At 70.2% G+C, this 101,019-nt stretch carries 97 protein-coding genes and 2 riboswitches; of the genes, 51 read left to right on the top strand and 46 right to left on the bottom strand.

The features are described 5' to 3' along the window. The first annotated feature begins 1,346 nt into the window (after positions 1 to 1,346). Positions 1,347 to 2,987 carry a DNA repair helicase XPB gene (locus tag ADL03_RS19880; RefSeq protein ID WP_053734990.1) on the top strand — a complete coding sequence of 547 codons (1,641 nt, stop codon included), beginning with the start codon at positions 1,347 to 1,349 and terminating at the stop codon, positions 2,985 to 2,987. Further along, positions 2,984 to 3,412 carry a hypothetical protein gene (locus ADL03_RS19875; protein ID WP_053734989.1) on the top strand — a complete coding sequence of 143 codons (429 nt, stop codon included), beginning with the start codon at positions 2,984 to 2,986 and terminating at the stop codon, positions 3,410 to 3,412. Before ADL03_RS19880 ends, ADL03_RS19875 begins: the two co-directional genes overlap by 4 nt. On the opposite strand, the gene ADL03_RS19870 is transcribed toward ADL03_RS19875, so the two are convergent. Both ADL03_RS19870 and ADL03_RS19865 read right to left on the bottom strand, forming a co-directional pair. Beyond that, positions 3,409 to 4,062 carry a phosphonatase-like hydrolase gene (locus ADL03_RS19870; protein ID WP_231642032.1) on the bottom strand — a complete coding sequence of 218 codons (654 nt, stop codon included), beginning with the start codon at positions 4,060 to 4,062 and terminating at the stop codon, positions 3,409 to 3,411. The two genes, ADL03_RS19875 and ADL03_RS19870, sit on opposite strands and share 4 nt — an antisense overlap. Further along, positions 4,059 to 4,805, bottom strand: coding sequence for a GntR family transcriptional regulator (locus ADL03_RS19865; RefSeq protein ID WP_053735002.1), 747 nt, complete (start codon positions 4,803 to 4,805; stop codon positions 4,059 to 4,061). Before ADL03_RS19865 ends, ADL03_RS19870 begins: the two co-directional genes overlap by 4 nt. Before the next feature lie 96 nt (positions 4,806 to 4,901). On the opposite strand from ADL03_RS19865, the gene ADL03_RS19860 reads away from it, so the two are divergent. From ADL03_RS19860 to ADL03_RS19825, 8 genes are all read left to right on the top strand, one after another. Further along, complete coding sequence (locus ADL03_RS19860) at positions 4,902 to 5,975, top strand: TIGR03364 family FAD-dependent oxidoreductase (protein ID WP_053734988.1); 1,074 nt, start codon at positions 4,902 to 4,904, stop codon at positions 5,973 to 5,975. Then, positions 5,975 to 6,874 (top strand): phosphate/phosphite/phosphonate ABC transporter substrate-binding protein, encoded by a 900-nt coding sequence (locus tag ADL03_RS19855; RefSeq protein ID WP_053734987.1) that lies wholly within the window; start codon positions 5,975 to 5,977, stop codon positions 6,872 to 6,874. The genes ADL03_RS19860 and ADL03_RS19855 overlap by 1 nt, the downstream gene beginning before the upstream one ends. Continuing rightward, positions 6,874 to 7,479, top strand: a complete 606-nt coding sequence (locus tag ADL03_RS19850; RefSeq protein ID WP_063798646.1) for a phosphonate ABC transporter ATP-binding protein — start codon at positions 6,874 to 6,876, stop codon at positions 7,477 to 7,479. Before ADL03_RS19855 ends, ADL03_RS19850 begins: the two co-directional genes overlap by 1 nt. After that, positions 7,476 to 8,279, top strand: a complete 804-nt coding sequence (phnE, locus tag ADL03_RS19845) for a phosphonate ABC transporter, permease protein PhnE (protein ID WP_053735001.1) — start codon at positions 7,476 to 7,478, stop codon at positions 8,277 to 8,279. Before ADL03_RS19850 ends, phnE begins: the two co-directional genes overlap by 4 nt. Before the next feature lie 94 nt (positions 8,280 to 8,373). Further along, positions 8,374 to 9,060: a response regulator transcription factor gene (locus ADL03_RS19840; protein ID WP_053734986.1), complete on the top strand. Its 687-nt coding sequence runs from the start codon at positions 8,374 to 8,376 to the stop codon at positions 9,058 to 9,060. Beyond that, positions 9,057 to 10,430: a HAMP domain-containing sensor histidine kinase gene (locus ADL03_RS19835; protein WP_053734985.1), complete on the top strand. Its 1,374-nt coding sequence runs from the start codon at positions 9,057 to 9,059 to the stop codon at positions 10,428 to 10,430. Before ADL03_RS19840 ends, ADL03_RS19835 begins: the two co-directional genes overlap by 4 nt. A gap of 116 nt (positions 10,431 to 10,546) precedes the next feature. Continuing rightward, positions 10,547 to 10,978, top strand: coding sequence for a GerMN domain-containing protein (locus ADL03_RS19830; RefSeq protein ID WP_053734984.1), 432 nt, complete (start codon positions 10,547 to 10,549; stop codon positions 10,976 to 10,978). A 29-nt stretch (positions 10,979 to 11,007) separates the two neighbouring features. Continuing rightward, a complete protein-coding gene (locus ADL03_RS19825) occupies positions 11,008 to 11,907 on the top strand; it encodes an o-succinylbenzoate synthase (protein ID WP_231642023.1) in 900 nt (299 codons plus the stop codon). On the opposite strand, the gene ADL03_RS19820 is transcribed toward ADL03_RS19825, so the two are convergent. The 3 genes from ADL03_RS19820 to ADL03_RS19810 form a co-directional block, all read right to left on the bottom strand. Beyond that, positions 11,891 to 12,937, bottom strand: a complete 1,047-nt coding sequence (locus tag ADL03_RS19820) for a CapA family protein (RefSeq protein ID WP_197288474.1) — start codon at positions 12,935 to 12,937, stop codon at positions 11,891 to 11,893. The genes ADL03_RS19825 and ADL03_RS19820 overlap by 17 nt on opposite strands. A 71-nt stretch (positions 12,938 to 13,008) precedes the next feature. Next, positions 13,009 to 13,302, bottom strand: coding sequence for a hypothetical protein (locus ADL03_RS19815; RefSeq protein WP_053734982.1), 294 nt, complete (start codon positions 13,300 to 13,302; stop codon positions 13,009 to 13,011). After that, complete coding sequence (locus ADL03_RS19810; RefSeq protein ID WP_053734981.1) at positions 13,283 to 14,374, bottom strand: XdhC/CoxI family protein; 1,092 nt, start codon at positions 14,372 to 14,374, stop codon at positions 13,283 to 13,285. Before ADL03_RS19810 ends, ADL03_RS19815 begins: the two co-directional genes overlap by 20 nt. 92 nt (positions 14,375 to 14,466) lie before the next feature. Here ADL03_RS19810 and ADL03_RS19805 point away from each other — a divergent pair, with 92 nt between their 5' ends. Next, positions 14,467 to 14,697, top strand: a complete 231-nt coding sequence (locus ADL03_RS19805) for a PspC domain-containing protein (RefSeq protein WP_053734980.1) — start codon at positions 14,467 to 14,469, stop codon at positions 14,695 to 14,697. Here ADL03_RS19805 and ADL03_RS19800 read toward each other — a convergent pair whose 3' ends face one another. The 5 genes from ADL03_RS19800 to ADL03_RS19780 all read right to left on the bottom strand — a co-directional run bounded on the left by ADL03_RS19800 (position 14,698) and on the right by ADL03_RS19780 (position 19,795). Further along, entirely contained in the window at positions 14,698 to 16,065 is a 1,368-nt protein-coding gene (locus ADL03_RS19800) for a beta-N-acetylhexosaminidase (protein WP_082373289.1), read from the bottom strand. It lies immediately after the preceding gene. After that, the gene (locus tag ADL03_RS19795) at positions 16,062 to 16,895 is read right to left on the bottom strand and encodes a carbohydrate ABC transporter permease (protein ID WP_053734979.1); all 834 of its coding nucleotides are present in this window, start codon (positions 16,893 to 16,895) and stop codon (positions 16,062 to 16,064) included. The genes ADL03_RS19800 and ADL03_RS19795 overlap by 4 nt, the downstream gene beginning before the upstream one ends. After that, on the bottom strand, positions 16,892 to 17,776 hold the full coding sequence (locus ADL03_RS19790; RefSeq protein WP_231642021.1) for a carbohydrate ABC transporter permease: 885 nt from the start codon (positions 17,774 to 17,776) through the stop codon (positions 16,892 to 16,894). Before ADL03_RS19790 ends, ADL03_RS19795 begins: the two co-directional genes overlap by 4 nt. 2 nt (positions 17,777 to 17,778) lie before the next feature. Further along, entirely contained in the window at positions 17,779 to 19,056 is a 1,278-nt protein-coding gene (locus ADL03_RS19785) for an extracellular solute-binding protein (protein WP_053734977.1), read from the bottom strand. A 79-nt stretch (positions 19,057 to 19,135) separates the two neighbouring features. Continuing rightward, positions 19,136 to 19,795: a copper homeostasis protein CutC gene (locus ADL03_RS19780; RefSeq protein WP_053734976.1), complete on the bottom strand. Its 660-nt coding sequence runs from the start codon at positions 19,793 to 19,795 to the stop codon at positions 19,136 to 19,138. A 352-nt stretch (positions 19,796 to 20,147) separates the two neighbouring features. Between ADL03_RS19780 and ADL03_RS19775 the strand changes: the two genes are divergently transcribed. The 4 genes from ADL03_RS19775 (at position 20,148) to ADL03_RS19760 (ending at position 22,236) form a co-directional block, all read left to right on the top strand. Further along, positions 20,148 to 20,753, top strand: a complete 606-nt coding sequence (locus ADL03_RS19775; protein ID WP_053734975.1) for an RNA polymerase sigma factor — start codon at positions 20,148 to 20,150, stop codon at positions 20,751 to 20,753. Next, entirely contained in the window at positions 20,750 to 21,235 is a 486-nt protein-coding gene (locus ADL03_RS19770) for a carboxypeptidase regulatory-like domain-containing protein (protein WP_157528960.1), read from the top strand. The genes ADL03_RS19775 and ADL03_RS19770 overlap by 4 nt, the downstream gene beginning before the upstream one ends. Positions 21,236 to 21,412: 177 nt before the next feature. Beyond that, on the top strand, positions 21,413 to 21,778 hold the full coding sequence (locus ADL03_RS19765) for a DddA-like double-stranded DNA deaminase toxin (protein ID WP_053734974.1): 366 nt from the start codon (positions 21,413 to 21,415) through the stop codon (positions 21,776 to 21,778). Next, positions 21,775 to 22,236, top strand: a complete 462-nt coding sequence (locus ADL03_RS19760) for an Imm1 family immunity protein (RefSeq protein ID WP_053734973.1) — start codon at positions 21,775 to 21,777, stop codon at positions 22,234 to 22,236. The genes ADL03_RS19765 and ADL03_RS19760 overlap by 4 nt, the downstream gene beginning before the upstream one ends. A gap of 221 nt (positions 22,237 to 22,457) precedes the next feature. Here the strand turns inward: ADL03_RS19760 and groL are convergent, their stop codons facing one another. The 4 genes from groL to ADL03_RS19740 all read right to left on the bottom strand — a co-directional run bounded on the left by groL (position 22,458) and on the right by ADL03_RS19740 (position 26,548). After that, complete coding sequence (groL, locus tag ADL03_RS19755) at positions 22,458 to 24,077, bottom strand: chaperonin GroEL (RefSeq protein ID WP_053734972.1); 1,620 nt, start codon at positions 24,075 to 24,077, stop codon at positions 22,458 to 22,460. A 217-nt stretch (positions 24,078 to 24,294) separates the two neighbouring features. After that, positions 24,295 to 25,554 carry a serine/threonine-protein kinase gene (locus ADL03_RS19750; RefSeq protein ID WP_053734971.1) on the bottom strand — a complete coding sequence of 420 codons (1,260 nt, stop codon included), beginning with the start codon at positions 25,552 to 25,554 and terminating at the stop codon, positions 24,295 to 24,297. 81 nt (positions 25,555 to 25,635) lie between these two features. Continuing rightward, positions 25,636 to 25,839 carry a cold-shock protein gene (locus ADL03_RS19745; protein ID WP_053734970.1) on the bottom strand — a complete coding sequence of 68 codons (204 nt, stop codon included), beginning with the start codon at positions 25,837 to 25,839 and terminating at the stop codon, positions 25,636 to 25,638. A 76-nt stretch (positions 25,840 to 25,915) separates the two neighbouring features. Next, entirely contained in the window at positions 25,916 to 26,548 is a 633-nt protein-coding gene (locus ADL03_RS19740) for an AIM24 family protein (protein ID WP_053734997.1), read from the bottom strand. 72 nt (positions 26,549 to 26,620) lie between these two features. Between ADL03_RS19740 and glp the strand changes: the two genes are divergently transcribed. The 4 genes from glp (at position 26,621) to pssA (ending at position 31,246) form a co-directional block, all read left to right on the top strand. Further along, positions 26,621 to 27,814, top strand: coding sequence for a gephyrin-like molybdotransferase Glp (gene glp / locus ADL03_RS19735; RefSeq protein WP_304438804.1), 1,194 nt, complete (start codon positions 26,621 to 26,623; stop codon positions 27,812 to 27,814). 28 nt (positions 27,815 to 27,842) lie between these two features. Continuing rightward, a complete protein-coding gene (locus tag ADL03_RS50500; protein ID WP_053734969.1) occupies positions 27,843 to 29,387 on the top strand; it encodes a M48 family metallopeptidase in 1,545 nt (514 codons plus the stop codon). 204 nt (positions 29,388 to 29,591) lie between these two features. Continuing rightward, the gene (locus ADL03_RS19725) at positions 29,592 to 30,287 is read left to right on the top strand and encodes a phosphatidylserine decarboxylase (protein WP_053734968.1); all 696 of its coding nucleotides are present in this window, start codon (positions 29,592 to 29,594) and stop codon (positions 30,285 to 30,287) included. Beyond that, positions 30,287 to 31,246 carry a CDP-diacylglycerol--serine O-phosphatidyltransferase gene (pssA, locus tag ADL03_RS19720; RefSeq protein ID WP_157528958.1) on the top strand — a complete coding sequence of 320 codons (960 nt, stop codon included), beginning with the start codon at positions 30,287 to 30,289 and terminating at the stop codon, positions 31,244 to 31,246. The genes ADL03_RS19725 and pssA overlap by 1 nt, the downstream gene beginning before the upstream one ends. Before the next feature lie 185 nt (positions 31,247 to 31,431). Here the strand turns inward: pssA and ADL03_RS19715 are convergent, their stop codons facing one another. From ADL03_RS19715 to ADL03_RS19705, 4 genes are all read right to left on the bottom strand, one after another. Then, positions 31,432 to 31,797, bottom strand: a complete 366-nt coding sequence (locus tag ADL03_RS19715; protein ID WP_053734966.1) for a hypothetical protein — start codon at positions 31,795 to 31,797, stop codon at positions 31,432 to 31,434. Between the two features lie 760 nt (positions 31,798 to 32,557). Beyond that, positions 32,558 to 33,136, bottom strand: a complete 579-nt coding sequence (locus ADL03_RS47205) for a hypothetical protein (RefSeq protein ID WP_157528956.1) — start codon at positions 33,134 to 33,136, stop codon at positions 32,558 to 32,560. A 107-nt stretch (positions 33,137 to 33,243) separates the two neighbouring features. Continuing rightward, positions 33,244 to 39,786 (bottom strand): RHS repeat-associated core domain-containing protein, encoded by a 6,543-nt coding sequence (locus ADL03_RS19710; RefSeq protein WP_197288473.1) that lies wholly within the window; start codon positions 39,784 to 39,786, stop codon positions 33,244 to 33,246. A gap of 142 nt (positions 39,787 to 39,928) precedes the next feature. Continuing rightward, the gene (locus ADL03_RS19705) at positions 39,929 to 43,168 is read right to left on the bottom strand and encodes a LamG-like jellyroll fold domain-containing protein (RefSeq protein ID WP_063798645.1); all 3,240 of its coding nucleotides are present in this window, start codon (positions 43,166 to 43,168) and stop codon (positions 39,929 to 39,931) included. Positions 43,169 to 43,307: 139 nt separating this feature from the next. Here ADL03_RS19705 and ADL03_RS19700 point away from each other — a divergent pair, with 139 nt between their 5' ends. Genes ADL03_RS19700 through ADL03_RS19690 form a run of 3 tightly spaced genes read left to right on the top strand, consistent with a single transcriptional unit; the run spans position 43,308 to position 46,598 of the window. Beyond that, positions 43,308 to 45,524, top strand: coding sequence for an AAA family ATPase (locus ADL03_RS19700; RefSeq protein ID WP_082373283.1), 2,217 nt, complete (start codon positions 43,308 to 43,310; stop codon positions 45,522 to 45,524). 59 nt (positions 45,525 to 45,583) lie between these two features. Next, positions 45,584 to 46,435: a helix-turn-helix transcriptional regulator gene (locus ADL03_RS19695; RefSeq protein ID WP_053734962.1), complete on the top strand. Its 852-nt coding sequence runs from the start codon at positions 45,584 to 45,586 to the stop codon at positions 46,433 to 46,435. Further along, complete coding sequence (locus tag ADL03_RS19690) at positions 46,410 to 46,598, top strand: DUF397 domain-containing protein (RefSeq protein ID WP_053734961.1); 189 nt, start codon at positions 46,410 to 46,412, stop codon at positions 46,596 to 46,598. Before ADL03_RS19695 ends, ADL03_RS19690 begins: the two co-directional genes overlap by 26 nt. On the opposite strand, the gene ADL03_RS19685 is transcribed toward ADL03_RS19690, so the two are convergent. Together ADL03_RS19685 and ADL03_RS19680 are read right to left on the bottom strand one after the other, a co-directional pair. Further along, a complete protein-coding gene (locus ADL03_RS19685) occupies positions 46,571 to 47,203 on the bottom strand; it encodes a LytR C-terminal domain-containing protein (RefSeq protein WP_053734960.1) in 633 nt (210 codons plus the stop codon). The genes ADL03_RS19690 and ADL03_RS19685 overlap by 28 nt on opposite strands. Further along, entirely contained in the window at positions 47,203 to 47,481 is a 279-nt protein-coding gene (locus tag ADL03_RS19680; RefSeq protein ID WP_053734995.1) for a DUF3263 domain-containing protein, read from the bottom strand. Before ADL03_RS19680 ends, ADL03_RS19685 begins: the two co-directional genes overlap by 1 nt. 106 nt (positions 47,482 to 47,587) lie before the next feature. Here ADL03_RS19680 and ADL03_RS19675 point away from each other — a divergent pair, with 106 nt between their 5' ends. Further along, positions 47,588 to 48,169, top strand: a complete 582-nt coding sequence (locus ADL03_RS19675) for a peptide deformylase (RefSeq protein WP_053734959.1) — start codon at positions 47,588 to 47,590, stop codon at positions 48,167 to 48,169. Positions 48,170 to 48,179: 10 nt separating this feature from the next. On the opposite strand, the gene ADL03_RS19670 is transcribed toward ADL03_RS19675, so the two are convergent. After that, positions 48,180 to 49,109, bottom strand: a complete 930-nt coding sequence (locus ADL03_RS19670) for an aldo/keto reductase (RefSeq protein WP_053734958.1) — start codon at positions 49,107 to 49,109, stop codon at positions 48,180 to 48,182. A gap of 74 nt (positions 49,110 to 49,183) precedes the next feature. Here ADL03_RS19670 and ADL03_RS19665 point away from each other — a divergent pair, with 74 nt between their 5' ends. The 3 genes from ADL03_RS19665 (at position 49,184) to thiD (ending at position 53,070) form a co-directional block, all read left to right on the top strand. Further along, entirely contained in the window at positions 49,184 to 49,783 is a 600-nt protein-coding gene (locus ADL03_RS19665; protein WP_053734957.1) for a LysE family translocator, read from the top strand. A gap of 708 nt (positions 49,784 to 50,491) precedes the next feature. Then, a riboswitch (TPP riboswitch) is annotated at positions 50,492 to 50,616 on the top strand. Next, positions 50,606 to 52,261: a phosphomethylpyrimidine synthase ThiC gene (gene thiC, locus ADL03_RS19660; protein ID WP_053734956.1), complete on the top strand. Its 1,656-nt coding sequence runs from the start codon at positions 50,606 to 50,608 to the stop codon at positions 52,259 to 52,261. It overlaps the preceding riboswitch by 11 nt. Beyond that, the gene (gene thiD / locus ADL03_RS19655; RefSeq protein ID WP_053734955.1) at positions 52,258 to 53,070 is read left to right on the top strand and encodes a bifunctional hydroxymethylpyrimidine kinase/phosphomethylpyrimidine kinase; all 813 of its coding nucleotides are present in this window, start codon (positions 52,258 to 52,260) and stop codon (positions 53,068 to 53,070) included. Before thiC ends, thiD begins: the two co-directional genes overlap by 4 nt. Here thiD and ADL03_RS47195 read toward each other — a convergent pair. Further along, positions 53,013 to 53,177, bottom strand: a complete 165-nt coding sequence (locus tag ADL03_RS47195) for a hypothetical protein (protein WP_157528952.1) — start codon at positions 53,175 to 53,177, stop codon at positions 53,013 to 53,015. The genes thiD and ADL03_RS47195 overlap by 58 nt on opposite strands. A gap of 84 nt (positions 53,178 to 53,261) precedes the next feature. On the opposite strand from ADL03_RS47195, the gene ADL03_RS47190 reads away from it, so the two are divergent. Beyond that, complete coding sequence (locus tag ADL03_RS47190) at positions 53,262 to 53,411, top strand: hypothetical protein (RefSeq protein ID WP_157528950.1); 150 nt, start codon at positions 53,262 to 53,264, stop codon at positions 53,409 to 53,411. Positions 53,412 to 53,426: 15 nt separating this feature from the next. Here the strand turns inward: ADL03_RS47190 and ADL03_RS19650 are convergent, their stop codons facing one another. The 5 genes from ADL03_RS19650 to ADL03_RS19630 form a co-directional block, all read right to left on the bottom strand. Next, the gene (locus ADL03_RS19650; RefSeq protein ID WP_053734954.1) at positions 53,427 to 53,891 is read right to left on the bottom strand and encodes a hypothetical protein; all 465 of its coding nucleotides are present in this window, start codon (positions 53,889 to 53,891) and stop codon (positions 53,427 to 53,429) included. Between the two features lie 105 nt (positions 53,892 to 53,996). After that, the gene (locus ADL03_RS19645) at positions 53,997 to 54,440 is read right to left on the bottom strand and encodes a MarR family winged helix-turn-helix transcriptional regulator (protein WP_197288471.1); all 444 of its coding nucleotides are present in this window, start codon (positions 54,438 to 54,440) and stop codon (positions 53,997 to 53,999) included. A gap of 130 nt (positions 54,441 to 54,570) precedes the next feature. Then, positions 54,571 to 55,326: a thiazole synthase gene (locus ADL03_RS19640; protein ID WP_053734953.1), complete on the bottom strand. Its 756-nt coding sequence runs from the start codon at positions 55,324 to 55,326 to the stop codon at positions 54,571 to 54,573. A gap of 1 nt (position 55,327) precedes the next feature. Continuing rightward, on the bottom strand, positions 55,328 to 55,528 hold the full coding sequence (thiS, locus tag ADL03_RS19635) for a sulfur carrier protein ThiS (protein WP_053734952.1): 201 nt from the start codon (positions 55,526 to 55,528) through the stop codon (positions 55,328 to 55,330). Continuing rightward, positions 55,525 to 56,472, bottom strand: coding sequence for an FAD-dependent oxidoreductase (locus tag ADL03_RS19630; protein WP_231642035.1), 948 nt, complete (start codon positions 56,470 to 56,472; stop codon positions 55,525 to 55,527). The genes thiS and ADL03_RS19630 overlap by 4 nt, the downstream gene beginning before the upstream one ends. Before the next feature lie 3 nt (positions 56,473 to 56,475). Next, positions 56,476 to 56,587: riboswitch (TPP riboswitch) on the bottom strand. Positions 56,588 to 56,613: 26 nt separating this feature from the next. Here ADL03_RS19630 and thiE point away from each other — a divergent pair. Then, positions 56,614 to 57,252: a thiamine phosphate synthase gene (gene thiE / locus ADL03_RS19625; protein ID WP_053734950.1), complete on the top strand. Its 639-nt coding sequence runs from the start codon at positions 56,614 to 56,616 to the stop codon at positions 57,250 to 57,252. Positions 57,253 to 57,283: 31 nt separating this feature from the next. Continuing rightward, positions 57,284 to 58,045 carry a dioxygenase gene (locus tag ADL03_RS19620; RefSeq protein WP_082373280.1) on the top strand — a complete coding sequence of 254 codons (762 nt, stop codon included), beginning with the start codon at positions 57,284 to 57,286 and terminating at the stop codon, positions 58,043 to 58,045. Positions 58,046 to 58,111: 66 nt separating this feature from the next. Here the strand turns inward: ADL03_RS19620 and ADL03_RS19615 are convergent, their stop codons facing one another. After that, the gene (locus ADL03_RS19615) at positions 58,112 to 59,065 is read right to left on the bottom strand and encodes a S1 family peptidase (protein ID WP_197288470.1); all 954 of its coding nucleotides are present in this window, start codon (positions 59,063 to 59,065) and stop codon (positions 58,112 to 58,114) included. A gap of 560 nt (positions 59,066 to 59,625) precedes the next feature. Continuing rightward, entirely contained in the window at positions 59,626 to 60,144 is a 519-nt protein-coding gene (locus ADL03_RS19610) for a hypothetical protein (RefSeq protein WP_053734947.1), read from the bottom strand. A gap of 63 nt (positions 60,145 to 60,207) precedes the next feature. On the opposite strand from ADL03_RS19610, the gene ADL03_RS19605 reads away from it, so the two are divergent. Further along, complete coding sequence (locus tag ADL03_RS19605; RefSeq protein ID WP_053734946.1) at positions 60,208 to 61,137, top strand: threonine/serine dehydratase; 930 nt, start codon at positions 60,208 to 60,210, stop codon at positions 61,135 to 61,137. Further along, complete coding sequence (locus ADL03_RS19600) at positions 61,134 to 62,048, top strand: threonine/serine dehydratase (protein ID WP_053734945.1); 915 nt, start codon at positions 61,134 to 61,136, stop codon at positions 62,046 to 62,048. Before ADL03_RS19605 ends, ADL03_RS19600 begins: the two co-directional genes overlap by 4 nt. Here ADL03_RS19600 and ADL03_RS19595 read toward each other — a convergent pair. Next, complete coding sequence (locus tag ADL03_RS19595) at positions 62,022 to 63,482, bottom strand: MFS transporter (RefSeq protein ID WP_053734944.1); 1,461 nt, start codon at positions 63,480 to 63,482, stop codon at positions 62,022 to 62,024. The genes ADL03_RS19600 and ADL03_RS19595 overlap by 27 nt on opposite strands. Before the next feature lie 10 nt (positions 63,483 to 63,492). Beyond that, positions 63,493 to 64,248 carry a GntR family transcriptional regulator gene (locus tag ADL03_RS19590; protein WP_053734993.1) on the bottom strand — a complete coding sequence of 252 codons (756 nt, stop codon included), beginning with the start codon at positions 64,246 to 64,248 and terminating at the stop codon, positions 63,493 to 63,495. A gap of 343 nt (positions 64,249 to 64,591) precedes the next feature. On the opposite strand from ADL03_RS19590, the gene ADL03_RS19585 reads away from it, so the two are divergent. Genes ADL03_RS19585 through ADL03_RS19565 form a run of 5 tightly spaced genes read left to right on the top strand, consistent with a single transcriptional unit; the run spans position 64,592 to position 70,038 of the window. Further along, positions 64,592 to 65,746 carry an extracellular solute-binding protein gene (locus ADL03_RS19585; RefSeq protein ID WP_197288468.1) on the top strand — a complete coding sequence of 385 codons (1,155 nt, stop codon included), beginning with the start codon at positions 64,592 to 64,594 and terminating at the stop codon, positions 65,744 to 65,746. 10 nt (positions 65,747 to 65,756) lie between these two features. Continuing rightward, positions 65,757 to 66,758 (top strand): carbohydrate ABC transporter permease, encoded by a 1,002-nt coding sequence (locus ADL03_RS19580; RefSeq protein ID WP_053734942.1) that lies wholly within the window; start codon positions 65,757 to 65,759, stop codon positions 66,756 to 66,758. Further along, on the top strand, positions 66,758 to 67,576 hold the full coding sequence (locus ADL03_RS19575; protein ID WP_053734941.1) for a carbohydrate ABC transporter permease: 819 nt from the start codon (positions 66,758 to 66,760) through the stop codon (positions 67,574 to 67,576). Before ADL03_RS19580 ends, ADL03_RS19575 begins: the two co-directional genes overlap by 1 nt. 3 nt (positions 67,577 to 67,579) lie before the next feature. Continuing rightward, complete coding sequence (locus tag ADL03_RS19570) at positions 67,580 to 68,998, top strand: glycoside hydrolase family 3 protein (protein WP_053734940.1); 1,419 nt, start codon at positions 67,580 to 67,582, stop codon at positions 68,996 to 68,998. 23 nt (positions 68,999 to 69,021) lie between these two features. After that, the gene (locus ADL03_RS19565; RefSeq protein ID WP_197288475.1) at positions 69,022 to 70,038 is read left to right on the top strand and encodes an SIS domain-containing protein; all 1,017 of its coding nucleotides are present in this window, start codon (positions 69,022 to 69,024) and stop codon (positions 70,036 to 70,038) included. A gap of 320 nt (positions 70,039 to 70,358) precedes the next feature. On the opposite strand, the gene ADL03_RS19560 is transcribed toward ADL03_RS19565, so the two are convergent. Together ADL03_RS19560 and nagA are read right to left on the bottom strand one after the other, a co-directional pair. Further along, positions 70,359 to 70,880: an AAA family ATPase gene (locus ADL03_RS19560; RefSeq protein WP_063798643.1), complete on the bottom strand. Its 522-nt coding sequence runs from the start codon at positions 70,878 to 70,880 to the stop codon at positions 70,359 to 70,361. Positions 70,881 to 71,059: 179 nt separating this feature from the next. Further along, positions 71,060 to 72,295: an N-acetylglucosamine-6-phosphate deacetylase gene (nagA, locus tag ADL03_RS19555; protein ID WP_082373279.1), complete on the bottom strand. Its 1,236-nt coding sequence runs from the start codon at positions 72,293 to 72,295 to the stop codon at positions 71,060 to 71,062. 189 nt (positions 72,296 to 72,484) lie between these two features. On the opposite strand from nagA, the gene ADL03_RS19550 reads away from it, so the two are divergent. Continuing rightward, the gene (locus ADL03_RS19550; protein ID WP_053734938.1) at positions 72,485 to 73,159 is read left to right on the top strand and encodes a FadR/GntR family transcriptional regulator; all 675 of its coding nucleotides are present in this window, start codon (positions 72,485 to 72,487) and stop codon (positions 73,157 to 73,159) included. An 81-nt stretch (positions 73,160 to 73,240) separates the two neighbouring features. On the opposite strand, the gene ADL03_RS19545 is transcribed toward ADL03_RS19550, so the two are convergent. Both ADL03_RS19545 and ADL03_RS19540 read right to left on the bottom strand, forming a co-directional pair. Then, positions 73,241 to 73,978, bottom strand: coding sequence for an NYN domain-containing protein (locus ADL03_RS19545; protein ID WP_053734937.1), 738 nt, complete (start codon positions 73,976 to 73,978; stop codon positions 73,241 to 73,243). A gap of 48 nt (positions 73,979 to 74,026) precedes the next feature. Continuing rightward, positions 74,027 to 74,887, bottom strand: coding sequence for a LysR family transcriptional regulator (locus ADL03_RS19540; RefSeq protein ID WP_053734936.1), 861 nt, complete (start codon positions 74,885 to 74,887; stop codon positions 74,027 to 74,029). Positions 74,888 to 74,976: 89 nt separating this feature from the next. Between ADL03_RS19540 and dapA the strand changes: the two genes are divergently transcribed. Then, complete coding sequence (dapA, locus tag ADL03_RS19535; RefSeq protein ID WP_053734935.1) at positions 74,977 to 75,837, top strand: 4-hydroxy-tetrahydrodipicolinate synthase; 861 nt, start codon at positions 74,977 to 74,979, stop codon at positions 75,835 to 75,837. Between the two features lie 3 nt (positions 75,838 to 75,840). Here the strand turns inward: dapA and ADL03_RS19530 are convergent, their stop codons facing one another. Next, positions 75,841 to 76,407, bottom strand: a complete 567-nt coding sequence (locus tag ADL03_RS19530; RefSeq protein WP_053734934.1) for a TetR/AcrR family transcriptional regulator — start codon at positions 76,405 to 76,407, stop codon at positions 75,841 to 75,843. A gap of 84 nt (positions 76,408 to 76,491) precedes the next feature. Here ADL03_RS19530 and ADL03_RS19525 point away from each other — a divergent pair, with 84 nt between their 5' ends. Continuing rightward, positions 76,492 to 76,950 (top strand): cupin domain-containing protein, encoded by a 459-nt coding sequence (locus ADL03_RS19525; protein ID WP_053734933.1) that lies wholly within the window; start codon positions 76,492 to 76,494, stop codon positions 76,948 to 76,950. Here the strand turns inward: ADL03_RS19525 and ADL03_RS19520 are convergent. From ADL03_RS19520 to ADL03_RS19485, 8 genes are read right to left on the bottom strand one after another with little or no spacing between them, the layout of a single operon-like run. Then, positions 76,914 to 77,834, bottom strand: coding sequence for an amidohydrolase (locus ADL03_RS19520; protein WP_197288467.1), 921 nt, complete (start codon positions 77,832 to 77,834; stop codon positions 76,914 to 76,916). The genes ADL03_RS19525 and ADL03_RS19520 overlap by 37 nt on opposite strands. Continuing rightward, positions 77,831 to 78,787 carry an aldo/keto reductase gene (locus tag ADL03_RS19515; RefSeq protein ID WP_053734932.1) on the bottom strand — a complete coding sequence of 319 codons (957 nt, stop codon included), beginning with the start codon at positions 78,785 to 78,787 and terminating at the stop codon, positions 77,831 to 77,833. Before ADL03_RS19515 ends, ADL03_RS19520 begins: the two co-directional genes overlap by 4 nt. Positions 78,788 to 78,791: 4 nt before the next feature. Continuing rightward, the gene (locus tag ADL03_RS19510; RefSeq protein WP_053734931.1) at positions 78,792 to 79,808 is read right to left on the bottom strand and encodes an ABC transporter permease; all 1,017 of its coding nucleotides are present in this window, start codon (positions 79,806 to 79,808) and stop codon (positions 78,792 to 78,794) included. Then, positions 79,805 to 81,307 carry a sugar ABC transporter ATP-binding protein gene (locus ADL03_RS19505; RefSeq protein WP_053734930.1) on the bottom strand — a complete coding sequence of 501 codons (1,503 nt, stop codon included), beginning with the start codon at positions 81,305 to 81,307 and terminating at the stop codon, positions 79,805 to 79,807. Before ADL03_RS19505 ends, ADL03_RS19510 begins: the two co-directional genes overlap by 4 nt. After that, positions 81,307 to 82,341 (bottom strand): sugar ABC transporter substrate-binding protein, encoded by a 1,035-nt coding sequence (locus tag ADL03_RS19500; protein WP_053734929.1) that lies wholly within the window; start codon positions 82,339 to 82,341, stop codon positions 81,307 to 81,309. Before ADL03_RS19500 ends, ADL03_RS19505 begins: the two co-directional genes overlap by 1 nt. 30 nt (positions 82,342 to 82,371) lie before the next feature. After that, positions 82,372 to 83,121 carry an SDR family NAD(P)-dependent oxidoreductase gene (locus tag ADL03_RS19495; protein WP_053734928.1) on the bottom strand — a complete coding sequence of 250 codons (750 nt, stop codon included), beginning with the start codon at positions 83,119 to 83,121 and terminating at the stop codon, positions 82,372 to 82,374. Continuing rightward, positions 83,118 to 84,431, bottom strand: a complete 1,314-nt coding sequence (locus tag ADL03_RS19490) for an enolase C-terminal domain-like protein (protein WP_053734927.1) — start codon at positions 84,429 to 84,431, stop codon at positions 83,118 to 83,120. Before ADL03_RS19490 ends, ADL03_RS19495 begins: the two co-directional genes overlap by 4 nt. A gap of 4 nt (positions 84,432 to 84,435) precedes the next feature. Continuing rightward, on the bottom strand, positions 84,436 to 85,308 hold the full coding sequence (locus ADL03_RS19485) for a fumarylacetoacetate hydrolase family protein (protein ID WP_053734926.1): 873 nt from the start codon (positions 85,306 to 85,308) through the stop codon (positions 84,436 to 84,438). A 113-nt stretch (positions 85,309 to 85,421) separates the two neighbouring features. Here ADL03_RS19485 and ADL03_RS19480 point away from each other — a divergent pair, with 113 nt between their 5' ends. From ADL03_RS19480 to ADL03_RS19455, 6 genes are all read left to right on the top strand, one after another. Then, positions 85,422 to 88,232, top strand: a complete 2,811-nt coding sequence (locus tag ADL03_RS19480; protein ID WP_053734925.1) for a S8 family serine peptidase — start codon at positions 85,422 to 85,424, stop codon at positions 88,230 to 88,232. A gap of 52 nt (positions 88,233 to 88,284) precedes the next feature. Then, entirely contained in the window at positions 88,285 to 89,202 is a 918-nt protein-coding gene (locus tag ADL03_RS19475; protein ID WP_053734924.1) for an N-acetylglucosamine kinase, read from the top strand. Between the two features lie 232 nt (positions 89,203 to 89,434). Further along, positions 89,435 to 89,785 carry a hypothetical protein gene (locus ADL03_RS19470; protein ID WP_053734923.1) on the top strand — a complete coding sequence of 117 codons (351 nt, stop codon included), beginning with the start codon at positions 89,435 to 89,437 and terminating at the stop codon, positions 89,783 to 89,785. Continuing rightward, complete coding sequence (locus ADL03_RS19465) at positions 89,785 to 90,111, top strand: hypothetical protein (protein WP_053734922.1); 327 nt, start codon at positions 89,785 to 89,787, stop codon at positions 90,109 to 90,111. Before ADL03_RS19470 ends, ADL03_RS19465 begins: the two co-directional genes overlap by 1 nt. Next, the gene (locus ADL03_RS19460) at positions 90,108 to 91,388 is read left to right on the top strand and encodes a hypothetical protein (RefSeq protein ID WP_053734921.1); all 1,281 of its coding nucleotides are present in this window, start codon (positions 90,108 to 90,110) and stop codon (positions 91,386 to 91,388) included. The genes ADL03_RS19465 and ADL03_RS19460 overlap by 4 nt, the downstream gene beginning before the upstream one ends. Then, entirely contained in the window at positions 91,385 to 92,563 is a 1,179-nt protein-coding gene (locus tag ADL03_RS19455) for a hypothetical protein (protein ID WP_053734920.1), read from the top strand. Before ADL03_RS19460 ends, ADL03_RS19455 begins: the two co-directional genes overlap by 4 nt. A gap of 1 nt (position 92,564) precedes the next feature. Here the strand turns inward: ADL03_RS19455 and ADL03_RS19450 are convergent, their stop codons facing one another. Next, positions 92,565 to 93,209 (bottom strand): DUF3159 domain-containing protein, encoded by a 645-nt coding sequence (locus ADL03_RS19450; RefSeq protein WP_053734919.1) that lies wholly within the window; start codon positions 93,207 to 93,209, stop codon positions 92,565 to 92,567. A 126-nt stretch (positions 93,210 to 93,335) separates the two neighbouring features. Here ADL03_RS19450 and ADL03_RS19445 point away from each other — a divergent pair, with 126 nt between their 5' ends. The 6 genes from ADL03_RS19445 (at position 93,336) to ADL03_RS19420 (ending at position 100,466) form a co-directional block, all read left to right on the top strand. After that, positions 93,336 to 94,547 carry an ROK family protein gene (locus tag ADL03_RS19445; RefSeq protein WP_053734918.1) on the top strand — a complete coding sequence of 404 codons (1,212 nt, stop codon included), beginning with the start codon at positions 93,336 to 93,338 and terminating at the stop codon, positions 94,545 to 94,547. Positions 94,548 to 94,563: 16 nt separating this feature from the next. Continuing rightward, positions 94,564 to 95,895: an ABC transporter substrate-binding protein gene (locus tag ADL03_RS19440; RefSeq protein ID WP_053734917.1), complete on the top strand. Its 1,332-nt coding sequence runs from the start codon at positions 94,564 to 94,566 to the stop codon at positions 95,893 to 95,895. A gap of 12 nt (positions 95,896 to 95,907) precedes the next feature. Then, a complete protein-coding gene (locus ADL03_RS19435) occupies positions 95,908 to 96,882 on the top strand; it encodes a carbohydrate ABC transporter permease (protein WP_053734916.1) in 975 nt (324 codons plus the stop codon). Beyond that, positions 96,879 to 97,772 carry a carbohydrate ABC transporter permease gene (locus ADL03_RS19430; protein ID WP_053734915.1) on the top strand — a complete coding sequence of 298 codons (894 nt, stop codon included), beginning with the start codon at positions 96,879 to 96,881 and terminating at the stop codon, positions 97,770 to 97,772. The genes ADL03_RS19435 and ADL03_RS19430 overlap by 4 nt, the downstream gene beginning before the upstream one ends. Before the next feature lie 400 nt (positions 97,773 to 98,172). Further along, positions 98,173 to 99,441, top strand: a complete 1,269-nt coding sequence (locus ADL03_RS19425; RefSeq protein ID WP_053734914.1) for a 6-phospho-beta-glucosidase — start codon at positions 98,173 to 98,175, stop codon at positions 99,439 to 99,441. A 5-nt stretch (positions 99,442 to 99,446) separates the two neighbouring features. Then, on the top strand, positions 99,447 to 100,466 hold the full coding sequence (locus tag ADL03_RS19420) for an N-acetylglucosamine kinase (protein WP_053734991.1): 1,020 nt from the start codon (positions 99,447 to 99,449) through the stop codon (positions 100,464 to 100,466). 251 nt (positions 100,467 to 100,717) lie between these two features. Here the strand turns inward: ADL03_RS19420 and ADL03_RS47185 are convergent, their stop codons facing one another. After that, complete coding sequence (locus ADL03_RS47185) at positions 100,718 to 100,927, bottom strand: hypothetical protein (RefSeq protein WP_157528948.1); 210 nt, start codon at positions 100,925 to 100,927, stop codon at positions 100,718 to 100,720. Positions 100,928 to 101,019: the final 92 nt, after the last annotated feature.

Genomic DNA, 101,019 nt, shown 5'->3' with positions numbered 1-101,019 from the left:
GGGGGTGACGGGTGGGTGGGGCGGTGCCGCGGGGTGATGGCGGACGCGGGCGGGTTTTGTGGTGCGCACGGGCGGGGGGCGCGGTCGGGTCGTGTGGTGCGCACGGGCCGAGGGGCGCGCTCGGGTGCATCGCGCGGTGAGAGGTGGTCGGGCCGCGAGACGTGGCCGGATGGCGGGCGTTCGGTTAGCCGGGTGCGCGCGGGTCGGAGAGGACGCGGGCCGACGGCGCGACTCGGTCGCGCCGTGGGGTGCGCTCGGACAGCGGGGTGCGCTCAACCCGAGGGGCGCGCTCGGGCGCATCGCGTGGCGAGAGGCGGTCGGGCCGCAAGGCGTGGCCGCATGGCGGACGCGGGCGGGGTGACGGCGCACGGGCGGAAGCCCGCGGTCGGGTCGTGTGGTGCGCACGGGCCGAGGGGCGCGCTCGGACGCACCGCGCGGCGAGAGGCGGTCGGGCGGCGAGACGTAGCCGCATGGCGGACGCTCGGTTGGCCGGATGCGCTTGGGTCAGAGAAGACGCGGGCCGACGGCGCGACTCGGTCGCGCGCCGTGGGGCGCGCTCGGCGCGAGGGGCGCGTCAACCCGAGGGGCGCGCTCGGGCGCATCGCGCGGCGAGAGGCGGTCGGGCCGCAAGGCGTGGCCCGATGGCGAGCGCTCGGTTGGCCGGGAGCGCGTGGGTCAGAGAGGACGCGGGCCGACGGCCCGACTCTGTCGCGCCGTGGGGCGCGCTCTGCCCGTGGGGTGCGCTCGGTCCGCGGGGTGCCTCCAGCCGAAGGGGCGCGCTCGTGCGGCGGAGTGCGATCGGGGTAGAGGACGCGGGCGGACCGTCTGACTCGCTCGCGCCGAGGAGTGCGCTCAGCCCGTGAAGTACGCGGTCAGCGGGGTGCGTTCGGACAGCGGCGCGCGTCCAGCCCGAGGGGTGCGCTCGTGCTGAGGGGTGCGCTCAGCCTGCGGAGCGCGGTGAGCCCGAGGGCCACGGGTCAGCCCGAGGGACACGCTCAGCCCAGTGCGCGCTCGGCACGTGGGGCGCGGTCAGCCCAAGAGGCGCTCGGACAGCGGCGCGCGCTCGCTCCATAGGGCATGCTTATTTCCGTGGACGCATTCGACACGCGGCGTGCGCTCGACACGCGGGGTGCGCTCCCCCGTGGGCTGCGCTCAGCCTGAGGAGCGCGCTCGGCACGTGGGGCGCACTCAGCCCGTAGGGCACGAACCGGCGTCAGGGTGGAAGCGGGCCATGGCCGCCACCCACCGTGAAGCGGTCCTCACCCTGCGCCAACGCCACGGCGCGCCACGCTCACGGCCAGGTGGCAGATAGCGGCGCATTTGGTGCCGTCAGGGAGACTGGGACGGTGACCGATGGCCCCCTGATCGTGCAGTCGGACAAGACGCTGCTACTCGAGGTAGATCACCCGCTGGCGGATGACGCGCGTACGGCCATCGCGCCGTTCGCGGAGTTGGAGCGGGCGCCGGAGCATGTGCACACGTATCGCGTGACGCCTCTTGCGTTGTGGAACGCCCGTGCGGCGGGGCATGACGCGGAGCAGGTGGTGGATGCGCTGGTGCGGTTCAGCCGGTATCCGGTGCCGCAGCCGTTGCTGGTGGACGTGGTGGACACGATGGGGCGGTTCGGGCGGCTGGTGCTGTCCAACAACCCGGCGCACGGGCTGGTGCTGGCCTCCAACGACCGTGCGGTGCTCGAAGAGGTGCTGCGGCACAAGAAGATCGCGCCGATGTTCGGGGCGCGGATCGACGACGACACGGTGATCGTGCACCCGAGTGAGCGGGGGCGGCTCAAGCAGTTGCTGCTCAAGATCGGGTGGCCGGCCGAGGACCACGCCGGGTACGTCGACGGGGAGGCGCACCCGATCGAGCTCGACGAGGACGGGTGGAAGCTGCGGGACTACCAGCGGCTCGCGGCGCAGGCGTTCTGGGCGGGTGGTTCCGGGGTCGTGGTGCTGCCGTGTGGTGCGGGCAAGACGTTGGTCGGGGCGGCCGCGATGGCGGAGGCGCAGGCCACGACGTTGATCCTGGTCACGAACACGGTGGCGGGGCGGCAGTGGAAGCGGGAGCTGATCGCGCGCACGAGTCTCACCGAGGAGGAGATCGGCGAGTACTCCGGTGAGCGCAAGGAGATCCGGCCGGTCACCATCGCGACCTACCAGGTGATCACGCGCAAGTCGAAGGGCGAGTACAAGCACCTGGAGCTGTTCGACTCGCGGGACTGGGGGCTGATCGTCTACGACGAGGTGCACCTGCTGCCGGCGCCGGTGTTCCGGATGACGGCGGACCTGCAGAGCCGCCGGCGGCTGGGGCTGACCGCGACGCTCGTGCGCGAGGACGGGCAGGAGGGTGACGTCTTCTCGTTGATCGGGCCGAAGCGGTACGACGTGCCGTGGCGCGACATCGAGGCGCAGGGGTGGATCGCGCCTGCGGAGTGCACCGAGGTGCGGGTGACGCTCACCGACAACGAGCGGCTGCAGTACGCGACGGCCGAGCCGGAGGAGCGGTACAAGCTCTGCTCCACGGCACGGACGAAGATCCCGGTGGTCAAGCGGGTGCTGGAGCAGCACCCCGACGAGCCGGCGCTGGTGATCGGCGCTTACCTGGACCAGCTCGACGAGCTGGGCGAGGAGCTGGACGCGCCGGTGATCAAGGGGTCGACGAAGAACAAGGAGCGCGAGGAGCTGTTCGACCGGTTCCGCCGGGGTGAGCTCAGGACGCTGGTGGTGTCCAAGGTCGCCAACTTCTCCATCGACCTGCCGGAGGCGTCCGTCGCGGTCCAGGTGTCGGGCACGTTCGGCAGCCGTCAGGAGGAGGCGCAGCGGCTCGGCCGGTTGCTGCGGCCCAAGGGTGACGGCCGGCAGGCGCACTTCTACTCGGTGGTCGCGCGGGACACCCTCGACACCGAGTACGCGGCGCACCGGCAGCGGTTCCTGGCGGAACAGGGGTACGCGTACAAGATCGTCGACGCGGACGACCTGGTCGGATGACGACCTGGTGGATGTGGAACCCGGCCGGGACCCCGCCGCGCGGCAGGTTCCGGTCGGAGCAGTCGCTCGCGAAGGCGGCCGCCGCGGACCACGTCGTCCGCTCGGCCGACTTCACCTGCCCCGAGCAACGCCGCCGCGCCACGGCCGCCCGCACCGACTTCCTCGCCGTCACGGGTGACCCGGCGCAGCTGGCGCTGGTCGAACGGCGGCTGTGGACGCTGCTCGTGGCCCTGCGCCGTTCGTTGCCGATCCGGGAGGCGCTCGCGATGGCGCCCCGGCGGGCGGGCCAGGCCGCGCTGGTCGCGGAGCCGACCCGTGAGCTCGCAGAGCTCGACCGGAGCTTCGACCGGTTCGCGGCGGCGCTCACCGTCCTGCGGGCCGACCCGAGCCCCGAACAGCTGCGCCACACCGCCGCCTTGGACTAGCTGTCCTGGAGCAGCAAGGCCGGGAGTGCCGCCACGCCGGGGAGCAGGTGGGTGTGGCGGACGGCGCCCAGTTCGGTGGCGGTCTGGCTGCCGGACAGCACGCCGACGACGAACCCCGCGCCCGCGTTGGTGCCCGCCTCCAGGTCGCGGACCGTGTCGCCCGCCGTCAGCACCCGCCGCACGTCACGCGCGCCGCACAGCTCCATCGCGCGGAAGATCATGTACGGCGCGGGACGGCCGGCGGGGACGTCATCGACGCACACGACCGCGTCCAGCACGCCCTCTCCCCAGCCGAGCACGTCGAGCAGGCCGTCGACTATCGGCCGGTCGAAGCCGGTCGTCAGCGCGACCCGCACGCCCGCGGAACGCAGTCGCGCCAACGCTTCCGGGACACCGGGCAACGGCGTCGGCGGCGTCTGCGCGTACAGCTTGCCCAGCCGCGCGTGGAAGTCCGCGAACTCATCGTCCACAACGGACCGACCGAGCATCGCCGCGATCGCCTCGTACTTGTCGGCACCCATCCAGCGCCCCACGTCGGCGGCCGAACCACCGGCCGCCTCCACGGTCTCGGCCAGCGCCCGGTACACGAGCCCGTGCTCCTGCACGGTGGTGCCCGCGACGTCCAGCACCACGAGATCGACCACGTTCACGACGCCCTCCAGTCCCGCAGCAGCGCCGGGTGCGCCTGCTGGGAGTTCTCGATCGAAAAGCTGACCAGGTCCGGCCGGTAGCGGTCGTCGGAGTACTCCACCGGCTGACCGTCCACATCGGACGCGCGCCGCCGTTCGCGCAGCAACGGCGCTCCGGCGGGCACCTCCAGCAGCGCGGAGTCCGTCTCGTCCGCAGCCACGGCGTCGATCTGGTGCCGTGCAACGGTCATGTCGACGCCCTGCTCGGCCAGGTGCGCGTAGAGCGACCCGCTGTCGCAGTCGAAGTCGAACAGCAGGCGCCCCACCGGTTCCACGAACGTCGTGCGCTCCAGCATCGTCGGCCGGCCGTCGATCAGCCGCTGCCGCAGCAACTGCACGACCTGCGTGCCCTCGTCGAGCGCCAGCGCGTCGGCGACCTCCGCGGTGGCCGGGCGGCGCGCGATCTCCAGGGTGCGCTGGCCCGGCACGTGCCCGAGGCCCGCGGCCCAGCTGGAGAACGACAGGAACGTCTCGAACGGCTGCGACAGCGTGTGCCTGCGCACCACCGCCGGCTTGCCGCGGCCGCCGCCGATCATGCCCTCCGCGCGCAACGTCGTCAGCGCCTGCCGCACCGGCGCGCGCGAGGCGTTCCACTGCGCGCCCAGCTGCGACTCGGACGGCACCGGCTCGCCGACGGCCAGCTCACCGGAGGCGATGCGGCGGCGCAGGTCGGCCGCGATGCGTTCGTGCAAGGGCATCTCCATGCCGATCACCATACATGTCATAACAAGTCTGAACAGCAAGTGAACACATCAGCACACCCGTTGACCCAGGCGGAGCAGCCGCTCATCGTTCTTGTCATGACAAGTGTGGACCTGGTGGTCGTCGGCGCGGGTGTCGTCGGGCTCGCGCACGCCTGGCACGCGGTGCGGCGGGGTCTGTCCGTCACCGTGGTCGAGCGCGACGAGCACGCGGTCGGGGCCTCCGTGCGCAACTTCGGGCACGGCTGCTTCACCGCTCAGGACGGCGTGGCGTTCGAGTACGCGATGGCCGCACGCGAGGAGTGGCTGACGCTCGCCAGGGAGGCCGGTTTCTGGCTGCGCGAGTCGGGCACGGTCGTCGTCGCACGGCACGAGGACGAGCTGGCGGTCCTGGAGGAGCTCCAGGACGTCCGCGAGGTCCGGCTGACCGACGAGCTGCCGGTCGCCGGCCTCGGGGCCGCTCACCTGCCGCTGGACATCCGGGTCAACCCGCGCGAGGCCGTGCACGCGATCGCACGGCTGCTGGCCGGCCGCGGCGTCACGTTCCACTGGTCCACCAACGTCCTCACGGTCGAGCCCGGCCTGGTCCGCACCAGCCGCGGCGAGATCCGCTGCAAGGCCGCCGTCGTCGCCGTCGGGCACGACGTCGACCGGTTCTTCCCCGACCTCGCCGAGCGGCACGAGGTGCTGCGCTGCGAGCTGCGGATGCTGCGCGTGGCGCACGGCGGCGTGATCGACCCGGCGGTGCTGACCGGGTTCTCGATGCTGCGCTACGCCGCGTTCGACCGGTGCCCCAGCACGCGGAAGGTCCGCGACCGCCTCGCCACCGACCACCCCGAGCTGGTCGCGGCAGGGCTGAACCTGATGTTCACCCAGCTCCCCGACGGCTCGCTCACCATCGGCGACACCCACCACTACGGCCGCACGGTCGAGCCGCACCGGCCCGAGCACCTGGACGACCTGGTGCTCACCGAGACGGCCCGGCTCCTCGGCGTTGCGTCCCTGCACGTGCTCGAACGCTGGCGCGGCATCTACGCGTCGGCCCCGCACCCCTTCCTGACCGCGGCGCCCGTCCCCCTCACCAGGGTCGTCTCGGTCACCTCCGGCATCGGCATGACCACCGCGCTCGGCCTCGCCCCGGCCGTGCTCGACGACCTCGACCAGGAGCTGTGATGAAAGCCCCCAGGACCGTCCTCACCGCGGTACTCGCCCTGACACTGGCGCTGACCGCCTGTGGCGGCGCACCGGACTCCGCTTCGGCGGGCGGCTGCCCGAGCGACGGCAAGGTGCGCTTCGGCGTCGAGCCGTACGAGGCGCCGGACAAGCTCAAGCCCGCCTACGAGGTGCTGGCCAGGGCGCTCACGGCGAAGCTCGGCTGCGAGGTCGAGCTGCAGGTCGTGGACGACTACGCCGCCGAGGTGCTGGCGATGCGCAACGGCAAGCTCGACATCGCCCAGTTCGGCCCGCTCGGGTACGTCTTCGCGGCGCAGAAGGCCGGTGCGCAGCCGCTGGCGTCGTTCGCGGACGGCTCCGGCAAGCTCACCAGCTACACCGCCGGGATCTGGGTCCCGAAGGACTCGCCCGCGCAGCGGATCGAGGACCTGCGCGGCAGGTCGCTCGCGCTCAGCAGCGTCGGCTCGGCCTCCGGTGACGCGCTCCCCCGCTACGGCCTGAAGAAGCACGGCGTCGCCGACGTGAAGCTCGACTACGCGGGCGGCCATCCCGAGGCGATGCTCGCGCTCGTCAACGGCAAGGTCGACGCCGCCGAGATCAACAGCCAGCAGCTGGCGAGCGCCAAGGCAGCGGGCACGTTCGACGAGCCGAAGTTCCGGCAGATCTGGAGGTCGGACCCGATCCCGAACGACCCGATCACCGTGCGCGGCGACCTCGACCCGGCGTTCAAGGACAAGGTTCGCACGGCGTTGCTGGAGCTCTCGCCCGCCGACGTCGAGAAGGTCGGCGCGTTCCTCGACGTCACCCCGCCGGGACCGCTCGTGCGGGTGGACAACGACACCTACCGGGTGCTCTTCGACCTCGCCACCACGCTGGGGCTCAAGGAAGAGGACGTCTGATGCTCGCGATCCGCGGCCTGCGCAAGTCGTTCGGCGGCCGCACCGTGCTCGACGGCTTCGACCTGCGGGTCTCCGGCGGGGAGTTCGTGGCGCTGCTCGGGCCCAACGGCTCCGGCAAGTCGACGGCGCTGCGGTGCGTGGTCGGGCTGGAGACGCCGGACGGCGGCGAGGTCGACGTGACCGGGACCGCCGCGATGGTGTTCCAGAAGATCCACCTGGTCGGCCGGCGCACCGCGCTGGACAACGTCTGCACGGGCGCGCTGGCCCGGTTGTCGTTCGGGCGCTCGCTGTTCTTCCCGCGGGAGGTGCGGGAGGAGGCCATGCGGTGCCTGGACCGGGTGGGGCTCGCGGACCGCGCCGCCGACCGGTGCGCGCGGCTTTCCGGTGGCCAGCAGCAACGTGTGGCGATCGCGCGGGCGTTGTGCCAGCGCGCCAACGTGATCCTCGCCGACGAGCCGGTGTCCGCGCTCGACCCGCGGGCGGCCGTGCAGGTGATGGAGCTGCTCAGCGCACTGGCCGGCGAGGGCATGGCCGTCGTCGCCGTGCTGCACCAGCCGGAGCTCGCGCGCACGTACGCGCACCGGATCGTGGAGATGGCGGCATGACGACCCTGGAAGCTCCCCGGACCGAGGTGCCGAAGCGGCGGCGGCCGTCGGCGGTCGTGTGGGTTGTCACGGTGGTCGCGGTCGTGGTGCACGTGCTCGCCTGGCGGGCGACGGAGTTCTCGCCAGGTGCGTTGATCGCGGGCTGGGAGGGCATGGCGGACTTCCTCGCCGACGCACTGCCGCCGGACCTCTCGGTGCTCGGGAAGTCGCTGGAAGCCGCGGTGATCACGCTCTACATCGGACTGCTCGGCACGACGTTCTCGATCCCGTTCGCGCTGGCTCTGGCGTTGCCGGCGTCGAGGGCGACGACCTCGGCCGCGTGGGTGCAGCAGGCCGCGCGGGCCGTGCTGTCGTTCCTGCGGGCGGTGCCGGACGTGGTGTTCGCGCTGATCTTCGTGACGGCCGTGGGCCTCGGGCCGTTCGCGGGCGTGCTCGCGCTGGTGTTCCACAACACCGGCGTGATGGGCAAGCTGTGGGCCGAGGCGATGGACGAGAGCGACCGCGGCCCGCGCGACGCATTGCGCGTCACCGGCGCCTCCGGGCCGCAGATCGCCGTGCACGCGGTGCTACCGACCGTCCTGCCGTCGCTGGCGGGGCTGCTGCTGTACCGGCTCGACGTGAACGTGCGGTCGTCGCTGGTGCTCGGCCTGGTCGGCGCGGGCGGGATCGGCTTCCTGATCAACCAGTCGATCAAGCTGTTCCGGTTCGACGAGATGGTCACGCACATCCTCGTGGTGCTGCTGCTGGTCGTGGTCGTCGACCAGGCCTCCGGGTGGGTGCGCAGGCGGCTCGGCGCGTGAGCCGGCGGCGGCCTCGGGTGCACCGGGGCCGTCGTTACGCAACGATGACGTGGCAAGAACGTCCTCATGAGACCCGTCGGGAAGGCTGGAGGACATGCCGCGCGTACTGCTGATCGAGGACGACGAGGCGGTCCGGGAAGGACTGTCGCTCGCCCTGACCTACCAGGGCCACACGGTGGAGGCGGTGCGCACCGGCGAGGAGGGCCTCGACCTGCTGACCAGCGGCGACAACCCGGACGTGGTGGTGCTCGACCTGATGCTGCCCGGCGTGGACGGGTTCGAGGTGTGCCGCCGCATCCGTGCCGCCGGTGACCTGCCGATCATCATGCTGACCGCGCGCAACGACGACATCGACGTGGTCGCGGGACTGGAGGCGGGCGCGGACGACTACGTGGCCAAGCCCGCGCAGGCCCGGGTGCTGGAGGCGCGGATCCGGGCGGTGCTGCGCCGCACGTCCGCCGCCGTCGTGCCCGACCGCCAGGCCGAGCGGTACGGCGACCTGACGATCGACCGGGACGGGCTGGTGGTCACGCGGCTGGGCCGGCCGGTGTCGCTGGCGCCGACGGAGCTGCGGCTGCTGCTGGAGCTGTCCGCGGCGCCGGGACGGGTGCTGTCGCGCCAGCAGCTGCTGGAGACCGTGTGGGACCAGGGCTACCTCGGTGACTCGCGGCTGGTCGACGCGTGCGTGCAGCGGCTGCGGTCGAAGATCGAGGACGACCCGGCGGCGCCGCGGTACGTGCAGACCGTGCGCGGGTTCGGGTACCGGTTCGGGCCGCTGTGACGCTGCGCCTGCGGCTGCTGCTCGCGTTCGCCTTCATCAGCGTCTTCACCGCGGTCACGGTCGCCGGTGCCGGGTACGTGCGCGCCCGCGACGCCATCGTGCAACGCGCCCAGGACCGGGCCGTCGCCGAGACCACGAACCGCGTCGAACAGCTCTACCCGCTGCCCGCGCGCCCGCCGGACCTCCTGGCGCTCGACCGCATCGCCGGCCGCGTCTCGGGCCCGGAGGGTTCGGCGCTCGTCACGGCGCAGGGGCTGAGCACCGGCTCGATGGACCCGTCGGTGATCACCCCGGAGCTGCGGCGGCACGTGTCGCTCGGGTACGTCGGCTGGCAGCGCGTGCCGTACGGCGACCGGGTGTGGCTGGTCATCGGCATGCAGCTGCGGATCACCGGCGGTGGCGCGTCGGGCATCGAGGTCTACGTCCTGCGCCCGTTCACCAGCGAGGCCGAGGTGATCGAGGAGCTGGCCCGCAACGCGTGGCTGATCGGCGGCGCGGGGCTGGTGCTGGCGCTGGGACTGGGGCTGCTGGCGGCGCAGGGCGTGCTGCGGCCGGTGCGGGCGCTGCGGATGGCGGCGTTCCGGCTGGGGCAGGGCGACCTGTCGGCACGGGTCCCCGTCCGCGGCCGCGACGAGCTGACGGACGTGGCCGCGACGTTCAACAGCACGGCCGCCTCCCTGGAGCACCACGTCGGGGAGCTGCGGCGGATGGAGGCCGACGCACGGCGGTTCGTGGCCGACGTGTCGCACGAGCTGCGCACCCCGCTCGCCGCGATGACCGCCGTGACCGACGTGCTCGACGCCGAGACGGCGGCGCTGCCGGGCGTGGCAGGACAGGCGGCGCGGCTGGTGAACCGCGAGACGCAGAACCTGACGCGGCTGGTGAACGACCTGATCGAGGTCACGCGCTTCGACTCGGGCACCGCGGCGCTGGCGCCGGACGAGGTCGACGTGGCCGAGGTGGTGCGGGCGACGCTGCGGATGCGCGGCTTCGACGTGACCGCCGACCTGCCGTCCGGGGTGCGGGCCCGGCTGGACCCGCGGCGGCTGGACGTGGTGGTGGCCAACCTGGTCGGCAACGCGCTGCGGCACGGTGCCCCGCCGGTGACCGTGCGGCTGCGGGCCGCGGAGGCGGAGCTGGTGATCGAGGTCGCGGACTCCGGGCCGGGACTGGCCGAGGAGGTGCTGCCGCACGTGTTCGCGCGGTTCTACAAGGCCGACTCGGCTCGGGGGCGGTCGGAGGGCAGCGGGCTTGGGCTGGCGATCGCGTGGGAGAACGCGCGGCTGCACGGGGGGACGCTGACGGCGGCGAACCGGGCTGGGGGCGGGGCGGTGTTCACGCTTCGGATGCCAGTCGGGGGTGCGGGGTGAGGGACGTGCGGGCCGGACGCTCCCGTGATCGCTCGGCGCCGAAAACTGTCGGTGCTGCCTGGGAGAATGGAAACCGGGGGACCCCCTGGAGGGGACGCCTGCGTCAGCTCGGGCTGGTGGTGCTGGCCCTCGTGGTCCTGGCGGCGTGCGGCATCCGCCCGACCGGGGTCATCCCGGGGCTGGAGGCACCCAGCGGCCCGGTCGAGAACCCGACGCCGTCGATCTACTGGGTCGCGGACGGGCAGGTGGTGCCGGTCGCGCGGGTGCAGGGCAGCCTCACCGGGCGGGATGTCGTGGCGCTGCTCGCGCAGGGGCCCAGCACCGCCGAGCAGGAGCGGGGGTTGCGGACCGAGGTGCCGTTCGACGCGGCGCCGGCGACGGTGGACCGGGTGGCGGACGGGCTGGACGTCACGGTGTCGACGGACGTGTCGTTGCTGAGTGCGAACGCGGTCAGGCAGATCGTGTGCACGTTGCTCGACGTGCAGGCGGTGGGGTCGGTGAACCTGCGGGGTGGCGGGCATTCGCTGGAGTTCCGGAAGTGCGCTTGAATCGGGTGGTGCACGTCTATTCGATTCCGATGAACGTCCGGTTCCGCGGCATCACCACCCGGTCCGGGGTGCTGGTCGAGGGGTCGAAGGGGTGGGGGGAGTTCTGCCCGTTCGTCGAGTACGACGACGAGGAGTGCGTGCCGTGGCTGCGCAGTGCGCTCGAAGCCGCCGACGAGGGGTGGCCGGCGCCGGTGCGGGACAGGGTTCCGGTGAACTGCACGGTGCCGGTGGTGGCGCCGGAGCGGGCGCACGGGATCGTCACGCGGTCGGGGTGCCGGACGGCCAAGGTCAAGGTCGGCGAGAGCACGGTCGCGGAGGACTGCGCACGGCTTGAGGCGGTGCGGGACGCGTTGGGGCCGCAGGGGCACATCAGGGTCGACGCGAACATGCTGTGGGACGTCGACACGGCGGTCACGGCGATCAAGGCGATGGACCGGGCCGCGGGTGGGTTGCAGTACGTGGAGCAGCCGTGCCGGACGCTGGACGAGCTGGCTCGGGTGCGCAGGAGGACGAGTGTGCCGATCGCGGCGGACGAGTCGATCCGCAAGGCCGAGGACCCGGTGAAGGTCGCGGTCGCGGGGGCCGCGGACATCGCGGTGATCAAGGTGGCGCCGCTGGGCGGGGTCCGGCGGGCGCTGGAGGTCGCCGAGGCGTGCGGGCTGCCGTGCGTGGTGTCGTCGGCGTTGGAGACGTCGGTGGGCATGGCGGCGGGGGTCGCGCTGGCGGCGGCGTTGCCGGAGCTCGACCACGCGTGCGGGCTCGCCACGCTGTCGCTGTTCCAGGGCGACGTGACGAGCACCCCGCTCACGCCCGTGGACGGCTATCTGACCGTGCCCACGACGGCGCCGGTGCCCGATCGGATCGCCGAGTTCGAGACGGGCGACCAGGCGTGGGCCGAGCGCTTCGAACGGGTCAGGGCTTCCCTCTGACCAGGCCCTGGTCGCCGGCGCCGAGGCTGAACACGATCTCCTCGGTGCGGTTGACCGCCTGCGTCCGCCGTTCGGTGGCGGGCACCCGCGTCAGGTCCACCAGCCGGATCGGCGGGCCGAGCTCGACCAGGGTCGGGGTGTAGGAGGCGGCGACGACGGACCAGCCGGACGGGCCCTGCTCGAAGCGGAACCGCGCGATCACGCCCTCCTCGGTGACGCCCCGGGGTTCCGCGTGGCGGGCGACCTCGTTGCCCAGGCCGTAGGCGACCCACTTGCCGCCGATCTTCTCGAACGGCTGAACGACGTGCACGTGCGTGCCGATGATCAGGTCCAGTGCCGGGTCGGCCAGCAGCTGCCTGGCCAGCGCCTTCTGCTCGGCCGTCGCGGCGTGCTGGTACTCGTTGCCCCACTGCACGGACAGCACGACGACCTCGGCACCGGCCTCGCGGGCCTTGCGGGCGTCGGCGAGGATCTTGGCCGCGTTGATCTGGTTCGCGCGCCACGGCTCGGGCAGCGGGATGCCGTTGAAGCCGTAGGTGAACGACAGCTGGGCGACCTTCACCCCGCCCGCGTCGAGGATCAGCGGTGCGGCGGCCTCCTCCGGCGTGCGGAACGAGCCGGTGTGCTTCAGGCCGACCGCGTCCATCGCGTCCAGCGTCGACACGATCGCCGGGACACCGCGGTCCAGGGTGTGGTTCGAGGCGGTCGAGCACGCGTCGTAGCCCACGTCGACCAGGCCCTTCGCGACCTCGGGCGGCGCCAGGAACGACGGGTAGCCGAAGAACGGGCCCTCCTTGCGGCCCAGCGGCACCTCCAGGTGGCACAGCGACAGGTCGGCCTTCAGCGTGTCCTTGACGCCGGAGAGCAACGGCAGGAAGTCGCGGCCCGCGGCACCGCCGTCGGCCACGGCCTGGTCGGTCAGCGCCGGGTGGATCAGGATGTCGCCGCCCGCGGTCAGCGTGAACGAACGCGCGGGTGGCGGTGCGGAGGAGGTCGGGGACGGCGGCGGTGGTGCCGGGGTGGTCACCACCGGCGAGCCGGTGCACCCGGACAGCGCGAAACCGGTGACCAGCAGGAGCGCCGGCCACCGGTGAGCACGCTTCAGCGCTGCCGCCTGCGTCGCAGGACCACGAACAGCGCGACGGCCAGTACGCCGGCCGCGATGGGCAGCACGCGCTGCAACACTGGAACGCCTGCCGTGTCGATCAGGTCGATCGGCTCGTCGGGGACCACTCGGAGATGCTGCTGTTGCGCCACCTCGTCAGCATCCCCGGAAGCCGCCGTGCTCGCCAGGTGTTCGGCGAACTGGCCGACGAGCTCGCCGCCGACCTCGGCGACCAGACCGCGGCTGAGCTGCGCCGGACGGCCCGTGAGGTCAGTGGTGGATCGGTGCACCCAGGTCCACGAGCCGGCGCCCGGATCCCCTCCACCGCAGGGAGATGATCTCGGCGGCGATCGACACCGCGGTCTCCTCCGGTGTCCTGGCACCCAGGTCCAGGCCGATCGGCGACGCCAGGGCGCTCAGCTCGTCCTCGGTCAGTCCCGCTGCCCGCAACCGCCGCAGGCGGTCCTGGTGCGCGCGGCGGGACCCCATCGCGCCGACGTAACCGACCTTGAGCCGCAACGCGACCTCCAGCAGCGGCACGTCGAACTTCGGGTCGTGGGTGAGGACCGCGATGACCGTGCGCTCGTCGAGCTTGGCCGCCTCCCGTTCGAGGTACCGGTGCGGCCAGTCCACGACGACCTCGTCCGCCTCCGGGAAGCGGGTGCGCGTGGCGAACACCGGCCTGGCGTCGCAGACGGTCACCCGGTAGCCGAGGAACGCGCCGAGCCGGGCCATCGCGGCGGCGAAGTCGATCGCTCCGAACACGAGCATCCGCGGTGGTGGCTCGAACGAGTTCACGAACACGCCCATGCCCTCACCGCGCCGCTGCCCGTCCGGGCCGTACCGGAGCACGCCGCTGCACCCGCTCGCCAGCAGGCCGCGCGCGTCGTCGGTGACGGCGTCGTCGGTGCGGGCGGACCCGAGCGTGCCGCTGCGGCGATCAGGCCAGACGACCATCCTCCTGCCGACGCGGTCCGGGTGCTCGACGACGGTCGCGACGGCCACCGGTTCCCCGGCACGGACCGTCTCCACCACCTCGGCGAGCTGCGGGAACGTCGACGCGCTGATCTTCTCGACGTAGATGTCGATGATCCCGCCGCACGTCAGCCCGACCGCGAACGCGTCGTCGTCGCTCACGCCGTACCGCTGGAGCACCGGCTCGCCGGTCGTCCGCGCCAGGTCGTAGACCGCGGCCTCGACGCACCCGCCGGACACGCTGCCGATCGCGGTGCCGTCCTGCGTCACCAGCATCGCCGCGCCCGCGGGCCGTGGCGCCGAGCTGAAGGTGGCGACGACGGTGCCGACGCCGACGGTCTCACCGTTCGCCACCCGGTCCGCGAGGTCGAACAGGACGTCACGCATCGCGCACCTCCCTGACCCCCAGCGTACGACTCAGGGTCAGGTTCGGGGTGGTCACCGATGTGCCGGGCCGCCGCAACGACGACTCTTGAGCCATGAACAGCAACGTGTACGACGAAGCGACGACGAAGGTCAAGAAGCTCCGGCGCAGCCGGACCGACAAGATGGTCGCCGGTGTCTGCGGCGGCGTGGCCAAGATGATCGGCGTGGACGCCGCGCTGCTGCGGATCATCCTGGTCGCCGCCACGCTGCTGGGCTTCGGCACCGGCGCCATCCTCTACGTGGCCGCGTGGATCCTCATGCCCGAGGAAGACGCCGCGATGTGATCACCGTGGAAAACCGGGCACACCGGGTAGCCGCTGCCAGGGGTGGGGACCGTTGAGGGGCCGGTACTCCACCCCCAGGGCGTCGAGCCGCGGCAGGTGGTGCTCGGTCAGCCGCCGCACGAAACCGGGGTCCTTCTCCGGAGGGGACCACACGACCTCGGCGAACGCCGCCAGCCGCGGGAACGCCGCGTAGTCGACGCGCCGGGCCGAGTCGAGGTGCTCGGTCCAGATGTTCGCCTGCGCCCCCAGCACCCGGCCGCGTTCGGCACCGGTCAGCTCCGCCGGCACCGGTTCCCACGCGTAGACGTCCTCCAGCGTCGTCACCGTGCCGACCGGGATCGGTTCGTCGGGCGAGTCCGACTGCCGGTAGTCCAGGTACACGAACTGCTCGGGGCACATCACCACGTCGTGGCCCTCGCGTGCCGCCGTGACACCGCCCTCGACGCCACGCCACGAGGCGACGATCGTGCCGCCCGGCAGCGGCCCGGACTCCAGGACCTCGTCCCAGCCGTAGGGCCGCCGCCCGTTGCGGACGAGGTGCCGCGCGATCTGCCGCACGAGCTCGCCGTCGTGACCGGGGGCCTCGTCGCCGCCCAGGCCGATGACCTCCGCGGGGAACACGTCCATCAGCTCGTCGAAGACCGCCCGGTAGAAGTCCACTGTGGACTCGTCGGTGTTGAGCACGCGTTCGTTGATGCCCCAGTCGGTCCACACACCACCGCCGTGCACGCCCAGTTCCGGGTACGCCGCGATCGCCGCCTGCGAGTGGCCGGGGATGTCGATCTCCGGGACCACCGTGATGTGCCGTGCGGCCGCGTACGCGACGATCTCGCGCAGGTCGTCCTGGGTGTAGAAACCGCCGTGCGGGCGGCCTTTCATCCCGGCCGAGCGCCGGTCACCGAACCGCGAGTCCTCCCGCCACGACCCGACCTCGGTGAGCTTCGGGTAGGCCTTCACCTCGAAACGCCAGCCCTGGTCGTCGGTCAGGTGCAGGTGCAGGACGTTGAGCTTGTGCACCGACAGCAGCTCGACCCACCGCAGCACCTCCCGCTTGGGCAGGAAGTGCCTGGCCACGTCGAGCATCACGCCGCGCCAGGCGAACCGCGGGTGGTCCACGACCTCGCAGACCGGGATGAGCCGCGGCTTCTCCCCCGCCGCCCGGTACGCACCGGGCCCGAGCAGCTGCCGCAGGGTCTGCAGGGCGTTCAGCTCGCCGGCGGCGTCGTGCGCCTCGATCAGCACGCCGTCGTCGGAGGACAGGAGCCGGTAGCCGCCGGGCGGGCCGTCGACGAGCACGGTCTCCCAGCCCTGGTAGTCAACGAGTCTGCCGCCGTCCACGAAGGACACCGGCCGGGGTAGCAGGTTCATCCCTTCACCGCCCCGGCGAGCCCGGACACGAGCCGGCGCTGCACGAAGACGAAGAAGACGAGCACAGGGATGGTCATCAGGGTGGAGCCCGCCATGATCGCGCCCCAATCGTTCTGGTCGGGTTTGACGAAGACCTGGAGAGCCAGTGGCAGGGTCTGGTTCTCCACAGCGGAGATGATGAACGTCTTGGCGAACAGGAAGTCGTTCCAGGCGTGGATGAACGACAGCACGGAGGTGGCCACCAGACCGGGCGCCACCAGGGGGAACAGCACCTGCCAGAGGAACCGGAACCGCGAGGCGCCGTCCAGGGTGGCGGCCTCCTCCAGCTCCACCGGCACCGCGGCGACGAAGCCGCGCAGCATCCAGATCGCGAACGGCAGGCTGAACGCCAGGTGCACCAGCACGAGCGAGCCCAGGTGGTTCAGGCCGAACACCGGCACGGAGTCGCCGACCGACCGCATCAGGAAGAACAGCGGCACGGTCAGCGCCTCGACCGGCACCATCTGCACGACCAGCAGCATGATCAGCAACGTCGTGCGGCTGCGGAACCGGAAGCGGGTCAGCGCCGTGGCGGCGAGGAACGAGATCAGGATGCTCAGCACCACCACGACCAGCGCCACCACGATGCTGTTCAGGAAGTAGCGCCCGAAGTTCGCGACGGTCAGCGCCCGCGTGAAGCTGTCGAGCGTCGGCCGGGTCGTCCACGGCACCGGGTCGGCCGAGATGATCTCGTCCTCCGGCTTGAACGCGCTCAGCACCATCCAGAACAGCGGGAACGCCACGACAGCGGCGATGATGAGGACGAACCCCTCGGTCAGCCAACGCTTCACAGCGCCTCCCCGGAACGGCGCAGCGCGCGCAGGTAGAACAGCGTGATCACCAGCAGCAGCACGGTCGTCACCACGCCGATCGCCGCGCCCAGCCCGTACTCCGACGCCGCGAACGCCTGCTGGTAGGCGTAGACGTTGAGCACGAGGTTGCGCCCGGCGATGCCGCCACCGTTGGTCATCACGTAGATCTGCGTGAAGATCTTGAAGTCCCAGATGATCGACTGGATCGTCACCACGAGGATGATCGGCCGCAGCAGCGGCAGGATGACGCTGCGGGCCGTGCGCACCGCCGAGGCGCCGTCGAGCGCCGCCGCCTCCAGCACCTCGCCGGGGATCGCCTTGATGCCCGCGTAGAGCGTGACCATGACGAACGGGAACGAGCACCAGATCACCTGTGCGGCGACGAGCCCGAACGCGGTCCACCGGTCGAAGGTCCACGAGAAGCCTTGCAGGCCAAGGACCTCGTTGACGAACCCGAAGTTGGCGTCGAACAGGAACAGCCAGATCGTGGACCCGGCGACGGCGGGCGTGGACCACGCGCCGAGCGCCGCCAGGAACAACGTCATCCGCACCCACGTCCTGACCCGCGTGGCCAGGATCGCGAGGAACGCGCCGACGAGCAGCGTGCCGACCACGCAGACCGCCGCGAACCCGACGGTCTGCCCGAGCACCGTCCAGAACTGCTGGTCGCCCAGCAGCCTCTGGTAGTTGCCGAGGCCGAGGAAGGTGAGCGGCGCACCACCGCTCACCTGCTCCTGGCCGTAGTCGAACAGCGAGATCAGCACCAGCTGGTAGATCGGGTAGGCCAGCAGGCCGCCGAGCACCAGCAGCGCGGGGACCAGGTAGGCGAAGGCGGTCCGCCCCTGGCCCTTGGCCGTCACGCTCACGACGTGAAGGCCGCGTTCATCGTCTTGGCGGCGTCGGCGGTGGCCGTGTCGACGTTCTTCGCGCCGGTGACGACCTCCTGGATCATCGTCGGCAGCACGGTCTGCGCCTCGATCTTCGCCCACGCCGGGGTGACGGGGACGAACTTCGTGCCGGCCTGCAGCGTCTTGGTGAACGGCTCCAGGAACTTGTCGGCGTCAGCGACCTGCTTCTGCACGTCGGTGAACGTCGGCAGGTTGCCCATCGCCGTGTACATCTTCTGCTGGTACTTCTTCGACGCGAGCAGCTGCGTGAACTCGTTCGCGAGCGTCTTGCGCTGGGTGCCCTTCATGACGCCGAGCAGGTTGCCGCCGGCGAACGCGGGTGCGATCGAGCCCGCGGTCTTGCCGGGCAGCGGGACCACGGCGTACTTGCCCGCGGCACTGCTGGCGTCCACGGACTTGCGGTTGAAGTCGCCGCCGATGGTCATGGCCGCCTTGCCCGCGCGGAACTGCTCGACGCTCGCGTCACCGCCGTTGCCGGCGCAGGTGGCGGGCGGGCAGATGTCGTCCTTGATCAGCTCGGTGTACTTCGCGACACCGGCCTTCGCCTCGGCGCTGTCGACGGCGGCGGTGAACTTGCCGCCGTCGGACTTGGCGATCTCGCCGCCGCCGGCCCAGATGAACGGCAGCGCGGCGAACAGGTACTTGCCGCCGGCGGAGATACCGATCAGCTCGGGCTTCTTCTGCCGGATCTCACGCGCGGTGGTGGCGATCTCGTCAAGCGTGGCCGGCGGCTTGAGGCCGAGCTCGGCGAACACGTCCGTGCGGTAGTACAGCGCGCGGACGCCGACGAACCACGGCACGCCGTAGGTCTTGCCGTCGACCTTGGCCGTGTCGAGGATCGACGGGACCAGGTCCTTGGACTCGTTCCAACCGCTCAGGTCCAGCTCGGAGAAGCCGCCGGCGGAGACGTAGCCCGCGAGGTCGGTGTTGCCGAACTCGGCGACGTCCGGCGCGCTCTTCTGGTCGCTGAACGCGGCCTTGAACCGTTCCGCGCGGCTCGACACCTGGATGTACTGCACGTCGACGGTCACGCCGCTGTGCTTGCCCTGGAACTCGGAGATCGCCTCCTTGACCACCGCTTCCTTGGGCCCGCGGTTGACCTCGTCGAACAGCCGCACCCGCAGCTGCCCGGTCTGCTCGTCCGCGGTCGTGTTCGTGGGTCCGGACTGCACCGGGGCGCAGGCGACCACCGCGCCCACGCCCAGCACGGCCACGAGTGCCTTCAGCCTCATCGTGCCCTCCGCATTGCATATAGTGCAACAGCCATTTCACAGGAAGCAACGTGAGACTAGAACGGACTGCGCTAAGGGTCTAGACCAGACGGTTGATCCATTGCCGAACCGATGCCGAATCGACCGGTTCGTCCCACCCACCCGGCCGCACGGCGCTGCCGACGTGGAACGCGGTGACGCCCGCCGTGAGCAGCTCGTCGACGTGGTGGGGCTGGAGGCCGCCGCCGACCAGCAACGTGGGCGGCTGGGCGTTGACCAGCTCTTTCAGCACCTCCATGCCCGCTTCGACACCCTTGCGGTGCCCGGCGGCGAGCACGGTGTCGCAGCCGAGGTTCGCGACGGTCCGCCACCCCTTCCGCACGTCGTTCGAGTTGTCGAGCGCGCGGTGGAACGTCCACGCGCAGCCCTCCAGCTCGGCGGCGAGGTTGAGCGTGACGCCCTCGTCGACCTCACCCTCCGCGTCGAGGAAGCCGAGGACGAACTCGGTCGCGCCCGCCTCCCTCAGCTCGACGGCGGTGCGGCGGAGCTCCCTGAGGTCGCGCGGCGCGAACCCGTTCCGGTCGCGCAACATGACCCTGATGGGCAGATCGCACGCCTTGCGCACCTCCGTGAAGGTGGCGACCGACGGCGTGAGCCCGTCCGCGGCCATGTCCGCCACCAGTTCGAGCCGGTGCGCACCGCCCTCCTGAGCGGCTTCGGCGTCCCTGGCGTCCAGTGCGATGACTTCGAGAATCGGCATGGTCTAGACCATAACGGTGAATTCCATGTGCTTTCGGGAATCCGGGAGCGATTTCTCGCATTCCCGCGTCTGACTGTGTATCCACGCCCGAGTTCGCCGCTCTTGTTCAGTGAGCGATAGACGTGGAGCGACGCGTCAGCCGGTTCGAGGGGTGCCGGCTGGCGCAGAGCTCCCGCCCATGGCGGCCCGTGATGCGGAGGGGGAATCACGGGCCGCTGGCATACCCGGACCAAGCCGACGGCGGACCTGTGAGTGATACTGCGCCAACCGAGTGAATTTTGTATCTACTGCTCTGTCGGCGCCTCCTGACCTGGCGAACGGCGCTGACAGGGCGGCCGATCGGAGGTGCTGCGTGGACGAGCTGCACACGGCGGATGACCGACCGCCGTGGGACGGGCTGGAAGGCACCGAACGGCATGCGGTCTGCGTCGCGGCCGCACGCGAAGGCAACCGCAACGCACTGGACGTGCTGGTGGCCGAGCTGACCCCGCTGGTGTGGCACGTCGCCCGCGGCCAGGGCCTCGACCGGGCCGCCGCGGAGGACGTGGTGCAAACCGTGTGGCTCGCCTTCCTCCGCAAGATCGACAGCATCAAGGAACCGCGCGCCCTCGTCGGCTACCTGGTCGTCACGACCAGGCGTGAAGCCCGGCGAACCTGGACACCCAACAAGCGCGAGACCCACCTGTCGGACGAGTTCGCCGAACAGCTCGAGTCCGACACCGGCCTGCCAGAGGACGTGACGCTGATGGACGACCGCGACCGCAGGCTGTGGCTCGCGTTCGGCCGGTTGACCACCAAGTGCCAGGAACTGCTCCGGCTCACCGTGCTCGCGGGTCGCGCCGAGTACCGAGCAGTCGCCGAAGCACTCGCCATGCCCCACGGCAGCATCGGTCCGACCAGGGGACGGTGCCTGAACCAGTTGCGCAGCTACCTGGACACGGAAGGAGGATCGCGGTGAACGAGATCGACCCGCGCGACGACCGCAGGGGACTAGAGGACACCGCTGTCCTCTCCGAACTGAACAGGCTGGTCGACGAACTCGATCCCCCTCCGGCAGACCTCGTCGACCGCGTGAAGTTCGCGATCGCCCTGGAAGACCTCGACGTGGAAGTCGCCCGCTGGGAACGCGCGGGCTCCTTCGCAGGCGTGCGCGGCGGCCAGACGGGCACGATCACGTTCACCGTCGACAACCTGACCCTGATGGTGAACTTCACCTCCACCGGCTCCCGCCACCGCATCGACGGCTGGCTGGTCCCGGCCGGTGAGCACACCGTCGAGGTCCGGGTGGCCGACCACAAGTCCTCGTGCACCCAGGCGGACGACGGCGGCCGGTTCGTGCTGCCGGACGTGCCCGCCGGCACCACCCAGATCCTGGTGCACCTGGTGAACGCACACGGGGAACCAGGCCGCACAGTGGTGACACCGACGATCATGCTCTGACGTTTCACGGGGGATGGCGCGGCAGGTTGGCCTTGGGGGCGTGCCGCGCCCGCACTGGGGTTCTGACTTCGGGACATGCGTTGTCCGCGTGCTTGGCGGACCGTGCCCGGCACACATCGAGAGGCCCGGGTCGCTTCGGCGAGCCGGGTCTCTCGTGTTCGCGGCGGAGGAGGCGGCGTGCCGGTGACGTTCGAGGAGGTCGCCGCGGTTCTCGCCCAGGTGGAGGAGAAGGCCGGGGCCGCCATCGCGACGCTGGTGCGCGAACCGGACGAAGAGCACGACCGCATCAACGATCACCTGATCCAGCTCGGCATCGGACGCCCAGGTGCGAGCGTCGAGGCCTCGAAGCACGTCGAGGTGAAGGTCGCCTGGCGGATGCGGCAGCGCGGAATGGACCACGTCGAACTGGTGGTCAACAACGAGCTGTGCAACGGGACACTCTCATGTTCCAGGCTGCTCCCCTACGTGCTCGGGCCAGACCAGACGTTGACCGTGCACGATCCAGTACGGTCGCGGGAGTTCCGCGGAAGGGATGTGCGGTGAGCTACACGCTGGAGATCTGGTACTACCACGGCGACAACCGCGCTGATGAGCCCGTCACCGTCAGCACCGCCGCCGAACTCGACGGAGTTCTCGCCCACGTGGCGAACCATCCGCAGCCACACCCGGCGCAGATCGCCGCGCGGGAGCTGCCGAGGTTCGGTGTGCTGGAAATCCCGGACCGCATGTTCAAACTCGACGCGCACCAAGCATTCGGCGCCCTGCACTACGTGGGTCCGGATCCCGACAGCACGACCGAGGACGTCGGGTACTGGGTGACCTTGGGCAACGAAGCCGCCGACGACGCGCCGACCTTGTACATCGACAAGGACAACAAGACCAGCTTCCCGCAGAACGCCGCAATTCGGCTGGAACAGGTCCGGGACGCGTTGCTGGAGTTCCAGCGAACCGGCTCCCGCCCCACCTGCGTGCAGTGGCAGACCACCGCCCCGGCCTACTGACCGAAACACCACAAGCGCCACTTCAACGTAGGGCCGCATTGAGCGAAGCGAGGCGTTTCCACCTTCCCCCTGCCTGCGCAACCCCGGCGTCAAGGCGACAAGCAACGCGCGGAACCCAACCCCGCACACCAAAGGCGACGGTCCCACAAAAGCCGAAAGGCCCGGCCCCGCCGAAGCGGGAACCGGGCCTTCCGAGGTGAATCCGTACAGCCGGCCTGGACTCAGAAGTCCATGCCACCGGCGTCCGGCGCGGCCGGAGCGGCGTTCTTCTCCGGCTTGTCCGCGACGACGGCCTCGGTCGTCAGGAACAGCGCGGCGATGGACGCGGCGTTCTGCAGCGCGGAGCGCGTGACCTTGGCCGGGTCGATGATGCCCGCCTTGATCAGGTCCTTGTACTCGCCGGTCGCGGCGTCCAGGCCCTCGCCCGAGGGGAGGGACTTGACGCGCTCGACCACGACGCCGCCTTCGAGGCCGGCGTTGACGGCGATCTGCTTCAGCGGCGCCTCGACGGCGACCTTGACGATGTTGGCACCGGTGGCCTCGTCGCCCGTGAGCTTCAGGCCCGCGAAGGCGACCTCGGCGGCCTGGAGCAGCGCGACGCCACCACCGGCGACGATGCCCTCCTCGACGGCGGCCTTGGCGTTGCGGACCGCGTCTTCGATGCGGTGCTTGCGCTCCTTGAGCTCGACCTCGGTGGCCGCGCCCGCCTTGATGACGGCCACGCCGCCGGCGAGCTTGGCGAGGCGCTCCTGGAGCTTCTCGCGGTCGTAGTCGGAGTCCGACTTCTCGATCTCGGCGCGGATCTGGTTGACGCGACCCTGGATCTGGTCGGCGTCGCCCGAGCCCTCGACGATGGTGGTCTCGTCCTTGGTGACGACGACCTTGCGGGCCTTGCCCAGCAGCGAGATGTCGGCGTTCTCCAGCTTCAGGCCGACGTCCTCGGTGATGACCTGGCCACCGGTGAGGGTGGCGATGTCCTGGAGGATGGCCTTGCGGCGGTCACCGAAGCCGGGCGCCTTGACGGCGACGGACTTGAAGGTGCCACGGATCTTGTTGACGACCAGGGTCGCCAGGGCCTCGCCCTCGACGTCCTCGGAGATGATCAGCAGCGGCTTGCCCGACTGCATGACCTTCTCCAGGAGCGGGAGCAGGTCCTTGACCGTGGAGATCTTGGAGCCGAACAGCAGGATGTACGGGTCCTCGAGGGTCGCTTCCTGGCGCTCGGGGTCGGTCACGAAGTAACCGGAGATGTAGCCCTTGTCGAAGCGCATACCTTCGGTGAGCTCCAGCTCGAGCCCGAGGGTGTTGCTCTCCTCGACGGTGATGACGCCTTCCTTGCCGACCTTGTCCATCGCCTCGGCGATGAGCTCGCCGATCGTGGGGTCAGCGGCGGAGATGGACGCGGTAGCAGCGATCTGCTCCTTCGTCTCGATCTCCTGGGCGTTCTTCAGCAGCTGCTCGGCGATGGCCTCGACGGCCTGCTCGATGCCGCGCTTGAGGCCGAGCGGGTTCGCGCCCGCGGCCACGTTGCGCAGGCCCTCGCGGACCAGAGCCTGTGCGAGCACCGTCGCGGTGGTGGTGCCGTCACCCGCGACGTCGTCGGTCTTCTTCGCGACCTCCTTGACGAGCTCGGCCCCGATCTTCTCCCACGGGTCCTCGAGCTCGATCTCCTTCGCGATGGAGACGCCATCGTTGGTGATGGTCGGCGCGCCCCACTTCTTCTCGAGCACGACGTTCCGACCCTTGGGGCCGAGCGTCACCTTGACGGCGTCAGCGAGGATGTTCATCCCGCGCTCGAGACCGCGACGGGCTTCCTCGTCGAACGCAATCATCTTGGCCATTGCGGTGTGTTCCTCCGCCTTTGTGGATTCTGGGCCACTGCGGGCGCACGCCCACAGCGGAACACGGTTCGCTTGGCCAGGTTCGGTGCCCGCGACGGACGACCCCGGTGACGGGGCCTCACCTTCCCAGCCTCACTTCTTGGCACTCGACAGAGCCGAGTGCTAAGACGTGTTTAGCACTCGGGCACGGCGAGTGCAAGCGACCCGGCGTGAACCCTCAGCGTGACGTGCGCACCGGCACAGAGGTCGGCAGCGGCTTGTGCGAGGTCGGGTCGTCGCCCACGTTCAGCGTCGGCGAGGAGTTCGTCTTGGGCTGACGTGCGGGTTCGTCGCCGGGCGACAGGATGATCACCACGATGACGATCGCCACGATGGCGACCGCGGCCGCGATGACCGGCGCCAGCCAGGCGGGACGTTGTTTCGAGGTGGTGTTGAACGCACTCGCGCCCACCTGGTTCGGCGGCCGCAGCCGGACCGGGTCGGAGAGCTGCTGCTGGTACCCGCCGCCCTGGTAGGCGCCCTGCTGCACCGGGTTCGGACCCGACACGGGGCCGGACATCGGGCCGGACATCGGGCCCGACATCGGCGACTGCACGGGGATCGAGCCGGAGTGCGGCCCGGCTCCGGCCGGGTTCGAGCCCTGCACGACCCCGGCGAGGGCGACGCGGGCGGCGGCGATCAGCTCGGCGCAGCTGGCGAAGCGCTGGGCCGGTTCCTTCGAGGTGCCGCGGCGGATGACGTCGTCGATGGCGGGCGGCAGGCCGGCGAGCTGCGCGAGCGGGGGCACGGCCTGGCCGAGGTGGCCCTGGATGACCTCCTGCACGCCGCCCTGGAACGGCGGGCGGCCCGACAGGCAGGCGAAGAGCATGCAGGCGAGCGCGTACTGGTCGGTGCGGCCGTCGACCGGCTCTCCGCGCAGGTGCTCGGGGGCGGCGTAGGTCGGCGAACCGAGGAAATCACCCGTTCGGGTGCGGTGGCCGGTGGCGCCGCGGCGGGTGAGGCCGAAGTCGGCGACGTAGACGTGCTCGCGCACGCCCTCCTTGGTGGTGACCAGCACGTTCGCCGGCTTCACGTCGAGGTGCACGAGGCCCTTGCCGTGCAGCATGTCGAGCGCCTCGGCGACCTGGGCGAGCAACGTCAGCGTGCGGGCCGGGGTGAGCGGCCCCTCCTTGATGTGGCCGGCGAGGTCCTGGCCGTCCACGAGCCGCATGGCGATGTAGAGCAGGCCGTCGACCTCGTCGAAGTCGTACAGCGGCACGATGTTCGCGTGGTCGATGGCGGAGGTGTTGCGCGCCTCGTCGACGAACCGCTCGCGGAACTCCGCGTCGGGCGCGAGGTGCTCGCCGATGACCTTGAGCGCGACCTTGCGGCCCAGTCTCACGTCCGTGGCCCGGTAGGTCACGCTCATGCCACCACGACCCAGCACACCGTCGATCCGGTAGTGCGCGATCCGCCGCCCGCTCAGGTCCTCCGACACGCGAGGCAGCCTAACGCCCGCCCAGATCGTGCTGCTCCGGGTTGGTCAAAGCTGTGACTGAACCGGTTCGCCCGGCCGGCGTCAGGGCTTCCGCACGTCCGACGCCTGGCTGCGCCCGTCCCGTCCGGCCTGCACCTCGAACTCGACCCGGTCGCCTTCGGAGAGCGTCCGGAAGCCTTCCATCTGGATCGCCGAGTAGTGCACGAACACGTCGGGCCCGCCGTCGGTTGCGATGAAGCCGTATCCCTTTTCGGAGTTGAACCACTTGACGGTACCGAGAGCCAAGGCGTCCTCCTTCAGGTCACACAAGCAGAACGCAACGCTAAAAGAAGAAATGTCACGCGGATACCTCCTTACGGAGTCATGAACGCGGGCTGACTCCGTTGGCGCGCAACCAGGTGGTGAGGCGGCGGGGCCCGCGGGTCTGGGTGAGCACGGCGCCGGGACCGGCGAAGTCGAACACCAGGCCCTCACCGGAGCGAATGTTCTGCCCGCCCTCGGGCGCCAACGCGCGCAGCCGGCATTGCACGGTGTCCGCGAACGCCAGCACGTGGTCGCTGTCGATGGTGACCGCTTCTCCCTCGCCGAGGGTCACGAGGTCGAGTGCGCCGGTGCAGCCGAGAAGGACAGTTCCCTGACCATGTGCGTAGTTGAGAAATCCTTCTCCGCCGCCGAAGAGCGCCTTCAACGGCGGCGCGTCCGGGTTCATCAGCACGGCGCTGCCGGACGCGAGCCACCCCAGCCGCGAGATGCACCAGCCGGTCTTGCCGTCGAGCTCGACGGTGTGCAGCTCACCGGGCAGCACCGCCGCGACGTCGACCCAGCCGCCCTCGGCTCCGGCGGTGCACAGCGCGACGGTGCCGCTCTTGGGCTCGAACGCGAGGCCGTAGCTCGTGGCCAGCACCGACTGCGCCTCGACCAGCACCAGCTCCGCGGGTGCGAGCACCAGTCTCGCCACGCCGAAGTTCGGTGTGTGCCGGGTACGGACCTGCACCGTGTGCACCCCCAGGGGTTGAACTGGGCCGGGAGATCGTCACGACCACTACGACATTGGCAGTATGCAGTCGTGTCCCCCACCACTGTCGCCGAACACCGCCAGCGCGTCGCCTCGCTCGTCGGGCAGATGCCGGTCGTGCACCTGCCACTCGAGGAGTGCCTCGGGCTGGTGCTCGCCGCGGACGTGATCGCGCCCGTCTCCCTGCCCCCGTTCGACAACTCCGCGATGGACGGGTACGCCGTGCACGCCGCCGACCTGGCCGAGGTCCCGGTCCGCCTGCCGGTGGCCGACGACATCCCGGCGGGCCGGGTGGACGTGCGCCCGCTGGAGCCCGGCACCGTGCACCGGATCATGACCGGCGCGCCGGTGCCGCCCGGTGCGGACGCGGTGATCCAGGTCGAGCTGACCGACGCGGGCACCGAGCAGGTGACGCTGAACGCGACCGTCTCCCCCGGCACGAACATCCGCGTCGCGGGCGACGACGTGCGCGAGGGCGACCCGGTGCTGGTCGCGGGCACGGTGCTGCGGCCGGCCCAGCTGGGGCTCGCCTCGGCGCTGGGCATCCCCGAGCTGCCGGTGCGCCGCCGGCCGCGGGTGCTGGTGCTGTCGACGGGCTCGGAGCTGGTGGAGCCGGGACAGCCGTTGCAGCCGGGCCAGATCTACGAGTCGAACGGCATGATGCTGGCCGCGTCGGTGCGGGACGCGGGCGGTGTCGCGGTGCGGCTGAAGTTCGTGCCGGACGACGTGGAGGCGTTCCACCGGGCGCTGGCGCCGCACCTGTCGTCGGTGGACGTGATCATGACCTCCGGCGGGGTCAGCGCGGGCGCGTACGAGGTGGTCAAGGACGCGCTGGCCGGCCACGACGTGCGGTTCACGAAGGTCGCGATGCAGCCGGGCGGGCCGCAGGGCGCCGGGACGTACGAGGGCGTGCCGGTGCTGACGCTGCCGGGCAACCCGGTGAGCGCGCAGGTGTCGTTCGAGGTGTTCGTGCGGCCCGCGCTGCTCGCGGCGATGGGGCACCCGCAGGCCGAGCGGCCGACCAGCCGGGCGCGGGTGTCGTCGCCGCTGACGTCGCCCGCGGGCAGGACGCAGTTCCGGCGCGGTGCCTACGACCCGGCGTCCGGGGAGGTCGTGACGCCCGTCGGCGGGCCGGGGTCGCACCTGTTGTCGGCGCTGGCGTTGTCGAACTGCCTGATCGAGGTGCCGGAGGACGTCACCGAGCTGGCGGCGGGCGACGAGGTCGTCGTCAGGCACCTGCACTAGGCGGCCGAGAGGTCTGGGGGGACGGGTCGTGAGGTCGGCGCTCGCACTGGTGTTGCTGGTCGGGTTCTTCGTGCTGGGCCTGGCGCTCACGGCGTTCCTGGTCGCGGTCTCGGTCTGGCGGTTCCGGATCGGCGACTTCCAGGGCGGCGGCTGGGTCGGCTGCTTCGCGGCCGCGATCCTGTTCCCGCTGCTGTGGGCGGTGGTGCGGGCGGTGTTCGCGCGGCCGGAGCCGAGCGGGGTGCCGATGACGCGCGCCACGCACCCGCGGCTGTGGCGGCACGTCGACGAGCTGGCCGGGATCGCCGGGACGCGCTCGCCCGACGACCTCCGGCTGGTGCCCGACGTGAACGCGCGCGTGTGGGAACGGCGCGGGACCCGGTACCTGGAGCTCGGGGTGCCGCTGGTGGCCGGGATGTCGGTCGGCGAGCTGCGGTCGGTGCTGGCGCACGAGCTGGGCCACTACGGCGGCGGGCACACGCGCGAGTCGGCGGTGCGGTTCCGGGCGAAGCTCGCGCTGGAGCTGGCCGTGCGCCAGGGCGACTTCATGCGGCTGCTGTACGGGTGGGCGCGGCTGTACTCGCTGGTCGTGGCGGCGGAGAGCCGCGACCACGAGCGGTTCGCCGACGAGGTGGCCGTGGCCGCGGCCGGGCAGGAGGCGGCGCGGCGGGCGTTGCTGCGCAGCGGGCCGGTCGCGGTGGCCTGGGAGGACTACCTGCGGTGGTACGTGGCGCTCGCGGTGGTCGCGGGACGGACGCCGCCGCTGCTGGCGGGGTTCCGGGCGTACCTGGCGCACCCGCGGCGGGTGCACGACCTGCGGGCGCTGGAGCCGGTGATGGCCGAGCGGGAGTCGGCGTCGGTGTTCGACAGCCACCCGCCGGTGCGGGAGCGGGTGGCGGCGATGGCGGCGATGGGCGCGGCCGGGTCCGGGGGGCGTGCGGCGCGAGCTGCGGATCAGCGGGCGGCGGGGCCGGTCGGTGATCGCGTGGCCGGACCGGCGGTGGCGGACGACGACGCGGCGGGGCCGGTGGCGGCGACCGGGCGAGCGGCGGCGGATGCGGTGCCCGTGGACGGGCGGCCGGCGTGGGAGCTGCTGGACGGTACGCCGGACGAGGCCGTGGCCGGGTTGCTGGAGGTGCAGGGGCCGCCGATCACGTGGGAGGAGCTCGCGCCGCTGGCCGGGCCGGTGCTGGTGCGGCGGTACGCGGCGGCGCTGTGGCACGCGGGGCGGGTGAGCAAGGCCGGCACGACGCTGGCGGGCGTGCTGACGTGCCTGGAGCAGGGCGGGCTGCACCGGTTGACGGGGCGGCCGGTGGACGCGTCGCTGACCGCGGAGCAGGTGCACGAGGCGGCCGTCGAGAGTGTGACGGAACTGCTCGCCTGCGCGGTGGCCGACCAGCTCGTGACGGCCGGGCGGGCCGTGCTGGAACTCAACTGGGGCGGGGGGTTCACGCTGCGGCTGGCCGACGGAGCTGCGGTCTACCCGGATGATCTCGTGGCACCCGCGGTGCGGGACCCCGCGCGGGTGGTCGAGCTGCGGGTCCGGCTGCGCGCGATCGGCGTGGACGGACTGTGACGGAACGCTCACAGGGCGGCGTTGTTGACGTCGTGTGACCGGGATTACACTGGTTGGCGCGCGCCGGTGGGCCCGTGCATTCGTCGGGGGATGCACGGGTTCACCGGCCACTTGCGTTCTCGGCAGTCCATGTGGGCGGTTTGGCGTGTTGGCGTAGCGTGTTGCCGCCCGACATCCACGGAAGCTACGGAATCCCACACCACGATGAGCAGCGAAAAGCCCGTCTCCCACTTCCTCGAACTCGCGCGCGGCATCGTTCCGCCGATGAACCCGGCCGGCCGCCCGTTCGTGGCCGGCGCGGCGGTTCTGACCTTCGTCCTGCGCCGCTTCAACAAGCGTCTCGGCGTCGTCGGCGCCGTGCTCACGGCGTGGGTGGCCTGGTTCTTCCGCGAGCCGAAGCGCGTCACGCCGACCCGCCCGAACATCGCGATCGCGCCCGCCGACGGCACCGTCTCGCACGTCGTCGACACCGTGCCGCCCGCGGAGCTCGGGCTCGGCGACCAGCCGATGACGCGCGTGAGCGTGTTCCTGTCGGTCTTCGACGTGCACGTGCAGCGCATCCCGGCCGACGGCGAGGTCGTGCAGGTCTCCTACCACCCCGGCAAGTTCCTCTCGGCGGACCTGGACAAGGCGTCCGAGGAGAACGAGCGCAACACGGTGTGGATGCGCACGACCGAGGGACACGACCTGGTGTTCGTGCAGATCGCCGGCCTGGTCGCGCGCCGCATCGTCTGCCACGTCGCCGACGGCGAGAAGGTCGACCGCGGCCAGACCTACGGCCTGATCCGCTTCGGTTCCCGCGTGGACACCTACGTCCCGCGCGGCTCCCGCGTCCTGGTCGAGGCCGGCCAGCGCACCATCGGCGGGGAGACCGTCCTCGCTGAGCTCCCGGAGGCCTGATGGCTCCCAGCGGGCCCGGCGTTCGCCTGCTGCCGAACGCGATCACGGTCCTCGCCATGTGCGCCGGCCTGTCCGCGGTGCACTTCGCGAACGTCGGCATGTGGGGCGCGGCCATCGCCTCCATCGCGGCCGCCGCGATCTTCGACGGCCTCGACGGCCGCATCGCGCGCATGCTCGACGCCACGTCGAAGATGGGCGCGGAGCTGGACTCGCTGGCCGACGCCATCTCCTTCGGCGTGGCCCCGGCGCTGGCCATCTACCTGTGGAAGTTCGAGGGCAACCGCGCCGGCTGGGTCATCGCGCTGATCTTCGCGGTGTGCATGGTGGTCCGGCTGGCCCGCTTCAACACCCTGCTGGAGAAGGAACAACCGCCGTTCGCGAAGGAGTTCTTCGTGGGCGTGCCGGCCCCGGCCGGCGGTTTGCTGCTGCTGCTGCCGCTGATCATCGAGGAGCAGGTCCGCACCGACGGCTGGTGGAACTCACCGATCGCGGTCGGCGTGTGGACCGTCGTGGTCGCACTGCTGCTGGTGTCGCGGATCCCGACGCTGTCGGTGAAGACCGTTAAGGTGCCACCGCGCTTCGTCGCGCCGCTGCTGGTGCTGATCGGGTTGCTGGCGGCGGCGGTCATCACGTTCCCGCTGGTGGCGTTGATCGTGGCGATGGTCCTGTACCTTGCGCACCTGCCTTACTCGGTGCGGCGGTACATGTGGCTGTCGAAGCACCCGGAGGCGTGGACCGTCACCGGTGTGGAGCGTCGGGCGATTCGGCGGGCGCACGGGGTGGCGGCTCGGCGGCTGGGGTTGCGGCAGCCGTTGCACGGGCGGGTTGCCGGTGCGGCCATGCGGGCCGTTCGGCGGCCTCGGCGGGACTCCGGTGTTGCTGATGGGGCGGTGCCTTCCGCCAACGGGAGGCGGCGGTCCTGGCGGCAGCTGGGGTTGAGGCGGCAACCGAAGCGCTGATCGCTATTTGAACTAGCCGCGGGCCGGACACGTTGATCGTGTCCGGCCCGCGGTCTTTGTCCGGAGCTTCACGTTCCTGATCTCTCCGCGAGATCTGTCACTTCCCACAACCGCCTGAAAACTGACCAGGATCGCAACCCGAGCGCAGGCGAATCCATCCGCTTCTTGCTGATGCACCCAGTACCTCAAGGCTTCTCGTTCTGCATGCGAGCCATCTCCCTCTCGATGCGCTCCACATCGATGAACTCCGCGACCGACGACCCGTCGCGCCCCAAAACTGCAGTGATCCAAGCGCGGGCTTCGGCCGAGGCGACCTGCCATTGCCATTCGAGCGCCCTGACTGCAGTGTCTTCTCGGAGCCGCTCGTCCGACAACCCCAAAGCCGGTGAGAACTGGTGGTTGATCTCAGCGAGCATCCCAATCCTGCCGATGTAGTCGTCGCACTTCACGCCTGGGAGTGCGCTGCGCATCGACGCCATCGTCCGGATCTCCAGAACTGCGGCACCGAGCAGGGTCGCGAGAGCCCACGCAGCACTTCGTTTCTGACTCATGTCACACACCTGACCTTCTTGACTTCACCAAATCAACCACCCAACCCCTTGGCACAGGTGGGCGTGTTGAGGCCGATGGACGAGTTCGTGGTGTTGAAAACTAGAGTTTTCACAGCTCCTCGTCAAACCTCCCGCACGCCACAATGCCCTTCCGTATACAGGTACCGAAACATCGCTCGGGTTTCGACCTTGCGCCAGGGTCGGCTTCAACCCTGATTTCAACGAGGTTCTTTGAACCGTCGCCGATGCGGTTCGAACGACGTCCTGCTCGCGGCTCTTTCTAACCTTCGGATCCGTGGCAAGAACGCGATCGCCGAGCTCTATCTCCTCGATCGCCTTCGACGACCTACCGGCCATCAACGCCCATGTGCGAGTTGCTGGCCTCGCGCAGGTACTCCTCATACTTGTCCTTGCCACCCGCAGCGGCATAATGAGCATGCTGCGCCCTATTGTGTGCAACATGAGCCTTGCGGCGCTTGTTCGCCGCCACTGGACATGCCACTGAAGCTTGGACCGTGACCGGGGTGAGGGACGGGCGATCAAGCGGGCTCATCGGGTGGCGGCTCGGTGGCTTGAGTTGCGGCAGCCGTTGCACGAGCGGGTTGCGGTGCGGTCATGCGGGCCGTTCGGCGACCTCGGCGGATGGGTTCACCTGCGGCTGCGACTGAGGGGCAGTGCCTTCTGCGAACGGGAGGCAACGGTCTTGGCGGCAGTTGAGGCCGAGGCGGCATCTGAAGCGCTGACTTCGCCGCGTTAAACACTACTCCCATTTTGGGTTTCGTTCAGGACCGAACTGCCCGAACAAGCTCTCATACTCGCCGTCTACATCAGAGATCACGTAGCCAGGCCACGTGCTAGAGACGGCAGCATGCAGGCGAGCCACCAGGGAGGTAACTTCCGGCATATTCAGCGAAAAGGCTCGAACAGCCCGAATTTGCGCATCTTCCACCCCTGGATTTCGCGCGTTTAAATCACGCAGGGAGTACGCAGCAGTGACTTTCATTGTTTCCATGTTTCCACCCCTCGAGAAGGAGAGGCAGTCATGCCAGCACGGCAACAGGATTAGGATCTCCAAGGCATCCTTGATGTTGCGCGCAATCATCCCCGCTTGTCCTTCCGAACTGACATAAAGAACGGGACAGTCACTCCACACCGGACCACAGGCGAGAAATGTTCCCCCAGAGAAATCGCCCGCCAGCTTACGCATTTCAACGCCTGAAGATATCTCGAAGTCACCAGGATCACCGCCTCTCGAAACATCGAACTCAAAAGCCTCCGCCAACAGTTCAGCGATTCCAGTTTGTTCGTCGAGGATTGATTTCAGGTTGTCCGGATCCATTTGCACAGCGTATCAGCCCTCCCGCTACAGCACCGAGCAGCACAACGTGGCGGTGGCGCGAACTGGTAATCGATCAGCCAGTTCACGCCACCGCCACGCCTCATCAGCTAGATCTTCCCTGTCTGTCGATAGTAATCCAAAAGCCCTCTAATCCCCTTGTTGAAGTAGCTCGGATCGCCGTACTGCTTCTCACCGATCAGGCGCAAGTCTCGAATGTCACGCGCAAGAACGGTGCGAAATGACAGGCCCATCTCCGCAGCCTTGGTCGCACGCCCGCGACCCTTGTACGTTCTCGTAAGAGCGTGATCTTCAGCCTTGATGACGATTGCTCCCCCGTCGGCCCTACTGGTGAAGAGCATTGCGGCTTGGGGCATGTGGTGCGCCTCCAGGCCATCACCCACCTTACCGGGACTTAGATCACTGTATGCTCCGGCGTCGTTCTCACTCACGGCTTTTCCGCAGTTATGCGTCAAGACCGATACAGGCCCAGCAATCACGTAATAGGTGTGCTCACCGCTGACCGTCAGGTTATGAACCCGCCGCTGAGCGGTCCACTTCCACACCTGGACGACCTGCACCTGTGCACCTGCGGAGGTCTGCAGCAACGCACCAGCGACGATCTTGTCGGCTCGCACCCATTTCTTGAGCTCCGGCAACCAGAACGGGTGCCCGTCGGTGGCGACGATCTTCTCGTCCTGCCCGTCGACCGTGATCTCGACGAGGTTCTTCGAACCGTCACCGACGATGGTTCGAACAACGTCCTGCCCGCGGCTCGTCCCAGTCTTCGGATCCGTGGCGAGAACCCGATCCCCAAGCTCTATCTCCTCGATCGGCTTTGACGACCCATCAGCCATCAACACCCGCGTGCCTGGCACAAAGCTGTTGCTGGTCGGGCAGTTCGGCACGGCCAAGGCCTCGGCCGCCGCCTCCGCGACCTCCTCCGCCTTCTCCTCGACCTTCCGCAGCCGCGCCCACGCGTCCCGGATCTTGTCCACGATCCGGTTCGCCTTCATGATCGCCCGGACGATCCGCTCCCCCGCTTGCAGGAGCTTCAAAGCTTTCGCCGCCGGCACCAGACTCACGCACGCCAGCAAGTCGAACGACGTAAAGCAGTCCTTGACGTCGTTGATCCCCGTCAGGTCCATCAACAGGTCAGGCAGCTCCGCGACCACGACGGACCACCACGACTGCGAGTTGTTGGTCTCGCGCAGGTACTCCTCGTACTTGTCCTTGCCACCCGCGGCGTCATAACGAGCCTGCTGTGCCGCGTTGTGCGCGGCGCGTGCTCTCTGGTGCTTCTTGTAGGCAATCGGATACGCCCGTGCGAGACCGTGCTCCCTGTCCTCCGGCGGGTTGCCGATGATGATGTTGCGTTCTTTGTCGATGCCCCAGTTGTGGCCATTGCCGTCGGAGCCACCCTCCAGGTACATACCTGACGGGTCGCTGAAGTTCACCGGGTTGTTGTTGCTGTACGAGTAGCCGTTGACCTGCTGCGGGTTGGCCGTGTTCATGATCGGGTCGTCGGACAGGAAGCGGCCGGTCGCCGGGTCGTACTCGCGGGCACCGAGGTGGGTCAGGCCGGTGGTGTCGCGGGTGCCGCCGACGAAGCCCTTGTCGTCGGGCCACGAGCCGCCGTTGGGGCCGCGGGCCTTGCCGAACGGGTCGAAGTACTGGCGCTGGTACGTCAGGTCCGACGCCTTCACGGAGACGGTCGGCGTGCCCTGGTGGTCGCTGATCTCGTAGGAAAGCCGGCCAGTTGAGTGCCGCACCGCCACCACGGCGCCGCCGTGGGTGTAGTAGCGCTTGCCCGAGACGGTGTTGGTCGCGTCGTCCTTGACCAGCTCCATGCCTTCGGGCAGGTACAACGTCGTGCGGCCGGCTTCGCGCTTGATCAGGCGGCCGCCGTCGGCGTCGTACAGGTACGACGACTCCTTGCCGGATGCCTCCACCACCTTGGACGTGCGGCCCTCGACGTCGTAGTGGATCGTCTGGGTGTTGCCGGCCACCTTGCGGGTGCTGGTGTTGCCCGTCTTGTCGTAACCGAACTCGTCGCGGGCGGTGCCGGACGGGCCCGTCTCGTCGATCGAGCGGACCACGTGCGGCTGGTTCTCGGGGTCGTAGTTGTACTTGCGGTTGACCACGCCGGTTGAGGTGGTCGTGCGTTCCAGCGTGCGGTTGCCGATCTTGTCGTACTCGTACTCGTGCTGGTACGGCGCCACACCGCCGACAGCGGCGGTGGCGCAGTCACCTCCTGCGGGCGTGAACGCCTTCGTCAGCCTGCGCAGGTTGTCGTAGCGGAAGCACTGCGTGTCCTGTGCCGTGGCGTCGCTCGGCTCGTCGGCGATCCTGGTGATGTTGCCGCCGGTGTCGTAGGAGTACTTGCGGTTGCTGACCCGGTAGTCGGTGTCACGCGAACGGTCCACGATGGACTGTTCGAGCCGCCGGCTGCCCTCCTCGAAGTAGTTGGTCAGCCACAACTGGTCGGAGCTCTGGTCATTGCCGAGGGTCAGCCGCAGCGTCTCGCCGAACTTCGAGTAGACGTGGCCACCGACGTAGGTGGTCAAGCCACCGGTCTTGATCGGTGCGCCCATGTTGTCGTAGGTCGTGGTCACCCGTTCCGCGGCCAGGCCACCGGCGGCCGGCGACTGCACGGAGAGCGGGACGCCGCTGACCGGCGTGTAGTTGCGCTCGAACCGGTAGATCCGGCCCAGCGCTCCTTCGGTCGCGGGGATCTCGACCTCGGACTCGCGGACGCGGCTGAACGCGTCGTACCGGGTGATCCGCTGCACGTAGGCCTGGCCACCGGAGTACCTGGTGGCGGAGTCGAGCAGGCCCTTCTTCTTGGTGTCGTAGGCCCACTTCGCGAGCGTGGTGGTGCCGGAGAGCATCTCGGTCTTGCGGCCGAGCTGGTCGTACCGGAACGTCACCGACCTGTTCTCGTTGTCGGCCGTCTTCACCACCTGGTCGAGGTTGTTGTACTCGACCGTCGTCGTGCCCCGGTCCGGGTCGGTCTCCTGCCACTTACGGCCGAGCAGGTCGTACTTGTAGGACCACCTGTTGCCCGCGGCGTCGGTGACCCGCTCCAGCTGGCCCTTGAAGTTGTACGTCGACTTCGTGCTGTCGGCGCGCTCACCGTCGTGCTGGATCCGTTCGATCTCACGGCCGTGGGCGTCGGTGACGACGGTCGTCGGCGTCTGTCCGGGCGGCGGCGTCACGTGCACGCGGTCACCCGCGTAGGCCGTGGTCGTCTTCCACTGAGGTGTGCCGAAGCGGTGGAAGGCGACGCTCACCGGGCGGGACAGCTTGTCGTACCTGGTGAGCTCCTGGTTGGGCACCTGGGCGTCCAGCACGACGAGCAACTTGCCGTCCGGGGCCTTGTTGTTGAAGAACGCGTTGTTGGTCTTGGTCACCAGGCCGCGTGAGTCGTAGAACGTGTCCGTGATGACCCGGCCGAGCTCTCCGGTCTTCTGCTCACCGTCCGGTGTCTGGGTCTGGCGGGGTCGCAGCAGGCCGTCGAAGATCTTGTACGAGACGTTGTAACCCTCGTCGGTGTCACGCAGGCTCTTCGACACCTCGACGACGGTCGCGGTCGACTCGTCGTCGACGTACTCGTACACCGCGTTCGCGGACAGGTCCCGCTCCCGGTGCGGCAGCCAGGTGTGGGTCAACCGGCCGAGCGCGTCGTACTTGGCGTCGATCCGCTCGCCGTTCGCGCCGACCTGCGCGGTCGGCAACCCGAGCGCCGGGTCGTACTCGACGGTCGAGGTGTGACCCATGGCGTTGGTGGTGGTCACCTTGCGCACCGGGAAGCCGAACGCGGGCTCGTGCGAGGTGGTCGTCTCGCCGAGCGCGGCGTCGGCGGTCTTCTTGACCCTGCCGTAGACGTCGTACTCGGTGGTGGTGACCACCTGGTACTCAGGCGTGCTCGTGCGCTCGCCGTTCCAGCGCGACGCGGTGGTCACGAGTCCCTTGGTCGGCGCCTCACCGAACGGCTTGCCGTCGTACGCCGAGATCGTGTCGCTGACGGTGTTGTCCGCGGTCGCCGCGACGTCGCACTTCGCGGCGTAGACGAGGATCCGGCTGGCGTAGTTCCACATCCACGCGGCCTCGTTGGACGCGTAGGTGGTGACCGTGCACCGTTCGTCGCCGGTGACGTCGATGTCGCCCTCGTCCTGGACCTTCAAGGCGCGGCCGTGGACGTTGTCGAACGTCGTGCTCGCCCGCTTGGTCCGCCAGCGCTCACCGTCGAGAGCGATCTTGGTGGTCACGCTCGCGGTGTTCAGCAGCAGTGCCTTGTCGTCACCGTTCACGGCGGTGGCCACCGGTGACGTCCACGGTGTGCTGGTGGTCTTCGAGTGCACCACGTCGCCGTTCTTGACGATCGTCTTCCACTCGAAGCCCTTGAGCCGCTCGATGTCCTCGATCCGCTCACCGTCGTACTCGACCCAGGTGCCCATGCCACGCAGGTAGATCTTCTCGGTGACCGGCCGGTCTGGCTCGTTGACGTCACCAGAGATGGTGCGGACCTTGTTGTAGCCACGCCACTGCGACCACGTGCGGTACTTCGCGTCGGCGAAGTCGTTCTCGTCGTAGTGCCACAGCGGGGCGTCGCCGATGCTCTCGTACTCGTAGTAGACCTTGGTCTGCTCGCTGAGCTCACGCACCCGGTCGTCCGCGACCACGGCACGCACCACGTACTTGTGGAACCAGTGCAGCTGCGGCTTCACAGCGCCTTCGGGCGTCCAGTAGGACGGGAAGCACCTCAGCGTGTTGAGGCGCGCGGTCTCCTCACTGGGCATGCGCTGCCCCGGCACGCAGTCCGCGCCGGTGTACTCGACCTCCGTGATGCCGCCCGCTTCGTGCTGAACGCGCTTGATCCGGCCGCGCAGCAACGGCGGGTACTGGTCGGCGTCGACCCGGTTGGCCAGGGTGATGCGCTCGAACTTCGTCGCCGGCAGCGACTTCGCCTCACCCACCAGGCCGGTGTGCTTGATGCTGTTGAGCCACAGCGCCGGGTCGAGACCGTCGTTCGAGGGCGGGTAGTTCTGGTCCAGCTCCCACTGGTCGACGTCACGCCACTCGGCGGCGACGTTCTCCTTGCGCACCTTGGTGACGATCTTCGTCAGTCGCAGCTGCGAGAAGAAGGTCGGCGAGTACTGGTTCTCGCACCGCGCGCCCGGCGCACAGATCTGGTCGAAGGGCACGTCCGGCCACTGCTTCGCGTTGTCCTTGTTCATCTTGCCCGGTTGACAGTCGAACGTGTCCGAGGGGACACAACGCTCCGAGTACTGGAACTCGATCCGCCCGGGAGCCGAGCCGTTCTCGTCCGAGTCGTGCAGGCCGTGGTCGATCCGTTGCAGTCGCCCTGCGCGGTCGTAGTCCACGCTGTCCGCCGCGTCCAGGTTGCGGCCGTACCGGTTCTTCTCGACCTGGTAGTAGAACCGCGTGACGTTGCCCCTCGGGTCCACCACGTAGTCGACGTTCCACCGCCACGCCTGGCGGCACGACAGGTCTTTGAACGGTTTGTCCCGCACCCAGCAGGGCTCATCGGCGTGGTTGCCGAACACCGGCACGGTCCACGTCGACTCGGCCTCACGCGACCCGAGGAAGTACTGGGTGCCGTCCGGCGTCGTGACCTTCCAGTACTCGCCGTTGTCGTCACCACCGGCGACCGGGACGCGGTTGAGCCGCTCGATCTTCGAACCGTCGTCGTTCTTGGGCCGCCACAGTTCCGTGTTCGGGATCCGCACCAGCTCCGACGAGATGCCGGCGAGCTGGATGGTGGCGTTGTCGGTGGCCCAGCACAGGTCCGCCGTCCTCTGCTGCCCGATCGCCGGGTTGAGGTCGTCGCCGCAGCTCTTGTAGCGGCGCTCGATGAACCCGCCGGCGCTCAGGTCCCAGCCGTCACCGACCGACGACGCCTGGTTGTTGGTCGCACTCGTGCGCCCGTCGACACCGCCCGACGAGTACCCGAGCGCGACCTGCGGCGCGTTTCCGCCGACCGAACCCGGCAGCTTGATCGGGTAGCTGTAGTTGAAGTCACCGCTCGAACCACCCGCCGACCAGCTTCCGGCGGGGGACAACGTGGTCGCCTGGAACGAACCGCCGGCACCACTGGCCGCGGCCTCCGCCGCCAGGACCATCGCGCCGGATGCGGAGACGACGTCGGTGGCCGTCAGCTTCTTCGACTTCGCGTCGTTGCGCGTCGACACCGGCGTGCGCGTCCGGCACTCGGCCCTGTCCGGTGTGGTCAGGGCGCATTCCGGCAGTCGCACCAAGCGCAGGCGCGAACCGTAGTCACCGCCGTACGCGTGGTCGAAGCCCGAGTAGTCCAGCTCGATCGACGTCTTGCCGGGCGACTTGCCGGCCTTATCGGACACCTTCAGCACAACGCCGGCCACGCCGACCTTCGCGGACGTGTCCTGGCCGAACGTCTCGACCCGCACCGGGGTCGCGTCCGCCTTGCCGACCCTGACCGGCGAGCCGACCGCCTGGCGGAGGTCGGTGGAAGCAGCGACCTCGGACGTTGCCGCCTCCGGCCAGGTGACCTTCGCCGGCGGCTGGTTGCTCGTCGTGATCTGACCGGTCGACCGCAGCTTCGCGGGCTCGCCCGTGACGTTCTTCTCGGTCTGGGTATCGGGTTTGCGCACGTCTCTACCCGTGGGCTGGGCAACCGCCGACGTCGCGGAGACGACGCCGGCGATCATGACCCAGCCCAGCGACAGGGCTAGAGCGCGCGACCACCTGCTGTGGGCACGCATTGGTTTCCTCTGTTAGGTGGTGACTGCTGGATCAGCTGCGAACGGCGAGCGTCAGGATCTGCTCGTCGGAGAGCGCGCCCGCGTACACGCGCACCTCGTCGAGACCGCCCTTCCAGAAAGCACCCGCGGCTGTGGCAGCCGTACGCCTGCCGAGCTCCAAAGTGGCCGCGGTCTGCGCGTTCCCGCCGGTGAACGGGGCTCTGGTGATGTAGACACCGTTGAGGTAGAGCAGCATCTCGGAGTTGGTCGTGTCGTGGACGACCGTCAGGTGCACCCACTCCTGCAGCTCCGCACGGTTGGTGGTCTGCACGGTGGTGCCGCCCATCACGAACTCCCACTTCTTCGAGGCGCCGCCGTACCTCAGGTCGAGCAGTGAGGTTCCGTTGTGCACCAGGCTCGCGACCACCCTGGCCTTGTCCTCGTGCGCTTCCAGGTCCAGCTTCGCCCACGCTGACATCGTGAAGGAGCGGTCCGTGCGGATGCCCGGCGCCGGCAGGGAGACGAACGCCTCCGCGTCCTGCGGCTGACCGTCGGCGGCAGGTCCGTTGAGCCGCAACGACGTGAAGTCGCCGTCCCGCTCCCACGCGGTCTTCCCGCCCAGCGCGGCGGTCCTGCCGGTCACCTCGTCCTTGGTCGAGGTACCGGCGCCTTCACCCATCTTGTAGTGGGCGCGGATCCCGGCCTGCTTGGCCAGCACCTTGATCTCGGCGTCGTTCAGCGTGCGCCCGTAGAGCTTGACCTCGTCGATCGAGCCGATGAACCCGTTGGCGTCCTGGCCGTTCCACCGGTGGCGACCGACCAGCAGCTGGGCGGCCTGCCAACCCTCCAGCCCGGTGACCTCACCCTGTTTCACGCCGTCCACGTGCAGGGCCAGGGTCTTCGCAGTGGATTCGTAGGTGCCGGTCAGGTGGGTCCAGACGCCGGCCTGCGCCTCGTTGCGCGAGCGCACCACCTTGAGGTCGGCCCTGTTGTTCGCCGCGGTCATGCCGAATGACCACCGCTTGACGGTCTGCTCGTAGTACAGGGCGGCACTGAGCGTGGTGGCATCCCCGGTGGAGAGGACCGTGCGGCCGATGTCACCGCTGTCCACCTTCGCCCAGGCCGACATCGTGAAGTTCTTCGACGTGTCCACGACGGCGGCGGCGCTGAGGTGGTCCTGCGTCACGTTCAGCCGGACACCCGTGCCCGCGTAACCGGCAGCGGCCAGATCCGGGTTGCCGACGGGGGTGAGCGTGTTGCCGCCGTTGACGTCGGTCAGCGTGCCGTCCAACGTCCAGTGCGCGGCGGGAGGGCCGCCGGGCAGGACGATGAAGTCGTACCGCTGGAGGTCGGACAGGTTGCCGGCGCGGTCCACCGACTTCACGAACAGCGTCTGCGTACCCGCTGTGCCCGGCGTCCACCGGATCGTCGCTTTGCCATCGGAGTTGGGGACAACGGGTTTGCTGGGCTCACCGCCGTCCTCGGTGAACGAGTAGAGGAACTGCACGACGTCGTCGTTCGCCGATCGCAGCGAGTCGAGCTCGAACGTGCCTGTCACGCCCACACCGCCGCCGGGCTGTGACAGGGGGTATTCGCGCGAGCTCAGCTTCGGCGCAACCGGTTTGACCGTGTCCACGACGAACTCGCACAGGTTGGCCTGGAACCCCGACTCGAGGCCGGCGTCGCCGGTGTTCAGACCCCAGAGGTAGAGACCGTCCGCCGTGATCGTGCCCGGCTGCACCTCGGCCTCGGAGTAGGACCCGGACGGGGTGTCCTGGTTCTGGTAGCGCCCGATGAGGGCGCCGTTCTCCCGCACGCCCTTGTACAGCTCGAACACCGAGTACAACGAGCCGCCGTCGGGGTCGTACAGCTTGCCGCGCATGCGCGGCGTCCTCGTCGGCACGTACACCCTGGTCGCCGGGCCGCCCTCGTGGCACGGCAGCTTGCCGCGCTCAAGGCTGAGGTCGGCCGCCATGTGCGGGTACGAGTTGTACTCAACCCGAAGCACCGGGTTGAGGGCGAACCGGCGCCACGCCTTGTCGTTCCTGTTCCCGCTATCGGTCGCGAGCCCGACGGTCATGTACCCGAACCCGTTCTGGACCTGATGTCTGATGACACCGAGGACGTCGAACTCGGCTTGCCCGTCACCGGGGCAGAAATCGCTGTTGTTCTTCGTGTTGATCGAGGACTGCCGGTTGTACCACTGCGGTCCTGCCTCGTACCTGGTTTCCGGTCCGATCGGCCCGGTGTTCCACAGTCCGGTTGCTTCGGCCTCACTGCAATGCGAGGAGTGGATGACGTTCATCGCGAGTTTCGCCGAACTCATCCACTTGCCGAGCATCGGCGCGACGTTCATTTCGATGTAGGAGAGCGAATAGCCGGTAGAGCTGTGCCAGCCCGCCTTGAGATCTCCCAGCACGCCATCGGTGCGGTCGTAGTTGCGGGCATCCGGGAACAGCTCCTGGGCGACCGCGTGGTGGTTCTTGTACCCGGCCCACCGGTAGCTCGGGTCGATCGACACGGGGAACTTCGTCTGCGGTGAGGCCAGAAACGCCTGGTCGGGCAGCACGGAAACGGTGCTGTCGGTGACCTCGACCCCCATCTTGGCCGGGCGGCCGGTGGCATCCCACATCTGCGAGGCGTCGCCGGTGAACCGGACCTGCCCCTTGTCGTCCTCGACCTGCAGTGAACCGTCGACGTGGCTCAGCTTGCCGCCCTTGACGTACGAGCCGTAGGTGATCTTGCGCAGTTTCTCCGACTTCGCGGCCTCCGCGGTTTTCACGACCAGTACCTGGCTGAACCCGATAGCGGACGCCACCACCTTCAGGTCGACGCCCGGCCACACCTCCTGATAGGTGGTCGTGGCGCCGTCGATCACCGGTTCCGGCAACGCCTCCCCCCAGCTGAGGCCCGCCTCGACACCGTCCTTGGCGATCACCGCGAGCGGCGTTCCCCTGCCCTTCCCCGCGAACCGGAGATCGACCACCGTCGCCTCCGGACGAATCACGCCGTCCGCGTGCTTGCGCAGTTTCTCCTCGACCGGAACCCATTTTCCGTCGCGTTTCGCCCGTTCCGGCAAAAGTGTCTGGGTGAGCGTCATCGTGCCGTTCGGGTTCGCCACGGTCTCCGACGCCTCCGTCGTGAGCCCGGAAACCTTCACCGGCTTGTCGAACTTCCGCGCTGCCGCTTGCGCCGACGCCTCATCCGGCAGTTCGGCCGGCGCCGGTGCGGCGTTCGCGACAGGCGTCACGATTCCAGCCGACAGAGCCAATACAAAAGAGAACGCGCGCATGCGAAAGCCACGCGCCTGTCTTTGGCGCATTAAATACATCCCCCCATGTCGAAAATCTCCCCTTCGCGACAGCCAGCATCAATCAGTGCCCAATTGAGATCAATCGGCCACCTGGGTCAAACAGGCCGATGTGTGACCGATGTGTGACCGTCCGCGGCGGAATGCGCTGAGCGATGCGGCCGGAGGAACTACAGTTCGGGGGGTGATCACGCTGACGGCTCGCCTGTCCCCGTCCGCTCTGGACACCCGGCGCGGCGTTGTCCGCCTCCACCGCGAGGTGCTCGACGCCCTGGGGTTGCGCGCGTGGGATGCCGTGCAGCTGACCGGCGCGCGGGTCAGTGCGGCGCTTGCGGCCGCGGGCGAGCAGCCGCCTGGGGTGGTGCTGGTGGACGACGTCACGCTCACCAACCTCGGGGTGGTCGAGGGGGCGGAGATCGTGGTGGCGCCGATCAGGGTCGAGGCGGCGCGGAGCATCACGGTGGCGGGGTCGCGGTTGGCGACCACGGCGTTGACGCCGGAGCACGTGCGGATGGCGTTGACGGGCAAGGTGTTGACCGTTGGGGACAACGTGTCGTTGCTGCCGCAGGACTTGGCGCCGCCGCCGGAGGCGAACGTCAGTGAGACGCGGCGCAGGCTCAGCAACGCCATCGGGATGACGTGGACCAACGAGCTGATCACCATCACCTCGACGGATCCAGCCGGGCCGGTGGCGGTGCAGCCGTCGAGTGTCGTGGGGTGGCGGTCTGCGCAGGCGCCGGCGGCTGAGGTGACGCCGGTGGTGGTGCAGGAGAAGCACGAGGCGTTGCCGGTGGCGAACCTCGTCGGGCAGAAGGAGCAGGCTCGGCGGCTGACCGAGTGGCTGGAGCTGATGTTCCGGCAGCCGGAGTTGCTCACCAGGCTCGGGGCGCAGGCGCGGCTCGCGGCGATGGTGAGTGGGCCTGAAGGGGTCGGCAAGGCGACGTTGGTGCGGGCGGTTTCGAGCAGTGTCGGGGCTGAGCTGGTGGAGTTGGCGGCGCCGAGCATCGCGGTGCTGGAGGCCGGGGCGATGGCCAAGCAGCTCGGGGACGCCATTGCCGCGGTGCCGGAGCATCCGACGGTGCTGCTGATCACGGACATCGACGCGTTGCTGCCGACCACTCCCCCGCCGGTGGCGACGGTGGTGCTGGAGATCTTGAAGACGGCCGTGTCGCGGCCGAACCTGGCGTTGGTGGTCACGTCGGCGCGTGCGGAGTCCGTGGACGCGCGGTTGCGGGCGCCGGAGTTGGTGGATCGTGAGCTGACGTTGCCGTTGCCGGACGGGGCCACGCGCGCGGAGCTGTTGCGGGTGCTGATGAAGGACGTGCCGGTGGAGTCCGATGTGGACTTCGCGGCGGTGGCGGAGAAGACGCCGGGGTTCGTGGCGGCGGACCTGTGCGCGTTGCGGCGGGAGGCCGCGGTCAGGGCGGCGTTGCGGCAGCGGAACGTCGAGGAGCCGCGGGTCGGGCAGGAGGACCTGCTCGGGGCGCTGGGAACGGTGCGGCCGATCTCCATGTCGGCGTCGGACACCATCCAGACGGGTGGGCTGACGCTGGACGACGTGGGCGACATGGTCGAGACCAAGCAGGCGCTCACGGAAGCGGCGCTGTGGCCGTTGCGGTACCCGGACTCCTTTGCACGGCTTGGTGTCGCGCCGCCGCGCGGTGTGTTGCTGTACGGGCCGCCGGGATGTGGCAAGACGTTCCTGGTGCGTGCGCTCGCCGGGTCGGGGCAGTTGAACGTGCTCACGGTCAAGGGCGCTGAGCTGATGGACAAGTTCGTCGGCGAGTCGGAACGGGCCGTGCGCGAGCTGTTCCGGCGGGCGGCGGACGCGGCTCCGGCGCTGGTGTTCCTGGACGAGGTGGACGCGCTGGCGCCGCGGCGGGGGCAGTCGTCGGACAGCGGGGTGGCGGACCGGGTGGTGGCGGCGCTGCTCACCGAGCTGGACGGGGTGGAGCCGATGCGGGACGTCGTGGTCATCGGCGCGACGAACCGGCCCGAGCTCATCGACCCGGCGCTGCTGCGGCCGGGACGGCTGGAGCGGCTCGTGTACGTGTCGCCGCCCGATGCGGACGCGCGCACGGAGATCTTGAAGGCGGCGTCGAAGAACACGCCGTTGGCGAGCGATGTGAACCTCGCGGAGCTGGCGGCGGACCTCGACATGTACTCGGCGGCGGACTGCGCGGCGCTGGTGCGGGAGGCGGCGCTGACCGCGATGCGCGAGTCGTTGGAGGCCGCGGAGGTCACGCAGGCGCACCTCGCGAAGGCACGTCAGGTGGTGCGGCCGTCGCTGGACCCGGTGCAGCTGGCCGGGCTCGCGGCCTATGCGGCGGCGCGCTGACGTTTTCACCCGAACGAGCGCGTGGCATGGAATAAGTGCAAGTCATAGCGTTCTGAGGCATGTCTGCCACCACTTCCACCGCGCTCAGCCGAGACCTGGGTGACGAGCTGCGGCTGTTGCGTGAAACCACGACCAGGATGAACGGCCGTCAGTTCGCCATCTACCTCGGCTGGGACCCGAGCAAGGTGTCCAACATCGAGCACGGGAAGGCGCGGGCGAGCGACGTCGACCTCGCGCAGATCATGACGGCCTGCGGGAAGGACCTGGGGTATCTGCAGGAGTTCCGGAGCAGGTACCACAACGCCTTCGACCCCTACTTCGCGCAGGTTTCCGACAATCTGCGGACGATCGCCATGACCGAGGCGCTGGCCACCAAGATCACCGCGTACGACATCCTCACGCCGCATGGGCTGGTCCAGACGGACAACTACGCGCGTGCCCTGATCGACGAGACCGGGATCGCGGCCAGCGCTGGGGTCGAGTGGGGTGTGCAGCTGAGGATGGAGCGCCAGACCATCCTGCGGCGTCCTCGCCCTCCGGAGGTCATGTTCTACCTGCACGAGCTCGCTCTGCAGATTCTGCTGGGCGACTTGCAGACCAGGGAGGACCAACTCCTGCGGTTGCTCTTCAGCACCCACATGCTGAGGATCGTGCCAGCAGAAGCCAAGGAGTTGGCTGTGCACACGAAATGCACCTTGTACGAGTTCGGGAAGGCTGCGCCGGTGACCTACACCGAGACCGACGTGGCCAAGGTGTTCGCTCAGAGCGACGTCGCCGTCGAACGAAGCCGGGCGCTCTTCCGGCGCCTGGAAGCGGTGGCCTTGGATGCGGAACAATCGAAGCGCAAGCTGATGGAGTACGTCAGCGCACTTCGAAAGGACGCCCATGACCCTGGACCGGACCTGGCGTAAGAGCAGCTACAGCAACGGCGACCCCAACGGCGAGTGCGTCGAGGTGTCGGTCGGCCACGACGTGCTGGTGCGGGACTCGAAGAACGCGAGCGGTGACGTGCTCGCGTTCTCCGCGGAGGCCTGGCGCCGGCTGGTCTACTTGCTGCCCGACGGGCCCCGGTAGTCGTTCGTCACGATCAGGATGATGCCGGGTGCCGCGTGGTCGATGCCGGTGAAGCGCGGTTCGACGCGAGCCTTGAGCACGGCGGCGAGCTCTCTGGCCGAGGCTTCCTCGTCGGTGCCGGGACGGAAGTAGACGGTCGTCGTCGGGATCGTGCCGCCCGAGTAGTTGCCGGTCTCGGCGACCTGCCAGCCGTTCGCGCGCACCTCGTCGGAGGCGCGGGCGGCGAGGCCGGCGATGGTGCTGTTGTTGTAGACGCGGACCGGGACCTTCGCGACGCCGGGCGGGGCGACCGGGGGCGGCGGGACCGCTGTCGTGGTGGCCTGCGGGGGTGTCGACCCGCTCTGGGCAGGGGTCGACGGGGGCGCGGACGGAGTGCTGGACTGCGACGGCGCCGACGACGACGGCTGCGACGACGACGGTTGCTCGGTGGTGGTCTGTTGCGGCGGCGGCGTGGTGGTCGTGCCGCCGGCTGAGGGCGGGGCTTCGTCGGAGCCGCCGAAGAGGCTCACGACTCCGATCACGACGGCCACGGCGGCGACGCCGAGGAGGGCGAACCCGGCGGCCTTGGCCGGGCGCGACGGGCTTGCGGACTCGGGGGAGGTCATCAGTCCTCGGTGCTCCTGGCGCGGGCGCGAACCCTTTGGCGGCCTGTCCTGACCCCGCGCAGCCGCTTGACCAGCATCGGGTCCGCAGCCAGGGCGGCTTCGGACTCGATCAGGCCGTTGAGCAGCTGGTAGTACCGGGTCGCGGACATGTCGAACAGTTCCCTGATGGCCTGTTCCTTGGATCCCGAGTACTTCCACCACTGACGCTCGAACGCGAGCATCGTGCGTTCACGGCTGGTCAGGCCATCAGTGGTAGAAAGCGCCTCGGCGTGATCCATCTGGCTCCCCACGGTCGCCACACCTTCAGGTGCGGGCAATCTAATCACGTGATCGTTCCAACCTACCGCGCGACACCGACAGTTTTGGACGCCTTAAAGTCTGACCATGGCCGTGCACCGCATCCGCATCGCTGGTGACCCCGTACTTCACCACCCCACACGTGAGGTCACCGAGTTCGACACCGAGCTGAAAACGCTCGCCGACGACATGTTCGAGACGATGGCAGCCGCTCGCGGAGTCGGGCTCGCCGCCAACCAGATCGGTGTCGACCTGCGGGTCTTCGTGTACGACTGCCCGGACGACGACGGTGTGCAGCACCGCGGTGTCATCGTGAACCCCGTGCTGGAGACCTCCGAGGTCCCGGAGACCATGCCGGACCCGGAAGACGACTTCGAGGGCTGCCTGTCGGTGCCGGGCGAGGCGTACCCGACCGGACGCGCCCGTTGGGCGAAGTGCACCGGGCAGGACCTGGACGGTCAGCCGTTCGAGGTCGAGGGCACCGGGTTCTTCGCGCGCTGCCTGCAGCACGAGACCGACCACCTCAACGGCTACCTGTACCTGGACCGGCTCATCGGCCGGTACAAGAAGGAGTCGAAGCGGATGCTGCGCGACAACGAGTGGGGCCAGCCGGGCCTGTCGTGGGACCCGGCCGACCCCGACAACTTCGTGGACGAGGACGAGGACTGACGCGCGGGAACTAGCGGAGCACCGACTCCACCTGGGCCAGCTGCTCGGGTGTGAGCGGGCCGAACTCCAGGGCGGCCGCGTTCTCCTCGGCCTGGGCCACCGTGCGCACGCCCGGGATCGGCACCAGCCGGGGAGAACGCGCCCAGAACCAGGCCAGCGCGCCTTGGACGAGGGTCCGGCCGCCGGAGGTCAGCACGTCGCGGACGGCCTCGCGGGCCGCGAAGTACTCCGGTGACGGGCGGCCGTCGACGAAGAACCGCAGCCACGCCGGGTTCGTGACGCGCACGTCGTCGGGCGGCAGCACGTCGAACGTCTCGCGGGCGAGCAGGCCCATCGCGAGCGGGCGGCGGCACAGCACCGCGTACTCCCCCGTGTACATGCCGGGGTTGTCGAAGAGGACGTTGATGTCGGCTTGGGCGGCCACGCCGTGTTCCAGCTGCGTGAAGAACCGCGCCCGTTCGGGGTCGTCGGTGCTCCAGCCGTAGGAACGGATCTTGCCCTCGGTGACGAGCCGCTCGCACTCGTCACGCAGAAGTGCGGCCTCGTCCAGGCCGAGGTCGCCGAGGTGCAGCTGGTACAGGTCGATCCGGTCGGTGCCCAGGCGCCGCAGCGACCCCTCGACGGCACGGCGCAGGTGGCCGACCGAGCCGTCGCTCCCCGTCATGCGGCGGGTCGCGGCGTCGAATGTGAAGCCCCACTTCGTGGCGATCACGACCTGGTCGCGGACGTCCGCAAACGCTTGCCCCACCAGGGTCTCCGCGTGGCCGCAGCCGTAGGAGTCGGCGGTGTCGAAGAGCGTCACGCCCAGCTCGAACGCCCTGCGCAGCGCCTTGCGCGACTCGGCGTCGTCGGCCGGCCCCCAGCCGACCGGCTCTCCGCCGAAGGTGTACGGGCCGCCCATGGCCCACGTCCCGAAACCCAGCTTCCCCAGATCCGTCATGGCGACCAGCGAACATCCTGGAGCGCGCTCCAGGTCAAGAAACCCGCTTGCGGCGGTCGGCGACCATCAGAGGCATGCCCCTGGACAACCTCGTCGCCTTCGTGGCGGCCTCGTTCCTCATCGCACTGTCGCCAGGACCGGGCACGGCCATGGTCCTGCGACAGTCGGTGCACGGGCGGCGGGCCGCGCTGGCGACGGTGTTCGGCATGGAGGTCGGCGTGGTGTGCTGGGCCGTCGCCGCGGCGCTCGGGCTGTCGGTGCTGCTCACGGCGTCGGAGATCGCGTACCACGCGCTGCGGATCGGCGGCGCGGTGTTCTTGGTCTACCTGGGCGTGAAGGCGCTGGTCAGCAGGAGCCTGCCGAGCGAGGCGCCGCCGCCCGGCCACGCGCTGCGCAGCGGGCTGGTCGTGAACCTGGCCAACCCGAAGCTGGGCGTGTTCGCGATCTCGTTCCTACCGCAGTTCGCGCCGTCCGGGGAGGCCGGCCAGCGGGTTCTGCTCCTCCTCGCCGTGCTGTGGGTCGTGGTCGACACCGTCTGGTACCTGGTGATCGTCACGGTCCTGCACACCATCCGCGGCTGGCTCGGCCGGCCGCGGGTGCGCACGGCTCTGGAGAAGCTGTCGGGCGGCGTGCTGCTGGCGCTCGGAGTCCGGCTGGTACTCGACCCGCGTTGAGGCCGGGGTGCCGCGGCGCCAGAACAGCTCGGGCAGTCCGGCCAGCTCAGCGAGGGTGTGGCAGGCCGCGAGGGAGGCGTAGCCGCCGGCCAGGACGTGGGCGCGGATGCGGTCGAGGCGGCCGAACTCGATCACCTCGCCGGCGATCAGGAACGGCAGCACGAGCTTCCACGCCTGCACCACGGCCGGGCGCTTGCGGTGCGGGGCGCGCAGGACCGACCGCGCGACCCGCAGCAGGTGCTCGTTCGCGCTCATGGTGTCCGGGTGCGCCGCGTGGTCCCAGTTCCACCGGCGTTCCTCGGTGACCGCGCAGCGCACGCACTCGACCGGCCCGGTGCCGAGCTCGGCACCGCAGCGGGAGCACGCGAGCAGCGTCATCGCCCAGTCGACGCAGGTCCAGGGGTACACGCCGACGTCGGCCGAGGTCACGAGCTCGGCCAGCTCACGGTCGGCGAGCTGCGAGGACATCCGCAGCTCCTCCCAGTCCGCGAGCCAGAACTGGTCGAGCAGCTCGGCGCAGAACCCGCAGTCGGGGTAGCCCCGGCCGGCGAGCTCACCGCACGAAGGGCATGCGGAGACCACGGCGGGACGTTGACCGCGACGCGCGCCGGGCGGGAACGGCTGATGATCCGCCACGCGAGAAGATTAGGGGCAAAACGCGGCCTTGGCAGCTACGCCGCACCGTGACTATGGTCGGGTCTCGACAACTCAACACAACGCGGGAGCTCGCGCCTGAGCGGGCTGAGAGGGTGACTGGCAGCAGTGCCGGTGTCACCGACCGCCTGAACCTGACCGGGTAATGCCGGCGTAGGGAGGAATGTCGTGACGGCACTTGACGACCGTTCGGTCAAGCCCAGCGTGACCACCGGCCCCATCTCGGGGTCCCGCAAGGTGTACCGGGAAGTCGCTCCTGACATCCGGGTGCCCTGCCGCAGGGTGGAGCTGACCAACGGCGAGCATGTCGATCTCTACGACACTTCCGGTCCGTATACCGACGACAACGCGGCCATCGACGTCCACAGTGGACTTCCCGACCTGAGGTCGGGCTGGGTCGCGGCACGGGAACCGATCAACGGAGCTGTCAGCCAGCTCGCGTACGCGAAGGCCGGGATCATCACCCCGGAGATGCGCTACGTCGCGGCGCGGGAGAACCTCGACGCGGAGTTCGTGCGCAACGAGGTGGCCATCGGGCGTGCGGTCATCCCGTTGAACCGCAAGCACCCCGAGGCCGAGCCGATGATCATCGGCAAGAAGTTCCTCGTCAAGATCAACGCGAACATCGGCAACTCCGCCGTGTCGTCGTCGATCGAGGACGAGGTGGAGAAGATGGTGTGGGCGACCCGCTGGGGTGCCGACACGATCATGGACCTCTCGACCGGCAAGCGGATCCACGAGACCCGCGAGTGGATCCTGCGCAACTCCCCCGTCCCGGTCGGCACCGTGCCGATCTACCAGGCGCTGGAGAAGGTCAACGGCGACCCGGCCGCGCTGTCGTGGGAGGTGTACCGCGACACCGTGATCGAGCAGTGCGAGCAGGGCGTCGACTACATGACCGTGCACGCGGGCGTGCTGCTGCGGTACGTGCCGCTGACGGCCAAGCGGGTGACGGGCATCGTGTCGCGCGGCGGGTCGATCATGGCGGCGTGGTGCCTCGCGCACCACCGGGAGAGCTTCCTCTACACGCACTTCGAGGAGCTCTGCGACATCCTGCGGGCCTACGACGTGACGTTCTCGCTGGGTGACGGGCTGCGGCCGGGGTCGATCGCGGACGCCAACGACGAGGCCCAGTTCGCCGAGCTGCGGACGCTCGGCGAGCTGACGCACATCGCGCGCGCCAAGGACGTCCAGGTGATGATCGAGGGCCCCGGCCACGTGCCGATGCACAAGATCGCCGAGAACGTGCGGCTGGAGGAGGAGTGGTGCGGCGAGGCGCCGTTCTACACCCTCGGGCCGCTGGCCACGGACATCGCACCGGCCTACGACCACATCACCTCCGCGATCGGCGCCGCGCAGATCGGCTGGCTGGGCACCGCGATGCTCTGCTACGTCACGCCGAAGGAGCACCTGGGCCTGCCGAACAGGGACGACGTGAAGACCGGCGTGATCACGTACAAGATCGCGGCGCACTCCGCCGACCTGGCCAAGGGGCACCCCGGCGTGCAGGACTGGGACGACGCGCTGTCGAAGGCGCGGTTCGAGTTCCGGTGGGAGGACCAGTTCAACCTCTCGCTCGACCCGGACACCGCCCGGTCGTTCCACGACGAGACCCTGCCCGCCGAGCCCGCGAAGACGGCGCACTTCTGCTCGATGTGCGGGCCGAAGTTCTGCTCGATGAAGATCACGCAGGACGTGCGGCGCTACGCCGAGGAACGCGGACTGTCCACTGTGGAGGCCATCGAGGCCGGCATGGCGGAGAAGTCCGGCGAGTTCGCCGGCACCGGCAACAAGGTGTACCTGCCGGTCGTGGAGACTTCGTGACACCTCCGAGGGTCCTCACCATCGCCGGAAGCGACTCCGGCGGTGGTGCGGGTGTTCAGGCCGACCTCCGCACGATGTTCGCGTGCGGGGTGCACGGCTGTGCGGCGCTGACCGCCGTGACCGTGCAGAACTCCCTCGGCGTCACGGGGGTGCACGAGATCCCACCCGACGTGGTCGCGGCGCAGATCGTGTCCGTGGCCTCGGACATCGGGGTGCAGGCGGCGAAGACCGGGATGCTGGCGTCGGCGGCGATCATCGAGGCGGTCACCCCGGCGCTGGACTCGGCGGGCATCGGCCGGTCGGGGCGGACGCCGTTCGTGGTCGACCCGGTGTCGGCGTCGATGCACGGCAACCAGCTGCTGGCGGACTCGGCGCTGGAGGCGTTGCGGGGGCTGCTGTTCCCGCGCGCGACGCTCGTGACGCCGAACCTGGACGAGGTGCGGCTGATCACCGGGATCGCGGTCAAGGACCGGGCGGACCAGAGGGAGGCGGCCGTCGCGCTGCACGCCCTCGGGCCGGAGTGGGTGCTGGTGAAGGGCGGCCACATGTGGGACGACCCGGAGTGCCTGGACCTGCTGTACGACGGGCGTTCGTTCACCGAGCTGCCCGGACCGCGGTACGACACCGAGCACACGCACGGCAGCGGGGACACACTGGCGTCCTCGATCAGCTCGGCGCTGGCCCACGGCGCCTCGGTGCCGGAGGCGGTGCGGTTCGGCAAGGACTTCATCGTGCGGTCCGTGGCGACCGCCTACCCGCTGGGTGCGGGGTCCGGGCCGGTGTCGCCGTTCTGGAAGCTGGAGAGGTAACGCGCGTACATCGCCCTCAGGTCGGTGGTCTCGGGGTCGAGCAGCCAGACCGTGAGCGCGCCTTCCAGGAACGCGATCAGCTCCAGTGCCGCCGCTTCGCCGACCACCTCGGCGAAGCGGCGGCGCAGGAGGCGGTTGCGGGCGCGGAACCGCGCGGTGACGTCGTCGTCGCGGGCGAGGTGCTCACGGCTGTGGACGGCGGCACGGAGCTGGTGAACGCCGAGGAGTTCACCGGCACCATGGCCGCCGAGGTGCCGGCACGGACCCGCGAGGTGCTGGTCGCGGAGTTCGACGCCTTCAACCAGGCGCTGCTGCGGCTCTTCGCCGGTCAGGACCGCTGACGGCGAGGAGCCGCGTCAGCTCTCGTTGCTGTTGGTGGGCGTCCACGAGGACCAGGAGGCCTGGTGGACGGGCAGCCCGGCCTCGCGGAGGTGGCGCACGACCCGCGGGTCGTCGTCCACGACCATGACCACCGTGCGGCGGTGCCGGATCTCCTGGAGCCGTTCGAGCTTGACGACCTGGGCGGGTCTGCGGTCGCCCTCGCGCTGCATCAGCAACGTGCCGGTCGGCAGGCCGTACTCGGCGAGCCACCGGCGGGTGAGGTCCGCGATCCGCACGGGACGGCCGGTGAGCCACACGATGTCGTGGTCCACCGCGAGCTTGTGCGCCAGCGCGGCGCCCTGCTGCAGCAGGCCGTCCCCTCCGGCAGCGTCGAAGAAGGCCGTCCACCGCGCGGGTGAGTCGGAGCTGAGCAGGTGCAGCCGGTGCTGGACGTCGGCGACCGTTCCGTCGATGTCCAGCACCGCAACCGGGCGACTCATGCGGTGGCCCCTATGTTCGCCGGAAAGTTTCCACAAGGTTATCCCGGCGCGTCCACCCAGAACGGGAACGGTGATGTTCGTCCTGGGCAGATCGGCGCCGTGGAACTACTTCGACTCTTCCCCGACCAGGGTCTCCAGCGCGTCCAGGGCGTTCACGAGCGCGGACTGGTGGTCGGGCGTGAGCTGTTCGATGCGGCGCTGCAGCTCACGCACACGGGCGGAGCGCACGCCGGACACCATCGTCTCGCCCTCGGGCGTGGGGGTGGCGAGCCAGGCGCGGCCGTCCTGCGGGTCGGGTTCGCGCTTCACGTACCCGGCCTCGACCAGCGCGGCGACGATGCGGGACAACGTGGGAGGGGCGACGCCCTCCTTGGTCGCGAGGTCGCCCAGGCGCATGGGGCCGCAGCGGGCGAGCGTCGCGAGCGCGGAGACCGCGCCGGGGCCGAGTCCGGGGGAACCGGTGCGTCGCAGCAACCGGGCCAGCCGGCCGATCGCCAGGTACAGGCGCGCGGTCGCGTCCTCGACCTCGGCGGCAATGGGGGCCGTCACGGCTTGTCGTCCTCCTCGGCTGTGCATGATCGCCCTGCCCGCGGCGTGTTCGCCGGGAAACCGGCCGTCCGGCGGGCACGACCGGCGAACGACCGACGCGAACTCACGTGCGGGCAACCAAGGTAACGGCTCAGCGGGCGGGCGAGGACGCTTGGGCCCAAAAGCGCTGCGGAATCCGCCCGGCGAGCCGAGCCATCCGCCCGCCCTCCACCGCACAACGCATCGCGGCGGCCATGAGTTCCGGGTCGTCCGCGCGGGTCACGGCCGTGGCGAGCAGCACCGCCGAACAGCCGAGCTCCATGGCCAGCGCGGCGTCGGACGCGGTGCCGATGCCCGCGTCCAGCACGACCGGAACGGTGGCGCGTGCGGTGATCAGCTCGATGTTGTGCGGGTTGCGGATGCCCAGGCCGGTGCCGATCGGCGAGCCCAGCGGCATCACGGTCGCGCAGCCGATGTCCTGCAGCTTCGACGCCAGGACCGGATCGTCGTTCGTGTAGGGCAGCACGACGAAGCCGTCGCCGACCAGGCGTTCGGCCGCGTCGAGGAGCTCGACCGGGTCGGGCAGCAGGGTCTCCTCGTCGTGGACGACCTCCAGCTTGACCCAGTTCGTCTCCAGCGCCTCACGGGCGAGCTGCGCGGTCAGCACGGCCTCGGCGGCGGTGCGGCAGCCCGCGGTGTTCGGGAGGACCTCGATGCCCAGGCGGCGCAACAGCTCCAGCACACCGGTCTGGCCCGCGGCGTCGACCCGGCGCATGGCCACGGTGGTGAGCTCGGTGCCGGACGCGACGAGCGCGCGTTCCAGCACGGAGAGGTTCGCGGCACCGCCGGTGCCGGTGATGAGGCGGGAGCGGAACTCCCGGCCCGCGATGATCAGCGGATCGTCCACGTCAGCCTCCCTGGACAGCGGTCAGCACCTCGACCACGCCGCCGTCCGGCACGATCGTCTTCTCCCACAACGCCTTCGGCACCACGGCGCCGTCGAGTGCGACGGCCACGCCCTGCGCGGGCGCACCCACCAGCGACACCACCGCGGCCACCGACGTGCCGTCGGCGAGGTCCCGGGAAGTGCCGTTGACCTTTGCTTTCACGACGTTCCTCCTTCACGCAGCAGCCGCAGCACCTCGCGCGCGGTGTGGGGTGCCAGCAACAGGCCGTTGCGGTGGTGGCCGGTCGCGGCGATCACGCCGGGTTCGAGCACGCGCACCACCGGGACGTTGTCCGGGCTGCCCGCGCGGAACCCGACGGCGGTCTCGGTCAGCGCGTACTCCGCGAGGCCCGGGAGCACGACCTCCGCGTCCCGCAGCAGATCCCGCACGCCGGCGACGGTCACGTCGGTGTCGAACCCGGCCTCGTACTGGGTGGCGCCGACGACCACGCCGTCCGTGCGCGGCACCAGGTAGACGGCACGGCCCTGGACCAGCGCGCGGATGGTGTGTCTCGGCGGCGGCAACGCGCCGGGCCGGTGGGTCAGGCGCAGGATCTCGCCCTTGACCGGCCGGACCACGTCCCGCAGCGCCGGGTGCAGCCCCGCGCTCCACGCCCCCGCCGCGATCACCTTGATCTTTCCGTCCACATCGGACCGCACGCCCGCCTCGCCGCACGCCTTGCGCAGCGCGGACAGCAGCGCGCGGTTGTCGACGGCGAGGTCGTTCGTGTGCACACCGCCGCGCACGGCGGGACCCAGTGAGGGTTCGAAGGCGCGGATCTCGCGGGAGGTCAGCAGCTGCCCGGCGTGCCGCAGGTCGGTGAGGTCGCCGGGGGACGTGCCGACCGCCAGCGTGCCCGCGGTGAACAGCTCGACGCCGATCGACGCGGCGAACTCCGGCCACATCGCCAGCGCCTCGACACCCTGCGCCACCACGGCTTCCTCGCCCGGCCAGGCCTCCGTGAGCGGTGCGAGCATGCCGCCCGCGACCCGTGAGCCCGCGTGCGGGGAACCGTGGTCGGACACCGAGACCGAGTAGCCGGCCCGTGCCGCGACGAGTGCGACGGACAGGCCGATGACACCGCCGCCGAGGACGGTCACTTCCACACTGCTCAAGGCATTCACGCTCCCTGCGCCGGCATGACCCGGATCAGGTTCGACGGTCGGAGCGAACCACGCTCCCTCTCAGCCCGGTGTTCTCCAGGCTCCCGTGCGGACCGCCTTCAACATAACGGTTAACGTGCGTGCGTGCCAGGACTCGACGGAAACCTGATCAGGCAACGACTCGCCGACGCGACGCTGTACCTCTGCACGCCGGACCGGCCCGACCTGGCCGAGTTCGCGGACGCCGCCCTCGCCGGTGGCGTCGACATCATCCAGCTGCGGGACAAGTCGCTGGAGGCCAGGCAGGAGCTCGCGGCGATCGAGGTGCTCGCGGAAGCCACCGCGCGCCACGGGAAGCTGCTGGCCGTCAACGACCGCGCGGACATCGCGCACGCCGTGGACGCCGACGTGCTGCACCTGGGCCAGGACGACCTGCCGGTGCCGCTGGCGCGCGCGATCATCGGCGACGGCCCGGTGATCGGCCGGTCCACCCACGACGTCGACCAGATGCGGGCCGCGGCCGACGAGCCCGGCGTCGACTACTTCTGCACCGGACCGTGCTGGTCGACGCCGACCAAGCCCGGCCGCCCGGCGCCGGGACTGGACCTGGTCAGGGCCACGACGAGCGCGCGGCCGTGGTTCGCGATCGGCGGCATCGACCTGGGGAACCTGCACGAGGTCACGGCCGCGGGGGCGACGCGCGTGGTCGTCGTGCGGGCCATCACCGACGCCGAGGACCCGAAGGCCGCGGCCGAATCGTTCAAATTTGAACTTAGTCGTTGAAATTTGAACAACTCGGCGTACGCTCGAACCCGTGAGCGCACCAGTGCTGTACCTGAGCCACGGGGCACCCCCGCTGGCCGATGACGCCACGTGGACCAGAGAGCTCAAGGACTGGTCCGCCACGCTCCCGCGCCCGGAGGCCGTGCTCGTGGTCTCCGCGCACTGGGAGGAGGCGCCGACGACGATCGGTGCCACCGAGACCGTTCCGCTGGTCTACGACTTCTGGGGCTTCCCGCAGCGCTACTACGACGTCACCTACGCCGCACCGGGCGCACCCGGCCTGGCGCGGGACGTGCGCAAGCTGCTCGGCGGCCACGTTCGGCAGGACGAGCAGCGCGGGCTGGACCACGGCGCGTACGTGCCGCTGAAGGAGATGTTCCCGGACGCGGATGTGCCGGTGCTCCAGCTGTCGATGCCCACGCTCGACCCGCGTGAGCTGCACGGGATCGGGCGCAAGCTCGCGCCGCTGCGGGAGCAGAACGTCCTGATCGTCGGCAGCGGGTTCATGACGCACAACCTGAGCTGCGTGAACTTCCCGGCCGGACCGGACTACGCGCCGCCGTCGTGGTCGCGGGAGTTCGACGACTGGGCACACCGGCAGCTGGCGGCCGGTGACGTGGACGCGTTGCTGGACTTCCAGGTGAAGGCGCCCGCGGCCGGCATCGCGCACCCGCGGACCGAGCACTTCGCGCCGTTGTTCGTGGCGCTGGGGGCGGCCAGCGACGAGAAGGCCCGCACCAGCGTCGACGGCTTCTGGTACGGGCTGTCGAAGCGGTCGGTGCAGTTCAGCTAGCCGCGCAACCGGAAAGCGCCGCGACACCAGTGGTGTCACGGCGCTTCACGGGTGGAGCTGGAGGATCTAGCCGCGGGTCAGGGTGAGGCCGTAGCGCGACAGGATCGGGTTGACCGGCTGGAAGTACGTGGTGCCGCCGGAGGTGCAGTTGCCGGAGCCACCGGACGTGACGCCCTGGGCCTGGCCGAAGCCGGAGCCCGCCACCCACGAACCACCGGAGTCACCGGGCTCCGCGCACACGTTGGTGCGCGTGAGGCCGCGGACGGTGCCCTGCGGGTAGTTCACGGTCTGGTTGTAGGCCTGGACCGTGCCGCAGTGCCAGCCGGTCGTGGAACCCGAACGGCAGATCTGTGCGCCGATCGCGGCCACGGTGGAGCCCTGGATGGTCACGTTGGTGCCGTTGTAGCGGTTGACCCACGGACGCGGGGTCCAGTTGGAGTTGGTGCGCACCCAGGAGTAGTCGTTGCCGGGGAACGTCGAGCCGGCGAACGTGCCGGCCGCCACGCGGTTGTAGCCGGACACCGAGGTGCCGGTGGTGCCGCAGTGGCCCGCGGTCACGAAGCCGCCGCTGACCGAGAAGCCGAGTGAGCACCGGCCGCCGCTGCCCATGTAGATGGCGTCGCCACCACGCAGGTCGTACAGCGGCTTGGCGTTCTCGGTGACCTCCTCGACCGCGACGGCCGGGTTGAGCGACTTCGCGGTGGCGATGAACTTCTCCGCCGCGGCGTCCCTGGTGTTCTTGTTGACCTCGATCACGACGCTGTTCGACTTCTCGTCCACGCGCCACGCGGCGATCGACTGAGGAGCGCTCATCAGGTCGAGGACCGACTTGGTGCCGTTGAGCTGGGTGAGCGAGTTCTTGACGACCTTGGTGTCCGCGCCGGTCACGGAGAGTCCCGACCTGGTCACGGCGACGGTCAGTCTGCCGCTCGTCTGGTCGATCCAGGCACCACCGAACGCGTCGCCCAGAGTGGCCTTCGCCTGCTCCGCGATTTCGCTCGACTTGAGGTCAGAGGCCAACCGGACGCGTGCCTGGTCAGCGTTCAGGCCCAAATCACGCTGGACCGCTTGGAGCAACTCGGCCGAGTAGCTCTCCGTATCGGAACCAGTTCCGCCGACCGGCGCGGCAGGCGCGCCAAACGCCGGTACGCTGAGAGCAGTCACGACTCCGGTGGCCAGCAGAACGGCACCGGTTACACGGGCCGCACTCGTGCGGTTCATCAGACGTCTCCCTCACTTTCGGGTGCAGGGGAACCCGAGAGATCGGTTGCAGGGACCTCTCTCGGGGGCTCTAGGGGGACGGGTGGTGGGGCGGCGGCAGGGGTCGCCCCACCCCTCCCACTCCTCCGTTTCCGGCCTCTCGGCCGAGGGCACTGCGCTCCAGTGGTTCGTCCACGAGCCGCATCGCACCCTCCTTCAGTCTCTTTCGGAGCTAAACTTTCGCCCGTTCGAGTGACGTTACCAGCCTGTTACCTATGACGCTCGAACCCGACTGTGGACGAAGTGTGTCACAGCTCACGACAGATCAACTGCGGTGCGTAGCAATTGACAGTTAACTATCGCTCAAAGTAGTGACGTGATCACCGAATGGGTTGGGTCGTGGTCGGAGGCGCCGAGCCGCCGGTCGACTGCCGCGCATCCGACGTCGTGGTGGTCGGCGCAGTGGTCGTGGTGCTTTCGGTCGGCGACTGTCCGGACGTGCCGGGAGGGACGGTGACGGTGACCGTCTCGGTGGGCGGCGGTGTGCTGGTTTCGGTGCGGGTGACCGTTTTCTGCGGTTCGGCGGGCTCCGACCGCTCCGACTTCTCCGGTTTCTGCACGGGCCCGATCGGTGTGCCGGAGACGAGCTGGACGCTCGTGACGGCGAGAACGGCGACGACGAAGGCGAGCAGACCGCCGACGACGATGACCTGCCAGCGCTTCTCGCGTTCCATCGACCGTTGGTAGAGCACCGCTCCCACGGTGGTGACGACACTCGCGAGGACCGCGCCGATGATCGTGCCGACCACGTTGAGGCGCAGGCTCAGCACGGCCGCGGTGACGGCGGCGAGCACGCTCGCGACGAGCTTGACGGGGGTGATCTTCTCCTTATCAGCCATGACACACGTAGGACGTTGGGCACAGTTCACCGGTTGGGCCCCCGTGACGTGCATCATCGACGCATGCGCCTGGTGACCATCGAGGACATCCGCGCGGCCGCCGCCGCGATCGCCCCCCACGTCGTCCGCACCCCGTTGCTGGCCTTCGACTCCTCGCTGTGGATCAAGCCGGAGAACCTGCAGCCGATCGGCGCGTTCAAGCAACGCGGTGCCACGAACGCGTTGTCCCGCATAGCTTCCGAGGACCGTGCGCGCGGTGTCGTGGCGTATTCGAGCGGTAACCACGCGCAGGCCGTGGCGTACGCGGCCAAGCTGCTCGGCATGCCGGCCGCGATCGTCGTCCCGGAGAACACGCCGCAGCTCAAGATCGACGCGACGCGCGCGCACGGTGCCGAGGTGTTCGTCGTCGGCATCACCGAACGGGAGTCGCGCGCGGCCGAGCTGGTCGAGGAACGCGGTGCCACGCTGATCCCGCCGTTCGACCACTTCGACGTGATCGCCGGGCAGGGCACGGTCGGCCTGGAGATCTGCGAGGACCTGCCGGACGTGGCCACGGTGCTGGTGCCGGTGAGCGGCGGCGGGCTGATCTCCGGTGTTGCCGTGGCCGTGAAGGCGTTGTGCCCCAACGCCCGCGTGATCGGTGTCGAGCCGGAGCTGGCCGGTGACGCCGCGGCGTCGCTGCACGCCGGCGAGCTGGTGCGGTGGGACGCGCACGACCGCGCCCGCACGAGCGCCGACGGGCTGCGCGCGGAGCCGTCCGATCTGACGTGGGCGCACATCAAGGAGTACGTGGACGACATCGTCACCGTGTCCGAGGACGAGATCCGCGACGCCGTGCGGCAGCTCGTGCGGCGCACCCGCGTGGTGTCCGAGACGTCCGGTGCCACGGTCGTCGCGGCGTACCTGAACCGGTCGCTGCCGGAGGGCAAGACGGTCGCGGTGGTGTCCGGCGGCAACATCGAGCCCGCGCTGCTCGCGTCGATCCTCGGATGATCACGCTCTCATCGATCCGGGCGGCGGCCGAGGTGATCGCGCCGCACGTGGTGCGCACGCCGTTGCTGCCGTTCGGGTCCGGGTGGCTCAAGCCGGAGTCGTTGCAGCCGATCGGCGCCTTCAAGCTGCGCGGTGCGCTCAACGCGCTGGCGCGACTGGAGGACCGCTCCCGCGGCGTGGTGGCGTACTCCAGCGGCAACCACGCGCAGGCCGTCGCGTACGCGGCCCGGCTGCACGGGGTGCCGGCCGCGATCGTGATGCCGTCGAACACGCCGGAGGTCAAGGTCGAGGCCACCCGCGCGCTGGGCGCGGAGGTCTTCATCGTCGGGATCACCGAGCGGGTGCAACGGGCGGAGGAGCTCGTCGCCGAACGCGGCGCGGCGCTGATCCCGCCGTTCGACCACCCGGACGTGATCGCCGGTCAGGGCACCATCGGGCTGGAGGTGCTGGCCGACCTGCCGTCCGCCGACGTCGTCGTGGTGCCGATGTCCGGTGGCGGGCTGATCTCCGGGGTGGCCACCGCGATCAAGTCGATCAAGCCGGAGGTGCGGGTGATCGGCGCCGAGCCCGCGCTGGCCGGGGACGTCGCGGCGTCGCTGCGGGCGGGCCAGCTGGTGCGGTGGGACCCGGTGGAACGGGCCCGGACGGTCGCCGACGCGTTGCGGGACGAGCCGTCGGAGCTGACGTGGGCGCACATCAGCGCGTACGTCGACGACGTGGTCACCGTGACCGAGGAGGAGATCCTCGGCGCGGTGGCGGCCCTGGCCAGGCAGGCGCGGCTGGTCGCCGAGCCCAGTGGTGCGGTGGCGGTGGCCGCGCTGGCCAAGCTGGCCGGTGCGGGGACCGGTGTCGCCGTCGTGTCCGGCGGCAACATCGACCCCGCGCTACTGGCGCGCCTTCTCGCCGCCTGACCGGACGTGCGTCGGCGGTCCCTCGACGCCGCAGTGCAGGCAGTCGCCGGGGTGCGGGTTGTCCGGCTGCTCGTGGTCGGTGGCCAGCACGCGGTTGTCCACGCCGAACGCGAGCAGGCCGCCGATGATCGCCGCCACCGCGCACAGCACCAGCGCCATCCGCCAGCCCAAGGTCATCACCGCCGGGTCGGCGTAGTCGTCGCCCACGAGGCCCACGGCGGCGGGCAGCACGGCCATCGCGAGCAGGCTCCCGGTGCGTGCCACGGCGTTGTTCACGCCGGACGCGACGCCCGCGTGGTGGTCGGGTGCCGAGGCGAGCACGGTCGCGGTGACCGGTGCGACCACCGCGGCCAGGCCGAGGCCGAACACCAGCACGCCCGGCAGCACACCGGTCAGGTAGTCCGCGCCGGGTTCGGCGTTGCGCAGCAGCAGCATGCCCAGGCCCACGACGATCGGCCCGAGGATCAGCTGCCAGCGGGGGCCGTAGCGCTGGGCGATCTTGCCCGAGGTGGACGACGCCAGCAGCATGATGATCGTGATCGGCACGCTGGCCAGGCCGGACGCCGTCGGCGAGTAGCCCAGCGACACCTGCAGCTGGAGCACCAGCAGCACCATCACGCCGCCGAGCGCCGCGTAGACCAGGAACGTCAGCAGGTTCGCCACCAGGAACGTGCGGTCGCGGAACAGCTCCGGCGGCACCAGCGGGTCGTGCGAACGCACCTGGACCACGCCGAACGCGATCATCGCGACCAGCCCGAGGGCCGCCACCGGGTACGACTGCTCGACCAGACCGCCGGTGAGCAACGCGAGGCCCACCGCCCCGACCAGCGCGCTGAGGTAGTTCGGGTGGCCCGCGGTCTCGTCGCGCGACTCCGGCACCGAGCGCAGCGCGAGGAACACGCACAGCGCCGCGACCGGCAGGTTCACCAGGAACGCGAGCCGCCACGACCAGGCCTGCACCAGCAGCCCGCCGACGAACGGCCCGATCGCCGTGGCCACACCGGACAGCCCCGACCAGGCGCCGATCGCCCGTGACCGGTCCTCCCGGTTGAACGACGACTGCAGGATCGCGAGCGCTCCCGGCGTCAGCAACGCCGCGCCCACGCCCTGCAGCACCCGTGCCGCGACCAGCACCGGCACGTCCCACGCCACGCCGCACAGCAACGAGGCGACGCCGAACCAGACCACGCCGACCACGTAGACCCGGCGGCGGCCGAAGCGGTCACCGAGCGAGCCGGCGACCAGGATCAGCGAGGCCAGCGCGAGCATGTAGCCGTTGAGGATCCACTGCAGGTCGGTGACCGACGCGCTGAACTCCGCGCCGATGCGGGGCAGGGCGACGTTGACGATCGTCCCGTCGAGCATCGCCATGCCGGAGCCGAGGATCGTGGTGGCCAGCACCGCGCGGGCGCGTGGCGTCCCCCAGGCGATCATGCGCGGCCGCTCAGGACGGCCGGTTCAGCGTGGCGACGAACTTGTACCGGTCGCCGCGGTAGACCGAGCGCACCCACTCGATCGGGCTGCCCTCGGTGTCGAACGAGTGCCGCGACAGCAGCAGCATCGGCAGGCCGATGTCCGCGCCGAGCAGCTCGGCCTCCTCCGGCGAGGCCAGCGCGGTCTCGATGGTCTCCTCCGCGTGTCCCATCTCGACGCCGAACCGCTCCGACAGCACCTGGTACAGCGAGGCACCGGGCGCCAGGTAGCGGCGCAGGCCGCGGAACCGGCCCAGCGCGAGGTGGGTCGTCTCGATCGCCATCGGCTCGTTGTCGGCCAGGCGCAGCCGGTGCAGCCGCAGCACCTTGGCGCCGGGACGCACGCCGAGCAGCCGGGCCAGCTCCGCCTCCGCGGGCATCTCCGAGGCCTCGATCAGCTTCGACGACGGCACGCGACCCTGGGCCCGCATGTCCTCTGTGTACGACGACAGCTGCAACCTCTGGGCGACCTTGGGCTCGGCCGCGAAGGTGCCCTTGCCCTGCACCCGGAGCAGCCGCCCCTCGACCGTCAGCTCGGCGAGCGCCTGGCGGACGGTGGTCCTGGAGACGTCGAACTCCGCGGCCAGCGACCGTTCCGTGGGGATCGGCGAACCGGGCGGCAACGCCCTCAACAGGTCGAGCAGGTGCCGCTTGAGACCCCAGTACTTGGGTTCGCGCTGTGCACGCGTCCTGGCGTCCACGCCTGATGCAGGCGTCGTCTCCAGCATGGCCTCCTCCTCGCACTTCACGTCACGCCCCACAAGGATGCCTTGTCCGCGTCCTCCCGTGCGTTCGAACCCCCGCCATTCGACACAAAAAAGGTCCGAGGACTCCGCAACGCTTTGGCAACGCGCTTGACAGGAGCAGTGACGCGGCACACGCTGTTCCGCATTGGTCTACACCACTTGGGCGTTCCGGCCGAGGGGCCGGGCTTGCTGAAAGGGCGCGACTGTGAAGGGCTGGAGAGGACTCGCTGCTGGTGCCGCCGCACTGGCAGTGGCCGTGTCGGGATGTGGCACGAGCACGAACACCGGTAGCAGCACGGAGACCAAAGAGATCACCGTGTGGCTCATGGACGGCTCCGCGCCGGCGACCCTGACCGACGCCTTGAACAAGGAGTTCGAGTCGGCGAACGGCATCAAGGTCAAGTACGAGGTCCAGAAGTGGACCGGCATCCAGGAGAAGCTGACCACCGCGCTGGCCAGCAGCACGCCGCCGGACGTCATCGAGCTCGGCAACACCCAGACCGCGAGCTTCGCGGACCAGGGCACGCTGGCCGACCTGACCGCGGACGCGAGCCAGTTCAACAGCGGTGAGTGGCTGGGCGGTCTGAAGGACTCGCTGACGCTCAACGGCAAGCAGTACGGTGTGCCGTTCTACGCGGCGAACCGCACCGTCATCTACCGCACGGACCTGTTCCAGGCGGCCGGCATCGCGAAGCCGCCGACGTCGCGGGCCGAGTGGATCGACGCGATCACCAAGCTGAAGGCCGCGAACGCGGCCAACCCGGACTTCCAGGCCCTGTACCTGCCGGGTCAGTCCTGGTACTTCCTGCTCTCGCTGATCTGGGACGAGGGCGGCGACGTCGCCAAGCAGGACGCGGGCAAGTGGACGAGCACGCTCGACTCCGCGCAGTCCAAGGCGGGCTTCGAGGCGTACAAGGCGCTCTACGACGCCTCGGCCGTCAAGAAGGTCCCTGCCGACATCGACGAGGCGAAGCCCCAGCAGATGGAGGTCTTCGGCACGGGCAACGTCGGCATGATGGTCGGCCTCCCGTGGGAGCTCGCCGGTGCCGTCAAGGCCAAGCCGGAGCTGAAGGACAAGACCTCGGCGTTCCCGATCCCGTCGAAGAAGGCCGGCGCGGCCGCGCCCGTGTTCCTCGGTGGCTCGAACCTCGCGATCCCGGCGTCCAGCAAGAACGCCGCCGCGGCGAAGAAGTACCTGTCGCTGCTGTCGTCGAAGAAGTACCAGGACATGCTCGCCGAGGGTGGCGCCGTCCCCGGTACCTCGAAGGACACCGCGAAGCTCGCGACCAACGCGATCGGCAAGGCCATGGCGGAGTCGTCCCCCAACGGCAAGGTCACCCCGGTGACGCCGAAGTGGGCGGCCGTCGAGGCGGGCCAGAACCCGCTGAAGGACGCGCTCACCGCGTACCTGACCGGCGCGAAGTCGCTGGACCAGGCCACGAAGGACGCGAGCGACGCCGTCACCAAGGCCATGGGATAGCCCAGCCGAGATGACGGCCGTCAAGACGACCGAAACGGCAGCGCCGGCCGGGGGAACCACCCCGCCGGCGCTGCCGCCTGCCGTGACGGGTGGGGCGCGCAAGCGCCGCCGCCGGGGCAGCGCCTTCGACCGGGCGCTGCCCTACCTGCTGCTGGCCCCCGCGCTCATCGCGATCCTCTGGCTGATCGGCTGGCCGGTCGTCTCGGTGTTCGTGACGAGCTTCCGCCAGCTCAACCTCGGCGAGCTGGTGCGCGGCGAGATCGTGTGGACCGGCCTCGACAACTACGCGGCCGTGCTGCAGGACGAGCGGTTCTGGACCGTCTCGCTGCGGACCGTCGTGTTCACCGTGGCCGTCGTCGTCGCCTCCGTGGGCATGGGCCTCGGCATCGCGCTGCTGATGCGCGTGCTGACGCCGTGGGTGCGGATCGCGTTGCAGGTCTCGATGCTCTGCGCGTGGGCGATGCCGATCCTCGCGTCCACCACGGTCTACCAGTGGATGTTCGACCAGAACTACGGCATCTTGAACAAGACGCTGGTGCAGCTCGGGTTCGACTCCTTCGCCGGGTACTCGTGGTTCTCGTCCGGCTCCTCGACGCTGTCGGTCGTCGGCCTGCTGATCGTGTGGCAGGCGATCCCGTTCCTGGCGTTCTCGCTGTACGCCGGTCTCGTCGGCATCCCGCGCGACCTCTACGAGGCCGCCGGCATCGACGGTGCCTCCGGCTGGCAGACGTTCCGCGCGGTGACGTGGCCGGAGATCCGGTCGCTGCTGATGATGGTGACGTTCCTGTCGGTGCTGTGGGACTTCAAGGTCTTCGCGCAGATCTGGGTGTTCCGCGAGGGCGGTCCGAGCGGTGAGAGCACGACGTTGCCGGTGCTGCAGTACCTGGAGGGCATCGCGAAGAGCCACTTCGGCGTGGCCGCCGCGATCAGCGTGCTGATGATGGTCATCCTCGGCCTGATCACGTTCCAGTACCTGCGCAAGCTGCTGCAGACCGAGGAGGGCAAGATCTGATGCTCAAGAAGTCAGCGGCGAACATCGCCGGCCTCTTCCTCGCGTTGTTCTTCCTCTTCCCGACGTACTGGATGATCACGTCGGCGTTGAAGCCGAAGGGTTCGACGATCACGTCGGACTACGACCTGGTCCCGTTCTCGGTGACGTTCTCCAACTTCGTCACCGCGTGGACCAAGCCGGGCTTCCTGTCGGCGCTGGGCAACAGCCTGATGGTCACGCTCGTCGCGGTGCTCGCGGCGATCATCATCGGCATCATGGCGGCCGTCGCCATGTCGCGCTTCGCGTTCCGCGGGCGCAAGGGCTTCGTGCTGCTGATGCTGGTGGCGCAGATGGCGCCGTTCGAGGCGTTGCTCATCCCGATGTTCCTGATGATGCGGGACCTTCAGCTCTACGAACACCTCTCGTCGCTGGTGCTCGTGTACTTCGCGGTCACGCTGCCGTTCTGCGCGTGGACGCTGCGCGGGTTCGTCAACGGCATCCCGGCCGAGCTCGAAGAGGCCGCGATGGTCGACGGCTGCGGGCGGTGGGGCGCGTTCCAGAAGGTGACCCTGCCGCTGCTCGGGCCGGGTCTCGTGGCGACGTCGGTGTTCGCGTTCATCACGGCGTGGAACGAGTTCCTGTTCGCGAAGGTGCTGATCCGCAGCCAGGACCGGGAGACGCTCCCGGTGTGGCTGTCGGGCTTCCAGACCGCGTTCGGCACCGACTGGGGTGGCGCGATGGCCGCTTCGGTGCTGTTCACCGTGCCCGCACTGGTGTTCTTCCTCATCGTCCAGCGCAAGATGGTCGCCGGCGTCACCGCCGGTGCAGTGAAGGGATGACGCGTGGATCAGCTGGCCGCTGCGGTTCTGCTGCCCGGGTTTCACGGGACGACCGCCCCCGACTGGTTGCTGCGCCGGGTCGCTGACGGTCTCGGCGGTGTGGTCCTGTTCGGCCGCAACGTGGTGTCCGACTCGCAGGTGACCTCGCTGTGCTCGGAGCTGCGCTCGGTGCGGCCGGACGTGGTGATCGGCATCGACGAGGAGGGCGGCGACGTCACCCGCCTCGACGCGGGCCGCGGGTCCGAGGTGCCGGGCAACTACGCCCTGGGCGTGGCGGACGACCTCGACCTGACCCGGTCGGTGGCCGCGTCGATCGGCGCGCGGCTGGCGAAGTGCGGGATCTCGCTGAACCTGGCGCCGTCCGCGGACCTGGTGCTGACGCTGGACGACCCGATCATCGGCGTGCGGGCCTTCGGCTCCGACCCGGTGCTGGCCGCGCGGCACGTCGCCGCGTGGGTGGAGGGGTTGCAGGCCGTCGGCGTCGCCGCGTGCGCCAAGCACTTCCCCGGCCACGGTGCGTCCACAGAGGACTCGCACGAGCAGCTGCCCGTGCTGCCGCGCACCGAGGAGCAGCTGCGCGCGGTGGAACTGGTGCCGTTCCGCGCGGCGGTGAACGCGGGGGTGCGGTCGATCATGACCGGGCACCTCGTGATCCCCGAGTGGGGCAGCGCGCCCGTGACGTTGAACAAGCACGCGATCGACCTGCTGCGCAACGAGCTGGGCTTCACCGGCGCGGTGATCACCGACGGCCTCGACATGAAGGCCGTGGGCGGCGACCTGGCGGAGGGCGCGGTGCGCGCGCTGGCCGCGGGTGTCGACGCGATGTGTCTGGGCGGCATGCCGCTGGACGACGCCGAGATCCAGTGGCTGATCGACTCGATCGTGGCCGCGGTGAAGGCGGGCAAGCTGTCCGAGGAACGCCTGACCCAGGCCGCCGCCCGCTCGCTGGCGCTCGGCCTGCCCCCCTCGACCGTCGACGCGCACGACGCTGAGATCGGTCTCACGGCCGCTCGACGTGCTGTTTCGGCACGTGGCCGGGTTAGTGTCGGTGCGGACCCGGTCGTCGTGGACCTGGTGGTGGACCCGTCGATCGCGGTCGGCGACGTCCCGTGGGGCCTGGGCCCCTACCTGGCCGAGGTCCTGCCGGGCACCGAGGTGATCGCCGCACGCGACATCTCCGCGGACGAAGTTGCGCGCGCTGCCGGCACGCGCACGATTGTGGTGGTGACGCGTGACGCCCACCGCCACACCAGCGCTCGACAACTGGTAACAAACTTAACTAATCTGGGCTTGGACGTGGTGCACGTCGAAACCGGCGTGCCTGGTCCCGACCTGGGCAGCGTCGCCCGCATCGACACCCACGGCGGTTCGCGGGTGAGCCTCCGAGCCGCGGCCGAGCTGATCCTGAAAGGCACGACATGACCACGCCCCAGCCCGGCCGCCACATGGCCGCGGAGATCGCCGAGCAGCCGTCGATCTTCTCGTCCCTGTACGCATCGCGGTCGTCGATCGCTTCCGTGGCCGCTGTCATCCGTGAGCGCGCGCCGCGGTTCGTGCTGTTCGCCGCGCGCGGCTCCAGCGACCACGCGGCGATCTACGCGAAGTACCTGACCGAAATCCTGCTGCAGCTGCCCGCCGGCCTGGTCTCCGCGTCGACCACCACGCTGTACGGCGCCGAACCGGACCTGCGCGACGTGCTGCTGGTGACGGTCTCGCAGTCCGGCGGCTCCCCCGACCTGCTGGAGGTCACCGCCTCCGCCCGCCGCCGCGGCGCCCTGACCGTGGCCGTGACGAACACGGCGACCTCCCCGCTGAACGCGGCCGCCGAGCTGTCGGTGGACGTGTCGGCCGGCGTCGAACACGCGGTGGCGGCCACCAAGACGTACTCGGCGACCCTGCTGGCGCTGTACCTGCTGATCGACGCCGTGCGCGGCGGCAACGGCGAGGCGGCGGCTTCGCTGGGCGACCTGGCCCAGGTGACGCTGGACGCCTCGACGCCGACCGTCGAGGAAGCCGTGCGGCGGTACCGGTTCGTGGACCGGGTGCTGACGACCGGCCGTGGCTACTCGTACGCCACCGCCCTGGAAGCCTCGCTGAAGCTCGCCGAGACGTCCTACCTGGCCGCCCGCGCGTACAGCGGCGCCGACCTGCTGCACGGCCCGGTGGCGGCCGTCGACGGCGAAACCGCGGTGCTGGCGATCACGTCACTCGGCAAGGGCGGCGACTCGCTGCGCGACGCCCTCGACGTGGTCCACTCCCGCGGCGCCGACGTCGTCGCGGTCGGGTCGGCCTCGGAGAAGGTGGGGGCGACGCTGGCGATCGCGATCCCGGAAACCGCCGAGGAGGTGGCGCCGGTGCTGGAGATCCTGCCGGTGCAGCGGCTCGCGCACGGGCTGGCGCTGGCGCGTGGCGGTGACCCGGACAGCCCTCGGGGGCTGAACAAGGTGACGCGGACGCTCTAGCCGTTCGCCGTTCGCCGGCTGCGTGTTCGTGGGTTTGCGGGTTTGTGGGGCCGTCCGGAGTTCCGGGCGGCCCCTTATCGTGTCCTTGCCCCTTCGGACCACTCGATCGGGTGAAGGTTGTCCGGATCCGCGCTCGGGGTCGTCTGTTGAGTCATGTCCGGAACCCATGACCTCGTGCGCCCGCAGATGAGGAAACGCGTGAGGGGCGCGACGGCCACATCGCCCGCCACGCCCCTCCGCTGTCTTGTCCCGGTCCACCGCCGAGCCACCCGCCCGCACGACCCTTCGCCGTCACGGATCGAGCACCACGGCCCCAGGCATCACAACCACCCGGCCGCGCCGGCAACGCTCTCGGCCACCTGGGCCACCTGGGCCACCTCGCCATCGGCAGCGACAACGAAGTCCGCCACCCCGGCCGCATCGAAGATCCGTTCGAGCTCCCGCGACCGCTCGACGTGCCACCGCAGCTCGCCGTCGTCGCGATGCCGCCCGACCAGCCGCCGCTCGACCACCGCCAGATCCGCCCGCAACCGGCACACCGCGAGGTCGACCCCGAGCACATCGGCGTACCGCTGCCGATCTGCCCTGCTCTCGACCACGCCCGCCAGCACGAGCCGGTGCGCGCCGGCGTCGAGGTAGTTGCGCGCGACAGCCGCGAGGTTCCGCAGCTGCAGTTCGAAGTTGAACCGGTCGCCGGGCGGCGCGGGCCAGCTCGCGGCCAGCCAGTCCAGGTCGATGACGGCATGGGGGACCGCCGCCCGTGCGAGCAGATCCCCCACCGCCTGTGCCACCGTCGTCTTGCCCACCCCGACCGGGCCGGTGATGAGCAAGGCCGCGGTCAACCCGCGCCCCGCGGCCGTCCACCGCCTGCGGGCAGCTTCGGCTGCGCAGCCGACTCCGGCCCCGCGGGCAACGTCGGCTGCGCAGCCAACTCCAGCTGCGCGGGCAACTTCCGCTGCGCAGCCAACTCCGGCCTCGCAAGCAACTTCGGCTGCGCAGCCAACTTCGGCCCCGCGGTCACCTACTGCGCCGCGGCCACATACCCCGCAGCCACCGAGGCGACCGGGGCAACCCGCTCGACCGCCTCGACCGGCGCGACCGGCACCTCGGCGTCGAACACGACCTCGCCGTCGACCCACACCTTCCTGGGCCGCAGGTCGTCGTCCCACCACACCAGGTCCGCGACGGCACCGGGTGCGAGCCGGCCGAGACCGGACTCCCCGATGGCCTCGGCGGGCACGATCGTGGCTGATGCCAGCGCATCGGCCACGGGTACGCCCACGGACACGATGTTGCGCACGGCCCGGTCGAGGGTCAGCGCGGAGCCGGCGATCGTGCCCTCGGGGGAACGCGGCACGCCGTCCTCGGTGAGCAGGACGTCCGCGCCGCCCAGCTGGTAGCGGCCCGGTGGCATGCCGGCCGCGGCGACGGCGTCGGTCACCAGTGCGACCCGTGCGCCGGCCGCGTTGAACACGAGGCGGCACACGTCCGGGCCGACGTGGGCCAGGTCCGCGATCAGGCCCAGCGTGAAGCGGTCGTCGACCAGTGCGACGCCGGGCACGCCGGGTTCGCGGTGGCCGAGGGGGCGCTGGGCGTTGAAGAGGTGCGTCACCATGCGGGCGCCGGCGTCGGCGGCGGCGCGGGTCTGCTCGCCGGTGGCGTCGGAGTGGCCCACCGCGACGAGGACTCCGGCCTCGACCAGGCGGCGGACGGCTTCGAAGCCCCCGGGCTGTTCGGGGGCCAGGGTCACCATGCGCAGTGCGCGGCGCAGGACCTCGTCGTTCAGGAGTGCGTCGATCTGGTCCGGACCAGGCTCGACCATGAACGACGGGTCGTGCACGCCGGCCCGTTTCGGCGAGAGGAACGGGCCCTCGAGGTGCACGCCGAGGGGGCGGGCACCGATCCCGTCCGGCAGTGTGGCCGCGGCGGCCAGCACGGCGTGGGACTGGCGGATGACCACGTCGACCGGTGCGGTGATCAACGTCGGCAGGAAGCGGGTCACCCCCGTGGCCGGCAGTGCTGCTGAGACCGAGCGCATACCGGCGGCGTCCACCTCGGCGAAGTCGACGCCGACGGCGCCGTTCACCTGGATGTCCACCAGGCCCGGTGTGAGCAGGCCGCCGGATAGGACCTCCGCGCCGGGTGGTGCTTCACCGGTGGTCACCTCGACGATGCGGCCGTCCCTGATCCGCACCGAGGCAGGACCGACGATCGTGCGACCGAGCAATGCGCGCGGTGCTGCGACAACGGCGTCCAAGATCCCTCCCTGAATGGTCCAGACCATTATGGCGACAACGGGGGCCCGCGTCACGCTTCGTTAGTAGATAACCATCCCACATAAGACTAGGTGAATCACCGTCATCCGAACCGGTATCACCGAGACGTGATGACGGGTGACGCATACTGGTGTTCAGACATCCGAGGTCTACAACGAGTTGAGGGTGCCGTGGCAGTCACCGACGATGCGATCCTGCGCGTCAAGGAGATGATCGTTTCCGGCGAGCTGAAGCCGGGCGACCGTCTCCCGCGAGAGGCTGACCTGGCCGAACGCCTCGGTCTCTCGCGCAACTCGCTGCGCGAGGCCGTGAAGGCGCTGTCGCTCGTCCGGGTGCTCGACGTGCGCCAGGGCGACGGAACGTACGTGTCGTCGCTGCGCGCGGACGACCTGCTGGGAGCGCTCTCGTTCGTCCTCGACCTGCACCGCGGCGAAGATTCGGTGCTGGAGGTCCTCCAGGTCCGCCGCATCCTCGAACCGGCGGCCGCCGCCATGGCCGCCCAGCGCATCGACCCGGAAGAGGTCATCCGGCTCAGGGCTCTGTGCGATGCCGCCGAACAGGCGAAGTCCGTCGAGGAGCTCGTCGAGCACGACCTCGACTTCCACCGCGCCATCGCCCACTGCTCCGGCAACGCCTACCTCGCGCAGCTCCTCGACACGCTGGCCGGGCCGACCGTCCGCGTCCGCATCTGGCGCGGCATCACCCAGTCGAACGCCGTCGACCGCACCGTCGCCGAGCACCGGGCCATCGTGGACGCGCTCGCGGCACATCAGCCGGAGCTCGCGCGCAGCTGGTCGACGGTGCACGTGGCCGGCGTCGAGCAGTGGCTGTCAGACCTGGCGTGAGCTGAGGGCAAAGAAAAACCCGGCCCACGAGGGGCCGGGCGGATATGCATGCATGTTAGCACGGATGCTTGCTCGCATGAGTCACCAGCCCGGTGGCCTCGTATAACGCCCTGCCGGGTCTGGCAACTGATGACCTCGGTAGTCGGTGGCGGCCAACGTCCGCCACCAGTGGTGAGCAGTACCCACACCGGTGCCGGCGCTCGTGGACAAGGCGCCCGCCGTGTAGCCGCTGCCCGGATTGATCACGCCGACGGGCAGTCGTCGCCAAGCCTCGCGAACGGGCAGCCGGAGGTCGCTGTCGTTGCTGACCAGCATCACGGCGTCGACAACCCCGGTCAGCACGTCGACCAGCAGGTGCGAGGCGACGTTGACGTCGGAACCTTTCTCCTCGAACGTGGCAACCGACGCCATGAACAGCGCCCCGGCCACCGGCTGCCCCTGGGCCTGCACCTTGATCGGCCAGTCCGGTTCGACCAGCACGGGCCTGCCGCGGCTGCCCTCGGTGGCCAGCGGTCGCTTGATCACCTTGCTGATGTAGTTGCCGTACTCGATGTGATCGACGCTGCCCGCTGCCAGCAACGCCTTGAGGTACACGTCCTGGTCCTGCGAACCGGATGCGTTGTGAGCGGAGCTGATCCGCGCTGTGCAGTACACGATCCGGTCGATCCGAGCCCCCGGCCAGTTGGCCGCCTGCTCGTTCAGCAGCGAGACCGCCAACGCCCGCACATCAAGCCATCGCCAACCTGCGCTGCCACGACCGCAATGCTTTCTTCCGCCGTAGTAGAGGTTGTAACCATCCACATAAACGCCCACGCGCACCAGGCGAACATAGCCCGAATCCACAATAGACCCAAACGAGTGATGTCGTCAGACCTGGCGTAGCTGCTCCAGCACCACGCGCACCGCGGGCTGGCCGTCCGCCCGATGCCGCACCACGGCCGAAACGGTCCGGAACACCTGCTGCTTCAACGGCCGCAACGCCACCCCGGGCCTGCGCGCGACCGAGGGCACGAGGGCCACGCCCAGGCCGGCTTCGACCAGGCCGCACATGACCCCGAAGTCGTCGCAGTAGGCCTGGGCGCGGGGCACGAAACCGGCGGCGCCGCAGGCGCGTTGGGTCAGTTCGTGGCACGACGCGTCGGTGCGCGGCATGATCCACGGCCGGTCGGCCAGCAGCGCCAGGTCCACGGAATCGTGCTGCACCAACGGATCGGACAGCGGCAGGGCCACGTTCACCGGCTCCACGAACATCTCGTGCGACTCGCAGTTGGTGGGCAATGTGCGCGGCATGATGTTGTACGAGTGGATGACGGCGATGTCGATGTCACCGCGGCGCAGGGCGGGCAGTGACGTCTCGGGTTCCATCTCGTTCACGAACAGGTCCACATCGGACCCGTGGGCCGAGCGCAGCTGCTGGATCACGCGCGGCAGCAGTGCGGCGACGGACACGAACGCGCCGATGCGCACCACGCCGGACACGGAGGTGCGCAGCGAGGCCAGGTCGGCTTCGGCCGCGGCCAGCTGGTCCAGGACGAGCTGGGTGTGGGCGGCCAGGACGTGGCCCGCGCGGGTCAGGGACAGGCGGCGGCCGTCGCGTTCGACCAGGGGGACGCCGGCCTCGCGTTCCAGTGCGGCGAGCTGCTGGGAGACGGCGGGAGAGGTCACGTGCAGGGCCTCCGCCGCCGCGGTGACCGTGCCGTGGACCGACAGGGCGTGGAGCAACCTCAAGCGACGCACGTCCAACACAAAGCTCAGCTTAACGTTCCGAGCAGAACTTCTAACTGGAACTTTCCATAAAGCCCAGCCACGCTTGAGTCATGTTCGGACGAGTGCTGGTAGCGATGGTCACCCCGTTCACCCCCGACGGCGACCTGGACCTCAAGGGTGCGCAGGAGCTGGCGGCGCACCTCGTCGACAGGGGCGGGGCGGACGGGCTGGTCGTCAACGGGACGACCGGTGAGGCGCCGACCACGACCGATGCCGAGAAGGCGCTGGTCGTCAAGGCCGTCGCCGAGGCCGTCGGTGACCGGAGCCAGGTGCTCGCCGGTGTCGGCACCAACTCCACGCGGCACACCATCGAGCTCGCTCGCAGCGCCGAGGAGAACGGCGCGCACGGGCTGCTGGTCGTGACGCCCTACTACAGCAAGCCGACGCAGGAGGGCGTGCGCAACCACTTCACGCAGGTGGCGAACGCATCCGGGCTGCCCGCGCTGCTCTACGACATCCCCGGCCGCACGGCCACGGCGATCGAGACGGAGACGCTGCTGCGGCTCGCGGAGCACCCGCGGATCGTCGGCGTGAAGGACTGCAAGGTCGACCTGCTGGCCAGCGCGAAGGTCATCGCCGAGACCGGGCTGGACTTCTACTCCGGCAACGACGAGCTGATCCTGCCGCTGTACTCGATCGGTGGCGTCGGCACGGTCAGCACGGTCGGGCACGTGGCGGGCAACGAGATCAAGGCGATGCTCGACGCCTACGACGAGGGCGACAACAAGGAGGCCCTGCGCCGGCACCAGGCGCTCCTGCCGGTGATCACCGCGATCATGACGCGCGAGCCGGGTGCGGTGGCGGTCAAGGCGGCGCTTCACCTGCTCGGACTGCCCGCGGGGCCGGTGCGCGAGCCGCTCGCGGAGGCCACGCCGGAGCTGATCACCGAGCTGAAGGCGCTGTTCGCCTGAGGCCTAGGAACTGACGAGGGCGCGCAAGGACTCCGCCGCCTCCGGCAGGAGCTCGCGCAACGGCCGGGTCTCGCCCGGCCGCGTCCACCGCTGGAACGCCGCCTGCTGCGCGAGCATGGCGGCACCGGCGGCGAGCGCCGCGGTGTCGGGGTCGCAGCCGCGCTCGTGCAGCGCCGCCGCGATGGCCTCGGTCAGCGCGGCGTTCTTGCCGAGCTCGCGTTCCCGCAGGTCCGGGTTGGCGGTGACGACGGCGTGCCGGCGGGTCACCAGGGCGCGGCGGCTCTCGAACAGCCGGTCGGCGACGACCGCCATCGCGCGCAGGACGGCGTCGAGCGGCGGGTTCGTGTCGTCGCCGGTCGCGATCTCGTGGACGAGCTCCTGGCGCAGCTCCGCGCTCAACCCGAACAGCACCTCGCGCTTGTCGGGGAAGTGGTTGAAGAACGTCCGCTGGGTGAGCCCTGCCCGCTGCGCGATCTCGGCGACCGTCGTGCGCTCGAAGCCCTGCTCGTCGAACAGCTCCAACGCGGCGGTGTGCAGGCGCTCGACTGCGTCCGGTTTCCATCGCGGCATCCCGTGAGCCTAACGACTGCACAATGTGCAATCACTGGGTGTACGGTGATTGCACAAGCTGCAATCACATCGGGAGGCTCCTCCATGCCCGTCACGATCGTCGGCCCCGGCGAGGGCGAGCTCATCGCCAGCGGACCGTCGCAGATCCGGATCCTCGAGGACGGCAGCAACACCGGCCACCGCCTGGGCATCGGCGAGGTCGTCGTCCCCCCGCACACCCCCGGCCCTCCGCAGCACCGGCACGCGCAGCACGACGAGGGCTTCTACGTGCTCTCGGGGACCGTGCGGTTCACCATCGGACAGGACCACCACGACGTCGGCGCCGGCACGTGGGTGCTGGTCCCGCCGGGTGCGCCGCACACGTTCGCCAACCCCGGCGACGACCCGGCGGTCATGCTGACCACCTTCACGCCGGACCTGTACGTGCAGTACTTCCGCGACCTCAAGGCCATGGTCGAGTCCGGGCAGCCCATGACCCGCGAGACCATGGCGCCGATCTGGCAGAACTACGCCACCGAGCCGTCGACCGAGTTCGCGCCCTGACCCGCGGGCTGGAGCGCGTACACCCGGCGAGCGGTGCCCGCGAAGATCGCGGCCTGCTCGCCGGGTGACAGCTCCGCCACCAGCTCACGCGCGGCGCCGAGCCACTCGTCGTACGTGGCGGCCAGCAGGCACACCGGCCAGTCCGAGCCGAACATCAGGCGCGACGGGCCGAACGCGTCCAGCACGACCTCGAAGTACGGCCGCAGGGCCGCGACGTCCCACGACCGCCAGCCGGCCTCGGTGACCAGGCCGGACAGCTTGCACGTCACGTTCTCGTGCGCCGCCAGCGAGCGGATCAGCTCGGCCCACTCCCCCACGCCGGAGCCGATCGCGGGCTTCGAGCAGTGGTCCACGACGAACGGGACGTTCCCCAGCGCCGCCACGGTCCTGCGCGCGGCCGGCAGCTGGTGCGGCAACGTCAGCAGCTCGTACACCAGGCCGTGCGCGCCGACCTGCTGGAGCCCGCGCCAGACGTCCTTGCGGCACAACCACTCCGGGTCTGGCTCGGCCTGCACCTGGTGCCGGATGCCGCGCAGCCAGGACCCGTCGGGGCCGCCTTGCAGCGCGTCCAGCGCGTCGCCGGCGGACGCCGCCGTCAGGTCGGTCCAGCCCACCACCGCCGCGACGACGTCCGAGGACGCCGCCACCGCCAGGAGCTCCGGTGTCTCCTCCGGCACGCACACCGTCTGCACCAGCACCGACGCGGTCACCGAGGGCGCGGCGGCGACGTAGTCCGGTTCCAGGAACGACCGCCGCAGCACGCCCATCGGCGGGTCGGTGATCCAGTCCTGGTCGCGCACGGACAGGTCCCACAGGTGGTGGTGGGAGTCGACCAGCCCGGCACCGACCTGCCCAGCACCGACCAGCCCGGCATCGGCGGTCACGGCGTCGGCACCTCCGGGTCGACCAGGTTCGACGCCTTCAGCTCGTTCCACAGGTCGGCGGGGATCTCGGCGGCGAAGTTCGCCGCGTTGGAGGTCATCTGCTCCGCCGTCCGCGACCCGACCACCACCGACACCACCGCGGGGTGCCCCAGCGCGAACTGGATGGCGGCCTGCGGCAGCGTCACCCCGTGCCGGTCGCACACCTCGGCGATCGCACGGGCCCGTGCCACCAGCTCGGGGGGCGCCTCCGCGTAGTTGTACTTCGCGTCCGACGCGACGACCGGCTTCGACAGCAGCCCGGAGTTGAAGACGCCGCAGGCCACCACGGACACACCGCGCTCGGCGCAGACCGGCAGGAACGAGGCCAGCGCGGGCTGCTCCAGCAGCGTGTACCGGCCGGCCAGCATCACCACGTCGATGTCGGTCTCGCGGACGAACCGCTCCGGCATCTCCCACTGGTTCATGCCCACGCCGACCGCGCCGACCACGCCCTGCGACCGCAGTTCGGCCAGCGCAGGAAAGGCCTCTCCGGCGGCGGACGCCCAGTGGTCGTCGGGGTCGTGGATGTAGACGATCTCCACCCGGTCCGTGCCCAGACGCTCCAAAGAGGACTCGATGGACCGCTTCACACCGTCGGCGGAGTAGTCGCGGACCCGCCGGAAGTTCCGCGGCACCGCGAAACCCTCGTCGTCGAGGCCCTCGCCGTCGAACGGTTCCAGCAGCCGCCCGACCTTCGTGGAGATCACGTACTCGGCACGCGGACGCCCCGACAACGCCACGCCCAGGCGGCGTTCGGACAGCCCGAGCCCGTAGTGCGGCGCGGTGTCGAAGTAGCGGACACCGGTCTGCCAGGCCGCCTCGACGGCGCCGAGGGCCTCGTCGTCGGAGACCTCGCGGTAGAGGTTGCCGATCGGGGCGGCACCGAAGCCCAGGCGGGAAACCGAAACCTGCACGACGTCACTCCTGCTTCTGGCCGGTGGCGAACCGGGTCACGATCAGGGCCAGGACGATCACCGCGCCGTACGAGGCCTTGATGTAGAAGCCGGACACGCCCTGCAACCGCAGGATCTGCTCGACCAGGCCCAGCATCAGCACGCCGGACAACGCACCGAACAGTGTGCCCTTGCCACCCTGCAGCGAGATACCCCCGATCACCGCGGCCGCGAAGACCTGGAAGATCATGCCCTCGCCCTGCGTGGCCGCGACCGAGCCGAGCCGCCCGGTCATCAGGATGCCCGCGACCACGGCCAGCACCGAACCGATGATCAGCACGACCCACACCACCCGGTCGACCCGGATGCCGGCCGCGCGGGCGGCCTCGGAGTTGCCGCCGATCGCGTACAGCGATCGGCCGGCCCGCAGGTACTTCAGCACGAAGATGCCCACGGCGTAGCAGACGACGCAGATCCACACCGCCGCCGGCAGCCCGAGCCAGGTCGTGGAACCCAGGTACAGGAACGACTCCGGCACGTCGATCAGCGACTTGCCCTCGGTGATCGCGAGCTGCAGGCCGCGCAGCATGGTGAGCATGCCGAGGGTCACCATGAACCCGGACAGGCCGACCTTGAGGATCAGGAACCCGTTCAGCCCGCCGATGACCACGCCGATCAGCAGGCACAGCGGCAGCGCGAGCCACGCGGCCAGGCCGACGTCGAGCCCACCGGCCGAGGCGGGGATGATCAGCGCGACCGCGAGCGCCGGTGCGAGGCCGACCGTCGACTCCAGCGACAGGTCCATCTTGCCGACGATCAGGATCATCGCCTGGCCCAGCACCAGCAGCGAGAGCTCGCTCTGCTGGGTCAGCACCGCGATCAGGTTGCCGGAGGTGAGGAAGATCGGCGACAGGACGGCGCCGACCACCAGCAGCAGGACGATCACCGGGACCAGCGCGAGGTCCTGGTACCGCGCGAACTGGAACCGCTGCCTGCCCAGCGGTGCAGGCGCCGGGACCGGCGGGGTCATGGCCTTGGTCATTGCGCACTCATTCCTTCGATAGCGGCGATGAGCTCCTGGTCGCGCCAGCCGCGGGAGAACTCGCGCACGACCTGACCGTGGAACATCACCAGGACACGGTCGCAGACCCGCAGGTCGTCCAGCTCGTCCGAGACGACGACCGCCGCCTTGCCGCGGCGGGCCTGCGCGTCGACGACGCCAAGCAGCGACTCCTTGGACTTCACGTCGACGCCCGCCGTCGGGTTGATCAGCACCAGCACCGACGGGTCGCCCGCGAGGGCCCGTGCCATCACGACCTTCTGCTGGTTGCCGCCGGACAGGTCCGACACCGGCTGGTCCGGCCCCGCGGCCTTGACGTCGTAGGACGCGATCGCGGTCTGCCCGGCCGACCGCTGCGCGGACGGCCACACGAAGGCGCCCGCCGTGCTCATCGTCGCGTTCTCCGCGATCGACAGGTCCAGCACGAGGCCCTGGTGGTGCCGATCCCTTGGCACACAACCGATCCCGGCCTTCAGCGCGGCCGGGACGTCACCGCCGCGCACCACGGCGCCGTTGACCGAGATCGTGCCGGCAACCGGTTTGCGCAGCCCGTACACGGTCTCCGCGAGCTCGTGCTTGCCCGACGAGGCACTGCCGGCCAGTCCGACGACCTCGCCGCGCGTCACCGCCAGCGTGACGTCCGCGAACCCGTCGCCGCTCAGCGCCGACACGGTCAGCACCGCCTCCGCCGACGACGGCCGGTCGTCGCCGCCGGGGACGTTCAGCCCGCCGGCCTCACCGGTCATCGCCTCGATCAGGTCGGGCTTGGACATTCCGGCGACCGGCGCGGTGACGACGTGCCGCGCGTCGCGGTAGACCGTCACCGTCTGGCAGACCTCGTAGACCTCCTGCAGGTGGTGGGAGATGAACAGGAACGTCACCCCCTTGTCCTGCAACGACCGCATCCGCGTGAACAGCCGCTCGATCGCGGGGCCGTCGAGCTGCGCGGTCGGCTCGTCGAGGATCACGAAGCGCGAGCCGATCGACAGCGCCCGCGCGATCTCCACGAGCTGCCGCTGCTCGACGGTCAGCGCGGAGACGAGCTCGTCCGGCCGCACCGCGACGTCGTAGGTCTCCAGCAGCTCGGCCGCCTCGCGCCGGAGCCTCTTCCAGCTGATCAGGCCTCCGCCGAGGTCCTGCCGGTTGATGAACAGGTTCTCGGCGACGGACAGCTCCGGCACGACCGTCGACCTCTGGTAGACGCACGCGACGTGCCGCCGCCACGCCGCGCGGTCGGCGATGGCCGGCGCGGGCTCGCCGAAGAAGCCGACCTCGCCCGCGTCCGGCACCTGCATGCCGGTCAGGATCGAGACCAGCGTCGACTTGCCGGCGCCGTTGCGGCCGACCAGCGCGTGCGACTCACCGGCACGGACCTCGATGCCCACGTCGTCCAGCGCGAGCGTGCGCCCGTACCGCTTCGTCACGCCACGCGCGAATGCCGCCAGGTTGTCGGCGCCACCGGGGGAAGAGATCTCGTCCATCAGGTCTGGTTGCCCCAGAACGCCTTGTCGTCGACGTTCTCCTTGGTGATCAGCGGGGCCGGGAGCTGGTCCTCCAGGCGGCCGCCGCCGACGTCGACGATCGTGGAGTCGTGGTCGGTCTTGCCGGGCGCGAACGTCTTGCCCTCGACGGCGGCCTTGGCGTAGAAGAGCGCCCACTGCGCGTAGAGGTCGGCCGGCTGCGAGACGGTCGCGTCGATCTCGCCCTTGCGGATGGCCTCCAGCTCCGACGGGATGCCGTCGTTGGAGACGATGAAGACGTGCTTCGGGTCGGTCGGCGGGACGAGCATGTTCTTCTGCCGCAAGACCTGCAGCGTCGGCGCGAGGAAGACGCCACCGGCCTGCATGTAGATCCCGTTGATGTCGGGGTGCTGGTTGAGGCGGGTCTGCAGGGCCGCGGACGCCTTGGCGCCCTCCCAGTCGGTCGGCTCCTCGAACACCGTGATGCCGGGGTAGTCCTTCTTCATGCAGGCGGCGAACGCCTCGGAGCGGTCACGACCGTTGACCGACGACAGCGCGCCCTGGAACTCGACGACCTTGCCCTTGCCGCCGAGCTTGTCGCCGAGGAACTTGCAGGCCTTCTCGCCGTAGGCCTTGTTGTCCGCGCGCACGACCATGTACGTCTTGCCCTTGTCCGGGCGGGTGTCGACGGTGACCACCGGGATCTTCGCCTTGTCCAGGCGGTCCAGTGTGGACGCGATCGCGCCGGTGTCCTGCGGGGCCATCACGATCGCCTTGGCGCCCTGCGACTGCAGCGACTGGGCGTTCGCGACGAGGTTCTCCACCTTGTTCTGCGAGTTGGTGGGGTTCAGCAGGTCGACCCCGAGCTCCTTGGCCTTGCCGGGGAAGTACCTGATGTAGGAGTTCCAGAAGTCGGAGTCGGCCCGCGGGTGGTCGGCGCCGATCGGCCCGACGCCACCGGCGCCGGTTCCGGTGGCTCCACCACCGCAGGCCGTCAGTGTCAGTGCTCCCGCGAGCGCGAGGCACACCGCGGCGGTGAGGTTGCGACGCTTCATCGTTGAACTGCCTTTCATGACTGCGAGCGCTCAGTTTCGGGGGCGCAGGCGCAACCCGTGCATGCCGCCGTCGACGGCCAGGACGGTGCCGGCGGTGGAACCGGACAGCGGGCTCGCCAGGTAGGCGATGGCACCCGCCACCTCGTCGGCGGAGACAAGACGCCCGTGCGGCTGGCGTGCCTCCAACGCGGCTCGTTCGGCGGCCGGGTCCGGTGCCGAGTCGAGCAGGCGGCCCACCCACGGGGTGTCCGCCGTGCCGGGGGCGACCGCGTTGACGCGAATGCCTTCGCGGACGTGGTCGGCGGCCATCGCGAGCGTCAGCGCGTGCACCGCGCCTTTGGTGGCCGAGTAGAGCGCCCGCTGCGGGAGCCCGGCCCACGCAGCGATGGAACCGGTGTTCACGATCGCCGCGGCCGGTGACCTGCGCAGGTGCGGCAGGGCGGCCCGGCAGACGCGGGTGATGCCGAGCAGGTTGACGTTCAGGACCTTCAGCCACTCCTCGTCGGAGTTGGCGGTGACGTCGCCCTGGGCGCCGATGCCCGCGTTGTTCACGACCACGTCGAGGCGGCCGAACCGCTGCACGACCTCGTCGACCGCGGCCGTGACGCTCGCGTCGTCGGACACGTCGGCGCGGATGCCGACGAGCGGGTCGGCGACGTCCGGGTTGAGGTCCAGTGCCACAGCCGTGGCTCCGCGCGAGGCCAGCAGGGACGCCGTGGCCAGGCCGATGCCGGACGCACCGCCCGTGACGACGGCGACGAGTCCTTCGAAGTCGGTCACTTCTCCCCCTCCGACGCCAGAGCCGTCCACACCGGACCGCCGGGGTAGCGGTAGTCGGTCAGCGTCTGGTCCTTGAGCTGAGCGGAGAACCCCGGTTCGGCGGGTGCCAGGTAACGGCCGTTCTCGACCACGGCCGGGTCCAGGAAGTGCTCGTGCAGGTGGTCGACCCACTCGATCACGCGCTCGCCGACCTCACCGGAGACGGCGACGTAGTCGAAGAACGACAGGTGCCTGACCAGCTCGCACAGCCCGACCCCGCCGGCGTGCGGGCACACCGGGACGCCGAACTTCTTGGCCAGCAACAGGATCGCGATGTTCTCGTTCACGCCGGCGACCCGGCACGCGTCGAGCTGCAGCACGTTGACCGCGCCCGCCTGCAGCAGCTGCTTGAACACCACGCGGTTCTGCACGTGTTCGCCGGTGGCGACCCTGATCGGGGCCAGCGCGTCGGCGATCGCCCGGTGCGCCAGCACGTCGTCCGGCGAGGTGGGCTCCTCGATCCAGTACGGGTCGTACGGCGCGAGCTCCCGCATCCAGCGCACGGCCGTGCCGACGTCCCAGCGCTGGTTCGCGTCCACCGCGACCCGCACGTCCTCGCCGACGACCTCGCGGGCGAGCTTCATCCGCCGCACGTCGTCGTCGAGGCTGCCGCCGACCTTGAGCTTGATCATGTCGAAGCCGTCGGCGAGGGCCTGGCGCGCGAGCGTCGCGAGCTTCTCGTCGGAGTAGCCGAGCCAGCCCGGTGACGTGGTGTAGGCCGGGTACCCGTCGCGGGCGATGGCGTCCGCGCGTTCGGCCTTGCCGGGCTCGGCCTCGCGCAGGATGCGCAGCGCGTCGTCGGGCGTCAGCGCGTCGGAGAGGTAGCGGAAGTCGACCAGGCTGACGACCTCCTCCGGCGTCATCCCGGCGAGGAACCGCCAGACGGGCAGCCCGGCGCGACGGGCGGCGAGGTCCCACGCGGCGTTGACGACCGCGCCGATCGCCATGTGCGCCACGCCCTTCTCCGGGCCCAGCCAGCGCAGCTGCGAGTCGCCGATCAGCTCGAAGTACAGCTCCGCCAGCGCTTCCGCGGTCTCCGGCACGTCCTTGCCGACGACGTGCGGGGCGAGCGCCTTGATCCCGGCGGCCTGCACGTCGTTGCCGCGGCCGATGGTGAACGCGAGGCCGTGGCCCTCCGGTCCGCCGTCGGTGCGCAGCACGACGTAGGCGGCGCTGTAGTCGGGGTCCGGGTTCATCGCGTCGGAGCCGTCGAGCTCGCGCGAGGTGGGGAACCGGATGTCGAGAACGTCCAGTGCGGTGATCTTGGGCATCGGCTCACGCCTGCCCGAGGATCTGACGTTGCCGGCCGAGACCCTCGATCTCGAGCTCGACCACGTCACCGGCGCGCAGGTACGGCTTGGGCTCCGGCTGGCCGAGCGCCACCCCAGCGGGTGTACCGGTGTTGATGACGTCACCCGGTCGGAGGACGAGGAACTGGCTGAGGTAGCGCACGACCTCCGCGATCGGGAAGATCATGTTCCTGGTGGTGGAGTTCTGCCTGAGCTCGCCGTTCACCCAGAGCCGCATCGCGAGGTTCTGCGGGTCGGCGATCTCGTCCGCGGGCACGAGGAAGGGACCGAGCGGGTTGAACGTCTCGCAGTTCTTGCCCTTGTCCCACGTGCCGCCGCGCTCGATCTGGAACTCCCGCTCGGAGACGTCGTGGGAGAGCACGTACGCGCCCACGCAGGCCAGAGCGTCCTCCTCGGACTCCAGGTAACGGCCGGTGCGCCCGATGACGACGCCGAGCTCGACCTCCCAGTCGGTCTTCACCGACCGGCGCGGCACGAGCACCTCGTCGTACGGGCCGACGACCGTGTCAGGGGTCTTGAGGAACACCACCGGCTCGCCGGGGATGTCCGCGCCGGTCTCCTCCGCGTGGTCGCGGTAGTTGAGGCCGATGCAGATCACCTTGCCCGGCCGCGCGAGCGGCGGGCCGACGCGCAGGCCGCCGGTGTCGAGCACCGGCAGCTCACCCGCGTCGAGGGCGGCGCGGACGCGGTTCACACCGTCGTTCGCCAGGAACGCCCCGTCGATGTCAGCACCGGCCGAGATCTCGGAAGCGATCGGCAGGAGGTCGTACGTGGTCCCGTCGCCGGTCCTCACCGCAGGACGTTCCTCGCCGACCGGCCCGAGGCGCAGAAGCTGCACGGCCGTTCCTCCTCTGGTCACACCGCACGAAATACATCGGATGTATAGCTGCGCGAGGGCCCGTTCGTCTAGGTCTTGGCATGAAGTCGTCCGATGACTAGGAAGGATTGATCATGAACTTGGCCGCCGCCGCACTCCTGGTGGCCGCGCTGGTGACACCGACGGCCACGCCGGAGCGGGTGACCGTCTTCGTGGAGCTGACCTCGGCACCAGCGGTCGAGACGCGGGACGCGTCGCAGGCCCGTTCCGCGCGTGAGCGGACCGCGGAGCACGTCTCCCGGATCGTGTCCCGGTCCGGTGGCCGCGAGGTTGCCCGAACGTCCAACGCGGTACCCGGCGTCGTCCTCGCCGTCGGCAAGTCACGGCTCGCCGGCCTCGCGCGCATGCCCGAGGTGCGCGCGGTGCACCGGATGGTGCCCAAGAAGCCGTCGAACGCCGCCGCCGTCCAGCTCACCAGGACCGCCCAGGCGTGGCGGTCGTTCGGGCGGCTCGGCGAGGGCGTGCGGATCGGGGTGATCGACACCGGGATCGACTACCGCCACGCGGACTTCGGCGGCGGCACCTTCCCGAACGCCAAGGTCGTCGGCGGGCACGACTTCGCCGGCGACGCCTACACCGGGACCGGGACCCTGCCGGAACCGGACGCGGACCCGCGGGACTGCGGAGGCCACGGGACGCACGTGGCCGGCACGGCGGCCGGGTTCGGGGTGAACGCCGACGGCTCGACCTACCGCGGGTCGTACGACTCGATCGACCTCGACCGGATGAAGATCGGGCCGGGCACCGCGCCGCGGGCGTTGCTGTACGCGCTGAAGGTGTTCGGCTGCAAGGGGTCGACCGAGCTGACCGCCATGGCGCTGGACTGGGCGCTCGACCCCAACGGCGACGGCGACTTCTCCGACCGGCTCGACGTGGTGAACCTGTCGCTGGGCAGCGACTTCGGCGCGCCGGACGACCCCGACTCGCTGTTCGTGCGCAAGCTCGTCGAGCACGGCGTGGTCGTGGTCGCGGCGGCGGGCAACGGCGGCGACCTCTACGACGTGTCCGGGTCACCGGCCAACACGCCGGAGGCGATCTCCGTGGCGAACAGCCGGGACGCGTTCGAGATGCACGACGGCGTCGAGGCGCTCGGGAAGCGGTGGCCGGGCCAGTACAGCGTCGGCTTCACCGGCGAGCTGGACCTGACGCTGCCGGTGGTGCGGCTCTCGTCCGATGTGGACGGTTGCCAGCCCATCGGCGAGTCGTTGACCGGGAAGGTCGTCTGGCTGGAGTGGGACGACAAGGACGCCACCCGCGCCTGTGGTTCCGGCCCGCGCACGGACAACGCGTGGAAGGCCGGGGCCGCCGGGGTGCTGCTGCCGACGACGTTGCCGGTGTTCGCGGCCGGGATCGCGGGCAACGCGCACATCCCGGTGTTCCAGCTCACGGCGGCCGCGTCCAAGGCGTTGCGGCCTGCCCTGGAGGACGGGACGCTGACCGTGCACATGACCTCGGCGTTGAAGCGGTCGGTGCCGTCGGTGACGCCGGAGATCGCGGACACGATCACGCCGTCGTCGTCGCGGTCGCGGTCGGCGATCTCGGTGGCCGCACCGGGCGACACGATCTTCTCCGCGGCGTCGGGGACGGCGTCCGACGGCGTGTCGCTGGGGGGCACGTCGATGGCGTCGCCGCACGTGGCGGGCATCGCGGCGTTGCTGCGCGAGGAACACCCGCGGTGGACGGCCGAGGAGATCAAGGCCGCGCTGGTGAACACGGCCTCCGGCGTGGTCCGGTCGGCGTCGGGCACGCGGGAGGCGCCGATGCGGGTCGGCTCCGGGCGCGTCGACGGACTCGCCGCGCTCGGCGCGGACGTGCTGGCGCTGGGCGACGCGTCGTTCGGCACGGTCGAGGCCGGCGGCCCGGTGCAGCTCACGCGGACGTTGCGGGTGGTCAACAAGGGTGCCGTGGCCGTGCCGCTGAGGGTGGCGTACGAGCCGGTCACCTCGCTGCCGGGGGTGACGTTCTCCGTGACACCGAACGTGCTCGTCGTGCCGTCGGGCGGGACGGTGCCGGTGCAGGTGCGGCTGCGGATCCCGGACCCGGCGGCGTTGCGGAAGGTCGCGGACCCGACCGTGTCGCTGGCGGACGGGCGGCAGTTCCTCGCGGAGGCGTCCGGGCTGGTGCGGTTCACCGGCGGCCGGTCGCTGCAGGTGCCGGTGTACGCGGCGCCGAAGCCGGTGTCGCGGCTGTCGGTGGCGTCCGGAGTCGTGACCGGGCAGGGCACCGGCGGCGACTTCGCGGCGCGGATGACGGTGCTGCAGCTCGGTTCGGCGTCCGCACGGCTGCCGGAGTGCGGCCCGCGGGTGCAGGACGACTGCGCGGTGAACCGCACGGCCCGCGGCGGCGACCTGCGGTACGCGGGTGCGACGGCGACGCCGGAGCTGCTGGCGTTCGGCGTCGCGACCTGGGACACCTGGCAGAACCTGGGCGGCACCACCCGGCCGCGCGTGCGGTTCTCCGTGGGCGGTCAGGAGTTCGTGACGGAGGCGGTCAAACCGGAGGACGCGGCGGGCAACGTGACGGCGGACGTGTGGCTGGCGCGGACCACCGCCGTCGCGTCCGGCCAGGTCGTGGACGAGCAGCCGCTGAACGGCCGTCCCGGCTCGGAGGACACGAACGTGTTCGACAGCGACGTGGTGGTGCTGCCGGTGTCGCGCTCGGTGCTGCCGCCCGGCCCGGTGACCTACACCTCCGCCGTGGCGAGCCGCTACACCGCGCCCGCCGACCAGGACGAGCTGGTCGACGTGGCCGCGCCGGCCGTGTTCTCGTACGAGGTCGTGGTCCCCGAACTGTCCACAGTGGTCCATCCGGGTGATCCGGTTCCGGCCGGGTCGCTGGTGTTCTTCCACCACAACGCGACCGGTGACCGCGTGCTGACCAGGTGACACCCGGTTGGGCGTGCCCCGGTGTCCGCTCGTCTCGGCATACTCGGTCGTTATGGATCTGGTGGTCGGTCTGGACGCCGGTGGCACGTCCACCAGGGCATTGGTGCTCGACCTCGACGGCACCCGGCTGGGCCAGGGCCTCGCGGGCGGCGCGAACCCGAACTCGCACCCGCCCTCGGTCGCGGCCGCCCACATCGGCGAGGCGCTCGCGGAAGCCCTGGACGGCCTCGACTCCCGGCGCGTCCGCTCCGGCGTCCTGGGCATGGCCGGCGCATCGCGGATGTCCGATCCCGCGGTGTCGGCGCTGTTCCTCCAGGCCTGGGAACACGCGGGCCTGCACTGCCCGATGCGCGTGGTCACCGACTGCGAGGCCGCGTTCGCCACCGGCACCTCGTCACCGGACGGCACGGTCCTGGTGGCGGGCACCGGTTCCATCGCCGGGCGGATCGCGGGCCACCGCATGGTCGGCCAGTCCGGCGGCTACGGCTGGCTGATCGGCGACGAGGGCTCGGCGTTCTGGCTGGGCCGAGAGGCGGTCAGGGCCACTTTGAGGCTTCTGGAGCTGGACGCGCCGTTGGAGGGGCTCGCCACCGCCGTGCTGACGACGGCCGGTGTGCGCGGACGTGGCGCGTTGATCTCGGCGGTGAACGCCGACCCGCCGATCGCCCTGGCCCGCTTCGCCCCGCTGGTCACCGCCGCCTACCACCACGGCGACCCGGCGGCGCTGTCGATCGTGGCGTCGGCGGCCCGGCTGCTGGCGGACACGGCGGCCGCGGTGCGCACACCGGCCGACACGACCCCGATCGTGCTGGTGGGCAGCCTGATCAAGACGCCGGTCGGCGTGCACCTGAAGCAGGAGCTGCTGTCTCGGTGTGACGCTCAGGTGATCATGGCGACCGAGGGGGCGGCGGGAGCGGCCTGGCTGGCGGCCGTCGACGTCCTCGGCCCGGACGCACCCCGGCCCGTTTAGCGGATTGCCAGGCGCTTCTCCGTCGCTCTCGGTAGCGTCCCCGTCACGCAAGCGCAAGGGGGGACCATGACCGATCCGCACCAGCTGATCACGGACTACGAGCAGCGCACCGCCGCCCTGCTCGAACGGGCGGAAGAAGCGAAGTCGCAGATCGCGAACCTGGCAGGCACGGCGTCGAGCTCCGACGGCGCCGTGACGGTGAGCGTGAGCGCGGGGGGCGCGCTGCTCAGCCTTGTCGTTCGGCCCGAAGGCCGACGAGCTGCCCAGGGAACGCCTGGCGGCCCTGGTGCTGACCACGGCCAAACGCGCGCAGGCCCAGGCCGTCGGGCAGATCGCCACCATCATGGCGCCGGTGGCCGGGGAGAACAGCGAGGCCATGCGGTTCGTGCAGTCGCAGATCCCGCGCATCGACGTGCCTGCGGAGAACGACTTGCCGCCGGCGCCGCAGTTCGTGGTGAACGAGGAGCAGCAGGACGCGGCCGCGCCCCAGCCGCCCGCGCCGCGGCCGGTGCGGCGGGCTGTTGAGGACGACGACACGGACTTCGACCAGCGCAGCCTGTTCAAGCGGGAAGGTGGCTGGTGATGGCCGGGTTCGGGATCGACCTCCAGATCCTGGAGGTGCACGAACGGGAGCTCAGGGCACTTCTCGCCGGGCTCCCGGACGCCAAGGCCGCGGGCGCCGACAACGTCGGGAACCTGGAGGCGTGGGGGCTCGCCGGGCAGGCCTTCGCCCTGCTCATGAACAACTGGACCGGCGAGGCGAGCAACTACGTCGACGCGGTCAAGGAGGCCGGTGACACGCTGATCGAGCGGTTCGCCGCGATGTGCGAGGCCTACGCCGACCAGGACGAGGCGATGGCACAGGTGTTCCAGAAGCTGCGCGAGAGCCTGGACGGGGGCGCACCGTGAGCGAGGACGGACCGAAGAACATCGGCGAGCTCAACCCGCTCGACGCGACCCGTGAGCCGGAGTCCGACGGCGTCGAGGTCTTCTCCAACTTCGACAGCGCGACGCAGGCGTGGGACGCGGCGGGCATCTTCAGCAGCTCGGCGAACCTGGTCCACGACGGCATCAAGGGCGACTGGACGGCCGTTCTGGGCGACCTGGCCGGGTTCGGCATGGACCTGCTCGGGTTCGTCACGAACCCGCTCGGCAGCCTGCTGTCCGCGGGCATCGGCTGGCTGATCGAGCACATCGCGTTCATCAAGGAGGCGCTCGACTTCGTGGCCGGTGACCCGGACGGGGTCAACGCGATCGCCTCGACGTGGAGCAACATCGCCCAGCGCATGCAGGAGACCGCCGACCGGTACACCGGCACGCTCGAAGCGCTGGCCGGTGCGCAGGGCGCGGCCGTCGACGGCTACCGCAAGGCCGTGCAGGACTTCTCGAACGTCGTGGCCGGCGGTGCGAGCCACGCGACCTCCGCCGCCAGGGCGATGACCGTGGCGGCGTCCGCGGTGGGTGTGGTCCGCGGAGCGATCCGGGACGCCATCGCGACGTTCGTGTCGAACGCGATCATCAAGTTCTTCGCGGCGTCCGCGCTGGCACCGGTCACCTTCGGCGCCTCGGAAGCGGCGTTCATCGCGGACACCGTCGCCCAGGGCGCGATCACGGCGGGCAAGAACGCGAAGAAGGTCAGCAAGGTCGTCAAACAGCTCGAAAAGGTCTCCGACGAGGCCAAGCACTCGCGGGACATGCTCAAGGGCACCACCAGGAACCTGAAGAAGACGGTCACCGACTACAACCGGGACGCCGCCAAGCACGCGAACAAGGCGTTGCACACGGTCAAGCAGGCACAGGCCGGCAAGCTCGACGCGAGCGACGCGAAGCGGTTGAAGGAGCTCGGCGAACAGGGCGACAAGCTCAAGGGCGACCGGAAGGAAGCGATCGGCTCGCTGGCCGGCACCCGGACGGACAACCTCCGCGAACGCATCGGCACCGACCACCCTCGCCTGGACAGCGCCGTCGACCAGCTCGAACGTGAGGTGGGGCCCACGGCGCTGCCGAAGTACCCGAAGATCCTCGGCAACGCGGCGGTCCAGGAGTGGAGCGACCAGACCCACCGCGAGGCGGACGCCCAGGTCAAGCAGGACGAGAAGGACGATGCCTGGCGCAGGTACTGGGAGGAGCAGCGCCACAACGCCGGTGGGACCGGTTCGTTCAAACGCCTGGAAGGCGACCTGTGATCGAGGTGGTCGCACGAAGAGCGGCCGGGGTGGCGCTGATCGTCCTGGCCGCCCTGGTCCCGATCGTCACCGCCGCGTGGCTGTCGGCGTGGGAGAACGACCTCGCCGGGAGGAGGTCGGTCGAGCCGCTCGGGGTCGCGGACATCGCGGTCGCCGGCACCCTGCTCTGGGGGATCGTCCTGGCCGGCCTGTGGTGGCACCGGCGACGGATGACGATGTGGCCGGTCTGGTCCCGGTGGGCCTCGGTCACCGGCCTGTTCGCCGCGTTGTCCGAGTCCCTGCGGCTCACGACCGTTCACGCGAAGCCCCTCGCCCTGCTGCTGTGGGCAGGCCTGGTCGTGGTGTGCTGGGCGCTGGGCGAGGTGGTGCGGCTGGTCACGACCCGTCCGGTCACCGCCGGGCTGATGGCCTCGGGGCTGGAGATCCCGTTCCCCACCCGCGAGCTGAGGGCGCGGCTCTGCGTCAGAGCGGACCGGCTCGTCCTGGACAGCCTCGCGTCACGGCGCAAGCGCTCGCGTGACGTGGTGGCGGTGCCGTGGACGGCGCTGCGGTCGATCGCGCTGGTCGAGGTCGAGCAGGAGACGGTCTGCCAGGTGCTGGTGTTCTCGAACCGGCTCGACGCGAGGGCACGTGAGTTCGACGTGCGGCCGGGTCCGGCGCTGCACGTCGTCGGCACGGCCCGCGAGCTGCTGATCCCGGTCAGCGCCGAGGTGGGACGAACGGTGCTGACCGCGGTCAAGGTCCGATCAGCGGGTGCCGAGTCGCACGAGACGCTCACCGAGGACGACTGGTCGCGTGCCACCGGTGTCCGCCGGGGAAGCCGGCCGAAGGAGTCCCACCCGACCGACAAGAGGCCGTACGTCCTCGGGGTCGTCGGGACCTTCCTGCTCATGCCGCTGGTCATGCTCTGCGGAACGGCGCTGTCGCGCCTCACCGGTTCCAGGCGGATGCAGGAGCAGTTCAAGGTGTTCGACGGGAGGGTCGACCCGGTCTGGATCGCAACGCTCGGCGTCGGCTCGGTCGTCTTCCTGTACCTGCTGAACCGCTACGTGATCAGGGCGTTCCTGGAGTTCATGGCGTTCCAGAACTACATCGAGGCCTTCCCCGAACCGCCTCCCCCACCGCCCAGGACCGGCACCGTCCCCGGCTCCGGCAAAAAGGGCAAGAAGCGCTGACCTAAGCCTCGGACGGCACCTGCGGGTGCCGGAACCCGGGATGACCCGCGGGCAGCGCCTTGCGCAGCACCCACCCCGACACCAGGACGCAGACGATCTGCAACGGCCACGAGAGCGCCGCGCGCAGCGTGGCCAGCCAGAACACCTGGGCGTCGAGCCACAGTGGGGTGAACACGGCGACGCGCAGCACGTACTGCGCGACCCACGGCCACGAGGCGATGGAGTAGGCGCGCAGGAGGGCGGGGTCGCGGCGCCATCGGGTTTTCTGGCCGAGGAGGGTTCCCACCACCACGCCGAGCAACGGCCAGCGGACCGCTATCGAGGCGGCCCAGGCCAGGGCGGAGGCCACGTTGGAGAGCAGCTGGATGAGGAAGAAGTCCTCGACGCGGCCCGTGTAGAGGGCGATCAGGGCCGCGGCCACGACCAGGAGCACGGACAGGACCACCGCGCGGGGTTTTTCGCCGCGGACGAAGCGGACCGCGCCGATCACGACGCCGCAGAGGACGGCGGCGATGGCGCCCGCGCCGATCGAGTGGCCCCACAGCAGCCAGCCCGCCACGAACGCCAGCGGGGGCAGGGAGGCGTCGAGGGCGCCGCCTCGGCCTCCGAGCAGTGATGCGAGCGACTCCTGGCGCACGTCGGTCATGGTTCCAGACTGCCTTAGGTGAGCCTAAGTCAGGTAACGGAGCTGTATCGGGGATTGACCACGGTGAACCAGGTCACTACCGTCTGCGGAAATCGTCTGGAAAGTTAACAGACAGGAGCGGACCTAATGCGTGCCGGAAGCCCACGACTGCTGCGGGAGATCAACGACCGCGCAGCCATCGAGGCTCTGCTGCGCAACGGGCCGCTGACCAGGTCGGAGTTGGAAGGCCTGATCGGTCTCTCCAAGCCGGCGACCGCACAGCTGCTCACCCGGCTGGAGGCCGGCGACACCGTGGTCCGCAACGGGCTGCGAGGTGGCGGGCGTGGGCCGCGGGCCCAGCTGTGGTCGGTCAACGGGACCCTCGCGCACATCGCCGCCGTCGACCTCACCCCCGAGACGGTCGACATCGCCATCGCGGACATCTCCGGTGCCGTGCTCACCGAGCACAAGGCGCCGATGCCCGCGAAGCACGGTGTGCTCGAGGCGTTCACCAGCGCGGTCGGCAAGGCGTGCGCGCAGGCCGGCCTGGGTCCCGAGGAGCTGTTGCACGTCGTGGTGGGCTGTCCCGGCGCGGTGAATCCCGCCAACGGCGAGCTCGCCTACGCACCGCACCTGCCCGGCTGGAACGGCTTCGACGTGCCCGGCCGGTTGCGCGAGCGGCTCGGGACGTCGGTGAGCGTCGAGAACGACGTCAACCTCGTCGCGCTGGAGGAGATGGTCGCCGGGCGGGCCACCGAGGTGAGCGACTTCGTCGTCATCTGGCCCGCCGACCTCGTCGGTGCCGCCGTCGTCATCAACGGGGTGCTGCTGCGCGGCGCCTCCGGTGGCGCGGGCGAGATCGACGGGCTGATGATCCCCGACCGGGCGGCCGCGGACACCGGCACGGGTCGCGCCGGCGGCACGTTCGGCGAGCTGCTCAGCAACGCTGCGATCTGCCGGCTCGCGAGTGCCCACGGGCTCGCCGCGCGCAACGGTCACGGTGCCGTGCGCAAGGCGCTGGCCGCGGGTCCCGCAGGCCGCGAGTTCGTGGTCGATCTCGCCAGGCGCATCGCCACGGGCGTGGCCAGCGTCGTGGCGGTGCTCGACCCGGAGCTCATCCTGCTGTCCGGCGACATCGCCCAGGCAGGCGGAAACACGCTGAACGATCTCGTTGCCGCGGAACTGCGGCAACTGGTGGTGCCCAGGACGCCCGTCCGGCTGGCCACCGTGACCGGGAAGCCGGTGCGTTCCGGCGCACTGCACTCGGCACTGGCCTTCGCGCGCGAGCAGGTGTTCGGCCTGCCGGCAGCCACCACCGCTCCATTCCGCGGCCCTGTGGTCGCCGGGTCCCCACGTTGATCGAGAAGGAGTGCACATGCGCAAGCACACCCGTGCTGCCCTGCTGTGCGTCGCCGCAGCGCTGACCCTGACCGCATGTGCGGCGGGCAAGGGCGGCGGGAACGCCGGCTCCGACGGTGCCGCCGCGGCACCGGGCAAGGACGACAAGCTCACCCTCACGGTCTGGAGCAACTACTCCGACCGCGAGTACGAAGAGGTCACCAAGGCCCTCAAGACGTTCACCAAGAAGTTCCCGAACATCGAGGTCAAGCACGAGGGCTCGCAGGACGACGACAAGATCACCGCGGGCATCCGGTCGGGCAACACCCCGGACGTCGCGCTGTCGTTCACCACCGACAACATCGGCCAGTTCTGCTCCTCCGGCGCGTTCCAGCCGCTGAAGGCCTACATCGACCGCGACAAGGTCGACCTGGGCCAGATCTCCCCCGCGGTCCGCGAGTACACCGAGTACAAGGGCAACCGCTGCGCGATGCCCATGCTCACCGACGTCTACGCCATGTACTACAACACCGGCATGATGGCGGAGGCCGGTGTCGCGGCCCCGCCGAAGACGCTGGACGAGCTGTTCGAAGCCGCCAAGAAGATGACCAAGAAGGCGCCGAACGGCGACATCGAGGTCGCGGGCTACCTGCCCACCATGGGCTTCTACGCCAACCGCCCGACCATCCTGGCGCCGTCGTTCGGCGCCGAGTGGGAGAAGGACGGCAAGTCGGCGCTCGCCACCTCCCCCGGCTTCACCGAGATGATGACGTTCCAGAAGAAGCTCGTCGACTTCTACGGCTACGACGCGCTGGAGCGGTTCCGCGCCGGTCTGGGCCAGGAGTACTCGGCCGACCACGCGTTCCACCAGGGCAAGGTCGGCATCATGATGGACGGCGAGTACCGCACCGCGTTCCTCAAGGCCCAGGCGCCGCAGATCAAGTTCGGCACGGCCCCGTTCCCGACGTGGAAGCCGGCCGACTACGGCACCGCCTTCACCACCGGCACGATCATGGGCATCCCCAAGGGCGCCAAGAACCCCGGCGCCGCGTGGGAGCTGATCAAGCACCTGTCGTTCGACACCGACACGATCGTCGACCTGTCCAACGCCATCAAGAACGTGCCCAGCACCAAGGCCGCCATGGACAGCCCGAAGCTCGAGGTGGACGAGCAGTTCAAGACGTTCATCGAGCTGGCCAAGAGCGACAAGCTCAAGGGCAACCCCGTCACCCCGATCGGTGACGCGCACATCAAGGCGGTGACCGACTTCGCGGTGTCCTACACCTCCGGCAAGGTCGCCGACCTCCAGGCAGGCCTCAAGGAAGTCGACAAGAACATCGACGACCAGGTCGCCAAGAGCGGCAAGTAAGGGACTCCCGCGATGACCGCCACGCTCGGCGCCCGTCCCGCCCCCGGCAGGGGGCGGGCACGTGCCCGCCACCGTCTCGCCGTGCTCGGGTTCATGGCCCCGGCACTCATCGGCTTCATCCTGTTCTTCGGCTACCCGCTGGTCGCCACGGTCGTCTTCTCGTTCACGAAGTACGACCTGATCAACCCGCCGGAGTTCAACGGCCTCGACAACTACACGTACATGTTCAAAGATCCCTTGCTCATCAAGGCGATCACGAACACGCTGTGGTTCGTCCTGGTGCTCACGATCGCGCGCACGGTGTTCGCGCTGGGCGTGGCGTCGGTCATCGCTCGCCTCAAGTCGGGCGTCGGCCTGATCCGCACGCTCTGCTACCTGCCGTCGCTGGCACCGCCGGTGGCCGCCACACTCGTGTTCTTCATGGTGTTGCGCCCCAACGGCGGCCCGGTGGACAGCCTGCTCGGGTTCTTCGGGCTCGACTCGCCGCTGTGGTTCTCCGACCCGGCGTGGGCCAAGCCCGGCATCACCGCGATCATGCTGTGGATCTCCGGCGACCTGATGATCATCATCCTGGCCGCGATCCTCGACGTGCCGCAGGAGCAGTACGAGGCCGCCGAGCTCGACGGCGCCGGCCCGATCCGGCGCTGGTGGCACGTCACGCTGCCGACGATCTCGCCGGTGCTGCTCTTCGGCATCGTGAACTCGGTGATCCTCGCGCTGCAGCTCTTCACCCAGGCGGTCGTCGCGGGGTCGGCCGGCTCGGGAGCGGCGGACGCGACCGGATCGACCAAGTACCTCGGTTTCCCGGACAACTCCACGCTGACGTTCCCGGTCTACCTGTACACGCAAGGCTTCCGCTACTTCGACATGGGCTACGCGGCCGCGATGGCCACCGTCCTGTTCATCATCTCGTTCGCCGTGACCATCGTGCTGGTCCAGCGGATGCGCAAGAACTCCAGCGCCGAGGAAGGGGGTCCGGGAGCATGACCGCCACACTGGCCAAACCGCCGGTCGACATCACCTCGGAACCGGAGCAGCCGCGCAGGCAGCGCAACATCGGCGGCATCCTGAACTGGGTCGCCACCCACGCCATCGGCCTCGCGCTCGGCCTGATGTTCGCCACACCCGTCGTGTTCGTGTTCCTCACGGCGGTGATGTCGGACAACCAGGCGTTCACCGCCGACCTGTGGCCGCGCGAATGGCACTGGGAGAACTTCGTCGAGGTCTTCGACAAGGCCCCGCTGCTGCAGTACCTGGTCAACAGCCTCACCTACTCGCTGCTCGCGACCGCCGGCATGCTGATCTCGTCGATCCCGGCCGCCTACGCGCTCGCGAAGCTGCAGTGGCGCGGCCGGAACGTGGCCTTCATCCTGGTCATCGGCGCGATGATGCTGCCGCCGCAGGTCGTGGCCGTCCCGCTGTACGACACGTGGTCGTCGCTGGGCCTGACGGGCACGCTGTGGCCGTTGATCGTGCCGTACTTCCTGTTCGACGCGTTCAGCATCTTCCTGCTGCGCCAGTTCATGCTCACCATCCCGCAGTCCTACGTGGACGCGGCGAGGGTGGACGGCTGTTCGGAGTTCCAGGCGCTGGTGCGGATCATCGTGCCGATGGCCAAGCCGGGCATCGCGGCCACCGCGCTGTTCTGCTTCCTCTTCACCTGGAACGACTACTTCGGCCCGTTGCTCTACACCGGCGAGGTCAAGGACCAGTGGACGTTGTCGCTGGCGCTGGCGACGTTCAAGGGCATGCACATCGTGCAGTGGAACTCGTCGATGGCGGTGACGTTCCTGACGATGATCCCGGCCGTCGTCCTCTTCGTCTTCGCCCAGAAGTCGTTCGTCAAGGGAATCACGTTCACAGGAGTCAAGGGGTGACCTCCTCTCGCTCGTGCACGACGAGATTCCCGCGGCTCGCGCCGCAGGGTTTCTGCTTCCTCGCCGACCGCCTGGGCGTGTGCTCGGGCGACTTCAACGCGGGCCCCGGCCCGGTTGCTGTTGTCCTTCTGCTTGCGGCACAGGGCTCTTCTGGCGAGCGTCAGTGCACCGGCGCGCGACAGCTCCGCAGCCTGTGCCCCGGTCGGATGGAAGCAGTACCGAAAAGCCCGCTGCACCTGCCCGTTCACCGTGCACCGGCTACCAGGCCGCTGTGCGCTCCCCCGTGGGTGGGGAGCGGACGCCACAGCTCGTGGACGGCGAACCGGCGATCCATGCCCTGTTCCGCAGGGACCCGTTTCCTCCCCGCTCCGCCGGACGGGGTCTCCTCGAAGGACTGCACATGAAACTCACCGTCGTCGGTGGCGGGTCCACCTACACACCCGAGCTGATCGACGGCATCGCCGGCCGTCGCACCAGCCTGGCGGTGGACGAGATCGTCCTCGTGGACCCGGACGAGCACCGCCTCGGCATCGTCGGTCCGTTCAGCCAGCGCCTGCTGCAGCACGCGGGGCACCCGGCGAAGGTCCGCACCACCACGTCGCTCGAAGAGGGCGTCGACGGGGCGTCCGCGGTGCTGCTGCAGTTGCGCGTGGGCGGGCAGAAGGCCCGCGCGTCGGACGAGACGTTCCCGCTCGCCTGCGGGTGCGTCGGCCAGGAGACCACCGGCGCGGGAGGCCTCGCGAAGGCCCTGCGGACCGTGCCGGTGGTCCTGGACATCGCGGAGCGGGTTCGTCAGCTCGCGGGGCCGGACACGTGGATCGTGAACTTCACGAACCCGGTCGGCATCGTGACGCGGGCGCTGCTGCAGGCCGGGCACAAGGCGATCGGGCTGTGCAACGTGGCGATCACGTTCCAGCGCTGGACCGCCGGGCTGCTGGGCGTCGACCCGTCCACCGTGGAGCTGGAGCACGTCGGCCTGAACCACCTCACGTGGGAACGCGGCGTGCACGTCGACGGGGTGGACCGGCTGCCGGAGCTGCTGGCCGACCACGTCGAGGGGCTGGCCGAGCACATCGGCATCGACGGCGCGTTGATGCGGCGGCTGAACATGGTGCCGTCGTACTACCTGAACTACTTCTACAACCACGACGCCGTTGTGCAGAAGCAGCTCACCTCGCCGCCGCGGGCCGAGGTCGTCGCGACGGTCGAGAAGGAGCTGCTGGACATCTACGGCGACCCGTCGGTCGTGACGAAGCCGGAGCAGCTCTCGCAGCGCGGTGGCGCGTACTACTCGGAGGCGGCGGTGCAGCTGGTGCACGCGCTGACCGGGGGTGCGGGTGCCGAGAAGCACGTGGTGAACGTGCTGAACCGGGGCACGCTGCCGTTCCTGCCCGACGACGCCGTGATCGAGGTGTCGTCCACTGTGGACGCGAACGGTGGCGTGCCGCTGCCGGTGCGGCCGGTGGAGCCGACGATCTCCGGTCTGATCTCGCACGTGACCGCCTACGAGCACCTGGCGCTGGAGGCCGCGATCCACGGTGGTCGCGACCGCGTGGCGAACGCACTGCTCGCCCACCCGCTGATCGGCCAGCACGCCATCGCGGACCAGCTGGCCGACGAGCTGATCGCGCAGAACCGCGACCTGCTGCCGTGGGTGAAGGGAGCCTGACGACGATGACGGACCGGGTGCTCGCCATCGACGGCGGGAACAGCAAGACCGCTGTGCTGCTGGTCGACGCGGACGGCAAGGTGCTCGCGCAGGTGCGCGGGCCCGGTGCGCCGCCGCAGACCGTCGGCATGAAGCGCGGACTCGACGTGTTCGAGGGACTGGCACGCGAGGCCGCGGCGCAGGCGGGGCTGTCCCCCGACGAGCCGATCGCCACGCACACGGCCGCCTACCTCGCGGGGGCGGACCTGCCCCGTGAGGAGGAGGACCTGACGCGGGCGATCACCGAGCGCGGCTGGTCTCCCTCCGTCGTCGTCGGCAACGACACGTTCGCGTTGCTGCGGGCGGGAACGACGTCCGGTGTGGGGGTCGCGGTGGTGTGCGGTGCCGGTATCAACGCCGTGGGCGTTGCGGCGGACGGCCGCACGCACCGGTTCCCCGCGCTGGGGCAGATCTCCGGCGACTGGGGCGGTGGCGGCCACATCGGCGAGCAGGCGCTGTGGCTGGCGGTGCGCGCCGAGGACGGTCGTGGCGCTCCCACGGAGCTGCTGCCGGCGTTGCTGGCGCACTACGGCGAGACGTCGATCCTCGACGTGGTGGAGAAGCTGCACTTCGAGGAGGTGCGGTTCGACCCGCACGCGCTCAGCCCGATCCTGTTCGAGGTGGCCGGCCGCGGTGACGCCGTCGCGCAGTCGGTCGTGGACCGGCTGGTCGAGGAGGTCGTGCTGCTGTCCACGGTGTCGTTGCGCAAGCTGGACCTGCTCGGCGAGCCCGTCGACGTGGTGCTCGGCGGCGGGGTGATGACCGGTACCGGCGAGACCGTGCTCGGGCCGGTGCGCGAGCGGGTGCTCGACGTGGCGCCGCTGGCCCAGGTGCGGGTGGTCGACCTGCCACCGGTCGTGGGCGCGGCGTTGCTGGGGCTCGACACCATCGGTGCCTCGCCGGGCGCGGAGCTGAGGCTGCGCTCGGCCTACGACGACCACCTGCCGGCCGTGGACTCCACCGTGGGGGTAGCGGCCGGCGGGTGAGCCGAAGACCCCGTCTCAGGGGGTGGATCGGCGGCGGCGCCCCCTGAGACGGTCCCAGCCCCACTGCCGGGGGCAGAACGGCGGCGGTGCCCCCGGCAGTGGTCCCAGCCCCTTTCCGAGGGGGAGCCGAACGGCGGCGGGGTTCCCCCTCGGAAAGGCCTCAGGACGACCCCCGCAGCGATGTCACGCGCCGACGTCGCTGCGGGGGTTTTCCGCGTCTGGGCAACGGCTGTGCGGCGCCGTCGGCGGCCTCAGCGGCGGAGGGCGGGGTGGTCGGGCACCGGCGGCACGACCGGCAGCGCGGGCAGCGACACCGGGGGCACCGCCGCCGGGGTGGTCGCGCGGGACGAGGGGGCGTGCGGGCGCACGACCGGGTTCGAGTGCGGCGGCGGGGTCGTGGGGTGGCGGGAGACCGTGCGGGGGGCGATCTTCACCGCGGACGGCGCCGGGGTGGACTCCATCGGCGGATGGTTGCCCCCGGGGGGGGGGGGCCCCGGCGCCGCCGGGGGGGGGGGGGGGGGGGGGGGGGGGGGGGCCGGGGGGTGGGCAGCGG

Origin of the sequence: Nocardia sp. NRRL S-836, assembly GCF_001279525.1 — a bacterium.
In the GTDB taxonomy this organism is placed as follows: Bacteria; Actinomycetota; Actinomycetes; order Mycobacteriales; family Pseudonocardiaceae; genus Lentzea.
The sequence above is the reverse complement of the archived record's forward strand: the minus strand, read 5'-3'. Positions and strand labels throughout refer to the sequence as shown.

Coding starts and splice junctions, on each gene's coding strand:
- ADL03_RS19875 (WP_053734989.1), top strand. CDS start 2,984: ATGACGACCTGGTGGATGTGGAACCCGGCCGGGACCCCGCCGCGCGGC.
- ADL03_RS19865 (WP_053735002.1), bottom strand. CDS start 4,805: ATGGAGATGCCCTTGCACGAACGCATCGCGGCCGACCTGCGCCGCCGC.
- ADL03_RS19860 (WP_053734988.1), top strand. CDS start 4,902: ATGACAAGTGTGGACCTGGTGGTCGTCGGCGCGGGTGTCGTCGGGCTC.
- ADL03_RS19855 (WP_053734987.1), top strand. CDS start 5,975: ATGAAAGCCCCCAGGACCGTCCTCACCGCGGTACTCGCCCTGACACTG.
- ADL03_RS19850 (WP_063798646.1), top strand. CDS start 6,874: ATGCTCGCGATCCGCGGCCTGCGCAAGTCGTTCGGCGGCCGCACCGTG.
- phnE (WP_053735001.1), top strand. CDS start 7,476: ATGACGACCCTGGAAGCTCCCCGGACCGAGGTGCCGAAGCGGCGGCGG.
- ADL03_RS19840 (WP_053734986.1), top strand. CDS start 8,374: ATGCCGCGCGTACTGCTGATCGAGGACGACGAGGCGGTCCGGGAAGGA.
- ADL03_RS19825 (WP_231642023.1), top strand. CDS start 11,008: ATGAACGTCCGGTTCCGCGGCATCACCACCCGGTCCGGGGTGCTGGTC.
- ADL03_RS19810 (WP_053734981.1), bottom strand. CDS start 14,374: ATGCGTGACGTCCTGTTCGACCTCGCGGACCGGGTGGCGAACGGTGAG.
- ADL03_RS19805 (WP_053734980.1), top strand. CDS start 14,467: ATGAACAGCAACGTGTACGACGAAGCGACGACGAAGGTCAAGAAGCTC.
- ADL03_RS19800 (WP_082373289.1), bottom strand. CDS start 16,065: ATGAACCTGCTACCCCGGCCGGTGTCCTTCGTGGACGGCGGCAGACTC.
- ADL03_RS19785 (WP_053734977.1), bottom strand. CDS start 19,056: ATGAGGCTGAAGGCACTCGTGGCCGTGCTGGGCGTGGGCGCGGTGGTC.
- ADL03_RS19780 (WP_053734976.1), bottom strand. CDS start 19,795: ATGCCGATTCTCGAAGTCATCGCACTGGACGCCAGGGACGCCGAAGCC.
- groL (WP_053734972.1), bottom strand. CDS start 24,077: ATGGCCAAGATGATTGCGTTCGACGAGGAAGCCCGTCGCGGTCTCGAG.
- ADL03_RS19725 (WP_053734968.1), top strand. CDS start 29,592: ATGAGCAGCGAAAAGCCCGTCTCCCACTTCCTCGAACTCGCGCGCGGC.
- pssA (WP_157528958.1), top strand. CDS start 30,287: ATGGCTCCCAGCGGGCCCGGCGTTCGCCTGCTGCCGAACGCGATCACG.
- ADL03_RS19715 (WP_053734966.1), bottom strand. CDS start 31,797: ATGAGTCAGAAACGAAGTGCTGCGTGGGCTCTCGCGACCCTGCTCGGT.
- ADL03_RS47205 (WP_157528956.1), bottom strand. CDS start 33,136: ATGGATCCGGACAACCTGAAATCAATCCTCGACGAACAAACTGGAATC.
- ADL03_RS19705 (WP_063798645.1), bottom strand. CDS start 43,168: ATGCGCGCGTTCTCTTTTGTATTGGCTCTGTCGGCTGGAATCGTGACG.
- ADL03_RS19700 (WP_082373283.1), top strand. CDS start 43,308: ATGTGTGACCGTCCGCGGCGGAATGCGCTGAGCGATGCGGCCGGAGGA.
- ADL03_RS19695 (WP_053734962.1), top strand. CDS start 45,584: ATGTCTGCCACCACTTCCACCGCGCTCAGCCGAGACCTGGGTGACGAG.
- ADL03_RS19690 (WP_053734961.1), top strand. CDS start 46,410: ATGACCCTGGACCGGACCTGGCGTAAGAGCAGCTACAGCAACGGCGAC.
- ADL03_RS19685 (WP_053734960.1), bottom strand. CDS start 47,203: ATGACCTCCCCCGAGTCCGCAAGCCCGTCGCGCCCGGCCAAGGCCGCC.
- ADL03_RS19680 (WP_053734995.1), bottom strand. CDS start 47,481: ATGGATCACGCCGAGGCGCTTTCTACCACTGATGGCCTGACCAGCCGT.
- ADL03_RS19675 (WP_053734959.1), top strand. CDS start 47,588: ATGGCCGTGCACCGCATCCGCATCGCTGGTGACCCCGTACTTCACCAC.
- ADL03_RS19670 (WP_053734958.1), bottom strand. CDS start 49,109: ATGACGGATCTGGGGAAGCTGGGTTTCGGGACGTGGGCCATGGGCGGC.
- ADL03_RS19665 (WP_053734957.1), top strand. CDS start 49,184: ATGCCCCTGGACAACCTCGTCGCCTTCGTGGCGGCCTCGTTCCTCATC.
- ADL03_RS19650 (WP_053734954.1), bottom strand. CDS start 53,891: ATGAGTCGCCCGGTTGCGGTGCTGGACATCGACGGAACGGTCGCCGAC.
- ADL03_RS19610 (WP_053734947.1), bottom strand. CDS start 60,144: ATGGCTGATAAGGAGAAGATCACCCCCGTCAAGCTCGTCGCGAGCGTG.
- ADL03_RS19605 (WP_053734946.1), top strand. CDS start 60,208: ATGCGCCTGGTGACCATCGAGGACATCCGCGCGGCCGCCGCCGCGATC.
- ADL03_RS19600 (WP_053734945.1), top strand. CDS start 61,134: ATGATCACGCTCTCATCGATCCGGGCGGCGGCCGAGGTGATCGCGCCG.
- ADL03_RS19595 (WP_053734944.1), bottom strand. CDS start 63,482: ATGATCGCCTGGGGGACGCCACGCGCCCGCGCGGTGCTGGCCACCACG.
- ADL03_RS19590 (WP_053734993.1), bottom strand. CDS start 64,248: ATGCTGGAGACGACGCCTGCATCAGGCGTGGACGCCAGGACGCGTGCA.
- ADL03_RS19585 (WP_197288468.1), top strand. CDS start 64,592: ATGGACGGCTCCGCGCCGGCGACCCTGACCGACGCCTTGAACAAGGAG.
- ADL03_RS19580 (WP_053734942.1), top strand. CDS start 65,757: ATGACGGCCGTCAAGACGACCGAAACGGCAGCGCCGGCCGGGGGAACC.
- ADL03_RS19575 (WP_053734941.1), top strand. CDS start 66,758: ATGCTCAAGAAGTCAGCGGCGAACATCGCCGGCCTCTTCCTCGCGTTG.
- ADL03_RS19565 (WP_197288475.1), top strand. CDS start 69,022: ATGGCCGCGGAGATCGCCGAGCAGCCGTCGATCTTCTCGTCCCTGTAC.
- dapA (WP_053734935.1), top strand. CDS start 74,977: ATGTTCGGACGAGTGCTGGTAGCGATGGTCACCCCGTTCACCCCCGAC.
- ADL03_RS19530 (WP_053734934.1), bottom strand. CDS start 76,407: ATGCCGCGATGGAAACCGGACGCAGTCGAGCGCCTGCACACCGCCGCG.
- ADL03_RS19525 (WP_053734933.1), top strand. CDS start 76,492: ATGCCCGTCACGATCGTCGGCCCCGGCGAGGGCGAGCTCATCGCCAGC.
- ADL03_RS19510 (WP_053734931.1), bottom strand. CDS start 79,808: ATGACCAAGGCCATGACCCCGCCGGTCCCGGCGCCTGCACCGCTGGGC.
- ADL03_RS19505 (WP_053734930.1), bottom strand. CDS start 81,307: ATGGACGAGATCTCTTCCCCCGGTGGCGCCGACAACCTGGCGGCATTC.
- ADL03_RS19500 (WP_053734929.1), bottom strand. CDS start 82,341: ATGAAGCGTCGCAACCTCACCGCCGCGGTGTGCCTCGCGCTCGCGGGA.
- ADL03_RS19490 (WP_053734927.1), bottom strand. CDS start 84,431: ATGCCCAAGATCACCGCACTGGACGTTCTCGACATCCGGTTCCCCACC.
- ADL03_RS19480 (WP_053734925.1), top strand. CDS start 85,422: ATGAACTTGGCCGCCGCCGCACTCCTGGTGGCCGCGCTGGTGACACCG.
- ADL03_RS19475 (WP_053734924.1), top strand. CDS start 88,285: ATGGATCTGGTGGTCGGTCTGGACGCCGGTGGCACGTCCACCAGGGCA.
- ADL03_RS19465 (WP_053734922.1), top strand. CDS start 89,785: ATGGCCGGGTTCGGGATCGACCTCCAGATCCTGGAGGTGCACGAACGG.
- ADL03_RS19450 (WP_053734919.1), bottom strand. CDS start 93,209: ATGACCGACGTGCGCCAGGAGTCGCTCGCATCACTGCTCGGAGGCCGA.
- ADL03_RS19445 (WP_053734918.1), top strand. CDS start 93,336: ATGCGTGCCGGAAGCCCACGACTGCTGCGGGAGATCAACGACCGCGCA.
- ADL03_RS19440 (WP_053734917.1), top strand. CDS start 94,564: ATGCGCAAGCACACCCGTGCTGCCCTGCTGTGCGTCGCCGCAGCGCTG.
- ADL03_RS19435 (WP_053734916.1), top strand. CDS start 95,908: ATGACCGCCACGCTCGGCGCCCGTCCCGCCCCCGGCAGGGGGCGGGCA.
- ADL03_RS19430 (WP_053734915.1), top strand. CDS start 96,879: ATGACCGCCACACTGGCCAAACCGCCGGTCGACATCACCTCGGAACCG.
- ADL03_RS19425 (WP_053734914.1), top strand. CDS start 98,173: ATGAAACTCACCGTCGTCGGTGGCGGGTCCACCTACACACCCGAGCTG.
- ADL03_RS19420 (WP_053734991.1), top strand. CDS start 99,447: ATGACGGACCGGGTGCTCGCCATCGACGGCGGGAACAGCAAGACCGCT.
- ADL03_RS47185 (WP_157528948.1), bottom strand. CDS start 100,927: ATGGAGTCCACCCCGGCGCCGTCCGCGGTGAAGATCGCCCCCCGCACG.